Origin of the sequence: Kribbella monticola, from assembly GCF_003261635.1 — a bacterium.
Lineage (GTDB): Bacteria > Actinomycetota > Actinomycetes > Propionibacteriales > Kribbellaceae > Kribbella > Kribbella monticola.
In genome coordinates this window covers 515,914-611,954 of record NZ_QFXK01000027.1, presented here as the reverse complement: position 1 = coordinate 611,954, position 96,041 = coordinate 515,914, and the positions used below count along the sequence as shown (strand labels likewise).

General features: G+C 67.9%; 83 protein-coding genes and 3 riboswitches (1 of these 86 running past the window's edge). Of the genes, 21 read left to right on the top strand and 62 right to left on the bottom strand.

All coding sequences use genetic code 11. The features are described 5' to 3' along the window. Positions 1 to 168: 168 nt before the first annotated feature. Together DIZ26_RS13810 and DIZ26_RS13805 are read left to right on the top strand one after the other, a co-directional pair. A complete protein-coding gene (locus DIZ26_RS13810; protein WP_112241075.1) occupies positions 169 to 2,010 on the top strand; it encodes an SCO7613 C-terminal domain-containing membrane protein in 1,842 nt (613 codons plus the stop codon). 102 nt (positions 2,011 to 2,112) lie between these two features. Continuing rightward, positions 2,113 to 3,654 (top strand): PfkB family carbohydrate kinase, encoded by a 1,542-nt coding sequence (locus DIZ26_RS13805; RefSeq protein ID WP_112241069.1) that lies wholly within the window; start codon positions 2,113 to 2,115, stop codon positions 3,652 to 3,654. A gap of 52 nt (positions 3,655 to 3,706) precedes the next feature. On the opposite strand, the gene DIZ26_RS13800 is transcribed toward DIZ26_RS13805, so the two are convergent. After that, the gene (locus DIZ26_RS13800) at positions 3,707 to 4,618 is read right to left on the bottom strand and encodes a Mom family adenine methylcarbamoylation protein (RefSeq protein ID WP_112241067.1); all 912 of its coding nucleotides are present in this window, start codon (positions 4,616 to 4,618) and stop codon (positions 3,707 to 3,709) included. Between the two features lie 334 nt (positions 4,619 to 4,952). On the opposite strand from DIZ26_RS13800, the gene DIZ26_RS37440 reads away from it, so the two are divergent. Further along, on the top strand, positions 4,953 to 5,108 hold the full coding sequence (locus tag DIZ26_RS37440) for a hypothetical protein (protein WP_157979703.1): 156 nt from the start codon (positions 4,953 to 4,955) through the stop codon (positions 5,106 to 5,108). Positions 5,109 to 5,164: 56 nt separating this feature from the next. Continuing rightward, the gene (locus tag DIZ26_RS13795; RefSeq protein WP_112241065.1) at positions 5,165 to 6,595 is read left to right on the top strand and encodes an amidase; all 1,431 of its coding nucleotides are present in this window, start codon (positions 5,165 to 5,167) and stop codon (positions 6,593 to 6,595) included. Here the strand turns inward: DIZ26_RS13795 and DIZ26_RS13790 are convergent. From DIZ26_RS13790 to DIZ26_RS13715, 16 genes are all read right to left on the bottom strand, one after another. Then, the gene (locus DIZ26_RS13790) at positions 6,560 to 8,305 is read right to left on the bottom strand and encodes an IucA/IucC family protein (RefSeq protein ID WP_112241063.1); all 1,746 of its coding nucleotides are present in this window, start codon (positions 8,303 to 8,305) and stop codon (positions 6,560 to 6,562) included. The genes DIZ26_RS13795 and DIZ26_RS13790 overlap by 36 nt on opposite strands. Next, positions 8,302 to 9,573, bottom strand: a complete 1,272-nt coding sequence (locus DIZ26_RS13785) for a lysine N(6)-hydroxylase/L-ornithine N(5)-oxygenase family protein (RefSeq protein ID WP_112241061.1) — start codon at positions 9,571 to 9,573, stop codon at positions 8,302 to 8,304. The genes DIZ26_RS13790 and DIZ26_RS13785 overlap by 4 nt, the downstream gene beginning before the upstream one ends. Position 9,574: 1 nt before the next feature. After that, positions 9,575 to 10,114: a GNAT family N-acetyltransferase gene (locus DIZ26_RS13780; protein ID WP_112241059.1), complete on the bottom strand. Its 540-nt coding sequence runs from the start codon at positions 10,112 to 10,114 to the stop codon at positions 9,575 to 9,577. Beyond that, on the bottom strand, positions 10,111 to 11,736 hold the full coding sequence (locus DIZ26_RS13775) for an IucA/IucC family protein (RefSeq protein ID WP_232828322.1): 1,626 nt from the start codon (positions 11,734 to 11,736) through the stop codon (positions 10,111 to 10,113). Before DIZ26_RS13775 ends, DIZ26_RS13780 begins: the two co-directional genes overlap by 4 nt. Next, a complete protein-coding gene (locus tag DIZ26_RS13770) occupies positions 11,733 to 13,199 on the bottom strand; it encodes a pyridoxal phosphate-dependent decarboxylase family protein (RefSeq protein ID WP_112241057.1) in 1,467 nt (488 codons plus the stop codon). The genes DIZ26_RS13775 and DIZ26_RS13770 overlap by 4 nt, the downstream gene beginning before the upstream one ends. A 141-nt stretch (positions 13,200 to 13,340) precedes the next feature. Continuing rightward, positions 13,341 to 14,639: a serine hydrolase domain-containing protein gene (locus tag DIZ26_RS13765; protein WP_112241055.1), complete on the bottom strand. Its 1,299-nt coding sequence runs from the start codon at positions 14,637 to 14,639 to the stop codon at positions 13,341 to 13,343. Next, on the bottom strand, positions 14,636 to 17,491 hold the full coding sequence (gene gcvP / locus DIZ26_RS13760; protein WP_112241053.1) for an aminomethyl-transferring glycine dehydrogenase: 2,856 nt from the start codon (positions 17,489 to 17,491) through the stop codon (positions 14,636 to 14,638). The genes DIZ26_RS13765 and gcvP overlap by 4 nt, the downstream gene beginning before the upstream one ends. Before the next feature lie 78 nt (positions 17,492 to 17,569). Beyond that, a riboswitch (glycine riboswitch) is annotated at positions 17,570 to 17,667 on the bottom strand. 20 nt (positions 17,668 to 17,687) lie between these two features. Next, positions 17,688 to 18,305 carry a MerR family transcriptional regulator gene (locus tag DIZ26_RS13755; RefSeq protein ID WP_112241051.1) on the bottom strand — a complete coding sequence of 206 codons (618 nt, stop codon included), beginning with the start codon at positions 18,303 to 18,305 and terminating at the stop codon, positions 17,688 to 17,690. A gap of 535 nt (positions 18,306 to 18,840) precedes the next feature. Continuing rightward, the gene (locus DIZ26_RS13750) at positions 18,841 to 19,332 is read right to left on the bottom strand and encodes a bifunctional nuclease family protein (RefSeq protein ID WP_112241049.1); all 492 of its coding nucleotides are present in this window, start codon (positions 19,330 to 19,332) and stop codon (positions 18,841 to 18,843) included. A gap of 144 nt (positions 19,333 to 19,476) precedes the next feature. Then, on the bottom strand, positions 19,477 to 20,160 hold the full coding sequence (gene ftsR, locus DIZ26_RS13745) for a transcriptional regulator FtsR (protein ID WP_112241047.1): 684 nt from the start codon (positions 20,158 to 20,160) through the stop codon (positions 19,477 to 19,479). Further along, positions 20,147 to 20,668 carry an FHA domain-containing protein gene (locus tag DIZ26_RS13740; RefSeq protein WP_112241045.1) on the bottom strand — a complete coding sequence of 174 codons (522 nt, stop codon included), beginning with the start codon at positions 20,666 to 20,668 and terminating at the stop codon, positions 20,147 to 20,149. Before DIZ26_RS13740 ends, ftsR begins: the two co-directional genes overlap by 14 nt. Positions 20,669 to 20,794: 126 nt before the next feature. Beyond that, positions 20,795 to 21,175: a glycine cleavage system protein GcvH gene (gene gcvH, locus DIZ26_RS13735; protein ID WP_112241043.1), complete on the bottom strand. Its 381-nt coding sequence runs from the start codon at positions 21,173 to 21,175 to the stop codon at positions 20,795 to 20,797. A 30-nt stretch (positions 21,176 to 21,205) separates the two neighbouring features. Further along, positions 21,206 to 22,150, bottom strand: coding sequence for a DUF881 domain-containing protein (locus DIZ26_RS13730; protein WP_112241041.1), 945 nt, complete (start codon positions 22,148 to 22,150; stop codon positions 21,206 to 21,208). Between the two features lies 1 nt (position 22,151). After that, complete coding sequence (locus DIZ26_RS13725; RefSeq protein WP_112241039.1) at positions 22,152 to 22,484, bottom strand: small basic family protein; 333 nt, start codon at positions 22,482 to 22,484, stop codon at positions 22,152 to 22,154. Then, positions 22,481 to 23,266 (bottom strand): DUF881 domain-containing protein, encoded by a 786-nt coding sequence (locus tag DIZ26_RS13720; protein WP_112241037.1) that lies wholly within the window; start codon positions 23,264 to 23,266, stop codon positions 22,481 to 22,483. Before DIZ26_RS13720 ends, DIZ26_RS13725 begins: the two co-directional genes overlap by 4 nt. Positions 23,267 to 23,316: 50 nt before the next feature. Next, positions 23,317 to 23,916, bottom strand: coding sequence for a CDP-alcohol phosphatidyltransferase family protein (locus DIZ26_RS13715; protein WP_112241035.1), 600 nt, complete (start codon positions 23,914 to 23,916; stop codon positions 23,317 to 23,319). A 479-nt stretch (positions 23,917 to 24,395) separates the two neighbouring features. Here DIZ26_RS13715 and DIZ26_RS13710 point away from each other — a divergent pair, with 479 nt between their 5' ends. Further along, positions 24,396 to 24,767, top strand: coding sequence for a YciI family protein (locus DIZ26_RS13710; RefSeq protein WP_112241033.1), 372 nt, complete (start codon positions 24,396 to 24,398; stop codon positions 24,765 to 24,767). Positions 24,768 to 24,773: 6 nt separating this feature from the next. Continuing rightward, positions 24,774 to 25,997 carry an RNA polymerase sigma factor gene (locus DIZ26_RS13705; protein WP_112241031.1) on the top strand — a complete coding sequence of 408 codons (1,224 nt, stop codon included), beginning with the start codon at positions 24,774 to 24,776 and terminating at the stop codon, positions 25,995 to 25,997. A 1-nt stretch (position 25,998) separates the two neighbouring features. Here the strand turns inward: DIZ26_RS13705 and DIZ26_RS13700 are convergent, their stop codons facing one another. The 3 genes from DIZ26_RS13700 to DIZ26_RS13690 form a co-directional block, all read right to left on the bottom strand. Then, positions 25,999 to 26,586, bottom strand: coding sequence for a dihydrofolate reductase family protein (locus tag DIZ26_RS13700; RefSeq protein ID WP_112241029.1), 588 nt, complete (start codon positions 26,584 to 26,586; stop codon positions 25,999 to 26,001). Positions 26,587 to 26,659: 73 nt separating this feature from the next. After that, complete coding sequence (locus DIZ26_RS13695; RefSeq protein WP_112241028.1) at positions 26,660 to 27,652, bottom strand: sigma-70 family RNA polymerase sigma factor; 993 nt, start codon at positions 27,650 to 27,652, stop codon at positions 26,660 to 26,662. A gap of 506 nt (positions 27,653 to 28,158) precedes the next feature. After that, on the bottom strand, positions 28,159 to 29,079 hold the full coding sequence (locus tag DIZ26_RS13690) for an aminoglycoside phosphotransferase family protein (protein ID WP_112241026.1): 921 nt from the start codon (positions 29,077 to 29,079) through the stop codon (positions 28,159 to 28,161). A 216-nt stretch (positions 29,080 to 29,295) separates the two neighbouring features. Between DIZ26_RS13690 and DIZ26_RS13685 the strand changes: the two genes are divergently transcribed. Next, on the top strand, positions 29,296 to 30,054 hold the full coding sequence (locus DIZ26_RS13685) for a nucleotidyltransferase domain-containing protein (RefSeq protein ID WP_157979702.1): 759 nt from the start codon (positions 29,296 to 29,298) through the stop codon (positions 30,052 to 30,054). A 23-nt stretch (positions 30,055 to 30,077) separates the two neighbouring features. On the opposite strand, the gene DIZ26_RS13680 is transcribed toward DIZ26_RS13685, so the two are convergent. Together DIZ26_RS13680 and DIZ26_RS13675 are read right to left on the bottom strand one after the other, a co-directional pair. After that, entirely contained in the window at positions 30,078 to 30,434 is a 357-nt protein-coding gene (locus tag DIZ26_RS13680; RefSeq protein ID WP_112241022.1) for a VOC family protein, read from the bottom strand. Positions 30,435 to 30,514: 80 nt separating this feature from the next. Continuing rightward, positions 30,515 to 30,997 carry a hypothetical protein gene (locus tag DIZ26_RS13675; protein ID WP_157979701.1) on the bottom strand — a complete coding sequence of 161 codons (483 nt, stop codon included), beginning with the start codon at positions 30,995 to 30,997 and terminating at the stop codon, positions 30,515 to 30,517. Between the two features lie 83 nt (positions 30,998 to 31,080). Here DIZ26_RS13675 and DIZ26_RS13670 point away from each other — a divergent pair, with 83 nt between their 5' ends. Beyond that, positions 31,081 to 32,223: a hypothetical protein gene (locus DIZ26_RS13670; RefSeq protein ID WP_198676071.1), complete on the top strand. Its 1,143-nt coding sequence runs from the start codon at positions 31,081 to 31,083 to the stop codon at positions 32,221 to 32,223. 174 nt (positions 32,224 to 32,397) lie between these two features. Here DIZ26_RS13670 and DIZ26_RS13665 read toward each other — a convergent pair whose 3' ends face one another. Beyond that, positions 32,398 to 36,021 (bottom strand): error-prone DNA polymerase, encoded by a 3,624-nt coding sequence (locus tag DIZ26_RS13665; RefSeq protein WP_112241016.1) that lies wholly within the window; start codon positions 36,019 to 36,021, stop codon positions 32,398 to 32,400. Between the two features lie 94 nt (positions 36,022 to 36,115). Continuing rightward, on the bottom strand, positions 36,116 to 36,961 hold the full coding sequence (locus DIZ26_RS13660; protein WP_112241014.1) for an SMP-30/gluconolactonase/LRE family protein: 846 nt from the start codon (positions 36,959 to 36,961) through the stop codon (positions 36,116 to 36,118). A 121-nt stretch (positions 36,962 to 37,082) separates the two neighbouring features. On the opposite strand from DIZ26_RS13660, the gene DIZ26_RS13655 reads away from it, so the two are divergent. Both DIZ26_RS13655 and DIZ26_RS13650 read left to right on the top strand, forming a co-directional pair. Beyond that, entirely contained in the window at positions 37,083 to 37,553 is a 471-nt protein-coding gene (locus DIZ26_RS13655) for a MarR family winged helix-turn-helix transcriptional regulator (RefSeq protein WP_112241011.1), read from the top strand. A gap of 42 nt (positions 37,554 to 37,595) precedes the next feature. Then, positions 37,596 to 38,828: an epoxide hydrolase family protein gene (locus tag DIZ26_RS13650; protein ID WP_112241009.1), complete on the top strand. Its 1,233-nt coding sequence runs from the start codon at positions 37,596 to 37,598 to the stop codon at positions 38,826 to 38,828. 111 nt (positions 38,829 to 38,939) lie between these two features. Here the strand turns inward: DIZ26_RS13650 and DIZ26_RS13645 are convergent, their stop codons facing one another. From DIZ26_RS13645 to DIZ26_RS13630, 4 genes are all read right to left on the bottom strand, one after another. Next, positions 38,940 to 40,565: a DNA polymerase Y family protein gene (locus DIZ26_RS13645; protein WP_198676070.1), complete on the bottom strand. Its 1,626-nt coding sequence runs from the start codon at positions 40,563 to 40,565 to the stop codon at positions 38,940 to 38,942. Next, positions 40,565 to 41,455: a hypothetical protein gene (locus DIZ26_RS13640; RefSeq protein ID WP_232828321.1), complete on the bottom strand. Its 891-nt coding sequence runs from the start codon at positions 41,453 to 41,455 to the stop codon at positions 40,565 to 40,567. Before DIZ26_RS13640 ends, DIZ26_RS13645 begins: the two co-directional genes overlap by 1 nt. Before the next feature lie 107 nt (positions 41,456 to 41,562). Next, on the bottom strand, positions 41,563 to 42,423 hold the full coding sequence (locus tag DIZ26_RS13635; RefSeq protein WP_112241007.1) for an LLM class flavin-dependent oxidoreductase: 861 nt from the start codon (positions 42,421 to 42,423) through the stop codon (positions 41,563 to 41,565). A 2-nt stretch (positions 42,424 to 42,425) separates the two neighbouring features. Next, entirely contained in the window at positions 42,426 to 43,445 is a 1,020-nt protein-coding gene (locus DIZ26_RS13630; protein WP_112241005.1) for an aldo/keto reductase, read from the bottom strand. 92 nt (positions 43,446 to 43,537) lie between these two features. Between DIZ26_RS13630 and DIZ26_RS13625 the strand changes: the two genes are divergently transcribed. From DIZ26_RS13625 to DIZ26_RS13615, 3 genes are read left to right on the top strand one after another with little or no spacing between them, the layout of a single operon-like run. Beyond that, positions 43,538 to 44,101: a TetR/AcrR family transcriptional regulator gene (locus tag DIZ26_RS13625; protein ID WP_112241003.1), complete on the top strand. Its 564-nt coding sequence runs from the start codon at positions 43,538 to 43,540 to the stop codon at positions 44,099 to 44,101. 10 nt (positions 44,102 to 44,111) lie between these two features. Beyond that, positions 44,112 to 44,489 (top strand): hypothetical protein, encoded by a 378-nt coding sequence (locus DIZ26_RS13620; protein WP_112241001.1) that lies wholly within the window; start codon positions 44,112 to 44,114, stop codon positions 44,487 to 44,489. A gap of 19 nt (positions 44,490 to 44,508) precedes the next feature. Next, entirely contained in the window at positions 44,509 to 44,973 is a 465-nt protein-coding gene (locus DIZ26_RS13615) for a PPOX class F420-dependent oxidoreductase (protein WP_112241000.1), read from the top strand. Positions 44,974 to 45,073: 100 nt separating this feature from the next. On the opposite strand, the gene DIZ26_RS13610 is transcribed toward DIZ26_RS13615, so the two are convergent. The 13 genes from DIZ26_RS13610 to DIZ26_RS13550 form a co-directional block, all read right to left on the bottom strand. Next, positions 45,074 to 45,766: a GntR family transcriptional regulator gene (locus DIZ26_RS13610; RefSeq protein WP_112240999.1), complete on the bottom strand. Its 693-nt coding sequence runs from the start codon at positions 45,764 to 45,766 to the stop codon at positions 45,074 to 45,076. A 106-nt stretch (positions 45,767 to 45,872) separates the two neighbouring features. Further along, entirely contained in the window at positions 45,873 to 46,838 is a 966-nt protein-coding gene (locus DIZ26_RS13605) for a quinone oxidoreductase family protein (RefSeq protein ID WP_112240998.1), read from the bottom strand. A 79-nt stretch (positions 46,839 to 46,917) separates the two neighbouring features. Then, positions 46,918 to 47,844 carry an amidohydrolase family protein gene (locus DIZ26_RS13600; protein WP_232828320.1) on the bottom strand — a complete coding sequence of 309 codons (927 nt, stop codon included), beginning with the start codon at positions 47,842 to 47,844 and terminating at the stop codon, positions 46,918 to 46,920. Continuing rightward, positions 47,828 to 48,220: a cupin domain-containing protein gene (locus tag DIZ26_RS13595; protein ID WP_112240994.1), complete on the bottom strand. Its 393-nt coding sequence runs from the start codon at positions 48,218 to 48,220 to the stop codon at positions 47,828 to 47,830. Before DIZ26_RS13595 ends, DIZ26_RS13600 begins: the two co-directional genes overlap by 17 nt. Next, positions 48,220 to 49,827 carry an FAD-dependent monooxygenase gene (locus DIZ26_RS13590; protein ID WP_112240992.1) on the bottom strand — a complete coding sequence of 536 codons (1,608 nt, stop codon included), beginning with the start codon at positions 49,825 to 49,827 and terminating at the stop codon, positions 48,220 to 48,222. Before DIZ26_RS13590 ends, DIZ26_RS13595 begins: the two co-directional genes overlap by 1 nt. Positions 49,828 to 49,838: 11 nt before the next feature. After that, positions 49,839 to 50,561, bottom strand: coding sequence for an SDR family NAD(P)-dependent oxidoreductase (locus DIZ26_RS13585; RefSeq protein ID WP_112240990.1), 723 nt, complete (start codon positions 50,559 to 50,561; stop codon positions 49,839 to 49,841). Further along, positions 50,558 to 51,262, bottom strand: coding sequence for a GntR family transcriptional regulator (locus tag DIZ26_RS13580; protein WP_112240988.1), 705 nt, complete (start codon positions 51,260 to 51,262; stop codon positions 50,558 to 50,560). Before DIZ26_RS13580 ends, DIZ26_RS13585 begins: the two co-directional genes overlap by 4 nt. Beyond that, positions 51,259 to 52,113 carry a fumarylacetoacetate hydrolase family protein gene (locus DIZ26_RS13575; RefSeq protein WP_112240986.1) on the bottom strand — a complete coding sequence of 285 codons (855 nt, stop codon included), beginning with the start codon at positions 52,111 to 52,113 and terminating at the stop codon, positions 51,259 to 51,261. Before DIZ26_RS13575 ends, DIZ26_RS13580 begins: the two co-directional genes overlap by 4 nt. A gap of 42 nt (positions 52,114 to 52,155) precedes the next feature. After that, positions 52,156 to 52,551, bottom strand: coding sequence for a RidA family protein (locus DIZ26_RS13570; RefSeq protein WP_112240983.1), 396 nt, complete (start codon positions 52,549 to 52,551; stop codon positions 52,156 to 52,158). Continuing rightward, on the bottom strand, positions 52,551 to 53,639 hold the full coding sequence (locus tag DIZ26_RS13565) for an Ldh family oxidoreductase (protein WP_112240981.1): 1,089 nt from the start codon (positions 53,637 to 53,639) through the stop codon (positions 52,551 to 52,553). The genes DIZ26_RS13570 and DIZ26_RS13565 overlap by 1 nt, the downstream gene beginning before the upstream one ends. Further along, on the bottom strand, positions 53,636 to 54,415 hold the full coding sequence (locus tag DIZ26_RS13560; RefSeq protein WP_112240979.1) for an ABC transporter permease: 780 nt from the start codon (positions 54,413 to 54,415) through the stop codon (positions 53,636 to 53,638). Before DIZ26_RS13560 ends, DIZ26_RS13565 begins: the two co-directional genes overlap by 4 nt. After that, positions 54,412 to 55,227, bottom strand: coding sequence for an ABC transporter ATP-binding protein (locus tag DIZ26_RS13555; RefSeq protein WP_112240977.1), 816 nt, complete (start codon positions 55,225 to 55,227; stop codon positions 54,412 to 54,414). The genes DIZ26_RS13560 and DIZ26_RS13555 overlap by 4 nt, the downstream gene beginning before the upstream one ends. Before the next feature lies 1 nt (position 55,228). Continuing rightward, complete coding sequence (locus DIZ26_RS13550; RefSeq protein WP_112240975.1) at positions 55,229 to 56,254, bottom strand: ABC transporter substrate-binding protein; 1,026 nt, start codon at positions 56,252 to 56,254, stop codon at positions 55,229 to 55,231. A 377-nt stretch (positions 56,255 to 56,631) separates the two neighbouring features. Here DIZ26_RS13550 and DIZ26_RS13545 point away from each other — a divergent pair, with 377 nt between their 5' ends. Together DIZ26_RS13545 and DIZ26_RS13540 are read left to right on the top strand one after the other, a co-directional pair. Further along, complete coding sequence (locus DIZ26_RS13545; protein WP_112240973.1) at positions 56,632 to 57,903, top strand: sensor histidine kinase; 1,272 nt, start codon at positions 56,632 to 56,634, stop codon at positions 57,901 to 57,903. Continuing rightward, positions 57,900 to 58,553 (top strand): response regulator transcription factor, encoded by a 654-nt coding sequence (locus DIZ26_RS13540; RefSeq protein WP_112241186.1) that lies wholly within the window; start codon positions 57,900 to 57,902, stop codon positions 58,551 to 58,553. Before DIZ26_RS13545 ends, DIZ26_RS13540 begins: the two co-directional genes overlap by 4 nt. 30 nt (positions 58,554 to 58,583) lie before the next feature. Here the strand turns inward: DIZ26_RS13540 and DIZ26_RS13535 are convergent, their stop codons facing one another. Further along, positions 58,584 to 59,114, bottom strand: coding sequence for a MarR family winged helix-turn-helix transcriptional regulator (locus tag DIZ26_RS13535; RefSeq protein WP_112240971.1), 531 nt, complete (start codon positions 59,112 to 59,114; stop codon positions 58,584 to 58,586). A 124-nt stretch (positions 59,115 to 59,238) separates the two neighbouring features. On the opposite strand from DIZ26_RS13535, the gene DIZ26_RS13530 reads away from it, so the two are divergent. After that, positions 59,239 to 59,904 carry an FMN-dependent NADH-azoreductase gene (locus DIZ26_RS13530; protein ID WP_112240969.1) on the top strand — a complete coding sequence of 222 codons (666 nt, stop codon included), beginning with the start codon at positions 59,239 to 59,241 and terminating at the stop codon, positions 59,902 to 59,904. A 60-nt stretch (positions 59,905 to 59,964) separates the two neighbouring features. On the opposite strand, the gene DIZ26_RS13525 is transcribed toward DIZ26_RS13530, so the two are convergent. From DIZ26_RS13525 to cobN, 11 genes are all read right to left on the bottom strand, one after another. Continuing rightward, entirely contained in the window at positions 59,965 to 60,846 is an 882-nt protein-coding gene (locus DIZ26_RS13525; protein ID WP_112240967.1) for a putative RNA methyltransferase, read from the bottom strand. Positions 60,847 to 60,855: 9 nt separating this feature from the next. Next, positions 60,856 to 61,716, bottom strand: coding sequence for an ABC transporter permease (locus DIZ26_RS13520; RefSeq protein WP_112240965.1), 861 nt, complete (start codon positions 61,714 to 61,716; stop codon positions 60,856 to 60,858). A gap of 27 nt (positions 61,717 to 61,743) precedes the next feature. Further along, on the bottom strand, positions 61,744 to 62,880 hold the full coding sequence (locus DIZ26_RS13515; protein ID WP_232828319.1) for an ABC transporter ATP-binding protein: 1,137 nt from the start codon (positions 62,878 to 62,880) through the stop codon (positions 61,744 to 61,746). A 33-nt stretch (positions 62,881 to 62,913) separates the two neighbouring features. Beyond that, positions 62,914 to 64,014 (bottom strand): LolA family protein, encoded by a 1,101-nt coding sequence (locus DIZ26_RS13510; protein ID WP_232828318.1) that lies wholly within the window; start codon positions 64,012 to 64,014, stop codon positions 62,914 to 62,916. Positions 64,015 to 64,208: 194 nt separating this feature from the next. Beyond that, positions 64,209 to 64,823 (bottom strand): LURP-one-related/scramblase family protein, encoded by a 615-nt coding sequence (locus DIZ26_RS13505; RefSeq protein WP_232828317.1) that lies wholly within the window; start codon positions 64,821 to 64,823, stop codon positions 64,209 to 64,211. Continuing rightward, the gene (gene bluB, locus DIZ26_RS13500; protein ID WP_112240961.1) at positions 64,820 to 66,247 is read right to left on the bottom strand and encodes a 5,6-dimethylbenzimidazole synthase; all 1,428 of its coding nucleotides are present in this window, start codon (positions 66,245 to 66,247) and stop codon (positions 64,820 to 64,822) included. The genes DIZ26_RS13505 and bluB overlap by 4 nt, the downstream gene beginning before the upstream one ends. Then, positions 66,244 to 67,602 carry a cobyrinate a,c-diamide synthase gene (locus DIZ26_RS13495; protein WP_232828316.1) on the bottom strand — a complete coding sequence of 453 codons (1,359 nt, stop codon included), beginning with the start codon at positions 67,600 to 67,602 and terminating at the stop codon, positions 66,244 to 66,246. Before DIZ26_RS13495 ends, bluB begins: the two co-directional genes overlap by 4 nt. A gap of 55 nt (positions 67,603 to 67,657) precedes the next feature. Further along, positions 67,658 to 68,272 carry a cob(I)yrinic acid a,c-diamide adenosyltransferase gene (gene cobO, locus DIZ26_RS13490; protein ID WP_112240958.1) on the bottom strand — a complete coding sequence of 205 codons (615 nt, stop codon included), beginning with the start codon at positions 68,270 to 68,272 and terminating at the stop codon, positions 67,658 to 67,660. After that, the gene (locus tag DIZ26_RS13485) at positions 68,272 to 70,350 is read right to left on the bottom strand and encodes a magnesium chelatase subunit D family protein (protein WP_198676069.1); all 2,079 of its coding nucleotides are present in this window, start codon (positions 70,348 to 70,350) and stop codon (positions 68,272 to 68,274) included. Before DIZ26_RS13485 ends, cobO begins: the two co-directional genes overlap by 1 nt. Positions 70,351 to 70,692: 342 nt before the next feature. After that, positions 70,693 to 70,830: riboswitch (cobalamin riboswitch) on the bottom strand. A 169-nt stretch (positions 70,831 to 70,999) separates the two neighbouring features. Continuing rightward, positions 71,000 to 71,761 (bottom strand): 5'/3'-nucleotidase SurE, encoded by a 762-nt coding sequence (gene surE / locus DIZ26_RS13480; protein ID WP_112240956.1) that lies wholly within the window; start codon positions 71,759 to 71,761, stop codon positions 71,000 to 71,002. 43 nt (positions 71,762 to 71,804) lie between these two features. Beyond that, positions 71,805 to 75,530 (bottom strand): cobaltochelatase subunit CobN, encoded by a 3,726-nt coding sequence (gene cobN, locus DIZ26_RS13475; protein ID WP_232828315.1) that lies wholly within the window; start codon positions 75,528 to 75,530, stop codon positions 71,805 to 71,807. Positions 75,531 to 75,564: 34 nt separating this feature from the next. Continuing rightward, positions 75,565 to 75,679, bottom strand: a riboswitch (cobalamin riboswitch). 349 nt (positions 75,680 to 76,028) lie between these two features. Between cobN and DIZ26_RS13470 the strand changes: the two genes are divergently transcribed. Next, positions 76,029 to 79,187, top strand: coding sequence for a S8 family peptidase (locus tag DIZ26_RS13470; RefSeq protein WP_232828314.1), 3,159 nt, complete (start codon positions 76,029 to 76,031; stop codon positions 79,185 to 79,187). 56 nt (positions 79,188 to 79,243) lie between these two features. On the opposite strand, the gene DIZ26_RS13465 is transcribed toward DIZ26_RS13470, so the two are convergent. Genes DIZ26_RS13465 through DIZ26_RS13455 form a run of 3 tightly spaced genes read right to left on the bottom strand, consistent with a single transcriptional unit; the run spans position 79,244 to position 81,810 of the window. After that, entirely contained in the window at positions 79,244 to 80,203 is a 960-nt protein-coding gene (locus tag DIZ26_RS13465; RefSeq protein WP_112240954.1) for a DUF3500 domain-containing protein, read from the bottom strand. Beyond that, positions 80,194 to 80,874 (bottom strand): histidine phosphatase family protein, encoded by a 681-nt coding sequence (locus DIZ26_RS13460; protein ID WP_198676067.1) that lies wholly within the window; start codon positions 80,872 to 80,874, stop codon positions 80,194 to 80,196. Before DIZ26_RS13460 ends, DIZ26_RS13465 begins: the two co-directional genes overlap by 10 nt. Further along, positions 80,875 to 81,810: a cobalamin biosynthesis protein gene (locus tag DIZ26_RS13455; RefSeq protein WP_232828313.1), complete on the bottom strand. Its 936-nt coding sequence runs from the start codon at positions 81,808 to 81,810 to the stop codon at positions 80,875 to 80,877. It abuts the gene before it with no gap. A 119-nt stretch (positions 81,811 to 81,929) separates the two neighbouring features. Between DIZ26_RS13455 and DIZ26_RS13450 the strand changes: the two genes are divergently transcribed. From DIZ26_RS13450 to DIZ26_RS13440, 3 genes are read left to right on the top strand one after another with little or no spacing between them, the layout of a single operon-like run. After that, positions 81,930 to 82,736, top strand: a complete 807-nt coding sequence (locus tag DIZ26_RS13450; protein WP_112240950.1) for a serine hydrolase — start codon at positions 81,930 to 81,932, stop codon at positions 82,734 to 82,736. Continuing rightward, positions 82,733 to 83,800: a mandelate racemase/muconate lactonizing enzyme family protein gene (locus tag DIZ26_RS13445; RefSeq protein WP_112240948.1), complete on the top strand. Its 1,068-nt coding sequence runs from the start codon at positions 82,733 to 82,735 to the stop codon at positions 83,798 to 83,800. The genes DIZ26_RS13450 and DIZ26_RS13445 overlap by 4 nt, the downstream gene beginning before the upstream one ends. Next, positions 83,797 to 84,663 carry a C40 family peptidase gene (locus DIZ26_RS13440; protein ID WP_112240946.1) on the top strand — a complete coding sequence of 289 codons (867 nt, stop codon included), beginning with the start codon at positions 83,797 to 83,799 and terminating at the stop codon, positions 84,661 to 84,663. Before DIZ26_RS13445 ends, DIZ26_RS13440 begins: the two co-directional genes overlap by 4 nt. An 18-nt stretch (positions 84,664 to 84,681) precedes the next feature. Here DIZ26_RS13440 and DIZ26_RS13435 read toward each other — a convergent pair whose 3' ends face one another. The 4 genes from DIZ26_RS13435 to DIZ26_RS13420 all read right to left on the bottom strand — a co-directional run bounded on the left by DIZ26_RS13435 (position 84,682) and on the right by DIZ26_RS13420 (position 87,968). After that, entirely contained in the window at positions 84,682 to 85,263 is a 582-nt protein-coding gene (locus DIZ26_RS13435) for a dihydrofolate reductase family protein (protein ID WP_112240944.1), read from the bottom strand. 65 nt (positions 85,264 to 85,328) lie between these two features. After that, positions 85,329 to 86,168, bottom strand: coding sequence for a helix-turn-helix domain-containing protein (locus DIZ26_RS13430; protein ID WP_232828312.1), 840 nt, complete (start codon positions 86,166 to 86,168; stop codon positions 85,329 to 85,331). Between the two features lie 150 nt (positions 86,169 to 86,318). Next, a complete protein-coding gene (locus DIZ26_RS13425) occupies positions 86,319 to 87,365 on the bottom strand; it encodes a TerC family protein (protein WP_112240942.1) in 1,047 nt (348 codons plus the stop codon). Positions 87,366 to 87,617: 252 nt separating this feature from the next. Then, positions 87,618 to 87,968: an MmcQ/YjbR family DNA-binding protein gene (locus DIZ26_RS13420; protein ID WP_198676066.1), complete on the bottom strand. Its 351-nt coding sequence runs from the start codon at positions 87,966 to 87,968 to the stop codon at positions 87,618 to 87,620. Between the two features lie 147 nt (positions 87,969 to 88,115). Here DIZ26_RS13420 and DIZ26_RS13415 point away from each other — a divergent pair, with 147 nt between their 5' ends. Then, positions 88,116 to 89,981, top strand: a complete 1,866-nt coding sequence (locus DIZ26_RS13415) for a galactose oxidase-like domain-containing protein (RefSeq protein WP_157979699.1) — start codon at positions 88,116 to 88,118, stop codon at positions 89,979 to 89,981. Here DIZ26_RS13415 and DIZ26_RS13410 read toward each other — a convergent pair. Together DIZ26_RS13410 and uvrB are read right to left on the bottom strand one after the other, a co-directional pair. Beyond that, positions 89,978 to 93,850: a P-loop NTPase fold protein gene (locus DIZ26_RS13410; protein WP_112240938.1), complete on the bottom strand. Its 3,873-nt coding sequence runs from the start codon at positions 93,848 to 93,850 to the stop codon at positions 89,978 to 89,980. The two genes, DIZ26_RS13415 and DIZ26_RS13410, sit on opposite strands and share 4 nt — an antisense overlap. A 339-nt stretch (positions 93,851 to 94,189) precedes the next feature. Beyond that, on the bottom strand, positions 94,190 to 96,041 hold the 3' portion of the coding sequence (uvrB, locus tag DIZ26_RS13405) for an excinuclease ABC subunit UvrB (protein ID WP_112240936.1). The gene runs 254 nt beyond the window's last position; only the last 1,852 of its 2,106 coding nucleotides appear in the window; its start codon lies off the right edge, out of view; its stop codon occupies positions 94,190 to 94,192.

Sequence of the window (96,041 nt, the reverse complement as noted above, 5' to 3'; positions counted from 1 at the left end):
GTTGCCCCCGCCCCCGTTGCTTCCGCCCCCGTTGCTTCCGCCCTCCCTACTCCCGCACCTGTTGCCCCCGGCCCGGTTCTTCCGGGGCGCAACCTCGGCCCGATCACACCTCCACCAGCCGGTCCGCCACCCTTGCCCCCACAACGCCGGCCCCGCCCACGTCGACGGTTGAGCCCCCAGGCAACCCTGCTCGGCCTCGGCGTCCTGCTCCTGCTGGCCGCCGGCGTCACGTTCCTCGCCGTCACCTGGGACAGCCTGTCCGTCCCCGTGCAGGCCTCGATCATGGCGACCCTCGCCGCGCTGGCCCTCGCCGGCGCGGTACCCGCCAGCCGCAAGAAGCTCGCCGGCACAGCGGAAGCCCTCGCCATCCTCGGCGGCGGCCTCCTGATCGTCGACCTGTTCGGCGCCCGCGAACTCGGCCTGGTCCCGGAGAGCGCGATCAGCGGACTCTCGTACGCCGGGATCGCGTTCGCCGGAGTCGCCGCGATCAACCTGCTGATGACGCGGATCGCCCCGACGGTCAAGACTTTCGGTCTCACGGCGGTCATCGCAGGCCAACTCCCCCTGACGCTCCTCCTGATCCATCACGTGAGCCTTCCCCTGTACCTCTTCGTCATCGTCCTCCAGGTCGCCGTCACCGTCCTGTGGACCAACCGGAGCACCCGTCTCCTCCAAATCACCGGCGGTCTCTGCGGGGCGCTCTTCTTGTCGATCGTCCTGCTGGTCGGCACTACGCGCGTCCTCTTCGGACTTCTTTCAACCCACTCGCCCACCTGGGCCGACTACACCTCTGACGCCTTCGCCGGCTCCCCAACTGCCTTCTGGCCCGTCCTCGCGACCACCATCGTCGTCTGCCTCGCGGCCTTGCTGGGAACGGTTCTGCCCCGCAAGACAGCGCTCTCTACCGTTCTCGCGCCCAACACCGCCGAGTTCATCGGTACTGCGTTCGCCGCCTTCACCATCGCGGTCTTCCTGCCCCAACTCCCGATCGTCGACCGCTGGGTAACCACGGGCGCCGCAGCAGCGCTTGGTCTCGCGGTGATCCTGCGCAGCCGCCGTACAGGTCTCGTCACCTTCGTACTGCGAATCGCCGCGGTGATCGTCGCCTCGGTCGACCTCGTGCTGTGTTCACTCCTCGCCGACCTGCTCCAACTCGGGCTGATCTCCGCGCTCATCGCAGGACTGGCCCTCATAGCCGCTTGGCGCAAGCGCACGACGTTGACCGCCGCCGTCTGGATCGCCGCCTCCGCCGCGCAACTCGGGATCCTGTTCGTCACGAAGGACGGCTTCTTCAGCACCTGGACCGGCGCGGTCGCGCTCTCCGTCGTCGGCGCCGTCCTGATCGGCTTCGCCTGCGTCTCTGTCGGCGAACTCCACGAATCCGCTCTCACGCTCTCCGCGATCTTCGCTGTAAGCCTCGGCGAACTCGTAATCCTCGACGTCTCCCCCGACACCGGCACCGGCGTAGTACTGACAATCGCAGCCGCACCCCTGGTGGCGTACGGAATGCAGCCCCAACGCCGCGACGCCCTCTTCGCGGCCGGCACGCTGCTCGTCATCGCCAACACCGCCTTCGTCCTCGGCGCCGGCGCCACCACCCTCGAATGGTTCACCCTCCCACCCGCAGCCGTCATGCTCGCCCTGGGCCTCCTCCGCTGGAGCAACCAGCCAAGCTGGGTCTACCTAGGCCCCGGCCTCCTCCTCGGCCTGGTCCCCTCCGCATTAGTTGCCAGCAGCAACCATGACTTCCTCCGCACCACCTTCGTCGTAGCCGCCGCGGTCACCATCATCACCATCGGCACCCGCTTCAGCCTCCAGGCCCCCTTCGTCACCGGCGCCGCCGTCCTCACCAAGATCGCCCTCTGGCAACTCATCGAGGTGGCCCCCCTCATCCCCCGCTGGATCACCCTGGCCACCGCCGGCGCCATCCTCCTAACCCTAGGAGCCACCTACGAACGCCGCCTCCAAAACGCCAAACAAGCAGCCCACTGGATCTCCGCCCTCCGCTGACCCGCATCAAACGGTTGTTCCAGGTCGCCGGCGGAAATCCTTTTGCTGGCCCTTGGTTGACCGCATACTGGGCTTTCCCGGAGTCGTGTACCAGGGGGGCGAATGGCAGCAGTCAGTGAATTGAATTCGGATGACGCCCGCGTGCTGCTCAATGCGCTGGAGAAGATGCGGGCTCGCGACGGGTTGACCCTGGCCCGGCTGCGGGACAGCAAGAGCGACGTGTCCGCGCCGTTCCTGGAACTGTCCGCGACCCGCAGGTATGCGACGGTCCACAACCTCGATCTGCCCGACGCGGCGCTGGAGGTGGTCGGCCAGTGTGTGCGGACGATGAGTGGAACAGATCAGATCGTCGCCGACGCGATTCTCGCCCTCGGCCTGTTCACCGAGGTGCACAAGCAGCACAAAGTCGACAGCCGGGTGATCCAGTCCCTCACGTCCAGCGCTGTCGGCCGCCGACGCAAAGCACTGCTCGACAATTGGCGCCGCTTGCACGAGTCGATGGGTTGTCCACCCTCTGACCCGCCCAGCGACCGCGCCCTTCGCGGTACGACAGAACGAGACGTACTGCGTGAGTTGGCGCGCCAGTTGATCCGGCGCGAGCTCTATTCGGCGGGCTCCAAGAGCGTCGTCAGCCCCACGATGAGCGACAGCACCGCGCCGGGCGACTCACAGCTCCCCAAGGGCAAAGTCATCGTCGTCGGCGGCGCGTGCATGGACGCAACCTTCCGGAGCAAGAGCCTGCCGGCCCGGGAGACCTCCAGCGAGGCCTACGGCTTCGACCTGTCCCCCGGTGGCAAAGGGCTGACGCAGGCGGTCGCCGCGGCGCGCCTCGGGCTGGACGTGTCGCTGATCGCTGCGGTCGCCCATGACCGATTCGGCCAGGAGATCATTCATCACCTGCGCGACGAGGGGGTCGACACGTCAATGATCAAGGTCGTCGACGACGCCCGCACGCCCTTCACCGGCGTGATCGAGCTGGAGCTCGGCGACAGCATCGCGCTGAACTGGCGCAACCAGATGGAAGTCCACCTCGACGTCCGGGACATCGACCAGCGCACAGAGCAGCTGGTCAACTGCGACGCCGTCCTGGTGACCTTCGAGATCCCCCGCGAGACGGTGCAGCACACGCTCGCCGTGGTGCACGGCGAGGATGCCGACCGGCCGCTGGTGATCGTCACCCCCGGCCAGCCTTATCCGGACCAGGGCATCTCCCAACATTCGCTGGCCCAGATCGACTATCTGGTCGCTCACCCCTGGGAGCTCGGCCGCTACGCGCCGGGCGGGCAGGAACGGTTCGATCCCGACCCGGTTGCGCGCAACATGCTCGCCCACGGCGTGGAGAACCTGTGCCTGCTCGTCAACGGCGGATGCACCATCTACTCGCAAACGACGCACGAGACGCTGAGCGTTCCGCATTTCCCGTCGATCTACAAAGAGTCCTCGGCAGCCCGGGACGCCTTCTGTGCCGCGCTGGCCGCGAAGCTCATCGACAATGACAAGAAGTTCTCCGAACACGCCGCCTTCTGGGCCGCGGCGGCGATGTCGTGCGCGACCGCCGACTTCCCACTCTCGAATTCGATGCCGGACCGCAAACGCATCGACGCGCTGCTGGAGCGTTCCCGCTTCACCGTGAAGGCACCCTGAAAGCCGCGCGGAAATACCGCAGTACCCGAAATTGACGCGCAGTACCGATAACTCAACGGCGGAGCACGCGCAGGTCGTCGAGCGGAACGGACTCGGTCTCACCGCGGACGCGGCAGCAGAAGATCATTGAGTCGAGCAACTTCGCCCGGCTCTGCTCGATCAGAACCCCGGGCCGGGCTTTCAGTTCGACCAGGTTCGCTGTTCCGAAGCGTTCCCGGAGCTGCCGGGGACTGGCATAGCGCCGGTCGACGTACAGGTAAGGCCTGGCCTGGATGGACATCCAGTGCTGCCAGTTCGCGGAGCGGTAACTGGTGCCGGTGAAGCCGAGATTCGGATCGACCGCGGTCGTCAGCAGGTCGACGTCGCGCATCTCGATCCGGAAGACGTTGCGCACCTTGGCCAGCAGGTACGAGATCGCGTTCTTCGGCGCGACATCGAAGGAATAGACCCTGGAGATGTCCCAGGCCCGTTCCCGTGGCACCTGGAACTGACTGTGCAACTGCCGCCCGACGCGCACCCACTCCAGTGGTGAAACGCTGCACAGGCTGACCGGCAGCCCATCGATGGGATCCACCAGGGCGAAGTTGCGCGATCCCGGCCGGGCACTGCGCAGGTAATGCAGCCGGCTGAGCACGGCGGCGGCCTTCCCTGCGTCGTATTCGACGAACCGCAGGTCCTGCAGCGCGAATTCCTTGAACGGGATCAACGACTGGATCTCCGTTTGGTCCCGGTGCAGACCCTTTCCGGAGTGATGCAGTTCGGTCTCTATCTGGCGGCGGCTCAGCGAGCCGCGGTAACCGGCTACCCGCGGCAGGTGCAGCAGCGTGCGCACGGTCAAGGCGCGCGGTTCCAACCCGTTGCCATGGGCAGCCGCGCGAACTTGGTCGTAGAAAGGCGATCCGGGCCGACGGCAATCATCGAGCGAGAGTCGCGGAACCGTCGTCTCGACGGGATGCGTGAGCACCTCAGAATGCTAGCGGACAAATCGGCGTGCTCAGCCACTCTCGCCAACCGTCGCCAAGGTTTCGTTCCGCCCGGGCGCCGGCGTGCCAACAGGTACCGGGCAGCTGCCAAATGGCAGGCTTTATGGCAACAGGCTGCCGAACTGCTTGGGCCCCGCCGCCAGAAAATCAAGGTTTAACGTGTCGCACAATGCCATCTTTGCGCGTTGACAGCCTTTTGATCTGACATTTACTGGTAACTGGAAAAGCTATCTGAACAGACCGGGCCAATCTAACCCAAGTCCGGTGAAATGCAAGTGCTGATGGGACGTGACTGGACAGAAAAGAGGGGACATCATGCCTCAGAACGAAATCATCGTGTCGATCGTGGCGCTGTCCGGCGCCGTGCTGCTGATCTCCTTCTGGCGGCAGATCCTCTTCATCCTGCTGTTCGGGGTGATCGTGGTCTTCTGCTTCGGCCTCTACAACGTCGTCGCGGTCGCCCGCGGCTGACCTCGCGACTCCCCGCCCGGGCAGCCCCGGGCGGGTTCTTTTCGTAGGCTCGACGAGTGACCGAAGACGCCGCGGACCTCAGCCTGGTCGAGCTCCTCGGTCACCTGGAGGACCGCAAACTGTCGGCGTACGAGCTGGTCACCGATTGCCTGCGGCGGATCGCCCGGCTCGAGCCCACCGTGCAGGCCTTCGTCACCAAGACTCCACAGCTGGCGCTGATGGCGGCCCGGCGGGCGGATCAGGCGCGGATGGACGGTTCCGAGGTCGGCGCGCTGGCCGGGGTACCGGTGGCCGTCAAGGATCTCTTTCTCACTCGCCACATCCTCACAACTGCTGGAAGCAAGGTGCTGGCCAGCTTTGTGCCGCGGGAGAACGCGGCTGCGTGGCAGCGGCTCTTGGACGCCGGTGCCGGGTTGATCGGGAAGACCACGACGCATGAGTTCGCCTATGGCACCGCGTCGTCGCCGACCAGGAATCCGTGGGATCCGAGCAGGACACCGGGCGGCTCGTCCGGTGGATCGGCGGCGGCGCTGGCCAGCCGGATGGCGCCGGTGGCGGTGGGCACCGATACCGCGGGCTCGTTGCGGATTCCTGCCGCCGCCTGTGGTGTTTCCACTCTGCGCGCCGGCATCGGCCGCATCTCCCGGTACGGCGTGATTCCGCTCAGCCGGTCGTTCGACGTCACCGGCCCGATGGCGCGGCGGATGCTCGATGTGTCCCTGCTGATGCGAGTGCTCGCCGGGTACGACGCGCGCGACCCGGGCAGTCGCGACGACCCGATCCCGACCTACCCGTCGGAGCCGCCGAAGGACCTTGCCGGGGTCCGGATCGGCTTGCCGATCGAGATGAGCTGGAAGGAAGTGGACGAAGGCATCGCCGAGGTCTGCCGGCTCGCCCTGAGCCAGTTGGTCGCTCGCGGCGCGGTACTCGTCGAGATCGGCTCACCGGCCATCGCGGCCGAAGTACTGCGGGAATCGGTCGGAGTGTTCGACACGATCAACACGGTGGAGGCGCTCGAGATCCATGACCCGCTGCTGCCGACCAGCCGGCATCTCTACACTCCGCAGGTCCGGCGGCGGGTGCAGTTGGGCGAGAAGGTGACTCCGGAAAGGTACGAGAAGGCGCTCGAACTCCGGAGCCAGTGGGAGAGTAGATGGCGCCAGATCATGGTTGATCATCGGCTCGATGCGGTTGCTCATCCGGCGATCGATGCGCCGCCGCCGTTGATCGACGCTGGTCGCGGGCCGGATGGGCCGGATATTCGGTTGTCGGTGCCGTGGACGGTTGCGGGGTTTGCGGCGTTGAGTGTGCCGGCTGGGTTCGATCCGCGGGGGTTGCCGGTGGGTTTGTCGTTGGCTGGGTTGCCCGAGCGGGAAGGGGCCCTGCTCGGGCTTGGCATTGTGATTGATGAGGAGTTGGAGACCTGGCGGCTCAGGCCGCCGGAGCAGCCGTCACCAAGGGCGGGGTGGGCGGATGGGTTCGACTGAGTGCAAGGGGTTGGGCATTCGGCCGGTTTCCGGGACGGGTGGGCGGGTGTCGAGGTCGGCGTAGCCGGAGGTCAGGCGGTAGCCGTTCAGGGGGTAGCGGGCGAAGGTTTCGTCCAGGAGGGCGGTGGCGGCGAGGCGGTCGGCGTACGCGGGGAAGGTGGCGCCGTAGAGCTCGATCTCGCCGCGGAGTTGGGACCAGAGGTGGTTGGGCGGGAGGAGGGCCGACGAAGTGAGGATGGTGTCCAGCGGGCCGAGGACGCCTAGGAAGAGGGCGTCAACGAGGTACTGGCGGAGGATGTGCCAGGGCTTGCGTGGGAGGACTCGTTGGTGGCTGTCGGGTTCGATGCCTCGGGCCGGGATCGGGTCGGTGGAAACGTTGATGTCGTCGACCAGGTCCTTCACGACGATGCGTGTGGGGACGCCGGAAGTGCTGCAGATGACGGCGAGGTTCTCGCCGTGCGGGTTCACGGTGATGCCGTAATGGTGCATGAGGTGGAGCAGCGGGCGCATCAGGGCCGACAGCAGGTCAGCGATCCAGGCCGCGGCGTCCACACCTGATCGCGCGATCATCGCGGCCACCAGCGGCTCCCCCGCCGCATCTTCATGCAGTACTGCGGCCAGCGGCCATACGGTCTCGCCAGGCTGCAGCCGTGGCTCGACCGGATCCCGCCAGATGCAGCCGAGCGTTTCGGTCCACTGGTAAGGAACTCCGGGCGAGAACGACAGCTGCGGATGCCGCACAGTCACCGACGCCACCTCACCGAGCAGTTCGGTGCCCAGCCGCCCCAGCACCTCATCGCGATACCAGAGACCACGCAACCACTGCGTGACCAGAGGTGCAGCCAGCGTGCAGTGTTCCGGGATCCCCCGGTAGACAGACGTGTTCAGGATCTTCAACGGCAACTTCGCCTGATACCTGGCCGGCGACGACACGTTCACCAGAGTCCGGATCGACTGTGTGGGCAGGTACTCGTCCGGACCTTCACCGAGCACCACGATCTCCCCGGTAGCCAGTTCACGAGCCCATTGAGTCCGTACTACGTGGTCCAGCTGCCACGGATGGCACGGCAACCACACGTACGCATCCGGGTCGTCCAGCAGAGCACGGAACTCCTCGACAGCAGGCCCGAGCTCCCGTGCTATCACGGCGTGCTCCGAGAGGTCCGGCGTACCGCGGAACTCGGCGAGGCCGCGACGTACGGCGAGCCAGACCAAGCGGAGCGGCGTACGGGCTTCGGGAGCGTAGCGAGCGCTGTCCGATGCAGAGAATCCCAGCCGGCCCTTGTTGGCGACCAGTAGCGGGTGGCCGGTCAGGTGGCCTTCCAGTTCGCTGTGGTGGAGACCTAGCAGCGCGGCGTTCGGCAAAGCGGTAGAAGACATCCGTACGTCGGCCGCCAAGGTGCTCGAGAGTTCGGCGACATAACCGGCGACTGTGGAGCCAGGTAGGTCCAGCACAGCAGCGGCGTCGACGAGGAATTGCACCGGGTCGATGCAGAGCTCGCTCTCGTCGTTGCCGAGAATGCCTGACGTCGTACGCCGTACTGAGCCGGGCTCGACTCGGTAGCTACCGAAGGCGCCGCGGGTGCTGACGAAGGTGTACGTCGCGTCGCCGAGCTCCAGCCGGTCGTCGGCGGGTTTCAGCAGGTCTTCTGTGCAGAGTTGCGAGATCAGCTTGGCCAGCAGCTCCGACGACCTCTCCTCCCAGCTCATCCGGGGATCGCGAAGCTGGTGAAGGCAGTGGACTTGGGCAGTCGATAGACCTCGCGCCCCGCCACACTGTTGAGGATGGTGGCGTTGCGAATCGCACCGATGCCGAGATCCGGCGCTGCGACGCCATGGCTGTGCAGATCCGCGTTCGCCACGAACAGCCGACCTGCCAGCGCGTCAGAGGCGACACTGTGGTCCCTGTTGACGACCCAGCGCCCGGCGGAATCCCGTCGTACCAGGCCCTCGACGGCGGACAGGAACGGCAGCGAGCGGTTGCGGTAGCCGGTGGCGGCGACGACGACGTCGGTGACGTGCTCGAAAGCCCGGCCGCTGTCGGCATGCCGCAAGACCAGCTCGACACCATCAGGACGAGCGACAGCGCTCTCTACAGCCACCCCAACACGCAGCTCGACAGACGGCGCCGATGAAGCTCCCAGCTCTCGTTGGTAGAGCACGTCGTGGATGTCCTCCAGTGTGTCCGAGGAAGTCCCCTTGTAGTGCCGCCATTGGTCTTTGACGAGCTTGTCCCGCACAGGCTCGTCCAGTGCGTGGAAGTAGTCGACGTACGACGGTGTCGTCATCTCCAGCACCAGCTTGGAGTAGTCCAGCGGCGTGAAGGCCGCAGTACGAGTCAGCCAGCTCACCGCCGGTCGGTCAGCTCGCAGGAGGTCCAGCACGCACTCCGCGCCGGACTGACCCGAGCCGACCACCGTGACGCGACCAGCGCGCAGCAGCTCGTCGCGGCGGAACAGATAGTCGGAGGAGTGCAGGAACCGCTCGGGAGGCAGTCCGGCCAACGCAGCAGGCACGGCCGGCTCAGTGCCGACGCCGAGAACCAAGTGGCGCGCCGTGAAGACACTGGTAGCCCCCGCATGCTCAACAGTGAGCACGAAGACTGAACCGTCCCACTCGACAGCAGTGACGTGGTGGCCGAAGTGCAGCGAGTCCAGCTGAGCCGCACACCACCGCAAGTAGGCCTCGTACTCGCGTCGCGTCGGGTGGAACTTCTCCCGGACGTAGAACTGGTACAGCCGGTCGTTGTCGCGCAGGTACGACAGGAACGACAGCGGATGCGCCGGCTCGACCAGGCTCACCAGGTCCGCCAGGAACGACACCTGCAGCATCGCGTCGTCGAACATCAGCCCGCGGTGCCAGGTGAACTCCGGCCGGCTGTCGAGCACTGCCAGCTGCAGGTCGTCCACCGTCGAGCCGAGCGCCGCCAGGCCCAGGTTGAACGGACCACAGCCGATCGCGATTACGTCGTACGTCATCTCAGGCCTCTCTGCCGCGCATCATCAGCTGCGCTCGTTTCTCGGGGAGTTCCAGCTCTTCCTGCCGGACGAAACCGGCCGCCTCGAAGGCACGGACCGACGGCACGTTCAGCACGTCCGGCTCGGCCACCACGCGGTCGCACAGCGGATCGAACCGCAGCAGCGCGTCTGCCAGCGACCGGATCAACCTGCGACCGATCCCCCGGCCCACGAAAGCGGTGTCGCCGATAGCCAGGTGCAGACCCCAGTCGTGCTCCTGCCACGCGTAGTACTCCGCCAACCGGTCGTGCCGCACCCGGTAGAGCTCGACATACGCCAACTCCACGCCCTCGAAAACGGTCATGCAGGGAATCGTGTGCTCGCCAGCAGCGAACCGTGAGAGCTCCTCCGCCCACTGCGACACAGGCCAGTCCTGCTGCCACCACGGGAGGATGTGCGGCCGAGCCATCCAAGCTGCGATCAGCGCTGCATCGTCAGCGCCGGCTGGGCGAAGGTCGAACCCGTCGTCGAGGTGCAGCAGCGGCGCAACCTCGCACCTCACTGCGCACCCGGCCACAGCGGGTTAGGGATGTCCAGGTAGACCGACTGCGCGTCCAGCGGCGCCACGACCTCGTCGATCCCCCGGAGCCGGGTCATCATGTTCGCCTTGCAGGGCAGCCGATCCGCGGACAGCCAGCGTTGCGCCAGGCGATCACCATCAGGCCCAGCGGCCTTCAGTAGCGGCAGTGCAGCCGACAGCCGGTCACGGACCACACCAAGCAGCGCGTCCTCATCGGCAACGCCGTCCATCCCGAGGCAGCCGACAACGGCCAGCGCCTGGTTGTGCAGCAGGTAGTAGGTCAGTCGATCGTCCACGATCGCGTCCTCGACCACGGCGAGCGTCGAGTCCGACAGACCGGTGACGGACAACAGACCACGCAAGTACGAGGAGGCAAGGTAGTAGCCCTGATTGTCGCGGTAAGCGCCACCAGTGATCTGCCCGGAGTCGTCCAGCCTCACCAGGGTGTTCTGCTGATGCGCCTCCAGCCCGATACCGGTCTCGGCGTAGAGGTGCAGCATCGGCACCAGCACTGCGTCCACGTACGCCGCCACCCAGCCCGCAGGATCACCAAAGGCCAACTCACTCAGTCGAGAACGGCCACCCGGCCGCGGAGCCACCAACCCAGCCAGGCACGCGTAATCGTCAACACCAGCAGGTACTTCCCGCACTGCGACGTCCAGCCCCGTCAATGTCGAGCTACCCTCGTCCAGCGCAACCCAGGCCGGGTCCCGAACGATCGAGAACTGCGGATGGGCGGTCGCCGTACCAGCGTCGTACGCCGCATCGAGCAGCCGGTTGATCTCGAGTCCGCGGCGCAACTCGGTCGAGGTGGACTCACGGCGGGAGTTCGTGATCCGCAGGCCCAGCGACAACTTCAGCATCACTGGTAGGTCCGGGTGATAAACAGTCCGCAGGGAGGACGTCGGGTACCACTGCGCACCCAGCGGACCGAGCGGCTTCACCCTCCCCTCAGCGATCAGCCGCGCTACGCGGGGCCGCTCAGCGACCGACGCCGCCTGCCACGGGTGTGCCGGGATCAGCACTGTGCCCGGCGTAGGAGTGATGCCGGCCAGCCCAGCCATCAACTGCAGGGCGTCGAGCCCTTGCAGTGAAGGCGCCCCGACGACCTGGTCCGACGACACCAGCTCGGCGTCGGCTTCGAACCAGTGCACCGCGAAGCGGCCACCGAGCTCCGGCGAGTAGGCCGCCAGCTCCGCACCGCTCAACCCGTCCCGGCTCTTCGGAGCCGGGTGGTTCAGGTGGCCGAACAGCAAGGCCTGCTCGGTTTCAAGGAAGCGCCCGGACCCCCGCTCCCCCTGATCCTCGACGAAGACGCCGACGTTGCGCACCGACTCCGCAGTACGGGCGGCGAGGTCGTCAATCTCCGCGGGGTCGGCGTCCGCCGACAACAGCCGCACCAGCTGTTCCGGCGCTACTGGCTCGCCATCCACCAGTACGTCGGTGAAGAGATGGAGCCCTGTTCGCGAGGCGTGCTCGACGAAAGCAGTGACCCCGCCGACGTCGAGCTTCAGTGGGCCGGGCACAACCGGCACCGACATCTCGCGGGTGTAGCACCGCAGAATCGCGTTCAGATGGGCGTCGACCGCCACCGATGAAGTCACGCTGCTCCTCTTCCGGAAAGTACTTCGTTGCCAACGGCTACGACCTGATCGAGCAGCTCCTCGATGTCCGCCACCGTCGTGTTCGGGTTCAGCAGCGTCAGTTTCAGCGCGACCACGGCCGGGCTGCCGGATCGCGCCGGCCTTCTGGTCCGCCCGATCAGCGCCCGGCCCGACGTCAGCAGCCGGCGGCGTACCTCGCCCTGGACGGCATCCAGGTCGGCATCGGCCGCACCGATCACCCGGAACACCACCGTGGTCAGGGTGACCGGTGCCAGCAGCTCGAGGTTGCTATCGGCAACGATCCGGGCGGCGGCCGCGTCGGCGAGTTCGTGACAGGTGTCGAGCATCTCGCCCAGCCCGATCCGGCCGTACGCCGTCAGTGTGGTCGCCACCTTCACCGCATCCGGCCGCCGGGTCGTCTGCAGACTCCGGCCGAGCAGACCGTCCAGTCCGGAGTCGATGTCGTCGGCCGGGTTCAGGTAGTCCACCGAGCGCCCGAACGAGGCGAACTGGTTGCGGTCGGCCACCAACAGCATGCTGGTCGCGGCCGGCTGCCAGCCGATCTTGTGCAGGTCGAGCGTCACCGAGTCCGCGACCGGCAGCTCCGCGAGCAGCGGAGCGAGCCGATCGGAGAACAATGCACCGAACCCGTACGCCGCGTCGACGTGCACCCAGGCCCCATAAATCGCAGCAAGTCGGGCGATGCCGGCGATCGGGTCGATCGAGCCGTAGTCCGTCGTACCGGCCGTCGCCACCACAGCGATCGGCGTACGTCCGGGCTTTGCCAGCTCGGCTTCGAGGACGTCGAGTCGCATCCGGAAGTCGTCGTCGGTCGCGATCGGAACGACCGCCTCTTCACCGAGACCGAGCGCCGCGCACGCTCGCTGAATGGAGAAATGCGCCAGCTCGGAGCAGAACACCACCGGCCTCGCCAAGCCCTGGACGCCATCGCGACGGGCGTCGATGCCCGCGAGACCGGCCGCGCTGTCCCGCGCGATCAGCAGCGCAAGGAGGTTGGAGATCGAGCCGCCAGGCGTCAGTACGCCGTCCGCCTCGGTGCCGAATCCCGCCAGGCCGGCCAGCGAGCGGACCACCCATTGCTCGATGGCCAGCGTCGCGGGGCCGGAGTCGTAGGTGTCCATCGACGCGTTGCTCGCCGATGCCAGCGCGTCCGCGTCGACCGCGACCTGCAGGACGGGCGGCTGCAGATGAGCGGCGGCGTGGGGGTGGCTGAGGTCGATGCCCTCGGCATCGAGTAGTCCGGCGACCAGATCGAGCGCGGCCGATTCGCCGACGCCGGTCGACGGCACCTGCGGCTCGCCGAGCACTGCGGCAACCCGGCGCAACACCTCGCCCGGCGTCCCGGACGGCAGCGGTCCCCGGGCGCGGTCGGTCACCGTGGACGCCAGCGGCCAACGGGTCGAGGTCGAAGGCAGCGCTATCAGCGGGGCGGGTCGAGGCATGCCGGATCTCCCGAAGAAAGTTGTTGAGTAAGGCAACCCTTACTAAGGCATGCCTAACTTACTTCGAGTGACCGGCTCGCGCCAATCCGGGGTACGTCACACCCGCACGGAGCGCGAGCCCACAGCCCGTCGGCGGAGAAGTCAGCGGCCGTACGGCGTGCGCGTCAGCACGAAAGTCGCGATGTTCAGATGGGTGATCACGTCGCCGTCGCGGACGACCCGCAACCGCTCGCCCGCGAAGTAGCCGTCGCGGCCGCGGTACAGATCCGGCCCGATCGGCGAGAACCGGCACGTCATCGCGCCCGACATCTGCAGGATCCCGGCCACCACGCTGATCGTCAGCGGCGTGTTCCCCCAGTACCAGTGCCCGAGCAACTCCTCGCCCTGCGCCAACTGCGGCTCCGGCACCCACTCCGGCGGCAGCGTGGGCTCGTACGACGCCAGCACGCGCATCAGGTCGAGCGGCACCGTCGCGCACCGCCCGTACGTCGCGTTGGCGAGCGTGACGCCGCCGATCCGCCGGACCCGGTCCACGAACAACCCGGCGATGAAGCCCGGCATCGATCCGGTGTGCCCGACGAAGAGGTGCGGATCGTCCGCGTGCAACCGCAGGCCCAGCCCGTACGACGCCGTCAGCGCCTCGCGCGGGTCCGCGGCGGCCGGCGCGGCCATCTCGTCGATCGTGTCGCGACTGAGAATGTCGTAGCCCGGGTCGATCCAGAACGAGGCGTACTTCGCCAGGTCCTCGACCGTGCTCCACAGCTGCCCGGCCGGCGCCATCGCCCCGGCGTCGTACGCGGGCTCCTCCTCGAGTCGTCCGCTGAACGGATGCACCGAGAAGCCTTGCGACGCAGGCCGCACCGGGAAGTACGTCGTACGGCGCATCTCCAGCGGGTCGAGGATCCGGGACGCGACCAACTCCATCCAGGACTCGCCCCGCAGGCGCGCCACGACCTCGCCGAGGAGGGCGTAACCCAGGTTGGAGTAGTGATGGCGACGGTCCGGTTTGCCTGCCGCCTGGGACTCGTCGATCGCGGCGGTCAGAGTCTCGAACGAGACCCCGGGATTGCGCTCCCACCAGTCGCCCTCGGGTTCGGCGTGCATGCCGCCGGAGTGCGCGAGCAGTTGCCGGATGGTGAGATCGCCGTACGCGATCCCGGGCAGATGCTTGCCCACGGCATCGTTCAGCGAGAGCAGCCCGTCGTCGCGGCACTGCAGCACCAGGACCGCGGTCATCGTCTTCGTGATCGACCCGATCCGGTACTGCACGTCCGGCCCCGGCGCCAGCCCGTCGGCAGAAGCGAACTGCCCCCGCGAACCGGTCCACGCCAGCGCGCCGTCGTGAATCACCCCGGCGCTGATCGAGGGCAACTTCCACTCACTCTGGGCCGCTGCCACCTCGGCGTACAAGGCGGCAGCGGTGTCAGAACGCAGGGTCACTCAAAGGCCTCCGGGGCGGGGCAGGAGCAGATGAGGTTGCGGTCTCCGTACGCGCCGTCGATGCGGCGCACCGGCGGCCAGTACTTCGCGGTCCGGTCGACCGACTGCGGGAAGGCGGCCTCCTCGCGGGTGTAGGCGTGCTCCCACTTGTCGTTGATCACCGACGAGGCGGTGTGCGGGGCGTTCACCAGCGGGTTGTCGCCGGCCGGCCACTCCCCCGCCGCGACCCGGTCGATCTCGTGCTTGATCGCGATCATCGCGTCGCAGAAGCGGTCCAGCTCGCCCAGGTCCTCGGACTCGGTCGGCTCGACCATCAGCGTGCCCGCGACCGGGAACGACATCGTCGGCGCGTGGAAGCCGTAGTCGATGAGCCGCTTGGCCACGTCGTCGACGGTGATGCCCGTCTCTTTGGTCATCGGCCGCAGATCCAGGATGCACTCGTGCGCGACCAGCCCGTTCTCCCCGGTGTAGAGCACCGGGAACGCGCCTTCGAGCCGCTTGGCGACATAGTTCGCCGTCAGTACAGCGGCCTTGGTGGCGGCGGTCAGCCCCTCGCCACCCATCATCCGGATGTAGGCCCACGAGATCGCCAGCACACCGGCCGAGCCGAACGGGGCGGCGCTGATCGGGCCGACACCGGTGTCGGGACCGGCCTGGTCCAGCAGCGGGTGGTTCGGCAGGTACGGCGCCAGGTGGGCCGCCACCGCAACCGGGCCGACGCCGGGGCCGCCGCCACCGTGCGGGATGCAGAACGTCTTGTGCAGGTTCAGGTGGCTCACGTCGCCGCCGAACTCACCCGGCTTCGCCAATCCCAGCAGGGCGTTGAGGTTCGCGCCGTCGACGTACACCTGGCCGCCGTGGTCGTGGACGATCTTGCAGACCTCGGTCACGCTCTCCTCGTACACGCCGTGCGTGGACGGGTAGGTGATCATGATCGCGGCCAGCTTCTCCGCGTGCTCGTCGGCCTTGGCGCGCAGGTCCTCCAGGTCGATCGTGCCGTCGTCGTTGCCCTTGACAACGACCACCTTCATACCGGCCATCACCGCGGAGGCGGCGTTGGTGCCGTGCGCGCTGGACGGGATCAGGCAGACGTTGCGGTCCTCGTTGCCCTGGGCCCGGTGGTACGACCGGATCGCGAGCAGACCGGCAAGCTCGCCCTGGCTGCCCGCGTTCGGCTGCAGCGACACCTTCGCGTAGCCGGTGACCTCGGCCAGCCAACGCTCGAGCTGACCGATCAGGGTGACGTACCCCGACGCGTCCTCGATCGGCGCGAGCGGGTGCATGTCGGAGAACTCCGGCCAGGTGACCGCTTCCATCTCGGTGGTCGCGTTCAGCTTCATCGTGCAGGAGCCGAGCGGGATCATGCCGCGGTCGAGCGCGTAGTCGTAGTCCGACAGCTTGCGCAGGTACCGCAGCATCGCGGTCTCCGAGCGGTGCGTGTTGAACACCGGGTGGGTCAGGTACTCACTGGTCCGAACCACGCTCTCGGGGAAGCCGGCGCCGGCCAGCGACCCGTCGTACTGAGCTCCGAAGGCACGGCAGACCCGGCCGAGCGCGGTCGCGTCGGTCTTCTCGTCGCACGAGATGCCGACGTGGTCCGCGTCGACGAGCCGCAGCCAGATACCGGTCTGACGGGCCGCGTCGACGACATCGGCCGCACGGCCCGGAACCCGCGCGAGAACCGTGTCGAAGAACTGGTCGTGCACGACCTCGACACCGCCCGCTCGCAGCGACGCGGCCAGGCTGTCGGCGTGGTGGTGGACCCGCTCGGCGATCGCCTTGAGCCCGTCGGGACCGTGGTACACGGCGTACATGGAAGCAACGACGGCGAGCAGCACCTGCGCAGTACAGATGTTCGACGTCGCCTTCTCACGACGGATGTGCTGCTCACGCGTCTGCAACGCCAACCGGTACGCCGGTGCGCCGTCCGCGTCGACGGAGACACCGACGAGGCGACCCGGGAGCGACCGCTCGAGGCCTGCCCGCACGGACATGAAGCCGGCATGCGGACCGCCGTAGAACAGCGGTACGCCGAAGCGCTGCGACGAGCCGATGACGATGTCGGCCCCCGCCTCACCCGGTGCTTCGAGGAGCGTCAGCGCGAGCAGGTCGGAGGCGACCGCGACGATCGTCTCGTTGGCGTGCGCGGCTTCGATCAGCGGCTTGAGATCGCGGACGACGCCGCCCGAGCCGGGGTACTGCACGAGGAAGCCGAAGAAGTCGCCCTCGGGCAGCCCGTCGGTCGTGTCCGCGACGACGACCTCGATGTCGAGCGCCTCGGCGCGGGTCTGCACGACCGCGATCGTCTGCGCGAACGTGTCGGCGTCGACCAGGAACCGGTTGCTCTTGCTCTTGCGGTTCGACCGGTGCGCGAGCGTCATCGCCTCGGCGGCAGCGGTGCCTTCGTCCAGCAGCGAGGCGTTCGCGGTCGGCAGGCCGGTCAGGTCGGACACCACGGTCTGGAAGTTCAGCAGCGCCTCGAGCCGGCCCTGCGAGATCTCCGGCTGGTACGGCGTGTAGGCGGTGTACCAGGCCGGGTTCTCCACCAGGCGGCGGACGATCACCGACGGGGTGAACGTGCCGTAGTACCCCTGGCCGATCATCGAGGTCGCCACGTTGTTGCGCGCCGCGAGCTGGCGGAGCTCGGTCAGTGCGTCGACCTCGGAGGCCGGCTCGGGCAACCGGAGCGGCTCGGTGGTCCGGATGGACGCCGGTACCGCGGCATCCACGAGCGCGTCGACATCGGCGTACCCGAGGGTCTGCACCATCCGGGCGACCTCGTCCGGGCGTGGCCCGATGTGGCGGTCGGCGAAAGTGGCCGAGATCTGCGGGCGGGGGTCGTTCACACTCATCGAGAGGCTCCGTTGCTGCGAGACAGATGCTGCCGGGGGCCTCCCCCTCTGTCACGCACGCGCACGCTTCAGAGTCGCCTAAGGCACTCGGTCCATGGGCCTGAGAGGTTCCGGGGAGGAATTGCCCCTTCGGCGCCCGGGCGTGGTTCCGCCCGAGACTCTCCCGAATGCTGTGTACGGCTGGATCGAGCCTACCTCAGCCGGTCATGCGGGCGCGGCGACGGGCAGCGAGCTCATCGTTCGCGTGGTCGTCGGCGTCGTCGGCGTGCGCGTCCAGACGCTCGGTCGGCAGCTCCGACAACGAGCCCTCGACCTCCCGCCAGACTCCGCCGAGCGCGATACCGAACACACCCTGGCCGCCGGCCAGCAGATCGATCACCTCGTCCGGCGAGGTGCACATGTACACCGAGGCGCCGTCGCTCATCAGCGTGATCTGGGTCAGGTCATCGATTCCACGTTTGCTGAGGTGAGCGATCGCACTGCGAATCTGTTGCAGTGAGATGCCCGCGTCGAGCAGCCGCTTGATCACCTTGAGCAACAACACGTCCCGGAAGCCGTACAACCGCTGCGTGCCGGAACCGGTCGCCGGGCGCACGGAGGGAGAAACCAGCCCGGTCCGCGCCCAGTAGTCGAGCTGCCGGTAGGTGATCCCCGCAGCAGCACACGCGGTCGGACCGCGGAAACCGACATCGTCGGGCATCGGCGACAGGTCGTCGTCGAAAAGCAGACCCTGGACGCCGGCGCTGGCGGCCGCCTCGGCGTGTGCTTCGGACGTCGACTGCGCCGTCAGATCAGTGTCGCCGGTGCGTGTCACGCCTGAGCCTCCCTGGGTACCGACTGGAACGGATCACATCCGTGGAGTTACAACTCTCCACAACTCCTTCAAGGTAAGCCGTGGCTCAGACCCGGTCAACGACAACCGCACCGAGCAGCTAGCGTGTCGCGCCCACAACTCGAATCGTTACCTGTCCGCCCTTGTACCAGACCCATCAACCTCACCCCCGGTAACCGCCCCGGTACGCCGAACACGCACCCGCCTCGCGCCTCCAGATCGACGTAACCCGCACTGAGGTGGAAACAAACTTGCAAATACGCACAAAAAGTTTCCGCCGAACGACGAAACCACGCTCGCCGGCTAGCGCTGAACCAGCCGCGACCGAGGAGCACCATCCGCAAATGGACAGTTCCTGCAGCCGACGCAGGAGGCGCGATGCGGGCCCCCGCGACCAGGCCGGGCCGCCCTAGGCTGGCTGAGCCGCGAACCGGTTCTTGAGCCGCGACGAAGGAGCGGCGTCCGTGGGTGAGTCGAGCGGCCGACGCAGGAGGCGCGAAGCGGGTCGGCGTACCGGTTAGCTCTTGTCGAAGTCTTCCGGGGTTACGTGGTCGAGGAATTCGCGGAAGCGTTCTACTTCCTCTTCTTCGACGACCTCGTCGTCGTCGGTTTCGCTCTCCGGGACCGGGATGCCGGCTTCGGCGAGGATCTCCTCGGTGCAGAAGACGGGGGTGCCGGTGCGCAGCGCGAGGGCGATCGAGTCGGACGGGCGCGCCGAGATCTCGGTCTTGTCGTCGAAGACGATGATCGCCTCGAAGACGCCGTCGGTGAGGTTCACGATCCGGACCTGGCTGAGCGTGTGCCCGAGGACGCGGATGGTTTCCGCGAACAGGTCGTGCGTCAGCGGCCTCGGGGGCTCCATCCCCTGCTGGGCGAAGGCGATGGCGCTCGCCTCGGCCGCCCCGATCCAGATCGGCAGGTACCGCTCGCCGCCGACCTCCCGGAGCAGCACGATCGGCTGACTCGAGGGCATCTCAACCCGTACTCCGACCACGTCGACTTCGCGCACGCCTCCAGCCTACTCTGCGGGCCGACCCGAAGGTGGCCCACGGGGTGCGCCCGACCACATCGTCACCCGCCGGAAACACAACGCCGTACGCCGCCAGCCCGGCCAGCAGGTGAGGCAACCCGGGCAGCGGACCAAGTTGCCGGGTCAGCGGGTGAGGCGCGAGCGGACCAGGGCGGCGTGGAGGCGGACGGCGAGAGCGGCCAGCTCCTGGGTCTTGTCGTCGCGGCGGTGGCTCATCACCTGTTCGATCAGGCCGACTTCGCGGTCGGCCGCCGTACGGAACGGGCGCAGATGGCGCGGTTCGATCCCGTACTGCGCGAACTCGGCGGCCGTCTTCGCCACGAGGATCGCGTCACCGTCGTAGTGGTTGCCCCGGGCTACCACCAGGTGGTGGCTCTCCAGCTCGTCGAGCAGTTCGACGCTGATGCCAGCGGCAACCCGCAGTTCCTCGCGGGTCAGCTTCAGTTCGGTGCCATACGTCCCGAACTCCTCCGCACCCGGCAGCTCCGGCGGCCCGGGCAGATCGGACGGCGCGACGGGCGGTCCACCAAGTGACGGACGCAGACCGCGGTCCATTGCCTCGAGGTGTTCCTTGATCACCCGCAACGGCAGGTACTGATCGCGTTGAGCGGTCAGGACGTAGCGCAGCCGCTCGATGTCGGCGGCACTGAACTTGCGGTACCCCGATGCGGTGCGGGCCGGCGTCACCAGTCCTTCCGCTTCGAGGAAGCGGAGTTTGGAGATGGTGACGTCGGCGAACTCGGCCTGCAGGATTTGCAGCACCTCACCGATGCTGCTGCCACCAGCCGACGGGTCAGGCTTGGCCACTGGCGTAGTACACCAGGCGGTACTTGCCGATCTGGACCTCGTCACCGTTGGACAGCAGGACCTCGTCGATCCGGTCCCGGTTCACGTAGGTGCCGTTCAGGCTGCCGACGTCGCGGACCTTCACGCCCTGGCCGTCGCGGCGGAACTCGGCGTGCCGGCGGGAGACGGTGACGTCGTCCAGGAAGATGTCGCTGTCGGGGTGCCGGCCGGCCGTGACGACGTCGACGTCCAGCAGGAACCGGCTGCCCGCGTTCGGGCCGCGCTGGACGATGAGCAGGGCCGACCCGGCCGGCAGGGCGCCGACCGCGGCCTCGTCCTCGGCGGACAGCTGCTCGCCCTGCTCGAAGCGCTCGGTCTCCGGCTCGACGCTGATCGGGGTCAGCATCGCGGTGTCCGTGACGCCGGGGGCGGGCACCGGACGGTCCGCGCCAGGGAGCATCGTTCCGCACTGCGAGCAGAACCGGCTGCCCTCGGAGTTCTCGTGCCCGCACTGGTTGCAGAACGGCATGCTGTGATCCTCCCGATCGCCGGTGGTCCGGCGACGTCTAGTAGACCCCGTATGACAAGTGTGACCGGCCGCCCAAAACGGCCGGGACCTCAACCCTCGACCAGCGGTTGAGGTCCGGACAACCTATCAGTTCTGGTCGAGCTGTCCCTGATAGGTGTCGGCGTCCATCAACGCCGCGACCTCTTCGTCGTCGTCGACCTCGATGTCGAGCAGCCAGCCCTCGCCGTACGGGTCGGTGTTGACCAGGTCGGGCTGGTCGGCCAGTGCCTCGTTGACGGCGCGCACGGTGCCGTTCACGGGGGCGAACAGGTCGCTCACGCTCTTGGTGGATTCGAGCTCACCGCACGAGTCGCCGGCCCGCACCGCGGTGCCGACCTCGGGCAGCTGGACGTACACGATGTCGCCCAGGGCGTCCTGCGCGAAGTCGGTGATGCCGACTCGTACCGGGCCCTCACCGGCCTTCACCCATTCGTGTTCGGCCGTGTACTTCAGGTCTTCGGGGTACACCTCGGTCCTCTTTCGCTCAAGGGTCAGGGCTCACTTGGTGGGGCTGGGCGCCGGGCGAGCGTAACGATGCTCGTCGGCGGCGTGCAAGGCGGTGATCTGTACCAGCGGCAGCTCGGTCACCTCGGCGGTGCCGCCGATCTGCGGACCGGTCACCTCACTGACCAGGCCGCCGGGGAAGTTGGCCGCCTCGGCGAGGTTGTGCGACTCGCCGATCGCCTCGATCACGTACGGCGAATTGACCTTCTCCCCGTCGACCTTGACGCCCGGGGCGTCGTCGGTCAGATCAGTACTGGCGACCACCCGGACCGACCCGTTGATCTGGATCGCCTCCGCCCCGGCGTCGCGCAGTTCCTCGATCGCGTCGAGCAGGTTGCTCGACTGCATCTTGCCGTCCGGGTCGTTGAGGGTGATCCGTACGCCGGGTCCCTGCGCGGGCATCGTACCGGCCAGGATGCCGAGAACGCGGACCTGCTGCTCGGCCTGCTCGCGCGCCGTCTGGGCTTTATCGGCACTGGAGGCCAGGCTGTTCTTGCGCGCCTGGAGTTCGGCGATCTCGCTCTCGAGCCGGCGGGTGTTCTGCCCCAGGCCGTCAAGGATCGCGATCAGGTCCTCGCGGCGGGCGTTCTGGTAGCCGTCGTCGGCGCGGTTCACCCGCACCTGGACGACCGCCATACAAGCCACCAGGGCCAGTACGACGGCGACGATCGCCTGACCGCGCGACGGCTTGAACCCGGCGCGCAGCCGGCGCAGCGCCAGGTTCGGCAGCTTCGCCTTCGGCATCGGGGTGGGCGCGACCGGATGCGCCGGATCGCCCGGCTCGACCGCATCGGCCCGGGCCGGCCCAACCGCGTCGGCCCGCGTCGGCCCGACCGCGTCCGCGCGGGCCGGTTCGGCCGGCGGGGTCGATTCCGGCGGCGGGGTCGGCTCGATCGGTGGCGTCGGCTCGGGCGGCGGGGTGGGCTCGTCGGTACTCATCTCAGGCCCTGAAGACGTGCCGCCGGATCGCGGCCATGTTGGTGAAGATCCGGATCCCCAGCACGACCACCACACCGGTGGACAGCTGGGAGCCGACCCCGAGCTGGTCGCCCAGGTAGACGATCAGCGCCGCGATCAGCACGTTGGAGATGAACGAGACGACGAACACCTTGTCGTCGAAGATCCCGTCCAGGAACGCCCGCAGCGCGCCGAAGACGGCGTCCAGCGCCGCCACCACGGCGATCGGCAGGTAGGGCTGCGCCCACTCCGGTACGTCGGGCGCGACGATCAGACCGACCACCACGCCGATCACCAGACCGAGTACGGCGATCATTTCGGCCCACCCACCTTCGCGTACCGCAGCGCGATGGTCGCATCGGCTGGCACCAGCAAGGAATCCTCCGTCGTGATGGTCATCCGGACATGGAAATTGCTGACCAGGTACTGCACCCACTGGCCACCGGAACTCTGCGCGAACCGGGCCGGCATGGTCCCCGTCTCACCGATCGCGAGCACCGTGTACGGCGGGGTCAACGAGGTGTAGCCGACCGTGATCGCGCTGCCTGCCCCGCGGATCGCGGTGAGCGAAGTGAGCCGGTGCCCGTTCACCGAGATCGCCTCGGCGCCCGCTGTCCACAGTCCGTTGACCAGCTGCTGCAGATCGACGTCGAGCAGCCGGCCCTCTTTGTCGTTGGCGTCCTTCGCGTCGTCGACCACGGCCTTCAGCCCCGGTCCCTTCACCGCGACGGCCCCCGCCTGCAACTCCAGCTCGTCCAGCTGCTTCTGCAACGCGGCACCCGAACTCGTGTTGCTCAGCCCACCGGCCTGCAGACCTCGCACTTCGTCCGCAAGCTTGGTCTGCTGCCCGCGCAGATCGGCCAGCCGGGTGTCGGCCTGATTGATCCGGGTGATCAGTTCCTTGCGCTGCTTCTCCGCCTCGGGCGCGCTGCGGTAGTTCTGCGACGCTGCGACGGCCAGCAGGAACCCGAGGACAGCGAGGGCGATCACCAGGATGACGCGATGCCGGGGCCGGGCGCGCTGGGTCGGCCGGGTGCGTGCCGCAACGGCGTACCCCTCGTCGAGCGGGTGCGCCATCAGGTTGTTCAGCAACGACATGGACGCATCGACGCGGCGCTGCTGACCTTGCTGTCCGGGTGGGGACTGAGTCACGACCCCGCCGGCCCGCTGATCGGTTTCACCGTCTGGATCAGGTGCCGGAGCTGCGCGAAGTACAGAGCGCCTGCCCAGTAGTACAGCGCCGTTCCCCAGATCGCGAACGCCCAGCCGAACACTCTGGCCAGCAGGTTCAACGTGCTGTCGCCGTCACCGAGCAGCAACAGCGGGAACGCATACAGCAGACAGAAGGTCGCCGACTTGCCGAGGAAGTGCACAGGCAGCGCGTTGAAGCCACGACGATGCAAGGCCGGCAGCGTGAACGTCAGCAACAGGTCCCGCAGCGGCAGCGCGATCGCCAGCCACCAGGGGATGATGTCGCGCAGCGCCAGGCCGAGCACGGTCGCGAAGATGTAGAGCCGGTCCGCCACCGGGTCGAGCATCTGCCCGAGCCGCGTGGTCTGGTTCATCCGCCGGGCGATCTGGCCGTCGGCCCAGTCGGTGAAGCCGGAGACCGCGAGCACCAGCAGCGCCCAGCCGTCTTCCTTCGGACCGAGGATCAGCCACAGGAAGAGTGGCACACCCAGCAACCGCAAGAAGCTGAGCGCGTTCGGGATCGTCAGCACCCGGTCGGACACTTCCAAGTCCGGCACGCGATCCTCCCTCGGTTCTCCATCGCCCCTGTCCCGGTCGTTACTGTACTTGGGCCCACCGACAGCTTCCGCCCGGGCCACTCCGGGGAATCCCGCCGATGTCCCTGACCAGGCAACCGCCCTCCCCCACCCCCGGCTACGCCCGCCGCCGACCAGCAACCCGACAGCAACCAGATCGAGACCTGAACCGCTCCACTGGACTGCCTCGCGCGGCCGACGGTCCCGCGTCCTCCCCACGCAAACGACCGGAACCGCGACCGCCGCGACCACCACCCGCCACCCCCCACCCGGCCGCAACGCACCCGGCACCCCGCACCCCGCACCCGGCACCCGGCACCCGGCACCCGGCACCCGGCACCATCCGATGCTTGCTCGGGGCAACTTCATCCCTCTCGGCGACGTGTTCGCGGAACTCGGCCGACCCGATCCCGGACGGACCGGGGCGGATCTATCGTGGGGGCGGAGAGTGGAGGGGTGCGATGAGGTTCTTGATCCTGATCTACGGCAACCCGGAGTCGCGGGAGGTGTGGAAGGGGCTGACCGAGGAGCAGCAGCGGGAGGCGATGACCGGGTACGTCGGTCTGCACGAAGCGCTGACGGCCAGCGGTGAGCTGATCGCGTCCGACTCGCTCGAAGAACCCGCCGCGACCAAGCAGGTGCTGGTCCGCGACGGAACCGTGATGACCACCGACGGGCCGTTCGCCGAGGTGAAGGAGCAGTTGGCCGGGTTCTACCTGGTCGAGTGCGACACGCTGGAGCGGGCGATCGAGATCGTGCCGCAGATCCCCGAGGCCGCGTTCAGCATCGTCGAGGTGCGCCCGGTCCGGGATCTGAGCGGCCTGACCTCCTGAGCGCTGATGTCCCACTCCCCTGCCGCAGCCGACGTCGAGGCACTGCTACGCGAGTTGGCGCCGCAGATCCTCGGCCCACTGGTTCGCCGGTACGGCGGCTTCGACACCTGCGAGGACGCGGTTCAGGAAGCCCTGCTCGCGGCTTCGCAGCAGTGGCCGAAGGACGGCCTGCCCGACAACCCGCGCGGCTGGCTGATCACCGTCGCCTCGCGCCGCCGGATCGAGATACTTCGCAGCGAGGCGGCCAGGCAGCACCGCGAGGAGACCGTCGCTCTGCTGGAGCCGGTCGATCAACCGCCGGCTGCCGATGAGGACGACACGCTCACGTTGCTGTTCCTCTGCTGTCACCCGGCGCTGACTTCGTCATCGCAGATCGCGCTGACGCTTCGCGCTGTCGGCGGTCTCACCACCGGCGAGATCGCCCGCGCGTTTCTCGTTCCCGAGTCGACGATCGGCCAGCGGATCAGCCGGGCGAAGGCGAAGATCAAGGCCGGCGGCGCGGAGTTCCGGTTGCCGCCGCCCGAGGAGTTGTCCGGCCGGCTGGCCGCCGTACTGCATGTGCTCTACCTGATCTTCAACGAGGGCTACACCGCGAGTTCGGGCGAATCACTGCATCGGGTCGAGCTCAGCGCCGAGGCGATCCGGCTGACCCGCCAGCTGCGTGAGCGGCTGCCGGTCGAAGGCGAGGTGGCCGGGTTACTCGCGCTGATGTTGCTGACCGACGCGCGCCGGCCGGCCCGGGTCTCGCCCGACGGTTTGCTGATCCCGCTGCCCGAACAGGATCGCCGGCTCTGGAACGCCGAAGCGATTGCTGAGGGCAACGAATTGATCAGCAGAACGTTGCGTGAGGCACCTATTGGTCCGTATCAGCTCCAGGCTGCCATCGCGGCCGTCCACGACGAGGCGGCTCGTGCCGAGGACACGGACTGGCGGCAGATCCTGGTGCTGTACGAATTGCTGGAGTCGCTCGCACCCGGCCCAATGGTGAGCCTGAACCGGATCGTGGCCGTCGCGATGGTGCACGGTCCACGGGTCGGTCTGGAGCGGCTGGCGACGGCGGAGCAGGACCCGGCTTTGAAAGGACATCACCGGCTGGCCGCAGTACGGGCTCATCTGCTCGACCTGGCAGGCGAGAAGGAGGCGGCGCGGGAGGCGTACCAGCTCGCCGCCCGCCTCACTCTCAGCGTCCCCGAGCGGAACTACCTGGAGTCCCGCGCGGCATCGTTCTAGGTCAGCTGTTGCCGACGGCGTACCGGAGCAGCAGGTTGTCGGAGCCTTCGGACCTGCGCGTGTCGATCAGCGTCAGCGGGGGAACCTCGCCCTCGGCGAAGGCCGTCGTACCGCCGCCGAGTACCACCGGGCCGACCATCAGGTGCAGTTCGTCGACCAGGCCGGCCTGCAGCAGGTCGTTCCACAGCGTCCGGCTGCCGAACATGATGATGTCGCCACCGTCGCCCTGCTTGAGCTCGGCGATCTGCTCGTGCGCCTCCTTGCGCCGCACGATCCGGGTCGTGTCGGACCAGGGCGCCGTGTCGGCCTCGGTGATGCTGTCGGACACGACAACCTTCTGGATCTCGTTGTCGCGCCGGGAGATCTCCTTCTGGTCCTCGGTCGCCTCCGGCATGTCCACGACACCCGGCCAGAACCCGCGGAACATGTCGTAGGAGTTCTTGCCGAGCAGCAGCGTGTCGGCGCTGCCGAGCCGCTCCGCGCAGTACGCGTCGAAGAAGTCGCCCATCGGCAGCAGCATCACGTTGTTGCCGGGACCGGTGATGTAGCCGTCGAGGGAGACGATGTTGTGGACGATCAGCTTGCGCATCTCAGTACTCCTTCATCCTCGGCGTGCGCTTGGCCGCACGCTTCAAAGAGGTAGAGACAGCCCGGTTCGTGGATTAATCGGTCCCGGCAGAAAAAGTTTCCGGTACGTCGAACCGCCGGTGCAGCGCCGGGTCCAGGAATCCCGAGATCCAGCTGATCCGGCCGTCGCGGAGGTGGAGCAGATTGATCGCGCCGAGGCGGAACACCCCATCGGCCGGGTCCTGCATGTAGCAGGCGAAGCCGGGCTGCCCGTTCGCGCGGAGCGGGACCAGGCGCCAGGGTGTCTCGAAGACTCGCTCGCCGAAGAACCGTAGTACGGCGGCCCGTCCGTCGAACCAAGCGGGCAGTGGCGGCATGCTCATCCGGACGTCCTCGGCGAGCAACTCGGTGATCGCGTCCACGTCGGCCCGCTCCCAGGCGGAGACGAACGACTCCACCAACTCCTTCAGCCGCTCTTCGCCCAGCGCGGCGAGCTCGGCCTGCTGGCTGACGGGCGGCACCCGTTCCTCGACCGCCTTGCGAGCGCGCTGGAGCGCACTGTTCACCGACTGCGGCGTGGTCTCGAGAATTTCCGCGACCTCGGCCGCGGAGTACTCGAGCACTTCCCTGAGGATCAGTACTGCGCGCTGCGCGCTCGGCAGGTGCTGGAGCGCCGCGACGAAGGCGAGCTCGACTCCTTCGCGCTGCAGGTAGCTGGCGGCCGGATCGTCCGGGCAGGGCTCGAGCCACATCGGTTCGAGAATCGGCTCGCCGAGATCGGCGGTCTGGTCGCGGGACGGGAACTGGTCGGTGGTGAGCAGTTTCTTCGGCCGCTGCGAACCGAGCCGGATGCAGGCGTTGGTGCAGATCCGGTACAGCCAGGTCCGCAGCGAACTCCTGCCTTCGAAGCTCTTGAGCCCACGCCACGCACTGAGCAGCGACTCCTGCAGAGCATCCTCCGCGTCGTGCAGGGACCCGAGCATCCGGTAGCAGTGCGCCGACAGCTCCTTGCGGTAGCCATCCACCAACTCCCCGAACGCCAGCTCGTCCCCACCCCGCGCCCTGACCAACAACTCCGCTTCACTCACCCCGCGAGACTAACCACAAACCTGTCCACCAACCGGTCCCCAACGCCCAGAAAACTGATCACCGAAACCACACAAGCCCGGCACACCAGCCCCGGTGCTCGGTGAGCTGACCAGCCCTGATTACTCCTGAGCTGGCCCAGCGCCGCGAGTGCTCGGCGGCTGACAGCACCGGCGCTCGTAAGTTGACTCAGCGCCGCAGGCGCTAGGCGAGCTGACCAACGCTGGGTGCTAGTGAGCTGGCTCAGCGCCGCAGGCGCCCGGCAAGCTGACCAGCACTAGGCGCTAGTGAACCGACTCAGCGCCGCAGGCGCCCGGCAAGCTGACCAACGCCGGGAGCTAGTGAGCTGGCTCAGCGCCGCAGGCGCTCGGCAAGCCGACCAACGCCGGGAGCTACTGAACTGACTCGGCGCCGCAGGCGCTCGGCAAGCTGACCAGCGCTGGGTGCTAGTGAGCTGGCTCGGCGCCGCGGGTGCTCGGCAAGCTGACCAGCGCTGGTGCGCGGGGGCTCAGGGTTGGTTCTCGTGGGCGGCGAGGATTTGGTCGAGGACGTACGACGCGTCCGCCGGCAGGCCGTGGCCGTCGCGGACCGATCCCGCGCAGACAACCAGCGCCTTCCAGAGCGCCCAGCCCTGACCACGCAGCCAGGTAGCGTCGTCCACCGCCAGCCGATCGCGGAACGCAGCCCGGCTCTCCCGGTCCAGCATCGTCCAAGCGATCGCCAGATCACACGCCGGATCGCCCACTCCACAAGTGCCGAAGTCGATGACTGCCGAGAGCGCCCCGCCCTTCGTCAGCAAGTTGCCCGCGGCAATGTCCCCGTGGAACCACACGAGCCGCCCGTCCCACGGAGTTCGCAGCGCCCGATCCCAGATCTCCTCGGCGAGCTCGGTCCGGATCACCCCCTCCAAGGTCTTCAGCGAATTCCGCGCCCACCCGTCATAGGTGCTCAACGGTCCGCCCCGGAACCAGTTGTGCAATCCCGGCGCCGGCCCGTCCGTCGGATCGACCTGCTGCAGAGCCGCGAGGAAGTCAGCAAGCTCGACGGCGAACGTCACCAGGTCGTCGACACCACCACGATCCACGGGCTCACCACCGATCCACCGATAGACCGACCAGTCGTGCGCGAAGTTCTCATCGGGTACGCCGCGACCCACCGGCTCCGGAATCTCCAACGGCACCGCACGTGCGAGCACGGGCAACCACCGATGCTCCTTCTCCACCGCCAGCGCGTACTCCTCGGCAGTCGGCAATCGAACGAGCAACTCGTCACCGAGCCGGAACGTCCGGTTGTCCCACCCCTGCGCATCAACCGACCGAATCTCAAGACCCGACCACTGCGGGAACTGCGCGTCGATCAACCTACGCGCCACTGCACCATCGGCCGGCTTCCGATCCGGCAACGGCAGCACCTCAGGCATTTCATCCATCGGGGCCCGACCGTATTGCCCCCACCTCGAACCCCGCAACCAAATTCCCCCTCGCCCGCCCGAGTTGCCCCGGTGGAATCCGGCGCGTATGCCGCTGGGCGGCGGACTCCCCCACAGCCTGCGCACGTAGTACGGGCGCCGCCCTGCGACCAGGACGGCGAACACTCCCGCGGAAATGATGTGCGACTGGCGCTGCTCGCGTGGTTGGGTGACTTGATGACTGCTGCCGAGGAGTTCGCTGCGCTGCTGACGCGATGCGAGTCGGATGCGCGAGTGCTCGGCGTGATCCTCAGCGGGTCGCAAGCGCGCGCAGGCGCAGCGACGGCCCACTCCGACTACGACGTACTGCTGGTCGTCACCGACGAGGCTGACGGACAACTCTCCGCCGAACATCGCCGGGATGCACGGCTCGACGTCTCGGCCATGCCGCTGCACGAGTTCCGCACCCACGCGCTGCCCGGTTCCGGTTTCGAATGGAATCGCTACGCGTTCAGGGATGCGAAGGTCCTCAAGGACACCGCCGACGGTCTCATCGCCGGCTTGGCCGCCGCGAAGGCTCAGCTAGCTCCGGCCGAGGCAGCTCAGCTCGCGCCGGCGGTACTCGACGCGTTCCTCAACAGCCTCTACCGCTGCCTGAAGAACGCCCGCGACGGCAACATGATCGGCACGCTCCTCGACGGCGCCGAAGCCATCCCCCACTACCTCACTTACATCTTTGCCCTGGACAACCGAGTCCGCCCGTACAACAAGTACCTGGCCTGGGAACTCGAACACCACCCGCTCCCCCACCCCGAATGGTCCTACGACAACCTCGTACGCCGACTCGCCCAGGCCCACTCCGACCAGGCACCCCAGGCCCTTCGCTCCCTGCTCGTCGAATTGGAACCCCACGCCCGAACAGCCGGCCACGGCCGCGTCCTGGACGACTGGGGCGACGACCTGACCTTCATTCGTGGAAGCGCATCGCCACACTGAACGACCGATAGGGCAGGAACGTCTTACTGGCTTTGCCGGCCGAGGATGCAGAACTCGTTGCCTTCGGGATCGGCGAGGACCACCCATGACGCCTGTTCGCCCTGGCCGATGTCGACGCGCTTGGCGCCGTGAGCGATCAGCCGGGCAACCTCGGCGTCCTGATCCTCGGGCCGGAAGTCGAGGTGCAACCGGCTCTTGCCCTGCTTGACCTCGTCGATCCGTACGAAGTCGATTCCCGGCATCCGGTCCGGCGCCGGACGAATCTCGAACTCGTCCTCGGACGAGTAGACCACCACCCACCCAAGAGCCTCAGCCCACCACTGCCCAAGAGCACCCGGGTCAACCGAGTGAACGATTACCTGTTCCCATTCCAAAGCCACCCGCCAAGCTTAAACACCCAAGCGCCGCACTGCTGAGCGGGCTCGTTTCAGCGGTAGTCGCGCGAGGTGTGCGGGCGGACTTATGACGCCAGCATGTCGAGGAGAAACCCCACAACCAGCAAGATGACCGCGACGATCCGCACGACTTGGATGACCGCGCCCGCGCGGAAAACCCAAAGGACGCCTCGTCCGGTCGCCGTGGCCAGGACGGCTCCGAGCGGGGCCAGCAAGTAACTGGCTGCAATAGCGACGATCAGGCCGAGGGAATAGTTGAGCCACGTGGTTCCGGCCGGAAAGGTACGCGCCACGATCAAGCCGATCAGTACGGTGAAGGCCGTTCGCACCTTGGCGGCAGTCTTGGGTGCGACCCGGAGCCGGGTTCGGGACCAATCGGAGATGCGTTCCGGCCCGATGATGTCGAGGATGATCGTTCCGCCGGCCAGGAAGCTGAGGAGTTTGCCGATCCGGCCCCACCAGATCAGTGGCAGGCCCCAGAGAATCAAGTCCGAATTCACCTGATGACCCGAACTCCACTGTCGTATCGCTTCCCAGAGCGCGTCCAACTCGTCCTCCAAGAAACGGGTCCGTCAGGCTGAGCCGCCCTGATGCTACCGTCAACCTTCCTGCCGCCCCGCTGGAGATGACGATGCCTCTTTTCCGCCCGGTGACAACGCCTCTGGACGGGCGAATGATGGTGGTGCGCTCGTCAGCAAATCTGCTGCTCGTCGCCGGATTTGTGTTCTTCTTCTGCTTCGGTCCGGTCCCGGCCTATTCGCTGCGATCCCGCCTGACCCATCCGACGGTCGGTCTGCTCGTTCTTCCGATCGCGGCGCGACTGGCCGTTGCCGTCCTGCTGAGACTCGACATCGTCCGGTGGACACGAGAGGTCAGGCGCAGTGTTCTCCGGCTGCCGGGTGCGACGGCAGCGTTTCCGTTCTTCATCCCCTACGGCGAACGCACCACGTGGTACTGGGTTCAGTGTGGTGCTGGGCTGGTCGGGCTTGTCTTGTACATCAAAGATGCGAATCGGCTGGACGACACAATCGTGCGTGAACAGACCGGCTCCGAACCACCAGTGGATCAGTCCCCCTCGGAGGCAGAACCAGAGCCGAAACCCGCTCGAGTTCTGCCCGGCAGAAGCGTGGCGCCGCAACCTCCCTCCGCGCGGCTGTATCCGTCGTTCTTCGACGACACTTCTTCGACAACTCTCGACCAGTTCGAGGAAGGACCGGACGACTTCGTCGAGCAGTACGCCGCAGGCAGGATGACGTTCCGTACCACGATCATCTGGCGCTCGATCAGGCTGCTGGGATTCGCGGGAATCCTCGGCTGCCTCACCTTTGTCCTGAACAGCTTGGCGAAGCACCACTTCCTGCACCTCATCGCGCTGCTGCTCCTGATCCCGGCTTTCGCGCTGGTGACTCTCGCCTTTGAGATCGACATCAGAGGCAGGCGTCGAGCCGCTGAGACCGATGAGGCGATCGGCATTCCGGTGCCTTCACATCTGGGTAAGCGGGTACTGGACAGTGCGCTGAAGCTCGAAGCGGCCTTGTACGACAGTGATCGCATCACCGTGAGCTATCCAGGTCACAGCGCGCGCCGCCTCGCGAAGAAACTCATCGTCATTCGGCGTGAGTACTCCGAGAAGGTGGTGGAGGTGCGCTGGGCCTGGCTGAGGAGCCAAATCTCGCGCTGGCATCAATACACCGAAGAACTGATCGAGATCGGCCTGGCCGCCGAGCAGGTCGTCAACAGATTCCTGGACCCGAAGTACGACGACCTCCCCTGAAACCTTCCACCTCGCAACCGGTCACAGGCGCGAAGGTGCGGTAGTTACTGGATCGCCTGGCCACGTGGTCCGTGGGTTGCGCCGGTTCCGCCGGTTGCTCATTGCATTGCCGCCCGTCGCGCGGGTGCCTGGGAGTGGTCGTTGGTGGGGCTAGTGAGGGGTGGAGTGGGAGCTTCAGCGGAAGTCGCGGGAGGTGGTTTTGGCGGCTAGGGGGAGGCGTTCGAGTTTGTCGGCTACGAGGTTGGTGACGCCTTGGGAGCGTTCGAGGCGGCCGCGGATGATCATCGCGCTGGATTCGCGGGCGACTCGGCGGTAGCGGTTCCAGACGCCGTTCGAGCAGACGACGTTGATCATGCCGGTCTCGTCCTCCAGGTTGAGGAAGGTGACGCCGGCCGCGGTCGCCGGGCGCTGGCGGTGCGTCACGACTCCCCCGACGTACACCCGGGTGCCGTCCTCGGCGGTGGACAACTGGTTCGCGCGCAGGATGCCGCGCTCGTCGAGACCCGGCCGCACATGCCGGATCGGGTGGTCGTCGGGTGAGATCCCGGTGGCCCAGAGATCGGCCATCGTCGTCTCCATCTCGGTCATCCCCGGCAGCATCGGCGGCGGACCCGAACTGCTCACTCCCGACAGATGCCCGGGTCGCTCCTCGGCCGCACGCCCCGCATTCCAGAGCGCCTGCCGCCGGGACAACCCGAACGAGTCGAACGCCCCCGCCGTCGCCAGCGCTTCCACCTGTACTGCGGTCAGCCCCGTCCGTCGGACGAGATCCGCCATGTCGGCGTACGGCCCGTTCTTCTCCCGCTCCTCGACGATGCCGGTCGCCACTGTCTCCCCGATCGACTTCACCCCCGCCAACCCGAGCCGCACCGCAAGCTTCCCGTCCCGCCGATGCAGATCGGAGTCGAACTTCTCCTTCGGATCGAACTCCCCCACCTCCGGCTGCACCTTCTCCATACAAGAATCATTGCCGGTAGCAACAACAAACCCGGATGCGGTTTCCCCTGCAGAGGCAGACCCAGACTCCAGCGCGGAGGCGGGGGTGGACTCCAGCGCGGAGGTGGGAGGTTGTGCGACGGCGAGGTCCGAAGTGGAGGCGGGAGCGGGGTCCGGCGCGGAGGTGGTGGAGGCGGACTCCGGCGCGGAGAGGGTGGTGGGTGCAGGGTTTGTTGTGGGGGTGAGCGGTTCGAGGGTGGCGTGGGGTTGGGAGAGGTGGAGGTCGGGGCGGTGGACGGTGACGCCGTGGCGGCGGGCGTCGGCTACCAGGGATTGGGGGGAGTAGAAGCCCATGGGTTGGGCTCGGAGGAGGGCTGCCAGGAAGGCGGCCGGATAGTGCAGGCGCAGCCAGGTGCTGGCGTAGACGAGCAGGGCGAAGCTGATCGAGTGCGACTCGGCGAAGCCGAAGTTGGCGAAGGCCTCGATCTTCTCGTAGATCTGGTCGGCCGTCTCGCCGGTGATCCCGTTCGCCGCCATCCCGTCGTACAGCTTGGTCCGCAGGGACGAGATCTTCTCCACGCCGCGCTTGGACCCCATTGCACGGCGCAGCAGGTCCGCGTCCTCGCCGGTGCAGCCGCCGACCGTCATCGCGATCTGCATCAACTGCTCCTGGAACAGCGGTACCCCGAGCGTGCGCTCCAGCACCGGCTCCAGCTTGGAATGCAAGTAGGTGATCGGCTCTTCTCTCAGCTTGCGGCGGATGAACGGGTGCACCGCGCCGCCCTGGATCGGCCCGGGCCGGATCAGCGCCACCTCGATCGCCAGGTCGTAGAAGCTGCGCGGCCGCAACCGGGGCAGCGTGCTCATCTGGGCCCGGCTCTCCACCTGGAACACCCCGACCGAGTCCGCCTTGCAGAGCTGGTCGTAGACCCCGCGTTCCTCCTTGGGGATCGAGTCCAGGTTCCAGTCCTCGCCGAGGAACTCCCGGACCAGATCCATCGCGTACTGCAGCGCGGCCAGCATTCCCAGCCCGAGCAGGTCGAACTTCACCAGCCCCATCCAGGCGCAGTCGTCCTTGTCCCACTGCAGCACCGTCCGGTTCTCCATCCGGGCGTGCTCGACGGGCACCACGTGACCGACCGGGATGTCGGTGAGCACCATGCCGCCGGAGTGGATGCCGAGGTGCCGCGGGAACTTCAGCAGGTCTTCGGCCAGTCCGACCACGGCCGGGGGGATGTCGTGGTCGACGCTGCTGCGGACAGCTCCCCAGGCATCCACCTGCTTCGACCAGGCATCCTGCTGCCCAGTACTGAATCCGAGCGCTTTGGCCATGTCCCGCACGGCGAGCTTCGGGCGGTAGGTGATCACGTTCGCGACCTGGGCCGCGTTGCGCCGGCCGTACTTGCCGTAGACGTACTGGATCACCTCCTCGCGCCGGTCGGAGTCGAAATCGACGTCGATGTCGGGCTCCTCGTCGCGGGCCGAGGACAGGAACCGCTCGAACGGCAGGTTGTAGAAGACCGGATCGATCGCGGTGATCTCGAGCGCGTAGCAGACCACCGAGTTCGCCGCCGAGCCGCGGCCCTGGTAGAGGATCCCCTTGCGTTTGGCGAACATGACGATGTCGCGCACGATCAGGAAGTAGCCCGGGAACTTGAGGTCCTCGATCACCTCCAGCTCCCGCTCGACCCGGGCCTGGGCCTTCGCCATCAACTCCGCCGGCTTGTCCGCATAGCGCTTCCGCACCCCGTCGCGGCAGAGCTTCTTCAGCCACTCCATCGCGTCGTACCCCGGTGGCACCTCCTGGTGCGGCAGGCTCGGCTTGGCGGCCCGGAGACTGAAGGCCAACTGGTCCGCGAGCTCCACCGAGCGCGCGACGGCGCCGTCGTACCGGCGGAAGCGCGCGAGCATCTCCTCCCCCGACCGCAGGTGCGCAGTGCCAGCGGGTGGCAGCCAGCCGTCCATCGCGTCGAGGCTGCGACGGGCCCGTACTGCGGCGATCGCGGCGGCGAGCCGGTGCCGCCGGGGTTGTGCGTAGTGAACGTTGTTGGTGGCAACGACCGGTAACCCCTTGGCCTCGGCCAGGCGAGCCAGTACTGCGTTGCGCGTGGTGTCCAGCGGCAGGCCGTGATCGATCAGCTCCACCACGACCCGGTCCTTGCCGAACAACGCGGTCAGCCGATCCAGCTCGCGCGCGGCGGCCGCCGGTCCTTCCGCCTGACCGCCGAGCTCCAGCGCCCGGCGGACCAGCCCTTTGCGGCAGCCGGTCAGGATCAGCCAACTGTCCTCGCCGATGGCGGCGAGCTCCTCCAGGTCGTAGACCGGGCGGCCCTTCTCCTGGCCGCGCAACTGGGCCTCGGTGATCGCGCCGGCGAGGCGGTGATACCCCTGTTGTTGTTCGGCCAGCACCAGCAGATGACTGCCTTCGGGGTCGGCCATCCCGTTCTGCGGTTTGGTCAGCTCCAGTGACAGCTCGGCGCCGAATACCGTCTTGAGATCGTCGTACTCCTCCGCGGCCTCGGCCATCCGGACCACGCCGTAGAAGCCGTCGTGATCGGTCAGCGCGAGCGCGTGCAGCCCGAGCCGGACCGACTCCTCCACCAGGTGCTCCGGCGAGGAGGCGCCGTCCAGGAAGCTGTAGTAGGAATGGCAGTGCAGCTCGGCATACGGCACCACCGGTCCGTCGGGCCGGCGTGGTTTGTCGACCGGGTCCGGATCGTACGGCGGGCGGTGCCGCGACCAGGCCGGGCCGTCACCGCCGTCGGCCTCGAACAACTCGTCCGCGGGCGCGGGCGGGCGCGACCGACCGGACAGCTTCCGCTCCAGCTCGGACCACGGGATCGCTGGGTTGTCCCATCCCATCAGCCACCTCCGAAGCGTCGCTCCCAACATCCCGATCTTCGAACACCTGTTCGAACAAGTCAAATCAGCTCCAGCCGATTGTCACCGTTCGGCGTTAGGGGTGGTCGGCTGCTGGGATTGCGACTGGTAGGGCGAGGACCTTGCCGGTGCGGGGGCCTTTGGTCAGGCGGCCTAGGTTGTCACCGACGGTGTCGTTCAGGTGCCACTCGGCAGTCATGATGAAGAGGGTTCGGCCGGACGGGCCACCGAGGGCCAATGCGAACGGGGCTCGGTTCTCGGGGAGTTCGACGCGTTGCAGGACTTCGCCGCCCTCGGCGACGCGGACAACCGAGGAGCCGCCGGTCGAGACCCAGATCGCGCCTTCCGCATCCAGGCAGATCCCGTCGGGCCCGAGCCCTTCGGCGAAGACCCGCCGCCCTGACAGTCCTCCGTCCGGCTCGATGTCGAACGCGGTGAGCCGGCCGGCGAACGACTCGGAGATGACGAGCGTCCGGCCGTCGGGAGTGATCACCATGCCGTTGGGGAACTCGATCCCGCCCGCGACCTCGCGCACGCGTCCATCCGGTGTGACCAGTTTGATGTAGCCGGGCTTGGGCGCCTCGCCACCGGAGAAGTTGAAGTCGGCGCCATTGAGATACACGTGGCCGGTGCGGTCGACGACGATCTCGTTCGCCTTCTGGTCGGCGTGGACGACCACCGATCCGTCCGGCTCGTACCGCCGCAGTTTGTCCCCGGTCGTCAGCAGCCTGCCGTCCGGCAGCCAGTCGATGGACCATCCCATCAACTGCTCGACCGGTACGTCGGTGAACTCCGGCGTACCGTCGCCGTCGACAGCCACGATCTGCTGGTCGATCCAGTTGCAGAACCACAACCGCCCGTCGTGCCACCGCGGCGACTCGGGAATCCCCAGGCCACTCAGCAGAACCTTCGGTTCGGACATCACGTCACCTCATTCGTCGAAGCTTCCTTTTACTCCCTACACGAACCACCGCCAGCCAGATCGACAGGCCACCAAGAAAATCCATAAGCGATTTAAGTAAGACTCTTATACACTGCTCCGCATGACCACCCAGCACGGCGACCTGAGCGTCGCCGAACTGACCGCCGTCATCGGCGCCTTCACCCGGATGAACATCCGGCTGCCGTCGCGCCAGCGGCTGAGTTTCACGACGTTGTCCGTGCTGCACACCCTCGCCACCGTCGGCCCGCGCCGCCTGACCGAGCTGGCCGCCAGCGAGCAGGTCAGCCAGCCGGCGATCACCCAGATCATCACCAAGCTCGAGCAGGACGGCCTCGTGGAGCGCCGGCCGGACCCGTCGGACGGCCGCGCGATCCTGGTGCACGTCACCGCGAAAGGCAGCGCGATCGTCGACGGCCGCGAGGCCGAGCGGATCGCGCGCCTCACCGACCTCACCGCGCGGCTCACCCCGGCGGAGCGCACCGCCATCGCGACAGCCCTGCCGGCCCTGGCCCGCCTGGTCGAACTCCATCACGAGACGCCCAGAGAACAGGGGCGACCCGCCACTTCGTAGTACGGACGACCTAGGCCGCGGCAGCGGCTGGAGGAGATCACGATGATTCATGAGACCCGCCCGTTCCCGCTGGAACCGACGCCGATCCACGTGCCCGATGCCGTCCTCGCCGACCTGAGGCAGCGACTGGAGCTGACCCGCTGGCCCGACGACGCGGGCAACGAGGACTCGTACTACGGCCTCAAGCGCGCCACGTTGGAAGAGCTCGTGGAGTACTGGCGCACGGAGTACGACTGGCGCAAGGCAGAGGCCGCCATCAACGCCTACAAGCACTACCGGGTCGACGTCGACGGCGTACCGATCCACTTCCTGCGCAAGCCCGGCGTCGGACCGAACCCGACGCCGTTGATCCTCACCCATGGCTGGCCGTGGACGTTCTGGCACTGGGCGAAGGTGATCGACCCACTGGCCGACCCGGCCGCGTACGGCGGTGAGCCGGCCGACGCGTTCGACGTGATCGTGCCGTCGTTCCCCGGGTTCGGGTTCTCCACACCGCTACCGGACAACCCGGACATGAACTTCTGGAAGGTCGCCGACCTCTGGCACACGCTGATGACCAAGACCCTCGGCTACGACCGGTACGCCGCCGCCGGGTGCGACGTCGGCGCGCTGGTGACCGGCCAGCTCGGGCACAAGTACGCCGACGAGTTGTACGGCATCCACATCGGCTCGGGGCTGAAGCTCGACTTCTTCACCGGCGATCGGGCCTGGGACTTCAGTGGCGGACGGCCGATCCCCGAAGGGCTTCCGCCGGAGCTGCACGCACGGGTCCTGAAGTTCGACAGGCGATTCGCCGTCCATCTCGCAGCGCACGTGCTGGACTCCAGCACGCTTGCCTACGGGCTGTCCGATTCTCCTGCCGGCATGCTCGCCTGGATCCTGCAGCGCTGGAAGAGCTGGAGTGACAACGGTGGCGACATCGAGACCGTTTTCAGCAAGGACGACCTGCTCACCCACGCGACGATCTTCTGGGTGAACAACGCGATCGGTACGTCGATCCGCACGTACGCCAACAACAACCGTTACCCGTGGACCCCGTCGCACGACCGCTGGCCCGTCGTCGAGGCGCCCACCGGCATCACCTTCGTGGCGTACGAGAACCCGCCCGGGGTGACGACCGATCAGCGCGTCCAGAACTTCCTCGAGAGCGACCGCGCCGCCTGGTACAACCACGTGAACCTCACCGCCCACGACCACGGCGGCCACTTCATCCCCTGGGAGATCCCCACCGAATGGGTCACCGACCTCCGCCGCACCTTCCACTCCCGCTCCTGATCCACAGTGGGGGGTTATCCCCTCAGAGTGAGGGTTGGCGCGGGGTATCCACGCAAGCAACCCACACTTTGAGGGGATAACCCCCAAAGCTGTGGGTTCGCCCGAGGGTGGTCAGTCGTAGGCGGCTTCGGCCAGCCAGGTGGTTTGGCGGAGGGTGAAGAGCCAGGCGCGGCCGTCGGCGGCGACGAACTGGAAGCGGGCCTGGCGGGAGGCGGCGGCCGGGTCCCACCAGCGTTCGTCGGCGAGCCAGGGGCCTGCCCAGGCGACCACCTGGTGAAACTCGTTGCCCTCGGCAACTCGTACGCCGGGCGCGAACCGGAACCCGGCCGGGTCACCGGACAACGCACCACGGGCGCTCACCGCGACCAGTTGCCCGTCCGCGTCGAACACCTGCGCAGGCAGCGGTTCGGGATAGACCGTGGTCGGCACCGGCATCGGCCACAGCTCCGGGTGCGGAGAGACCGCCACGCCCGGCCAGGGCGCGTCGGCTGGATAAGCGGGCACCGGCCGATCGCCCCACGGAATCAGGGTCTGCCGCTCCAGGAAGCCGCGGCCGCCACCGAGTGCCACCGAGACGACCGCTCCATGGCCGAGCATGCTCTGCACCCGCGACAGCGCGCGGTGGATCCGTTCGTCGGGGCCGCCGCCCCACAGGCCGTCGACATGACTGCCGATCGGGTCGGCCTCCTCCGGGATCAGCCGGACCCGCACCACCGGCGAGGTCAGCTCGCTGGTCGCCGTCCCGCTGCCCTGCAACTGCCAGCGGACCCGATCGACCAGGTCGGTGGCGCTGAACCAGCGCGGATGCAGCCAGTCCCGCTCGTGGATCCGGCCGGACTCGGTGCCGACCTCGACGCGCAGCGTGGTGCAGACCAGGCCGAGCGCGGCCAGCCGGCCGATGAGCTCGTCGGCGACCCCGCGGACCGCGAACGCGACCTGGTCGACCCGGTCCACCGCCGGCTCGAAGTCCAGCGTCCGGGCCAGCTCGGGCGGCACCTGCCGGGCGACCACCGGGCGGTCGTCGGCTCCCCGGGCCAGCCGGTGCGCGAACGCGCCGTCCGGCCCGAACCTGGTCAGTACTTCGGCCGCCGGAAGCTGCGCGAACGCGCCGAGCGAGCGCAGCCCGAGTCGCCGGAGCAGATCGGTGAGAGCAGGCTGGCCGAGCGCGTCGACCGTGATCGGCGCCAGGAACTCCGCCGAGCCGCCGGGCGGGATCACCAGCACCCTGGTTCGGGGCGAACTCGACCGGGCGGCCTGCTCGGCGGCGAACGGCCCGTCGGCGACCCCGACCCGCCCACCCGGTACGTCGAAGGTCTCCAGCCGGTCGAGCAGCTTCTCCGCCGCCGCCTGCTCGGTCCCGTAGAACCGGGTCGGGCCGCGGGCCTTCAGCGCACACATGCCCGGCCGGATCACCTGGATGCCGGGAGTCAGCGCCTCCAGACAGCTGATCACCGGATCGAAGGCCCGCGCGTCGATCACCGGGTCGTACTTCAGCACCACCAGCTCGGGGCACCGCGACTGGGCATCCCGCGCCTTCAGCCCCTGCCGCACCCCTTCGGCCCGGGCAGCAGCCGAAGCCGCCAGCACCTTGCCCTTGGCCAGTACTGCGACCGGCGCGTCCGGGGAATGCCCGGCCGCCGTGGCTGCCGCCGTCACCGGCCAGTCCGGCACCCAGACCACCATCGTCCGGGTCAGACTCCCTTGCGCCGACGCAACCGGCGACCGCGCAGCAGCCATCACCCCACCGCCTCCCACCGCTCGTCACCCGGCTGCCCCGCGCCCAGCGGCCAGCCCGAGTCCAACGGCCGGCCCAAGTCACCCGGCCGGCCCGAGCCAACGGCCCGGCCCGACTCGACCACCCGGCCCGATTCGACCGCGCGGCCCGGGTCGCCGGGCTGCACCAGGTCGATCGGGCGCACCGAGCGGATGGAGCCGTCGACGGCGGGGAGCCAGAGCTGGTGCTGACGAGCTGCTCCGCGGCTGGTCACCGCGACGGTCGCCTGCCGCCCCGCGAGGTATCCCTCGCCCGCACCCAGCCCGGTCCACACATTGCCCTGAACCTCTAGTCGAGCTTCACTTCCCGGCCAGGACCCGACCGCGATCAGCATCGCGCCCCGGGTCCGCAGCCGGGCAGCCAATCGGGACGCCTCCCCCGGCGTCACCACACCGGGTGGCCTCACCACCACCACGGTCAGGGCATCGACCAGCGCCGCGACCACACTGAGCCAGTCCCGCTCCGGATCGGGCACCAGCACCAGCCGCTCCAGGTCGACCCCGAGCGCCCGGGCGGCCTCCGCCCCGAACGACGGCAGCCCGACCACCCCGCACCAGGCGCCCTCCGCGGACGGACCGGCCATCATCGCCATCACCAACGCGGTCGACCCGCGCACGGAGTACACCGAACCGCCCTTCAGCGACCCGGACAGAAGCTCGGAGACGGCCGGTAGCGTGGGCAGTGCCCGCTCGACGGTCGCGGTGTCCAGCGCCTGTTGCACCCGGGTCTCGGTGGTCCGCGGCGCCGGCACCGTCCGCACGGCGGCCGCCTCCTCCTCGGCCTCCCGGAGCCGGGCCGCCTTCTGCTCCTTGGCCCGCGCCAGCAGCGACCGTGCCTGATCGAGCGCGGTCACCCGGCTAGGCTCAGCCGGACGCGCTGGCAGCTCAACAGCAGGTGTCCCCGTCACTCCCCCATGTTCGAACACCTGTTCGATCGCTGTCAATCGCGCCCGTCCTTCGATTACCTCACCGACGCGATGAGTTCATCCGCGACCCACTGGGCAACCTTGGCCGGATAGGGCGCCGGAAGGCCCAGTACGACGTGCTCGAAGCCCGCGCCGACCGCCTCGACGATCGCCTCCCGGGTAGCACCGGGGTCGTCATAGGAGACCGCCAGATGGATCGAGCGGGTGATCGAGGCAGGGTCCCGGCCGATCTCCGCGCAGTACCGGTCCAGCAGGGCACTCCGGCGTACGGCGTCCTCGAGGTCGCCACCGGGGATGTTCCAGACGTCGGCGTGCTCGGCGGCGATTCGCAGTACGGCGGCCGAGCGGCCACCGATGACGATCGGCGGATGAGGACTCTGCAGGGGCTTGGGGTTGCAGAACGCCCCGGTGAGCTCGAGGTAGTTGCCCTGGAAGTCGAACGGCGACGTCTCCGTCCACAGCCGCCGGATCACCGTGCACGCCTCGGCGAAGCTCCCCACCGCATCGGCCACTTCATAAAAAGGCAGGCCATGCGCCGCGTATTCACGCCTGGCCAGCGGATGGTCGGGACGCGAGCCGACGCCGATCCCGAAGTCGAGGCGTCCACCGGAGACGATGTCGACGGTCGCGGCCATCTTGGCGAGCATCGCGGGCGGCCGGAACCGGTTGCTGGTGACCAGCAGCCCCAGGCGCAGCCGCTGGGTCTGTGCGGCCAGGGCGGACAGCAACGTCCAGCCTTCCAGTATCGGTCCGTCCGGATCGCCGCCGATCGGCAGGAGATGGTCGAACAGCCAGGAGTGCTCGATCTCTTCGATCGCGTCCGCCTCGCGCCAGACCCGGAGTACGTCGTCGTAGCCGACCTGCATCGGCGCGGTCATGATACCGAAACTCGGCATGCTCACCGCCTGCGCAGCGACGGGTCGAGCAGGGCCGGCGGGGTGTAGAACTTCTGCTCCGGTGCGAGGTCGATGCCCGGAGCAACAATCGCGTCGATCGCATCCAGGACGTCGGCGGTCAGCACGGTGTCCGCGGCGGCCAGCTGGGAGTGCAGATGGTCCACCGTGCGCGGACCGATGATCGCACTGGTGACGCCTGGGTGCGCGGTGACGAACCCGAGCGCGAGCTGGATCAGGGTCAGGCCTGCCTCCTCGGCGACCTTCACCAGTTGCTCGACGGCATCCAGGCGGACCTGGTTCGACGGGATGCTGAGATCGAACCACTCCGGCCGGGCGGCCGACCGATTGGTGGAGATCTCCTGGCCGGCCCGCACCGCGCCGGACAGCCACCCCGAGGCCAGCGGGCTCCACACCAGCACGCCGAGTCCGTACTCCGCGGTGACCGGCAGTACGTCGGACTCGATGGCGCGCTGCAGGATCGAGTAGCCGGGCTGCTCGGTGACGTAGCGGCTCAGGTGATGCTCCCGGGCCGCCCATTGCGCCTGCACGATCCGGTACGCCGGGAACCCGGACGACCCGAAGTACCGGATCTTTCCGGCCCGCTGCAGATCGGTCAGGGCCGACAGCGTCTCTTCGTCGCTCGTCGTCGGATCCCACCGGTGCATCTGATAGAGGTCGACGTGGTCGACTCCAAGCCGACGGAGACTGTTGTCGAGTTCGGTGACCAGCCAGCGGCGCGAGCTGCCGCGATGGTTGCGCTCCTCCCCCATCGGCAGGGTCGCCTTGGTGGCCAGGACGAGATCGTCACGGCGACCGGCGATCGCTTTGCCGACCAACTCCTCCGACTCGCCCTGGCCGTACATGTCGGCGGTGTCGACGAGGTTGATCCCGGCCTCGAGGGCCGCGTCGACGATCGCGGTCGCCTCGTTCTGGTCGGTGCGGCCGATCGGGCCGAAGTTCATCGCGCCGAGCGCGAGCGTGCTGACCTGGACGCCGGTCCGGCCGAGCGTGCGGTACTGCATGACAATCTCCTCGAAGTCGCTACTCTGGAATAAGCGGAACGATGTTCCGCTAACTACGATACGGAACCTTGTTCCGTTTAACAAGGAGGGCCATGACCGAGAAGCCGCGGAAGCGGGCCGACGCCCAGCGCAACGAGCTGAGCCTGCTCGACGCGGCCGCCGCGACCTTCGTCGCTGCCGGGGTCGACGCGCCGGTGCGGGACATCGCGGCCAAGGCCGGCGTCGGGGTGGGCACGATCTACCGCCACTTCCCGACCCGGGCCGATCTGATCGTCGCCGTCTACCGGCACCAGGTGGAGGCGTGCGCCGAGGCCGGACCGGCCCTGCTCGCCGCGAACACCTCGCCGCATGCCGCACTGGCCCAGTGGATCGATCTCTTCGTCGATTTCCTGGTCACCAAGCACGGCCTGGCCGGCGCGCTGCGGTCCGACAACGCCGCCTTCCAGACTCTGCACGCCTACTTCCTCGACCGGCTCGTACCGGTCTGCGGCCAACTACTGGACGCCGCCGTCGCGGCCGGCGAGATCCGCGACGACCTGCAGCCGATCACCTTGATGCGCGGGGTCGGGAACCTCTGCATCGGCGCGGAGAACAATCCCGACTACGACGCCCGTCGCCTGGTCGACCTCCTCATCACCGGCCTGCGACTCAAATAGGCTCAGCGGCATGGAGTTGCTGGCGGAAGTCGAGAAGCATCACGAGGACCTGGCGCGCTGGCTCGGGAGCGAGGCGGAGCCGGCGCTGCTCGACACGCTCCGCGCCGCGCACCGGCCCGACTTCACCTTGGTCGCGATCGACGGGGTCAAGCTCGACCTGGACAGCCTGCTGACCGGACTGGCCGGCGCGCGCAACGCCGTACCGGGGTTGACGATCGGGATCGAGGAGTTCGAGGTCGTCGTACGGACTGCCGACGTGGCGGTCTGCCGGTTCCTCGAGCGGCACTCGGTCGGCTCGTTGCGGCGGACCGTCGCGGTGCTGACCGCGGATCCGGCCGGCCGTAACGGGGTCCGCTGGCTGAGTGTGCAGGAGACGCCGGTTCTCTGATTCTGCGAGAGTGGGCGGTATGCCGAGAACGATTGCCACCAACACCAAGGTCGACACCGAGGCGCTGCTCGAGTTCGTGCGGCCCCGTCATCACATGCTGCTGGTCACCCGGCGTACCGACGGGTCGCCGCAGGTCTCCCCGGTCTCCGGCGGGGTCGACGCCGAGGGCCGGATCGTCATCTCGTCCTACCCCGAGCGGGCCAAGAGCAAGAACGTGAAGCGCGATCCGCAGACCGCCGTGGTCGTGCTGTCCGACGACTGGAACGGGCCGTGGGTCCAGATCGACGGCAGCGGCGAGGTGATCGAGTTGCCCGACGCGGTCGAGCCGCTGGTCGACTACTTCCGGTCGATCTCCGGCGAGCACCCGGACTGGGACGAGTACCGCGAGGCGATGCGCAAGCAGGGCAAGTGCCTGATCCGCATCACCCCGCAACGCTGGGGCCCGGTCGCCACCGGCGGCTTCCCCGCCCACCTCGCGGACTGAGCCACTGACGACGAACACCACGCCGTACGACGTGACGCCGACCCACGTCGTACGGTGCGACGCCGGCTGACCCTCAGCTCGGTGGGCGGTCTACAGCGGGTCAGTCCTTCTTGTAGCGGCGTTCCATCGTCTCGGTGATGCGCTGCATCGCGCCTTCGAGGTGTTCGCGCAGGGCGGCTTCGGCGCCGGCCTCGTCGTGGGCCAGGCAGGCGTCCAGGATCGCCTGGTGCTCCCGCCGGGTCTGCTCGATCCGGGCCTTGGTCTGCCGTGAGCCGAACCGGTAGCGCTCGCTGTTCTGCCACACGGGCTCGATCGCCCGCGGCAGCCAGCGCGACCCACCGGCCCGGTAGATCGCGAAGTGGAACTCGGTGTGCGCCTGCCGCGAGGCGATGATGTCACCCGCCTTCGACAGCCGGACGTGCTCGGCCAGCGCAGCCCGCGCCAACGCGGCATCGGAGTCGGCGAACCTGGTCGCGGCAGCCCGTACGGCGAGGCTCTCCAGGGCGAGCCGGGTCTGGTGGGTGTCGCGCAGGTCCTCCATCGACAGTTCGCGAACCCAGGCGCCCTTGTGCGGCACGATCTCGACCAGCCCGAGCGCCTGCATCCGGCGCAGCCCTTCGCGGATCGGCATCTGGCTCATGTCCAGCCGCTTGGCCAGCTCCTCGAGGCGCAACGCCGTACCGCTGGGCAGCTCGCCGGACAGGATGAGCTCGTGCAACTCGGCGGCGGCTTCTTCCGCCAGCGTACGACGGCCGCTCGGTCCCCCGGGCGTGAGCTCGAGTCGTCGGGTCATGGGGTACGGGTTACCTCTCTCCTGCACGGCACTCACGTCTGCGAGGTAACCGTAGCTGGGAGTTGGCATTCACGTGCACTCCGACAACAGTTTGCCCGCGCCGTGATCACTGCAGCCCACTGAGGTCGAGCAGCACCCGCCGGTCGGCAGTAGCAGCGCCTAGGAGGTCCAGTGCATCCTCGGCATCCCTTGCAGGCATCAGTACGACGTCGGGCTGTACTGCGGCCGGCGCGATGTCAGCGAGCACCTGCGCAACCGTTCCCGGCTCGATGGATGTGCGCTGCATGTTCACCGGCAGTACCCGCAGGTCGCGACCGATCAGCTGGTGCAGGTCGAGAGTGGCGAACTCCCCTGCTGTGTAGCCCAGTACTACGACCCGCCCGCCCGGGGTGATGTGGCTCATCACGCCACTGGTGACGGGACCGCCCACAGTGTCGATCGCCGCGTCGCACCACTGCAGCTCGCGTCCCACCTGGCCCAGCTCGTCCACGCGGACGATCTGGTCCACCAACCCGGACAGTACGTCGACAGACTCTCCCGCGCGCGCCAGGCCGATCACCTTGGCGGCACCGGCCGCCCTGGCAACCGCAGTACACAACCGGCCCACCAGCCCCGTCGCACCGGTCACCACGACGGTCTCTCCCGCCACCACAGCACCAACTCGCCGTACTGCGGTATGCGCGGTCAACGCAGGCGCCAGCATCGCCACTGCGGCAGCCGGGTCGAGGCCGGCCGGCAACGGATGCAGCGAACCATCCGGTACTACGGCCAGTTGTCCCCAGGTGCCCGGCAGGGAGACTCCGACGCCGCCACCACGGATCACCACTTCGGTGCCGGCCGGATACCTGTCCGAACTCAGCACGACGCCCGCACCCTCTGAGCCAGGGACGAACGGCGTCTTCAACTGCTGGGGCAGCTTGCCGGCCAGCACGGTCCGGTCCAGTTGGGTGACAGCCGCCACCCGCATCTCGACCAGGGCTTCCCCCGGTCCCGCCACCAGCTCGATCTCCTCGGCCTTCAACTGCTGGCCGGGCCCGTAGCTGCGCAGCACGATGCCGTTCCGTGCGCTCATCCACCCACCCCACTCATGCCGGTGCCCCCGCTTACGATTTGATATCTGATCACATCTCGGCCCGGACGAAAAGTCCTTCTCATCCTTCGGCCACCCCCTGGCCGGCCGCGCCACCGAGCGGTCTGGTCAGCAGTTCGCTCGCCTGTGCCCGCCCGGAATCGACTTGATCGCTGCCCATCGGGAACGGCCAGTCGCTGCCGGCCAGCACCCGGTCCGCACCGAAGGTCGCCTGCAGCAACGTCAGGACCGCGGGATCGTGCACCAGGTCGTCGACATAGAACTGTCGCAACGCATCCGCGACGGACAACGACGGCGGCTGGATGCCCGGCCGAGCCGTGTCGATGCCGCGTTGCCAGCGGCCGGCCAGAGCTGCCGTCACTCCCCCACCGTGGCAGAGACAGAACCGGATCCCAGGGAATCTCCCGGGAACGTCAGTGAACACCAGCTCAGCCGCTGCAAGCCCTGTTTCATAAGGGTTTCCGAGCAGGTTCGACAGATAATGGGCAGCCAATCGCTCATCCGGGCTGTGGCCCGGGTGGATCAAGGTGAACGCCTCCAGTGCGTCCAGCACCTGCCACACCTCGTCCAGTCCGGCGAAGCCCGCAGTACCGAGGGCGAAGCCGCTGAAGACTCCCTCGGCCGCCAGCGACGAAGCAACTTCAGCAGCGGCCGGGTCATGGAGTGGAAGGTGGCCGAGCACCCGCAGGCGAGGTGCAGCCAACTCGCGCAGTCCTTCGTTGAGTAACGTGGCCCACTCGACGCCCAGCTCATAGCGGAACAGCGCAGGCGGCACGGACACCACAGCGCCGTCCAACTGTTGCTCGTCGACCCACGAAAGCAGTGCTGCGGGATCGCCGAGCTTGCGGAGCGGCAGCCGTTCGTTGCCGTCGACAACCAAGTGGTCGCTGTCGACGGCCAGCCCGAAGCTCCCGACCGCCGCCAGCACCGTCGGCGGGATCAGGTGCGTGTGGACGTCCCAGCCGGCCATGTCAGCGGGCGTCCGCATCGTTGTCGTAGAAGGACGGACGCTCGGGGTAGTGCGGGCCGTCGTACATCTCCAGCAGGACAGAGGTCTCCTCTGCCAGCGTCGGGCCGTGGGTGACGCCCTTCGGGTTCCAGTAGAAGCTGCCCTTGGTCAGCGTGGTCCCGGTCGGCAGGTACACGTACCGCCCGGACAGGCAGAACATGAACTGGTTCGACGCGTGCCGGTGAGCCGACGGGATGCCGCTGCCCTTCTCGAAGCGCACCAGCGCGATCGAGGCTTCGGTCTTCTCGTCCCGCCACAGCATCTTGTGGGACAGCCCGGCCAGGGACTTGTCCACCCACTCCAGGTCGTCCGTCTGCAACAGGATCTCGTGGAACTGCTCGTCGAAGCTGCTCATCAGCCGTCCTCCCCAGTGCTCACGGGAAAACTCGGTACTGGGCGGCCGGTGATTCCACTGTAAAGCTCTTCGGCGACACCGGGACGCATCGGGGTCACCGCCGCGATGTGCCCGTCAGGGCGAACCAGTACGACGGTGTCCGCCGGTACGCCGTACCGACTGGTCGCGATGCTGCCCGGGTCGAACAGGGAGCGGTCGCGCAATCCGGAGTCGAGCGGAGCGTCCCAGCGGGAGATCGCGAAGTGCCGGAGCGCCGGCGAGTCGTTCACGGGGATCTCCGGTCGGCGCCGGACGTCGGTGAAGTACAAGGCCACAAAGGAATCCCGGCACAACCCGTGGATCGTCTCCCGCCCGAGTGGGCCGTGCAGTGCGAGGTCAGGAGCGCGGTCACCGGCCCGGACAGCCGGTGGTTCAGCACTGGTCATCACCATCGACCAGTCGCCTTCACCGTCCACATCCAGCCGTACTCCGAGCAGCGTCCGCGTATAAGCGGTGGCCCAGTCACTCCCGGCAGACGTCACCGCACCCCGCTGGTGCGACATGTACTTGCGAGCCGCCTCGGCCATCTCACCGGAGCCGTTGATCGCTACCGGTCGCTGCTCCTGCTCGTAGCCGTCGAGGAGCTCCGGCGAAGCCCAGCCTCGCAGTACCCAGGCAAGTCGCCAGGGGAGGTTGGACGCGTCCAGAGCTCCGGTGTTGAGGCCCAGCGCCCACATGGGGGTGATCAGGTGTGCGGCGTCGCCCATGAGGAAGACCCGACGCTCAGCGGACCAGTGATCGGCCACGCGGTGATGGACGTTGTAGACGACGGTGCCGAGCAGTTCGATCTTGTCCACCTCGCCGATGAACTGCTTCACCTTCACCAGCAGGTCCTCGTCGCCCGGCGGCTCCATCCCTTCGCCCAGCGGGAACAGGAACCGCCAGCACTCCGGCTGCCGGATCAGCACCATCCACTCCGACCGGTCCGCGAAGTACGCCAGGTACGGATAGTCGCGCGCGTTGGTGACGTCCAGGTCGACCACGACGTCGATCAGCATGTACCGCTCGGGCAGTGTCTCGCCGGAGACGGTCGCGCCGAGGGCGTCCCGCACCTTCGACCGCCCGCCGTCGCAGGCGAGCAGGTGCGAGGCGAGCAGCTCGCGCGGTCCGTCGGGCGTGGCAAGCCGTAGTACGACGTGGTCGTCGACGAGCTCGAACGATTCAAGCTTGTGCGAGGTCAGCACCGAACCGCCCGCGCGCTCCAGCGCCGCGGCCAGGATCGGCTCCATCGTCTGCTGCGGCAGGTTGATCACGAACGGGAACTGCGTGTCGTTGACCAGTTCGGCGAGCTGGACCGAGGCGCGCGGCGTGTTGGTGGCGCGGTCGATGTCGCCGATCTCGTCAATCCGTAGCGCGGCCGCGAGGATCTCGTCGACGCAGCCGTAGCGGTTCCAGATCTCCAGCGTCCGGGTCAGCGTCGTACCGGCCTTGGTGTCGGAGGACAGCACGGCGTCCTCCTCCAGCAACACGAACGGCACGCCGTAGTGGGCGAGGCCGAGCGCGGTGGTCAGGCCGATCGGACCCGCGCCGACGACGGCAACGGGCAGCTGGGACTGTGCTGAGGTCACTCGGGGATCTCCTAGAACTCTTCGAGCCGGGCGAAGGCCCGTTCCCGGGTCAGCTGGGAGCCGGTCATCGCCGCCGCGTCGGACAGCAGGAACAACAACGGGCCGACCACGTCCTCGGGGTCGCCGATCCCTATGGTGTCGCGCCAGTGCTCGCGGTCGGCACCGAGGTTCGCAGTACGGAACTGGTCCGTGTCGATCACGCCTGGCGCGATCACGTTCACGCGCACCCGGTGCTCGGCCACTTCGGCGGCCAGCGTCTTGGCGAAGGCGACCAGCGCGGCCTTGCTGGACGCGTACGCCGCGGCGCCCGGGTACCCGGTGGCGGCCATCCCCGAGGTGAACACGATCACCGAGCCCGCCCGGCGCTCGATCAGGTGCGGGACCACCGCCTGGCAGACCCACACCACGCCGTCCAGGTTCACCTGCAGCGTCCGGGTCCACTCGTCGGGGTCGAGGTCGACCACGGCGGACCGGGGCTGGACGGCGGCGCCCGCGACCAGCCCATCGATCCGGCCGTGCCGCTCGATCACCCCATCGACAGCCGCGGTCACCGCCGCGCGATCGGCGACGTCCACCTCGACGTACTCGACCGCCTGGTTCTCCGGCGCCGTGATGTCGAAGACGACCGCCGTCCCGCCGCACGAGACGACCGCCGCTGCCAGTGCGGCACCGATACCCCGAGCGCCACCCGTGACGATCACGACCTCGCCGGTCGCGTCGAAGCTCACCTTCACGACGACCCCTTGTCCTGGTGCCGGGAGGTCATCGTCTCGGTGATCCGCTGCACGGCGCCGTCCAGGTGTGCCCGCAACGCTTTCTCGGCCGCGTCCGGGTCGTGGGCGACACAGGCGTCGAGAATTGCCTGGTGCTCTTCGCGGTTCCGCTCGATCTGCGCAGCGGTCTGCCGGCTGCTGAATCGGTACCGTTCGCTGTTCTGCCAGACCGGCTCGATCGCCCGGGCCAGCCACTGCGACCCACCGGCCCGGTAGAGCGCGAAATGGAAGTCCGCATGTGCCTGGCGAGCCCCGATCGAGTCCTCGCTGTGCGACAACCGCAGGTGATCGGCCAGAGCGACCGTGGCCTGCCGCTGGTCGTCCGCGCCGAAATGCTCGGCCGCTGCCCGTACGGCGAGACTCTCCAGCGCGAGCCGGGTCTCATGGGTGTCGCGCAGGTCCTCCAGCGACAGCTCACGGACCCAGGCGCCCCGATGCGGAATGATGTCGACCAGCCCGAGCGCTTCCAGCCGGCGCAGGCCTTCGCGCACCGGCATCTGGCTCATCTCCAGCCGATTCGCCAGCTCGACCAGGCGCAACGGCGTACCGCTGGGAAGCTCGCCGGACAGGATCAACTGGTGCAGCTCGGCCGCGGCGGTCTCGGCCAACGTACGACGGCCACCTCGGCCACCGCCGGGCAACAACTCCAGCGAGTTGTTCATGAGAGCTCCTGGTAGACAAGGGTGTTCCGCAGCTCGCCGAGCTTGTCGGAGCGCGTGATCACCTCGTCGCCCGCTTTCAGGAACACCTGTGGCTCGCGGGCGTTGCCGATCCCGGCCGGCGTACCGGTGAGCAGCAGATCGCCGGGCCGCAGCGTCATCCCGAAGGACAACTCGCTGACCAGCGTCGCCACGTCGTACGCCATCTGCTTGGTCGAGGCGTCCTGCATGACCTCGCCGTTGAGCAGACACTGAAGGTGGACGTCCTGCGGATCGCCGAGCTCGTCGGCGGTCACGATCCACGGCCCGAGCGGCATCGTCCGGTCGATGCTCTTGCCCTTCAGCCATTGGCCGCCGTGAGCGCGTTGCAGGTCGCGCTGCGAGATGTCGTTGGCCAGCGTGTAACCCCAGACGTGGTCGAGCGCCTCCGCGACCGGGATGCTCCGGCCGGTCTTGCCGATGACAAGTGCGAGCTCGGCCTCGTAGTCCCACTTGGCCGAGATCGCCGGGTCGTACGCTATGTCGTCGTACGGGCCGATGACCACGTCCGGTCCCTTGGTGAAGAAGGTGGGATGCTCCGGCCGGTCGACGTCCTGACCGTCGCGCTTGCCCTTGCTCTCCTCGAAGTGGTCCCAGTAGTTCCAGCCCGTACAGAGGATGTCGCGCCGGAACCGCCGTAGCGGCGCGAGCAACGTGACCTCGGCCAGCGCGACCCTCGGCAAACCCTCGAGATCCAAGGGCATACCGGCCTCGATCACCGCCACCAGGTCGGCATGAGGCAACAGGACGACGTCGTCGCCGTCCAGTACGCCGGGCTGCTCGCGCCCGGCGTGGTCCACCGTCACGAAGCGCATCTCAGACCCACTCGACGCCGCGCACGCGATCACCCACTCCGGTCACGGAATCACCGCGATCGCGCTGATCTCGATCAGGTAGTCGGGATGCGCCAGTTTGCTGACCTCGACCATCGTTGACGCAGGCAACGGTTCGCTGAAGTACTGCGCGCGGACCACATGGATCTTCGCGAAGTCCTCCATGTTGCGGACGTACACGTCGACCCGGCACACGTCGTCGAGCGTCCCACCGGCCTCGCGGACCGCGGCCTGCACGTTCTCGCAGACCTGCCGGGTCTGCTCGGAGATGTCGCCGACGCCGGCGACGCTGCCGTCGGGCCGGCGCGCGGTCATCCCGGAGACGAACACCAGCCGCCCGGTCGCCTCGATCGTGGTCGCCTGCGAGAACACCCCGTTCGGCGCGTGCAACGCAGTACTGGTCAGTTGTTTCTTGCCCATCAGCGCAGCACTCCTCCAGCCGGTACGACGGCGCCGACCGCATGCGCGGTCGCGAGCAACCCGTCCAGCCCCGACTTCTCGATCAGTACGCCGTTGCGCCGCTGGTACTCGGCGCGCTCGGCCTCGATCTCGCCGGGCAGGTAGAGCCGGTCGACGCCGGGCGCGGTGGCGCTCCCCCGGACCCGGGCCGCCAGCGCCGACGAGCGCCGTTTGAAGCCCTCGATCCCACCCAGCAACTCCGGGTCGATCGCGAGGAACAGATGCGCGCAGTCGTTCGGCCGGGCCGGCTCGCGATAGAGCGGCCGGACCTGGTCGCCCCAGCCGCCACCACTGAGCACGCCGGTCAGGACGTCGATCATCAGCGCCAGCCCGAACCCCTTGTGCCCGGCCGCCGGCAACAGCATCCCGAGCACCGCGGCCTGCGGATCCGTGGTCGGTACGCCGGACGGGTCCGTCGCCCAGGTGTCCGGGATCGGCCGGCCGGCCGACTCCGCCAGCCGGATCTTGCCCAGGGCAACGGCCGACAGGGCCATGTCCAGCACGATCTCCGGCCCGGCGTCGGTCGGCACCGCGATCGCGAGCGGGTTGTTGCCGACGATCCGCTCGGCTCCGCCCGGAGCCGGCATCAGCGGGGTGGTGTTCGACATCGCGATCCCCAGCCGGCCGGCCCGCGCGGCCTGCATCGCCCACCGGCTGGCCGCACCGAAGTGATGCGCGTTGCGGACCGAGACGAGCCCGATCCCGTAGCGCCCGGACCGTTCGATCGCATGGTTCATCGCGTGCGGGCTGGACAGCTGACCCATTCCGCCGCGGGCGTCGACGACCATCGCCGCACCCGCGTCGTGGACGATGTCGAGAACGTGCTCGCGGGTGACGCCGCCCGCGTTCAGGCGTTCGACGTACATCGGCACCAGCATCACGCCGTGCGAGCTGACCCCGCGCAGGTCGGCCTCGACCAGGGCGGCGGCGATGTTCGCCGAGTCGGTGGGTTCGAAGCCGAGCGCGGTGAAGACGGCCGAGACGGTCGCCTCCAGCCAAGCAGGCCGCACGAGCACGCGCCGGTCCGAGTCAGAAGCCTGGGTAGTCACCGGTTCTCCCGCGCCCAAGGCAGTAGGTAGTGCTCCAGTAGGACGAGGCCGTAGAACAAGACGATGCTCATGATGCTCAGCAAGGTGATCCCGGCGAACGCCAGCGCGGTGTCGGCACTCGAACCGGAACTCTGGATCACGTAGCCGAGCCCGCCGGTGGCGCCGACGAACTCGGCGATCACCGAGCCGATCACGGCCAGCGAGATGGCCACCTTCAGGCCGGTGAAGATCTGCGGCAGCGCGTGGACGAAGCGCAACCGGAAGAACTCCTGGGACTTGGTCGCGTCCAGCGAGCGGAGCAGTTCGACCAGCTCGGCCGGGGTGGACTTCATCCCGCTCGCGGTCGAGATCACGATCGGGAAGAAGCAGACCAGCAGCACCATCACGGCCTTCGGCCAGGACCCGAAGCCCATCCAGACCACCAGCAGCGGCGCGACCGCGATCTTCGGGATCGAGTTCACCGCCAGCAGCAGCGGATAGAGCAGCCGCTCCACGATCACCGAGCGCACGATCAGGAACGCGATCGGCAGCCCGGTCACGATCGACAGCAGGAACCCCCCGACCGTCTCCAGGAACGAGACACCGGTCTGCTGAAGCAGGTAGCCCGGCTGGTCGAAGAACGTGGTCACCACGTCGCCCGGCGTCGGCAGCAGGAAGGGCTCGATCGAGAACACGATGACGGCCAGCCACCACAGCCCGAGCGCGGCGAACAGGCCAAGCACCGGCAGAAGGATCGCCGCCGACCGCGAGCTGGTCAGCCAGGACCTCTTCGTCATCGCCGCCCCTCGGACAGTGAGTCCTGCTCCTGCTCCGGCAGCGGGGACTTCTCGGACAGCAGACCGTGCAAGCGGCCGCTGATCTGCGCCACCTCGGTCAGGTGCGCGTTCTGCCCGAGGCTGCGCGGCCGCGGGATGTCGATCTCGACGATCTCGCGCAGGCGGCCGGGCCGCGGACTCAGCACGACCACCCGGTCCGCGAGCAGCACGGCTTCCTCGATCGAGTGGGTGACGAACACGATCGTCGTGGCCAGTTCCATCTGGATCCGCTGCAGCTCCTCGGACAGCTCCGTCCTGGTCAGCGCGTCGAGCGCCGAGAACGGCTCGTCCATCAGCATCACCTTGGGGTCACGGATCAGCGAGCGGCACAACGACACCCGCTGCTGCATCCCCCCGGACAGTTCGTGCGGGAGCCGGCGCTCGAACCCGGTCAGCCCTACCAGCTCGAGCAATTCGTGTGCCCGCTCGCGGTACGCCGCCTTGTCCTTGCTCTTGTCTTTTCCACCGGAGATCTCGACCGGCAGCAAGACGTTCGACAGTACCGAGCGCCAGGGCAGCAAGGCGGGTCGCTGGAACATGAACGAGACGTCCCGGCGCGGCCCGGTGACCGGTTCGCCGGCCACCTCGATCGCGCCGTACGTCGGCGGCAGTAGTCCCGCGATCAGCCGGAGCAGGGTGGACTTGCCACACCCGGACCGGCCGATCAACGTGACGAACTCGTTCTCCTGGACGTGCAGGTCGATCCCGTCGACGGCCTGGATGCTGCCGCCACGGCCCTCGAAGACCTGTCCTACGCCGTCCAGCCGGATCATGTCAGCCCTTCGGTGCCAGATCGCGGTCGACCACGTCGGCCGGGTTCAGTGAACCGGCCGGCTTGATCTCCCCCGCGTTTTCCAGGGCCTTGAGGATCCTCTCCACCCGCTCGCCGTCGGCCTCGCCGAGCTCACCGGTGAAGCCGTCCGGCTTGACGTAGGGCTTCATCAGGTTGAGCTCCGCGACGGAGCCGTCGACCGTGCGCTTGGGGTCGTACTTCTGCAGGATCTTCGCCGCACCCTCGGGGTCGTTGATGGTGTCCTGCAGACCCTTCAGCAACGCGCTGGTGAACTTCTTCACCTGGTCCGGATGGTCCTTGGCCAGGTCGGAGCGGGTGATGATCGCGTTGCCGTAGAGGTCCGGCAGCTTGTCGCCGTACGGCAGGACGACGGCCTGGCGATGCTTCGGGTCCGCCTTCTCGACCGTCGGCACACCGACGACGAACTGGCCGATCCCGTCGACCGTGCCGGCCGCCAGCAACTGCGGCAGGGCGGGCGGCGGCGACGGGACGAACTTGGTGGTCTCCCAGCCCTTGATCCCGGCTGCCTTGGCGTAGAGCGGGAACATCACCGTGTTGGTGGAGCCCGGCTGGTCGCCGATCTTCTTGCCGGCCAGGTCCTGCGGAGTGTTGATGCTGCCGCCCTTGAGCGCGACGATCGCCGCCATCGAGCGCTGGTGGATCATGCCGACCGTGGTGACCGGCATCTTCTGCTTGCCCATCGTGATCAGGATCGCGGTGAAGTCGCCGATCCCGTAGTCCGCCTGGCCACCGGCGACCAGTTTCAGCACGTCGACCGTGCCACTGCCCGGCTTGATGGTGACGTCGAAGCCGGCGTCCTTGAAATAGCCCTTCTCCAGGGCGACATACGCATAGGCCTCGCGGCCGAAAGTGTTGAAAGACGTCAGATAGGTGATTTTCTGAAGTGATTCGTCCCCGTTCTGGCCCGCTTTGTCGTTGTTGCACGCACTGACCAGAGCTAGTGCGAGTACCGCCACAATGGCGGCGGCAGAGCGCCTGAACCTCATCCTGGACTTCTCCTCTCCGATATTTGATCAAACATCAAATATGGAAGGGTGGTCAATCGGCCGCTGGGGACTTCACAGTGTCTTTACGTCACCGTTCCGGCACCCCTGGAGCCCGATTGCCGCCCGTCCTGGAGCCGTTCCCCATACCTGTCCGAACCCGGACGGGCATCCCGCCCCGACCACAGACCGTACCCGCCCGGACAGCAGATCGCGACGTCCGATCTGCCTGTTCGTGTCCGATCGACGACAAATTTGTGTAAACCCGCTGCTTTTGTGATCTGGGTCATGAGACCGCTCTCTGACCAGCTCCCCCGCCCGGTCACCGTGTCACCCGGCAGAGGGATTCGGGCCGGGGCGGCGTTTGGGAAGATGGCCGGGTGGCGAACGTGCTGGTCCGGGGGTCGACCTACCTGCGCTGGGTCTACCTGTTGCTCGGCGCCGCGCTGGTGCTCGCCTTCATCCTGGTCGACAGCGCACTGATCTCCCTGCTCAACGAGCTGCGCCTGCCCGCCGTACTGATCGGCGTGGTCGTGGTGCTCGTCATCGTCGTCCCGCCGGTGGTGCTGGGCCTGCTGCCCGCCGTCCGCGAGGTGGAGGGCATCGCGGTCGAGTCGCTGCTCGGGGTGCACTTCGAGGAACGGCCGCTCGGCCCGGCCCGGACGTGGCCGCAGCGACGCCGGACCACCACCTGGTTCTGCCTGCACCTGGTGGCGGGCGGCTTCGTCGGTGTTCTCAGCACGATCGTCTTCGGCCTGGGCGCGGTCCTGCTCGCGGCACCGTTGCAGTCGCGGGGGTCGCACGAACTGATCCCCGGCATCGATTACACGGTGCACGCCCGCTGGACCGACTACTGGATGCCGCTCGCCGCCGTCGTCGCGATCCTCGCGCTGTTGTTGCTGTCCTCGGCAATCGGCGCCCTGCTCGCGTACGCCGCCCCACGCGTCCTCGGCCCGACTCCAGCCGAGCGGATCGAACTGCTCGAGCGACAGACCGCGACCCTTGCCGAGCGCAACCGATTGGCCCGCGAGCTGCACGACAGCGTCGGCCACGCCCTCAGTCTCGTCACGATCCAGGCAGCGGCCGCCCGCCGCGTGCTGGCCACCGATCCCGCCTTCGCCGAGAACGCCCTCGCGGCGATGGAGACCTCGGCCCGGGCGGCACTGGCCGACCTCGACCATGTCCTCGGGCTGCTGCGCGAGGACCGCCGGCCGGGCGCGGAGAAGGCTCCGCAGGCGACCCTCGGCGACATCACCCGGCTGGTCGAGTCGACTCGGGCGGGCGGCATCAGCGTGGCGGTCCAGCGGGAGGGGCGACTGGAGGAACTTCCCGCTGCCGTGTCCCGGGAGGCCTATCGGATCGTGCAGGAGGGCCTCACCAACGCGATCCGGCACGCCGGACGGCCGGCGGACCAGCTGGAGGTGGCGTTGTCGATCAACCTCGGCACCAACGGGCTGCGGCTCGAACTGACCAACCCGGTCACGGCCGCCGCCTCGAGCCAGCCGGCCCGCGCCGGTGGCGGCACCGGGTTGGCCGGTATCCGTGAAAGGGTCGCCGTACTGCGTGGCTCCGTCGAGGCGGGCCTGGTGCGGGACCAGTGGCGGCTGGCGGTCACGCTGCCGGTCGCCGTGACGACGAAGGGAAGACCGTGAACGACGTCTCGGTGGTCGTAGTGGACGACGAGCCGCTGATCCGGAGCGGACTGCGCGCGATCATCGACGCGGAACCGGACCTGACCGTCGTCGGCGAGGCCGGTGACGGCGCCGAGGTTCTCGCGGTCGTCCGCCGGACCCGGCCGCACGTCGTCCTGATGGACGTGCGGATGCCCGCCGTCGACGGCATCCAGGCCACCCGGCTGCTGCTCGAAGGCGTCGACCCGGCTCCGCGCGTGCTGGTCGTCACCACCTTCGAGAACGACGACTACGTGTACGACGCGCTGCGCGCCGGCGCATCCGGCTTCCTGCTGAAGCGGACTCCCCCGGACGACATCATCGCGGCGATCCGGACCGTCGCGAGCAGCGAGTCCCTGCTGTTCCCGGAAGCGATCCGGGCACTGGCTCTGGCCCACGTCTCCACCCAGCATCCGACCGGACTCGAGCGTTATCAGTTGACCGAGCGCGAGCAGGAAGTGCTGCGGTTGATGGCGAAGGGGTTGTCCAACGCGGAGATCGCGGCCGAACTGATCCTCGGCGTACAGACGATCAAGACGCATGTGGCGAACACGCTGGCCAAGCTGGGGGCTCGCGATCGCACTCAGGCGGTCATCCTGGCGTACGAGTCAGGCTTCGTGTCGCTGCACTAGAGGCTTCAGGGTTCGGCTGCACCAGAGCTTTCAGGGCTCTGTGGTCAGGCCCTCTTCAGCGAGCGCGCACGCGTTGTGCAGCGGGTCGACGGCGTCCGCTGTCACCGCGAGGCGCTGGAGCAGCGTCCGGAACACCGTCCGCTCGCCCTCTCCCAGACTGCCGAGGACTTCTTCCTCGGCCTGGCCGAGGCGGCGTTCGAGATCGCAGAGCGCTTCGCGACCCTGCTCGGTCGCCACGATCAGCCGTGCCCTGCGATCCGTCGGATCGGGCTGCCGCTCGACCAGACCGGCCTTCTCCAGGTCGTCGAGCAGATACGTCATCACCGTGCGGTCAACATCGAGCTGGGCAGCCAGATCGAGCTGGCGCTTCGGCCCTGACCCGACCGCGGTGGCGAGCACCTGGTAACCGCGCGGGCCACCCGGTACGTCGTCCAGCGCCTGGGCGGAGCGCTTCGCATACCGCCGGAAGACCACGCCGAGCGCCCAGCCGAGGTCGGCTTCGACCGACGTCCCGCGGACCTGGCGGGCCCGGACGTCCGTCGGCGGCGATGAGCTGGTCACGAAAGTCAGTCTACGTGGTCTACGCCACCCGGAATACGATCTGACTTGAATATGTTCTGCTCCACAGACTATCTTCAGGACAGCTCATTCGAGTCAGTCCCGACAACTTTCTGGAGAGCAAGACATGACCACCCTGCTTCGCATCGACGCCAGCATCCGGGTCGACGGATCCGTCAGCCGGGCCCTCGCCGACAGCGCCGAGGCCACCTGGAAGGCCGAGCACCCTGACGGCGTCGTCGTACGGCGTGACCTCGGCCGGCACCCGCTGCCAGGTGACGCCTGGCCCGCCGTGATCAGCGCGGACCTGGGCTTCGCCCCGGACGCCGACGCGACCCGCGCCGACCTCGCGGCCGCCCGGGCACTGGCCGCCGAACTCAGCCAGGAGATCCGGAACGCGGACGCGGTCCTGCTGGCCGTCCCGCTGTACAACTACGGCATCTCCCAGCATGTGAAGACGTGGCTGGACCTGCTGATGACCGACCGCGAACTCCTGGCCGGCGAGGTCCTGCGGGACAAGCCGGTCATCTTCACCCTGGCCCGCGGCGGCGGCTACAGCCCCGGTACGCCGAAGCACGGCTGGGACCACGCGACGCCGTACCTGGAACGCATCTTCGGCGAGGTGTTCAACATGAGCATCCGCAAGGCCGTCGCCGAACTGACGCTCGCCTCGGTCACGCCGGGCATGGAGCCGCTGATCGACGCCGCCAAGGTCTCCGAGGAAGAAGCTCACGTCGAGGCCGAGAAGCACGCCGCCCTGGTCGCCCGCTCGGTCACCGGTGCCGCGGCCTGACCTGAGCTGACCAGGGCTGGTCCCGCTGGGCGCCGTACTCGAGTCGGCACCCGCCCGGGATCAGCTCGCCTGCCAGACCGACAGCGTCACCGACAACGTGACCTCCACCGGATCAGCCAGTACGGCGATCCGCTCCGCCAGCTCCTCCGGCCGCAGGTGCCGAGCACTCGGCGTCATCGCGACCAACCGCTGAACCGACCGGTGATCGAGCCGCATCCCGACCTCGATGCCCGTCGCAGCCGTCTCAACGAAGTCTGATGCCAGCGAAACGCGCAGGCGGCGGTCCTTGTCCTCGTCGACCCGGACCATCCCGAGTACTGCGATCAGCTCGGTCAGGTGCGCCTGGTTGGGCGTGACCACCAGCAGCGTTCCACCCGGGGCGAGCACCCGCCGCATCTCGGGCGCATTGCGCGGCGCGAACACGTCGAGCACAACATCGGCGACCCCGTCCCGCAGCGGCAGCTCCTTCCACGCGTCACACACCACGGACCCGATCCGCTCGTCCACCTTGGCCGCCCGCCGCGCGGCGTACCGCGACACGTCCAACGCGATCCCCACCCGCTCCCCAGGCGCCCGTTCCCCGGCTGCACCGTCTTCCGACGGTCCGGGCTCCGCTGGGCGAGGCTCGGCGATGACGCCGGCGAGGTAGTACGCCGTACCGGCTCCTACTTCGGCGAAGCGGGTGGCTTCCGGTGGGGTGTGGGCGATCAGCGCGTCGCGGATCGGGGCGTAGTGGCCGCCGGCCAGGAAGGCGGCGCGGGCATCGACCATCGCGGCGCTGTCGCCCTCGATCCCGGTCGATGCGGAGGGCAACAAGTTGAGGTAGCCCTGCTTGGCCAGGTCGAAGGCGTGGCCGCGCAGACAACTCGCAGTACGGGCGGTCAGGGCCAGGGCGTCGGCGCAGACCGGGCATCGCAACAGAGAAACGAGGTCCGGGCGCACACCAGGAGGTTAGCCGTTGACGTCCCGGCTGGTGAGGCGCGCCCAGGCCGCGGCGTAGAAGACCGCCAGGTACGCGCCCTGCATCAGCAGATTGCGCCCGATCTCATGCCAGTACGGCGGATCCCGGAGCAGGTCGGCGAACGAGGTCCAGCCGTACATCAACAGCCACGGGTGGATCACGTGGATCTGCGGGATCGCGCCGAGGATGCCGAACACGATGAACGCGCAGAAGGTGGCTGCCATCGCGGCCAACGGCGTCGAGGTCAGCGAGGACACGAACAGACCGATACCGGCCAGCCCGAGCAACGAGGTCGCGATCAGCAGGGCGATACCGAGGGCGCGGAACAATCCGTCGGCCAGCGACACCGTCGTACCGGACAACAGCACGACATCGCCGACGGGGAAGAGCACGATGCCTACGATCAGGCCGGACACCCAGATCGTCATGGTCGCCGCCAGGCAGAACAGGGCCAGCGCGACCATCTTCGCCGCGAGCAAGCGGGATCGACCGGCCGGCGCGGTGATCAGGTTGCGCAGCGTGCCGAGGCTGGCTTCGCCCGCCAGCGACTCCCCCGAGATCACCGTGACCGCGGTCGGGAGGAAGAACGGCAACGACAAGGCCAGACTGGCAACGACCAGGAAGAATCCGTTGCCGGCGACCTGGCCGAGGAACCCTTCGGCGTCGCCGGATGATCCGGACAACTTGATCGCCACCCCGATCAGGATCGGAACAGCGGCCAGTACGGCGAGCAGCACCCACGTCCGGGCCCGGCCGAAGACCAGATGCAACTCCGACGCGAACAACGCCACGGTGTGCCGCCCCGCACTGGGCCGTGCCACCGGCGTCCGCTCCACCACCTCAGCCGCCATCAGCTCTCATCCCCCGCGGATTGCCGTTCATTCGGCGACATCGAAACCTTCTCCGGTCAGGGCCACGAAGGCGTCTTCGAGGCTCGGTCGTTCGATCCCGAAGCCGTGGATCCGGACGTCGGCGGCGACCAGGGCCGCGGCGAGCTTGTCGATCGGCAACTCGCCCGGATCTCCGTCGACGAACTCGTCGGTCCGCTTGACGTCGGTGACGCCCAGGCCGGTCAGGGTTCGTTCGGCCTGCTGGAGATCCGGCGTACGGACGACCAGGCGGGGGCGGAGTTCCGAGCGTAGTTCGGTCATCGTGGATTGCCGGAGCAACCGGCCGCGGCTCATCACTGCCGCGTGGGTGCAGAGCTGCTCGACCTCGGCCAGCAGGTGGGTCGAGGTGAAGATCGTGGTGCCGTCGTTGGCGAGTTCGCGGATCAGCGAGCGCACCTCGCGGGTGCCCTGGGGATCGAGACCATTGGTCGGCTCGTCGAGCACGAGCAGGTCGCGCGGCTGCATCAGAGCGACGGCGATCGCGAGTCGCTGGCGCATCCCGAGCGAGTAGTTGCGGACCTTCTTGCCGGCCGCATTGGACAGGCCGACCCGCTCGAGCGCGTGGCCGGCCCGGGCTTTGCGGGTCCTCGGGTCGGCGGTCCGGTCCGCGGCGTCGAAGCGCAGCAGGTTGGCCTGGCCGGTCCAGAACGGGTAGAAGGCCGGTCCTTCGACCAGCGCCCCGACTCGGGGAAGGACCGACAACTGCGCCTTCGGCATCGGCTCGCCGAGCAGCTCGACCGAGCCCGAGGTGGGCGCGATCAGCCCGAGCAGCATTCGGATCGTGGTCGTCTTCCCGGACCCGTTCGGCCCGAGGAACCCGAAGATGCTGCCGGCCGGAACCTCCAGATCGATGGCGTCGACCGCCACCTGCCCACTCCGGAACCGCTTCGTCAGCCCCGCGGTGACAATCGGCGCGCCGCTCCCACTCCACCCGCCGGCAGCAATGGCCGGGGCCTTGGCTGCCGACTGGGTTTCGCCGGCACCAATGGCCGGGGCCTTGGCTGCCGGCTGGGTTTCGCCGGCACCAATGGCCGGGGCCTTCGCTGCCGGCTGGGTTTCGCCGTGCTCAACCGCCGCCGGGTCGGCAGGCTTGGCCGGGTGCGCTGAGGTTGGTTCGGTGGTCACCTGGTCAGCGCTCCCGGCTCGCGGTTCGCGTGGTCAGCGGGGAGCCTTGGCGGCGGCGGCTTCGAGGGTGTCGGGTGTGACCAGGCCGACGAACACGCGGCCGTCGTCCGTGATCAGCGCGCTGACCATCTTGGTGGTGAGGATCTTGCCCGAGCCCCAGGTGCCCTGGACCGTGCGCGCCTTGGCGAGCAGCTGGCCGAGCGGTCCGACATCGGCGGGAAGCTTGGCGCCACGTAGTACGAGGACGCTCTCCCAGGCCTTGCCGACGACGGTCGGCTTGTCCCGGTCAGCCATGCCCATGCCAGGCTTCACCATGCCGGGCTTGGCGCCTGGCTTGGTGGCGTTCGGCTTCGGGAGGCCCTTGGGCTCGATGTGCCGAGCCGTCGGGAGTTTCTGCTCGGTCACCTTGACGCCCTTGGGCGGCGTGAAGGAGAACGTGCTGCTGTCCGGCGTGCTGAACGACACGGACGAGAAGCCGAGCTGGACCGCGGGATCCTTGCCGGTCCGCGGCATCACCGTCACCTCGAGCGGGATCCAGGTCTTCGAGTCGATCGCCAGCGTCACCGAACCGACCGTCGTCTTGTCGGTCTTCGGGATCAGGCGAAGTTTGTACGCGTCGCGCCCGGCGACCTTCTCGGTGCCGCTCACCTCCACCTTCGTGGACGGGTCGATGGCGGCGAGGAACTGCTTCGCGACGGCCTGCGGGTCGTACGCCTGCTTCTCCGGCGCGACCTCGGGCTTGCCCGGGTGCGCGGGCAGGGCGAGCTTGGTGGCCTCTCGGCGGGACGAGTCGTACACCCAGGCGGTCTTGCCGTCGGTGGTCACCGTGCGCTCGGCCATCTGGTCGATCACGGAGATGCGAGCCTTGTCGGGAGCGGCGAAGGCGACCCGGGCCGTGTGCTTGCCGGTCAGCAGGTCGGTGAACTTGGCGGCATCGGCGCCGAGCCCGGGAATCGCCGGCAGACCGAGATCCGTCGAGGACGTCACCGTGCCGGACAGCCCGTCGACCTTGGCCGTCTGCACCTTGGCGAGCAGGTCCTGGGCCGTGATCCCGGGCAGGTCAGGAGACGCGTCCGCGACCACCGGCCCGAGCGCTCCCACACCCGCTACCACCGCGACTGCCGTGACCGGCACCAACCACCGTCGACTCCGTTGCGTTGCTCCCATGTCTCCAAGACTCGCACCGCACCCACCCCGAACCAAGGGCTGTCAGGGTCGAATCACCCAAAAGAGGGAGCGGCCCGTACGACGCCCGCCGTACGCCGGGTGAACGGCGTACGGCAGGCGTCGGATGAAATGCGGCGTCCGGTCTGCAGCGTGGTGCTGGATCAGCGGCTCTGGAGGGCGTCGAGCGCGACCGTCATCGCGGCCGCGACGCGGAAGTCGAGCCGCGGATCGGGAGCGGTGACGCGGTAACGGTCGCGGACCGACACCTTGCGCTCGACCGCAAGCACCAGCTCGCCGGTGGCGCGGTCCTTGAAGTCGAAGTGGAAGATGAACGGCAACGGGATCTCGCCGACGTACGGGACGAACTCCCAGATCCGGCGCACGATCGCAACGGTCGGGTTCCGCTCGGTCCCGTCGGCTTCGAAGCCGGCACCGCTGAGCTGCCAGCTGGAGCGCAGCAGGCTCTTGCCGAACTCCTTCTTGAACCAGCCGATCGGCTGGCCCTGCGGGTCGAACACGTCGTACCCGGAGCCGAGGTCGATCCGCTTGCGGGCCTTGAACGAGAACACCGCCTGCGACTTGGTGTCGTCGGTGTAGAAGGTGACCTCTTCCTTGAAGGCCATCCGCTTCTGCTGCGCGAACGCGAGCAGCGCTCCGTCGGACCCGTCCGGGTTGGTGGCGATCAGTTCGTACTTGTTCGCCATCAGGGTGATCCGCTGCTTCATCGAGAAGGCGGGAACGTACATAGGCGCTGGGCCTTGGGGTGGGACGGTCATGCGGAGGAGTCTCGCATCTTCCCCGGTTCATCGACTGTGATGCCGCAGGCAAGACCACCCAGCCGTACGCCGCGTGCGAGCGCCCGGGAGATGTCGGACTCGACAGGGAGCTCTACGACGATCTGCCCTACGCCCTGCAGCACCAGATCCCGAGCCACCTCGACACCGAGCTCCACCGCCTCGTCGGCGGACCGCGCAGGTCGCCACAGCACTCCGAAGTCCGCAGCAGGCTTCTCCCCAGCCACCTGTACTACGAGGGCTTCGGGCCGCTCCAGCAACTCCGGCTGCGCCGCGTCGACAACCACCAGGTGCACCACCTGACTACCAACAGGCTTTGCTACACCTTCGGCCTGTACTGCGTCCCGCACGATCACCTGCGACGGCGACTCCCCCGGCAAGCCGCGTTGTCCCCAGGCCTCCTGGTGCACAGCCCACGAGAGCGGCCGTCGCGCAGCCCATCCACTCCGCACCAGCTCGGGCGCTGCGGCGAACTCCTCCACGTGGCCGACGCACAGATACCCGACGAGCTCCACCTGGGCGGGCAGGTCCAGTACTGCGCCGACCTCTCCTGGCTCGAAGAACGACACCCAACCGACGCCGAGCCCCTCTGCGCGCGCGGCCAGCCACAGGTTCTGGATGGCGATCGCCGCTGAGAACCAGGTGGTCCGTGGGTCGGCGTGCCGTCCCAGCACGTGGCGGCCGCCGCGGCCTGGGTCGCAGGTGACGGCGATGTTGAGTGGGGTGTCGAGGATCGCCTCGATCTTCAGTCCGTCGAACGCGCTCCGCCGGTCGGCCGGAAGCGATGCAGCGAACGCGTCTCTTTGGGCGATCGCGAGGTCGTGCACCTTGCGGCGGGTGGCGATGTCCCGGATGAGGACGAAGTCCCACGGCTGGCTCAGGCCGACACTGGGCGCGCGGTGCGCCGACTCCAGTACGCGGGTGAGGACGTCGTCGGCGATCGGGTGGTCGAGGAAACCTCGGCGTACGTCGCGCCGCTCGGCCAGCACGCGATGTACGGTCTCCCGCTCGGTTTGCGGATAGCCGGGAGCGGCCATCGATTGGCTGTTCAGGAGTTTGCCGACAGCGACTGTGGCTCGGGCTGAGCGCTGCTTGGGTACTACGAGCTCGGCCCCGCTCAGGATCACGGCGGCCTCGGCAACGCTCGCAGTACCGGTCAGGCGTTCTACTTCGTCGCTCGGGGTCGGCACTTGTTGTTGGGAGAGCTCCAGTGATGGTGCAGTGAACAGCTGTGCATCCAGTGACGCGACTAGCCGTTGCAGACCGGGCTCTGTCTCCTTGCCTTCGACAGTGACCACCTGTACGACGTCCTGCGGGCTCAAGCCGGCCAGTGCTTTCTCCACGAGGTCGCGCAGCTCTCTGTACGACGTACCGGAGCGCAGGCCGATTCCCACGATCAGGCTCATTTCTCCAACCCCGCGTAGACACGGGCCGCTGCTACGAACCTGGCGGGCACGTCGGGTGTCGCCGTCCAGTGCAGGTGGAGATAGGACGCGTGGATCTGGGTGCGGGCGACGCCTTCCTGGATGCCCCCTGGGAGATACCAGGCGCTGTCGACGTCTCCGTCGTACTCGACTGTGGTCCGGTGGAATTCGTGGCCGCGAACGCGACGGCCCTCGTCGAAGATCGCGGTGGTGGTCGCTGCGATCGCTGTCCGGTAGCCGAGCGTCAGGCGACTCGTCATACGAGCCGTCGCCGGTAGTACGCCGGTCAGCTGGTGGCCGTCGAGTTCACGGCACAGGTAGAGCAGGCCGGCGCATTCCGCGACGACCGGGAGACCTGCGGCGATCTCGTCGGCGACCTGCTTGCGCAGTACGGCGTTGTCGGAGAGCGCTTCCGCGTGAAGCTCGGGGAAGCCGCCGCCGAGGTAGAGCGCGGAGGTTGCCTCGGGCAATGACTCCCGGAGTGGGTCGAAGGTGACGACGTCGGCGCCGGCTGCTGTCAGCAGTTCGGCCGTCTCGGTGTAGCGGAAGGAGAACACGGGTCCGCCTGCCATCGCGATGACCGGCCTGCCCTCCTCGGCTGGGGTGACTTCAGCGGTTGGGTCCCAGGGCTGCACGTCCAGGTCAGGCGCGGTCCGGGCCGCTGCGACGAAGGCCTCCAGATCGACGCCTTGCCGCACCAACTCCGCGGCGGCTTCCACCGCGCCCGACGCCTGCTCGCGCTGCTCGTCGGCCGGGATCAGCCCGAGATGGCGGCTCGGCACGGTCAGGCGGGTGTCACGCCGCAGTACACCGAGAACCGGTACGCCGGTGGGCGCGACACCGGCGCGCACCTCGGCCTCGTGGCGGTCCGAACCGACCTTGTTCAGGATCACTCCGACGATCCGGACGCCGGTGTCGTACGAGAGGAAACCAGCCACTACCGCGCCGACGCTGCGTCCTGCCGCGGACGCGTCGACCACCAGCACGATCGGTGCCTTGAGCAACTTTGAGACGTGTGCTGTGGAGGCGTAGCCCTCGGTGCCGAGTGCACCGTCGTACAGGCCCATCACACCTTCGACAACGGCGAGGTCCGCGCTCACCGCGCCGTGGGCGAACAGCGGCGCGACGCGTTCCTCACCGGACAGCATGGGATCGAGGTTCCGGCCCGGGCGCCCGGTCGCGACGGCGTGGAATCCGGGGTCGATGTAGTCCGGTCCCACCTTGAACCCTGCGACGCGATGCCCCGCCTGCCGCAGCGCCCCCATCAACCCGACCGCCACAGTCGTCTTCCCAGCCCCCGACGAAGGCGCGGCCACCACAATCCGCGGAATCACCACCGCCAACTCCGCGAGCGGCTGGGTTGTGGGAGAGCGCGTTCTGCGTTCTGGGCGCTCACCACTCGATGCCCTTCTGGCCCTTCTGGCCCGCGTCCATCGGGTGCTTCACCTTGGTCATCTCGGTGACCAGATCCGCCGCGTCGAGGAGCCGCTGGTCCGCGTTCCGTCCCGTGATCACGACGTACTGGTGACCTGGCCGGTTCGTCAGCGTCTCGACCACCTCGTCGACGTCCACCCACCCCCACTTCATCGGATAGGTGAACTCGTCCAGCACATAGAGATCGTGCGTCTCGGCAGCGATCCGGCGCTGGATCTCCCGCCAGCCTTCGAGCGCATCGGCGGCGTGATCCTCCTCGGAACCGGCCTTGCGCGACCAGCTCCATCCCTCGCCCATCTTGTGCCACTCGACCGGGCCGCCCTCACCCGTTGCCTCGTGCAACTGTCCGAGCGCCTTGAACGCGCTCTCCTCGCCGACCTTCCACTTCGCGCTCTTGACGAACTGGAACACCCCGATGTTCCAGCCCTGGTTCCAGCCGCGCAGCGCCATCCCGAACGCCGCGGTCGACTTCCCCTTCATCTCACCGGTGTGCACCATCAGCAACGGCCGGTTCCGGCGCTGGCGGGTGGTCAGACCGTCCTGCGGTACGACACTCGGTTGTCCCTGCGGCATCAGGCGGCGCTCCTCGTGGTGACAGCTCGAACAAGGTTGCCCGCGGCAACTTCCCCCAGATCCAGGTACTCCGCGCCGAGAACGTCGGCGAGCTCAGCAGCCAATCCGAGCCGTACGCCGCGACGCGGTTCGCAGTCCACCACGACGCTAGCGATCCCCTGCATCGCCAGCCACCCGGCGGCCTGCTTCGCTTTGGCGAACGCGCTCTCTCCGTGAGTCGCCCGGCCATCCGTCACGAGCACCAGCAACGGCCGGCGCCGAGGATCGCGGATCGCCGCGATCCGCAGTACCTCGGCCGCTTGGAGCAGCCCTTCGGCGAGTGGGGTCCGACCGCCGGTGGGCAGCGATTCGAGCCGCCGTACCGCGGTTTCGACGCTACCCGTCGGCGGCAGCACAACCGTGGCGGTAGCACCGGCGAAAGTCACCAGACCGACCTTGTCGCGCCGCTGATATGCATCCAGCAGCAACGAAACAATCGCCGTCTTCACCTCCCCCATCCGCCTCTTCGTCCCCATCGACCCAGACGCATCAACACAGAAGAGCACCAGATTCCCCTCCCGCCCCTCGCGGACCGCAAGACGGATGTCGTTGGCCCGTACGGTGAGACCGAGACCTGTTCGGCCGCGGGTGTGTTGGTGTGGTGCGGCTGCGCGGATGGTGGCGAGGAGGTGCGGGCGGCCTGGTTCGCGGCCGAGTCGGGCGCGGTCGCCTACGACGCGGCCGACCTCGGTGATCGCGCGAGATCGCCGACCGGCAACGCCGGCTCCGGGTGCTTGGACGCTGAGTAGGCGAGCCTTGTAAGGCTCGGAGCTGGCCGCCACCTGACCAGTCGGCGCGGAACCCGAGACAGCGCTCTCTGTGTTCCCCCGGTCAGTCTGCTCTCCGCGTGCGTCCTGCTCTCGGAGCGCGTCCTGCTGGCCGGGTCCGTCCTGCTCTCGGGGCGCGTCCTGCTCCCCGGGTGCGTCCTCCGTTGGGGGTGTGTCGTCGCCTTCCACTTCGCCGTCGCCGTTGTCGGGACCACCACCGTCCGGACCGCCGCCCGGGTTGTCCGGGCCTCCGTCGGGATCGTCGTCGGGGTCCGGTTCGGGTGGGGTGCTGTCCTTGATCGCCTGGTCGAGTTGCTCGTCGTCCAGCCCGGGCGCGTCGAACGGGTTGCGCCGTTTGCGGTGCGGCAACGCGAGCTTGGCCGCCGCTCGTACGTCCTCCACCTCGACAACAGTCCGCCCGGACCAGGCGGCGTGAGCGACCGCAGTACGGGCTGTCACGAGATCTGCCCGCATGCCGTCGACGTCGAAGGACGCACAGATCTCGGCGATCTGACGGAGCGCGGAGTCGGTCAGGATCACGTCCGGCAACAGGCTCTGCGCCTTCACGATCCGCTCCGCGAGCTCACGCTGAGCGTCGGCGAACTTGGCGACGTACGCCGCCGGGCCGGCCTCGTAGCTCAGCCGCGCCCGCATCACCTCGACCCGAACGGCCGGGTCGCGGCTCGCGACCACATCGACCGTCAGCCCGAAGCGGTCGAGCAGCTGCGGGCGGAGCTCGCCTTCCTCAGGGTTCATGGTGCCGACGAGCACGAAGCGCGCCGGATGCGTGACGGAGATGCCGTCGCGCTCGACAGTCGCACGGCCCATCGCGGCCGCGTCGAGAAGTACGTCGACCAGGTGGTCGTGCAGCAGGTTGACCTCGTCGACGTACAGCAACCCGCGATGCGCCGCAGCCAACAGCCCGGGTTCGTACGCCGTGACGCCTTCAGAGAGCGCTCGCTCGAGATGCAGCGAGCCGAGTACGCGGTCTTCGGTCGCTCCAACCGGTAGCTCGACCAGTCGCGCGGGTCGCAGAGAGCGCTCCACGCCGTTCTCGCCGGTGATCTCGTGGGGACCGTCGGGGCAGTCGGGGGAAGGGGCATTCGGGTCGCAGGAGAAGCGGCAGGACGGGATGACCTCGATCGCGGGGAGGATCTCGGTCAGGGCGCGGACGGCCGTGGACTTCGCCGTACCCTTCTCACCCCGGATCAGCACACCACCGATCGCCGGCGAGACCGCCGCGAGAATCAAGGCGAGCTGGAGGTCTTCCATTCCGACGACGGCGGTGAACGGAAAGCCTTCCGACAGAGCGCCGCGAGGCGCGGAGCCCGCCGAGACCACGCCATGAGGTGAGGGATCCTCCGGCAGCGCGCCGCGAGGTGCGGAGCCCGCCGAGACCACGCCATGAGGTGAGGGATCCTGCAGCAGCGCGCCGGAGGGCGCAGACTCCGCCGATGGAGCGCCATGCGATGTGGGCTCCTGCGGCAGCGCGCCGTCGGGCGCGGGGGCTGGGGCAGGCTGAGAGTTGGGTGGAGCTGGCCGCATCAGCGGTGTTCCCTTCGTCCTGCGGGTGTCCACGCCCGCCTCGGCACCTGGCACGCCGGGAACGCGGAGAGCGCTCCCTGGCGGACGGCGGGAGATGTCCTGGCTTCCGGATTCGCACCCGGTCACAGTGGCGGGACCGCCCCGGACTCCGGCTCACTACAGTGCCGTCACCGGTGTTCCTCTCCAACCGTCCCCGCGATCATTCCACACCGCCCGCGGTCTCCCACCGCCCGGAGACCAACCTCACCCATCACCACACCTCGCCCGCAGCCCAGTAGGCGCTTCGCCTGCGCCCTCTCCCGCTACGACGGGCGACGCGCCCCTGGCTTGGTCTCCCTTGTCCGGGCCAGGGCCGCAGCCCTCAGCCGGTCGCCGGTCAGGTGAGTCGGTTGGTGAGGTACCGGGCGGGGGTTTCGTCGTCGCGTGCTGTTACGCCGGTGATCGAGGTGAGGGTTACGTAGCCCTCGGCCAGGAGGGACTCGTCCGAGTCGGGGTATTGGGAGGGGTCGGGGTCGCGGAGGATCATGATGGGCTCGCCGGTGGGGGCGACGGAGGCCTTGAGGCGGGTGGGGTTGACCGGAGCCAGGGTCGCGGTACGGACGCCGCGGAGGTCGGCCTTCGGGACGTCCGGCACGTTGATGTTCAGCACCGTGCCGACCGGTTCGTCGCGCACCCAGCCGATCAGTTCCGCAGCGATGTCCGCGGCGACTTCCAGGTGCTGCGGGTGCTCGGAGCCGATGCTGATCGCCAGCCCCGACAGCCCTTGGGTCGCCCCGGTCAGCGCAGCGCCGACCGTCCCGGAGTGCAGGATCGCGCCGAAGTTGTAGCCGTGATTGATCCCCGACACGACCAGCTCCGGCGACTTGCCGAACGCGCCGAGGCGCGCCATCGTGACGGCCAGCGCCGGCGTGCCGTCGACCCCGATGTAGGTGATCCCGTCCGCATCCTCCGAGGCGGTCTTGATCGGCCGGTTGACCCAGCCGGCCCGCGCCGTACCGACGCCGCTCTGATCGGTCAGCGGCGCCACTACCAGCACCTCGTGACCGGCCGACGCGACCGCGTGCGCCAGGGCCCGGATGCCCCGCGCCTGGTAGCCGTCGTCGTTGGTGATCAGGACTCGCAGCTGCTCAGAAGCCATGCCTCAACCCAATCACACGACCGGACCGCGCCGCCTGACAGTCTCAGCCGCGGTCCTCGATGTCACCCTCTGTTTCCAGAACGGCCGTGCGCAGGGTTTCCAGGGCCTCGTCGGTGGGTTCCGACCACAGACCGCGCTGAGCCGCCTCGAGCAACCGCTCGGCGATGCCGTGCCGGGCCCACGGGTTCGACTTGCGGAAGAACTCGGCGATCTCCGGATTGGCGACGTACTCCTTGGTCAGCGTCTCGTACATCCAGTCGTCCACGACGCCCGCGGTCGCGTCGTACCCGAACAGGTAGTCCACCGTCGCGGCCATCTCGAAGGCGCCCTTGTACCCGTGCCGCTGCATCGCCGTCATCCACCTCGGGTTCACCACGCGGGCCCGGAAGACCCGCTTGGTCTCCTCCTCGAGCGTCCGCGTCTTCACCTGAGCCGGTACGGCGGAGTCGCCGATGTACGCCTTCGGGTTCGAACCGGTCAGGTGGCGCACCATCGCGACCATGCCGCCGTGGTACTGGAAGTAGTCGTCCGAATCCATGATGTCGTGCTCGCGGGTGTCCGCGTTCTTCGCCGCCACCTGGATCCGCGCGTAGGCGCGCTCCATCGACGGCCGAGCCTCCGCGCCGTCGAGATCCTTGCCGTACGCGTACCCGCCCCAGACCGCGTACACCTCGGCGAGCTCGGCGTCGGTCCGCCAGTTCCGGGCATCGACGAGCGGCAGCAGCCCCGCGCCGTACGAGCCGGGCTTGGAACCGAAGACCCGGGCCGTCGACGAGCGCAGGTCGTTGCCCTCAGCAACATCTGCCTGGACGTGCGCCCGAAGATAGTTGTCGGAGGCATCTTCTTCGAGCGCGGCGACCGTACGAACGGCTTCGTCCAGCAGCGAAACCACGTGCGGGAAGGCGTCCCGGAAGAACCCCGAGATCCGGATCGTCACGTCGACCCGCGGCCGGCCGAGCTCGTCAAGAGGAACGACCTCGAAACCGGTGACGCGACGAGACGCTTCGTCCCAGACCGGCCGGCAGCCGAGGAGCCAGAGCACCTCGGCCAGGTCGTCGCCCTGGGTGCGCATCGCGGACGTGCCCCAGACGGTCAGGCCGACCGATCGCGGCCACTCCCCCGTCTCGGCCCGGTGCCGGGCCAGCAACGAGTCGGCCAGCGCGACGCCGACGTCCCACGCGTTGCGGCTCGGGATCGCCTTCGGGTCGACCGCGTAGAAGTTCCGGCCGGTCGGCAGGACGTTCACCAGACCGCGAGTCGGCGAGCCCGACGGGCCGGCTTCGACGAAGCGGCCGGCCAGCGCACGCAGTACGTTGGCCAGCTCGTCGCCGGTCCGGGCCAGTCGCGGCACCACCTCGGTCGCGGCGAAAGTCAGCGAGGCGCTCACGCCGTCGGACGCGCGGCCGAGCACCTCGTCGACGACGACCGGCACCTTGGCCGCATCCCAGCCGAGCGTCTCCATGCCGAGCACGAGTTTGCGCGCGACCGCTTCCAGCAGGTCCACGCCGTCTGCACCACTCACGGCCGGCAGATCCGCGAGCGTCGCCAGCTCAGCGAGCTCCGGTACGACCTGCCCCGGATCGGCGAGCATCGCGGCCTCGTCGACACCGAACGTGTCGCCCAGAGCAGCACGCAGACCGCGAACCGCGCCCGCCTTGCCGCCCCACATCTGCTGAGCACGCAGTACTGCGAGGACCAGGTTGACGCGGGCCTCTCCGACCGGACCGCCACCGAGGATGTGCAGCCCGTCGCGGATCTGGACGTCCTTGATCTCGCAGAGATACCCGTCGAGGTGCAGGACGAACTCGTCGAACTCCTCGTCGTCCGGCTTCTCGGACGTGTGCAGATCGTGGTGCAGTTGCGCCGCCTGGATCAGCGTCCAGATCTGCGCGCGCAACGTCGGCACCTTGTCCGGGTCGAGCGCGGAGACGGTCGCGTACTCGTCGAGCAGGTACTCCAGCTTGGCCATGTCGCCGTACGTCTCGGCGCGCGCCATCGGCGGTACGAGGTGGTCCACGATCACCGCATGCCCGCGCCGCTTCGCCTGCGTCCCCTCCCCGGGGTCGTTGACGATGAACGGGTAAACGAGCGGCAGGTTGCCCAGTACGGCGTCCGGCGCGCAGTCGGCCGCCATCCCGATTCCCTTGCCAGGAAGCCATTCCAGCGTGCCGTGCTTGCCCAGGTGCACGACCGCGTGCGCGCCGAAGCCGCCCTCTTCCGGCGACGCTTCGAGCCACCGGTACGCCGCGAGGTAGTGATGCGACGGCGCCATGTCCGGGTCGTGGTAGATCGCGACCGGGTTCTCGCCGAATCCGCGTGGCGGCTGGATCATCAGTACGACGTTGCCGAATCGCAAGGCGGCCAAGGCGATCGCCGGCTCCGGTCCCGACTGGTCGACGTACAGGCTTCCCGGCGCCTCGCCCCACGCCCCGGTCATTGCCTCCTGCAACGACTCCGGTACTGCGCCGAACCACTTCGCGTAGGTGGACAGCGGGATCTTGGCGACCGCGCTCGACAACTGCTCGTCGGTGAGCCAGTCGACGTCGTGTCCGCCGGCCGCGATCAGCCGGTGGATCAGGCCGTCCGCACCTTCGGCTCCCTGCAGTTCGTCGAGGTTGAGGTCCGGTCCGAGGTCGTAGCCGGCCTCCTGCAGCTGACCGAGCAGGACGACGGCGGAGGCCGGTGTGTCAAGACCGACCGCGTTGCCGATCCGGGCGTGCTTGGTCGGGTACGACGACAGGACGAGCGCGAGCTTCTTGTCCTTGGGCTCCACGTGGCGAAGCTTCGCCTGGGCCGTGGCGATCCCGGCGAGGCGCGCGCAGCGCTCGAGATCCGGTGCGTAGCTCGCGATCCCCTCGGCGTCGTACGCCTTGAACGAGAACGGAATCGTGATGAGCCGGCCGTCGAACTCGGGGATCGCGACCTGCGTCGCGGCGTCCAGCGGACTGATCGCGGCATCGCTCTCGAGCCACTGCTCCCTGGTCGAGGTCAGCGCGAGGCCCTGGATCAGCGGGATGTCGAGCGAGGCGAGCGCGCCCGCGTCCCACGAGTCGTCGCCTCCGGCGCTCGCATTCGCGGCGACCGTGCCGCCCGCGGCCAGCAGGGTGGTGACGAGCACGTCCGCTTTGCTGAGCAGAGCGAAGAGTTCCGCGTTCTCTGTGCTGCTCGGGTCCAGGCCGCGCAGCGTGCCGCAGTACACGGGTAGTGCCTGTGCACCGGCGTTCTCGATGGCGTCCGCGAGCGCGTCGACGAAGGCGGTGTTGCCGGAGATCTCGTGCGCTCGGTAGTAGACGATGCCGACGACAGGCCGGTCGTCCTCTTCGAAGGTGCGGCCCGCGCGTACGCCGTACGTGGGAAGCGCGTACGGCGGGTCGAAGGGGTCGCCGGTGAGCAGCAAGGTGTCGCGGAGGAAGCCGGCGAGGTTCGCGAGGTTCTTCGAGCCGCCTTCGCGGAGGTACGCGAGTGCCTCGGTGACGGCGCCGGCGGGGACCGTGGAGAGCGACATCAGCTCGGCGTCGGGCGCGGCCTCGCCGGACAGCACGACGGTCGGGATACCGGCGGAGATGACGGCGTCGAGACCCTCCTCCCAGGCGCGGCGACCGCCGAGGAGGCGGACCACTACGACCTCGACGCCGTCAAGCATTTGCGGCAGATCCGCCAGGTCGACCCGGGCGGGGTTGGCGACCTTCCATCCTGCGCCGGCCTGAGAGGCGGCGAGCAGGTCGGTGTCGGCGGTTGAGAGCAGCAACAGGTTCGCGTTCGCGGGCAAGCGCGGCCGGTCCTTCCTCGGGGTGTCCACGCCCCAGGTGGCAGGTACGACGGCAGCAGTTCCTGACTCCCACGAGAACGTGGTCACAGTGGCGGGACCGCCCCGGACTCACACCGGGTTCCTGCACAACCGTCGCTTACGCCCCGACCTTATCCGACGACCTTGACGGTCGTCCGGCCACCGGCCGTGAGGCAGCGGGAACTCGGGAAGTATCCGGTGCTCGGGGCCGCCGCCTCTGCTGAAGGTGTCACCTTTTCCGGCCGGCCCGGACGTTCAGAAGGTGGATGGCCGAGCAGGCCCGCTCTCGGCGGTGTCCGGCCGGTCTGATGCGTGGACAACCGAGTGGAAGGTTCTGTGGTGAAATTTCGACCGCGGTCATGGAGGGTCGGGGCTACCGTCGTCTCCCTCGCTGTTCTAGGTCTGGCACTGTCGGGACCGGCTGATGCGTCGTCTCGGCCGCAGCCGCCCTCTTCGCTTGCCGGCGAGGCGGCGGCTCAGGTGATCGGCCCCACCCAGAAGGTCACGTTGATCACTGGTGACAGGGTCACGCTGCAAGGCGGCGAGAACGGTCGCGTCGCGGTTGAGCCGGGTCCGGGCCGGCGTGGGCTGATGTTCAGCACACATCGAACTCAGAGCCACCTGTACATCATTCCTTCCGACGTCCGGAGCGCGGTGAACGACGGAAGGCTGGATCGCCAACTGTTCGATGTGGCCGGTCTGGCCCGGGACGGGCTCGACGACAGGTCGAGTTCGTCGATCCCGTTGCTGGTCACCTACAGCGGGAGGGCGCGGCAGCGCGCGGCGATGCCCGGGGCGACGGTGACCCGTGAACTACCTTCCGTCAACGGTGCGGCGATCAGGGTCGCCAAGGCCACCGCAGCGGGCTTCCTGGCCGGAGTCCAGCCGGCCCGGTCGAGTCTTGGAGCCGCCAAGATCTGGCTCGACGGCAAGCGAAGGGTCACCCTGGACCAGTCTGTCCCGCAGATCGGTGCACCCGCAGCGTGGCAGGCCGGCTTCACAGGTACAGGCGTGTCCGTGGCAGTGCTGGACACCGGGATCGACGCGTCCCATCCCGACCTGGCCACCCAGGTGGTGGGAGCGAAGAACTTCACGGACGATCCCGCCGGCGATCACTACGGCCACGGCACGCACGTCGCCTCGACGATCGCCGGTACCGGGGCCGCATCGAACGGCAGGTACAAAGGCGTTGCCCCCGGAGCGAAGCTGTACGACGGCAAGGTCTGCGACGACACCGGCGACTGCCAGGACTCCGCGATCCTGGCCGGGATGGAATGGGCCGCGACCGAGGTCAAGGCGAAAGTCGTCAATCTGAGCCTGGGACGCGAGGACACCGCCGCGATCGACCCGCTCGAGGAAGCCGTGGAGCGGCTGACCAGCCAGACGGGCACCTTGTTCGTGGTCGCCGCCGGCAACAACGGCCCGGGCGAGGGCACCATCGACTCACCGGGCAGTGCGGACGCGGCGCTCACTGTCGGCGCCGTGGACAAGGACAACCGGCTGGCCGACTTCTCCAGCCGCGGCCCGCGCGTCGGCGATGGAGCCGTGAAACCGGACATCAGCGCACCGGGCGTCTCGATCGTCGCGGCGAAGGCGAAGGACTCGGTCATCGGTGAGCCCGTCGGCGACGACTACCTGCGCCTCGGCGGGACGTCGATGGCGACGCCGCACGTGGCCGGATCGGCGGCGATCCTGGCCCAGGAGCACCCGGACTGGAAGGCCGCCGAGCTCAAGGGCGTGCTGATGGGGTCGGCCCGGCCGGCGGCCGGCCAGACGGCGTTCGAGCAGGGTGCCGGCCGGGTGGATGTTGCCAAAGGCATCACCCAGACCGTCGTCGCCGAGCCCGGCAACCTCTCGTTCGGCACCGCGAGGTGGCCGCACGACGACGACACTCCGGTCACCAGGACGCTGACCTATCGCAACCTCGGGGATCGACCGGTGACGCTCGACCTGGCTGCCTCACTGAGCGGCCCGGACGGCGGCCCGGCTCCGACGGACGCGCTCGTCCTGAGCACGAGCACGGTCACGGTCCCCGCGGGCAGCACCGCCGCGGTGCAGGTGACCTCGAACACCAAGCACAGTGGATCGGATGGCACGTACTCCGGCCGCGTCACCGCGACCGGCCCGGCGGGCAGTGTCACCTCTGCGGTGGGCGTCGACAAAGAACCCGAGCGCTACGACCTCACCATCACCCATCTCGGTCCCGACGGCGCTCCCAGCTCCGACGACACGACCAGCACGGAAGTGTGGGGTCTGGACCAAGCCGTCGACCTCGTTGTTTCGGGCGCCTCGGCAAAGGTGCGGTTGCCCAAGGGCGAGTATCTGATCGACGCCCAGCAGCAGGTCGGGGAGGACTTCTATCTGATGGTTCAGCCGAGTCTGCAGTTGACGAAGGACAGCACGGTCGTTCTCGACGCTCGCCGGACCGCAGGTGTCAAGGTCGCCCTCCCGCGACCGGATGCCGGGCTGATCATCGGGGACGTCGGATACCGGCGGACCACCGCCGACCCTGCCCGCGAGACCGCTGTGAACGGATTGACGTTCGACCTGAGCCGGATCCACATGGCACAGGTCGGCGCCGATGTGCCCGCCGCGTTGATGACGGGACATATCGCGTCGCAGTGGGGCAAGCCCGGTATCGACGGAGACTTCCGGAACTCGCCGTACCTGTACGGCCTCGTCAGCACGACTTCCGGCGGATACCCGAACGGCCTCGACCGGACCGTGCACGACAAGGATCTGGCAACCGTCTGCCAGACCGTCAACGCCACGACCGACCGGGTGGTCGAACGAACACTCTCCGCCGGTACGCCGGACGGCGCCGGATTCCTCACACCTGGAGTGCGGTTCGACAGCCCGATCACGACGACGGCGTTCCTGGAGCCGGGCATCTCCTGGGCAACAGGGGTCCAGGATCCGGCGGCCTTTCCGGAGTTCTCGGGTGTCGGATCCGAGGCGAAGGTCTACCGGACCGCCCTGTCGTACCGGGAACGATTCAACGCCGCACCGTTCGTACCGTCGCCGCAGTTCGCGCAACGCGCACAGGATCGGCTGCGTGTCCAGGTCGCGCCGGTCGGTGACGCCGATGGGAACCGAGGGCGGAGCCAGACGGATTCGGCCGGCACTGTGCTCTTCCGTAACGGGGTCAAGATCGCGGAAACGCCGATCTTCGGGTACGTCGAGGCGACCGGGTTGCCTGCGGGCAAAGCGTCGTACCGGTTGGAGACGTCACAGACCCGGCAGACCTACGCGACGTTGAGCACGCGGACGGACCTGGTCTGGACCTTCTCCTCGGCCGAGGTCCCCGAACCGGCCACGCTGCCGCTGCTCAGCGTTCGGTACCGCCCGAAGGTCGACAGCCACAACGTGGTCGAGCGGACATCCGTCAGCGTGCTGCCGCTCGTGGTCGACGCACAGCCCGGTGCGACGCTGCCCCGGATCAGGACGCTGCAGCTCCAGGTCTCCGGTGACGAGGGCAAGACCTGGCGGTCCGCTGAGGTCAAGGCCGTCGGCCAAGGCAGGTACACGGCCGTCTTCGCGACGCCCGGCGCCACGAAGATCTCCCTCAGATCGCACCTGGTCGATGCTGACGGCAACATCACCGACCAGACCGTGCTCAACGCCTACCCGCTCGCCTGACCCAGCAGCACACCCCTCGGCCGGCGTCGTCCGGCTGGGGGGTGCGCTGTGGCTGGTCAGCGGTGCGACGCGTAGTGCTCCGCTAGTAGGTCTTTGCCCCAGTCGTTGTGGAGGTCTCGCCAGACGGAGTGGATGTGGTTGGCGTCGTTCTGGGTGTTGTCGTATTCGGCGAGGAAGGTGGGACCGGCTAACGAGTAGTAGTGGCCGGCGCCTGGTTCGGAGGCGCCTGCCCAGGAGAAGGTGAGGCGTTCGATGCCGTGGTCGGTGATGTCTTTCCAGGTGCGCTGGCCGATCACGTCGGCGGCGCGGCCGACGTACTGGCCGATGAGGCGGCTGAAGAGCGTTTGCTGCGCCGCGTCCATGTCGCCGTACGCGAGCCCGCGACGCAGTACGCCGGGATCCGCGACCGGGTCGTATCGGGTCAGGATGTCGTCCGGTGCCTTCTCCGAGAAGACCGCGACCGCACGCTGACCGGGCTCCAGTGCGTGCAGCAACTCGAAGCCGAGGTCCTGCTCGGCCGGTAGCGCCCGGAAGCCCTTGTGCGGGCCCGACTCGACCACGGCCGGTTCGGCGCCGAAGAACTGCGGAGTGAACGCGACCACCCCGTCGACAACGGTCACGTGCACCGCGAGGTGGTGACCGTTGATCCGCCAGGCCCACGGGCCGTCGCCAGCAGGGTCGCCGAGGATGCGGAGGTAGTAGCGCTGCTCCGACCCGACATCCACCGCAGAGCCAGGCTCAGCCTGCGCGAGCCCACGTCGTACGGCTTCGGTGAAGAGCACGGACTGCGTATCGCCGTACCCGCGCTCACTGCACCCGATCTCCAGCAGCCGCATCGCCAGCGCGCGCTGCGCCGCGTCCAGCTCGGCCAGCGTCACGCCGGGCCTGTCGCCGGGCAGGTAGGTCCACACCTGGTGATCCGGTATGTCGAAGGATGCGCTGATCTCTGAGCGCTGCGAAGGCGAGAGCGCAGCCAGCAACTCCAGTGCGGCCGCGCGGGTCTGTTCTACAACCATGCCGATCGCTCCCGTTCCGTCGGTTCGTATTCGGTCCATTGTTCGAACGGCCGGTCCAGCTTGTACCGGAAATCGGGCTGGCGCAGCAGGACGCGCGTCTCGGCGTTGCCCGGATTGCGCAGCGTCTCGAAGAACTTCACCGACCAGTGGAACCAGCGCATGCAGAACAGCCGCATCGTCAGCCCGTGCGACACCAGCAGCACGTTCCGCGGCGAGTCGGGCGTCTCGAAGTCGCGGTGCATGGTCTCCAGGAAGCTCGACACCCGGTCGTACACGTCCGAGCCGGACTCGCCGTGGGTGAACCGGTAGAAGAAGTGCCCGTACGAATCGCGCAGTACCTGCTGTCGCTCGATGTCCTCGCTGTCCTGGTAGTTCGCCCAGTCCTGTTCGCGCAGCCGCGGCTCCTCGCGAGCGAGCCCGATCAGGTCGTCGAGGCCGAGCGCGTCGAGCGTCTGCAGGGCTCGCAGGTACGGCGAGACGTAGACCCGCACCGGCTCGTTCTCGAACACCTCGCGCAGCCGCCGCCCGGTCTCCGCGCACTGCTGTACGCCGTTCGCGGTCAGCGCGATCGCGTGGTCGGGCACCCGTTCGAAGATGGATTTGTCCAGGTTCGCCTCGGACTCCCCGTGCCGCATCAACGCGATCCGCAGCGGCCGCTGACTCAAATGCACCTAGTCCTCCACCTGGCTCGTCCTTCGGGGGCGTAGCGCCAGAATCGCCGCGGTGGCCGCCGCCGCGTAGCCGACTCGCCGCGCCAACGCCGCCGTACGCCGAATGTCCGGCACGGTCGGCGGTAGGCCGTCACCGAGCGAGCCGCGATCCTCCACCTCGTCGCCATAGGTGTTCGTCCCGCCCAGCCGCAGGTCGAGCGCGCCGGCAAACGCCGCCTCGACCGGACCCGCATTGGGACTCGGATGCTTCGACGCGTCGCGCTGCCAAACCCGCCACGTCTCCCCCGGCCTCCCGGCGGCGACTCCGGTCAGCGCGGCACAAAGCCGGGACGGCAGCAGATTGAGTACGTCGTCCAGGCGCGCCGCGCACCACCCGAAGTTGCGATAGCGCGCCGACTTGTAGCCGACCATCGCATCGAGCGTGTTCGCCGCGCGGTAACCGATCAGCCCGGGAATCCCGAGCATCCCGCCCCACAACAGCGGCGCCACGCAGGCATCGGACGTGTTCTCCGCCACGGATTCGACCGTCGCCCGGGCGAGTTCATCGGCCTCCAGATCGGTGGCATCACGGCTGCACAGATAGCCGAGTCGAACGCGAGCAGCCGCAATCTCCTTCTTTTCGAGATACCCGGCCATCACTTCGGCTTCTCGCTCCAGGCTCCGACCACCGAGCACAGCCCAGGTCGCCGCCGCGGTCAGCAGGGTTCCCGCGACCGGCCGATCGCGGACCAGTCGCTCGGCGAGCACCCCAGCGGCTGCGGTCGAGCCGACCAGGAGCCCCGCGTACGCCGTACCGGCAGCTCGCGAATCGGCGTACAGCCTTCGCTCGACCCGGCCGGCCAGTTGGCCGAAACCGGCGACGGGGTGGAACCGGCGGGGGTCACCGAGGAGGCGATCGGCAGCGAAGCCGAGCAGCAGACCGGCAGTTCTGGACACCCGGCGAGTCTGCCAGGTCCACTGGCTCCAACTGCCGCAGCCTGGGCTGGTGGATTGCGGTTCGCCACCTTGTGGAATGGTAACCATCAAGGGGCGGGGAATGTGGAAAGGTTACGACCATGGGAATCGCGGAGCTGCTCGACGGCGTCGCCGGGAGTGGTGAGTTCGGGGTGTGGCTCGGCCGGCTCGACGGCGTACCGGTGTTCCGGCACGGAGCGGAACGGACCCATTACTCGGCGAGCACGATGAAGCTGCCGGTGGCGATGGCGATGACGCGCAAGGTCGAGGCCGGCGAACTGGCTCTGGATCAGCCGGTCACCGTGCACAACGACTTCCCGTCGGCGGCAGGCGGCCGGTTCGGGGTGAATCCGGCCGAGGACGAGGCGCCGGCGACCTGGGCCGAGCTCGGCGAGCAGGTGCCGCTCGGTTGGCTGGCGACGGAGATGATCACGAGGTCGAGCAACCTTGCGACCGACCTCGTGCTCGAACTGGTCGGCATCGACGCGGCGAACGCGGTGCTGGCGGAGTACGGGTCGGGGCTGAGCGCGATCCGGCGCGGTATCGACGATGTGGCCGCTCAGGCAGCGGGGATCAGCAACGAGATGAGCGCCGCGGATCTGGCCGCGGTACTGGTTGCGGTGGGCAACGACCCGGCCGGTGGGTACGTCCGCGACCTGCTGGCGGCGAACACCTGGAACGGCGAGATCCCGGCCGGCGTACCGGCCGGGACGCGGGTCGAGCACAAGAACGGCTGGGACACCCGGATCCGGCACGACGGCGGGATCGTCCGGCCCGGCGACGCGGAGCCCTTCGTGCTGGCCATGTGCACGACGTCCGATCTGCCGGACACTGAGGCGCAGAAGCTGATCGCCGCGGTGGCCGCGGAAGCCTGGGAACACCGGCACCATCTGGAGACTGTGCGATGAAGATTTCCACTCACCTGGTGTCGGCGCCGCTGCACACCCCGTTCGTCACCGCGCTCCGGACGGCGACGCACGCCGACTCGCTGCTGGTGTCGATCAGCGATGGAACGGAGACGGGCTGGGGCGAAGCGCCGCAGGTCTGGAAGGTGACCGGCGAATCGCTCGCCGGCGCGCAGGCCTGCGTCGAAGGACCGATCGCGGCCGCCTTGAACGGGCTCGAACCGGACGACCTGACCGAAGCGCTCCGCCGGGTGCAAGGTGCAGCCGTCGGAAACTTCGGAGCGAAGGCGGCAGTCGATGTCGCACTGCACGACCTCGCCGCGCGCCGCCGAGGGCAGACGCTGCACGGTTTCCTCGGGTCGACGGTGTCATCGGTGCGGACGGACGTGACGCTGTCCGCGGGCGACGCAGATGCACTCGTTGCCGCTGGACGCGCCCGGATCGCCGACGGGTTCGACGTACTGAAGGTGAAAGTCGGTACCGGCGACGCGGCGGCCGACTTCGAGCGGGTCCGCCGGATCCGCGAGGCGATCGGGCCGGAGCCGCGATTACGGCTGGACGCGAACCAGGGCTGGACTCGGCGCGACGCGGTCACCGCGATCCGGGCGATGGAGGATGCGGGCTGCGCGATCGAGCTGGTCGAGCAGCCGGTCCCGGCCGCGGACCTGGAGGGCATGGCCTGGATCACCGACCGGGTCAGTACGCCGATCCTCGCGGACGAGTCCGTGTACGGCGTCCGCGACCTGGTCGCCGTCATCCGGCACGGCGCCGCCGACCTGGTGAACGTCAAGCTGGCCAAGTGCGGCGGCCTCGGGCCCGCCCGGACCCTGCTCGAACTCGCCCGCGAACACGGTCTCGGCTCGATCGTGGGCTCGATGATGGAAAGTCACGTCGGTGTCGGCGCCGCCGCGGCACTGGTGGCGGCGTACCCGACAACCGCGGTGAACGACCTCGATGCGGCCTGGTGGCTGAAGGAGTCTCCTGTGATGGGTGGTATTCGGTATGAAGGTTCGACGATCCAACTGCCTACGGGCGTTGGGCTGGGCGTGACAGGCTTGAACTCATGAAACTAGTCGCCGCCAGGGTCCCGGTCAGCACCGTGTGGACCTCACCCGACGCTCCGCGCGACGTCGATGCTCCCGCGGTCGCCGCGTCCCCGGACGTGGCCGGCTGGGCGAAGTCGATGGACACCGAGACGCGCCTCGGTCTGCACGGGCGGACCCTCACCCAGTTGCTGTACGGCGAGCCGGTGGTGATCCGCTCGGAGCGCCAGGGCTGGTCCGAGATCCTCGCGCCGTGGCAGCCGTCGTCGAGTGACGAAGTCGGGTACCCGGGCTGGGTTCCGACGAGCCACCTTGGTGAGCTGCCTTCGAGCGCGACGGCGCCCGTGGCGGTCGCCGTACCATCGGCAGCGCTGACCGCTGAGCCTGGGTCGGGGCACCTGCTCGATCTGTCCTTCGCGACCGTGCTCGCTTCGCTGGATCATTCGGACGGGTTCACCCGGGTCGCCCTGCCGGATGGTGGTGAGGGCTGGATTGCCGACTCGGCGCTCCGCCCGATGGAGTCCGCCGCTACGGCCGAGGACCGGATCCGCTTGGGGTCGCAGTTCCTGGGACTCGAGTACTTGTGGGGCGGCACTTCGTCGTACGGGCTCGACTGCTCAGGTCTGGTGCATACAGTGAGCCGCGTCCTTGGGCAACGCGTCCCCCGCGACGCTCACGACCAGGCGGACACGCTCGAGTCGATCCCGGTCGAGGAAGCCAGGCCTGGTGACCTGTACTTCTTCGCCCGCCCCGGCCAACAGGTCCACCACGTCGGCTTCGTCTCCTCCGAGGGCATGCTGCACGCCTCGGAAACCGGCAAACTCCTCGAAAACGAACCCCTCCTGCCGGTACGCCTGGAAACCCTCGTAGCCGCCGGCCGCCTCTGACCTGGTACGCCGACCCGGTCAGCGGCGTACCTGATAGCGGAGGTGGAGGACCCGGTTGGCCCGAATCGCCACCTCGGGATCTTCCAGCAGGTGCTGGGTGTCGACCGAGCCGAAGTAGCGCTTGCCGGAGCCGAAGACGACCGGTGCGACGTCCATGCGCACCTCGTCGACCAGGCCCGCCGCGAGCACCTGGCCGCCGACATCGCCGGCGGCCACCTCGACCAGGCGGTCGCCGGCAAGCTCCTGCGCCTTGGCCACGGCGGCCTCCACGCCGTCGACGAAGTGGAACGGCGCTTCCGGGTCCCAGCCCTCGGGCTTCGGCCGGTGGGTCACGACGACCACGTGGTCCATCCCGCCCGGAGGCTTCCCGTCCCAGCCGTCGGTCAGGTCGAAGACGTGCCGGCCGACGATGGTCACGCCGATCTGGTCCCAGTACGGCCGGATGTAGTCGTAGGAAGTCTGCGACACCTTCAGCACGCCGCTGTCGTCCAACGGCACGTCGCCGCTGGTGATCCAGTCGAACAGCGGCCCAGGCTGGTCGTTCTCATCCGCGACGAAACCGTCCACCGACACCGAGCTGTACATAACTACCTTGCCCACGGGTTCTCCTCTACTTCGGGTGCGCCCAAAATATGCGTCTCGTGAGCGGTCGCTCTTGTAAGAAATCAATCGGCCGGCAACGGCCATCCGTCCATCACGTGGCCGGGATGTTCGCGCAGGAACCGCCGCCGGATTTCGACGTACCGGGTCGGCGTGAGCCCCGTGAACGCCCGGAACTCGTGTCCGAAGTGAGCCTGGTCGAAGTAGCCCGCGCGAGCGGCGAGGTAGCTCCAGTCGATCGGTCCGGCGGGGTTGATCGCGAACACGGCAGCGGCGAAGCGTTGGGTGCGGGCCAGCCGCTTCGGCGTGACGCCGACGAGCTCCTTGAACCGCTGTGCCAGATGGGTGCTGCTGATACCGGCGGCCTCGCTCAGGTCACCGATCGCCACCGCACCGCCGGTCGCTGCGATGACGCTGCTCGTACGGCGTACCAGCCCGAGGCCGGCGGTCTCGCTCAGCCGTCGCATCAGCTCCTCCTCGAGCAGCGTCAGCATCTCGTCCGGTCCGTCCGCCGTGGCCAGCCGGTCCCGCAGCTCAGCAACGGCGCGCCGGCCCCACACCTGCTCGATCGTCACCGGCCGGTCGCACAGTTCGGCCGCGGGCATGGGCAGAAATGGCGCCAGGCCCCACGGCTTGACATGCACGCCGACGGACCGGGTCCGCGGTGGGTAGCCGAACTCCAGCGCGCGGGTGGGCATGGTGATCACGCAGCCGTCGGCGTACTCCGCTGTCACGATGTCGAGGCCGGCGCGGATGCGGAACGGCGGACCGAGGTTGACGATGAGCAACGCCGCCGGCATCGGCGGCAGCATCAGCCGGGCGTACGGCGGCGAGCCGTCCAGGTAGTAGAGGTCGTCGATCAGCGCGTCGAGGGGCAGTCGCGGCACTCTGGACACGTACTCCATGCCCAAAGCATGGCCGATGGCCATCCCACAGGATGGCCAATCCCCATGGCCCGGCATGGCCGATCCCCATGGCCCGGCATGGCCGATCCCCATGGCCCGGCATGGCCGATGCCCCGCCCGCGTCCAGCGGGCGGAGCGGTCGGCCGGCGGTCAAGCCTGGTTGGTGTCTGCCTGCTCCGGCTTGGAAGCAGCCTCTTGCTGTGCTTCGACTGCGGGCTTCGCGTCGCCGGGGCTGGTGCGGGATTTGTGGAGGCTGAGGAGGGTGGTGATGCCGAGGGTGACGATGATGAAGCCGAGCGAGAACCAAATCGGGATCTCGGGGGCCCAGGTGATGTGGTGGCCGCCGTTGATGAACGGGAGTTCGTTCTCGTGCATGGCGTGCAGAACCAGTTTCACGCCGATGAAGGCGAGCACGACCGACAGCCCGAGGGACAGGTAGACGAGGCGGCGGAGCAGGTCGCCGAGCAGGAAGTAGAGCTGGCGCAGGCCCATCAGCGCGAAGACGTTGGCGGCGAAGACCAGGAACGGCTCCTGGGTCAGGCCGTAGATCGCCGGGATCGAGTCGAGCGCGAACAGCAGGTCCGTCGTACCGAGCGCGATGATCACGATCATCATCGGGGTGACGAGGCGCTTGCCGTTCTTGCGGACGGTGAGCTTGACGCCGTTGTACTCGTCGGTGGCGTTCAGCCGCTTCTTGGCGAACCGGATGACCGCGTTCTCCTTGTAGTCCTCGTCGTCGTTCTCACCCTGCTTGGCGAGGTGGATCGCGGTGTAGACCAAGAACGCGCCGAACAGGTAGAAGACCCACGAGAACTCGTTGATCGCGGCCGCGCCGACGGCGATGAAGATGCCGCGGAAGAACAGCGCCAGGATGATGCCGACCAACAAGGCCGTCTGCTGGTACTTCCTCGGCACCTGGAACCTGGCCATGATGATCAAGAAGATGAACAGGTTGTCGACGCTCAGGCTGTACTCCGTCAGCCAGCCGGCGAAGAACTCCCCGGCGTACTCGCCGCCGGAGAAGAACCAGACGCCGAGGCCGAAGATCACCGCGAGCGAGACGTAGAAGATGATCGCCCGGGCCGACTCCTTCGTCGAAGGCTCGTGCGGGCGGCGGCCGATGACGAAGACGTCGAAGGCCAGCAGGGCGAGCAACAGCCCCACGGTGATGTACCAAACGTAATCAGCGACGTGCACAGAAACCTCCGGAGCGCAGACGAAAATCGGACTCCGAAGGTCTCTTCCGCCGGACCCGATCACTCGGGTCTGGCCGGCGGCACCGGGCGCGGAGACGAACTCCTTGACCGTGATGACGACACCGCCGCGAAGGAATACTCCCCTTCAACGGTCCCTATTCTCGCTGGTCGGTGTCCGAGTTTCCAAATCGGGGACGCCGGTTCCGCCTGTCGGGATGCTCACGCGCAGTACGGGAATGCGATGCCTGACACGTCAGGTTGCCGGCCGCTTCGACCTGGGCAGCTTCGCGACGATGATCTCGTACGACGTGTCGACCAGCTCGAGGATCTCGTCGTCCGGTACGGCGCCGCCCAGGTTGACCGTGTTCCAGCCGGAGCGACCGATGTAGGCGCTCTTCACGACGTCGTCTGGGTAGGTGTCGACCAGTTCGTCGGCCTCCTCGCGGTTGTTCCCGCACTTGACGCCGACCGCGGCGCCACTGCCGAGGAACGCGAAGATCTTGTCCCCCACCTTCGCGACCACGTCCCCCTCCCACGGCTCGTCCTGCCACGCCCCCGGCTTCGCCAGGCAGTACTCCAGCAACTCCGCCCCGGTCAGTCTCATCCACTACCTCCTCGTCCGGCCGCCCGGCCCGCTGCGCTGAAGGCGACCGTCTCCGCACGATAGCCCAGCCCCGCACAACTTAATCCAGGCTTTCGGCATCGTGCTTGATAGCCGAATCTCGGCGAATGCCCGATGTGGGGGACCTCAATGAAGCACAGGAATGGCTGCCGCACGCACAAAAAAGGGTGGACAACCGCATTTGTTGCCGTTTTCGCCCTCTTCCTTTCCCTGATCAATGCAGCGACGGCGGATTCCGCGCCGTTGATTGCTCCGCCACTCCTCCGTCCGGCCGCTGCGGCGACGAACGGCATTACCTGCAACACGGTCTCGGCCGGCGAACTCGGCGCCTGTATCAGCCGGATGCTGACCGACCCGAACGGCGCTTATTCGCCGGAACACGTCTACACGGCCGCCGAGAAGCAGCCGGTATACGCTCCGAGGCAGGCAGCCGGAGTCACGGCAGCCGAGGTCGGCTCCTGGTCCGTCGTCGGCGACTGCACGGTCGACGGCTACAAGATCAATCCGATCCATGCCAGCCTGACGAGAACCGGAAAAGTCCTGATGACGGCCGGATCGGGGTACAACAAGAATTTCTTCGACCAGAAGATCTTCAAGACCTGGATCTGGGACCCGACGACGCCTGGCACCTGTCCGCGAGAAATTCCGATGCCGAACGTCGATCTGTTCTGCTCCGGACACTCGCATCTGCCCGACGGTCGGGTGCTGTTCTTCGGTGGCACCGGTCATTACGCCACCAGCGATCTCTATTACACCGGAATTCGCGAGACCTACGCTTTCGACGACGTCACCGAAAAGTTCACCTCTGCCGGCCTGATGAACGTCGCCCGCTGGTACCCGAACGGCCCGGTCAACGCCGTCGGCAACCCTGTCGTCGTCAGCGGCCTGGACGCCGCCGGCAAGGTCACCTCCACCAACGAGACCTACCACTCCACCACGAACACCTGGAGCAAACTGCCGGGCACCCGGATCTTCCCCCTGTACGCCGGAATGGTGCTCCGCAAGAACGGGACCCTCTGCTACTCCGGCACCAACATGGGCGGCAAGGCCGGAGCCTCTCCCGGATGCTGGAACTGGACGAACAACGCCTGGTATCCGATCCCCGGCCTGCTCTACCCCGACTGCCGAGATCAGGCGAGCACACTGCTGCTCTACCCGGCTCAGACGCAGAAGTTCATGGTGATCGGCGGCGGCTGCCCGACCGGCCTCACCGGTACCACCGCCACGGTCGATCTGAACGCCGCGGCACACAAGTTCACCAACGGGCCGTACCTCGGTTTCGCGGCGATGCACAGTTGCGCCACCGTGCTGCCCGACAAGTCCGCGTTCGTTGCCGGCGGCGCCGATCACAACACCAGGCCCGTACTCCGTGCCGCCCGGCTGCCCGTCGGCGCGACCGCTTGGCAGCAGGTCGCCAGCCCGACCGTGCCGCGGATGTACCACAGCTCGTGCATGCTGCTCCTCGACGGATCAGTCGTCACGATGGGAACGACCGCGATGCAGGGGTCGGTCGAGTCGCGGCTCGAGGTCTACAAGCCGTGGTACATGCAGCCGGGAGTCTCCCGGCCGACGATCACCAGTGTCGCGCCGACGCTGAAACTCGGTGGCTCCTACTCGGTGACTTTCAGCGGCCCGGCTTCGGTGACAGGTGCGATGCTCCAACGGCTCACCTCGCTGACGCATTCGTCGGACCCGAACCAGCGCGCCGTAGACGTACCGGTGACAGCCACGGCCAACTGGAACCAGAAGACCCTCAAGATCGACGCGAACAGAGGCCTCATCCCGCCCGGCCTCTACATGCTCTCCCTCCGCGACTGGCGGAACATCCCGTCGAAGTCCGTGGTAGTCCGCATCGTCGAGAACACAACAGCTACCGCTGCCGGCTCCACGCCCACCGCGAGCGCACTGCCCGCAACGGGAGGAGCCCCAGCCGCAGGACCAATACCCACTCCCGCAGCTACCTGCTGCTGCACCTGCGGAACTGGTTGCTGCTAGACGAGGTAGCGAGTGTAGAAGCTCAGTCTCGCCACTCTCCGGCCCGTGGACTGGAACTCACGGACAGATCCGCGGACCGGCGTGTGGCCTCTGATGTCTTCTATCAAGCGACGGAATCGATCAATCTCACGGTGCAGTGGATCCTTCTGCGCAGCGAGACGGGTCGACATCCGCTCAAGAAAAGGAACGATGTCCTCTTCTCCCACTGCTTCAGATCCTCCATCTTCGACAGTCAGCAGGTTGTCCAACAAAGCGCGGCCGACAGTTGGCCGGCCGGTGAGCAAGGCGAGCAGTAGAAGCGCGACCTGATATCGGCCGCCCTCCTGGTCACCCAGCCACGCTGCAAGCTCGCGTTCCGGCATCGCGATCCTCATCAGCCGATACAGATTGATCAACTTCTTAGCGCTGCGAGGGGTCGGCAGCAGAGGCCCAAGGTGAGGAATGAAATCGGTCTCGGCGGCACGGAGGCGGAGGACCTTCGGATTCTCCGGCTCTTGCTGCGGCCCCGAATCCTCGGTGTCGACGCCTGGCGACCGAGTGACCGGTTGACTGGGCCGCTGGGGACGGACTCCTGATGAGAAGTCGACTTCGTCGTTGGCAGCGTCTGCCGCCGGAGCCGGCGCGGCAGATGCCGAGGAGGCTACCGGGCCTTCGTCCGGCGATGCATCGTCCAGCAGTTTCGCCAGGTACCGTCCACCTTCCTCGCCGAGCGGTCTCAGCACGAACGGTATCTGAAAGATCTTGTCCAAATAGTCGAGCGCAGTATTCGCCGATTTCAGCGCCGGCTCGCGGTCGTCCGTCGGCAGACTCGACTCGACCGAGGAGTGCAACTCCAGAGAACGCAGCAACCAGTTCGGATCGACTCCTACGACAACCACGAACAGGGGAATCGCCAGCAGGAGGTGGACCGCGTCAAGTGTGTCAACGACGCACTGCGGGGAGCATCTGTCCAGGTCATCGATGTACAAGACGATTCGCTGGATGGAAGGATCGCCGGGCTCGAACCCTGCCGTGGCCGTCTGGGCAATCAGCATTTGAAGCGTCGCCAGGTCGTCGTGAACCTTTCCGATGATTCCCGCTCTGGAGACGTAGCTCTGGTCCGTCGAAACGTTGTTAATGTAGTGCTGTAGGGCTTCGCCCTGGCTCAGTTCGCGGCGAGTGTTCTGCAAGTTCTCGAGTTCGTTGCTGACCTCTTTGAGACGCTCCGCGGACGCCTTCTGCTCCGCGTCGATCAAGCCGCGCAGCTTGCGTCTGTACGACAGCAGCGCATTGAGTACTGGAACAAACTGAGACAGGCTGAGAACCGTTCCTATCCCCAAGATCCATTCAGGGACGCTGGTCCACCGCCAGATGGCGTAGAGACCTCCGAGTGCCAGGCCGGAAGCCGTCAGACTGCGCCAGCCATCGCGAATGCGTCGGGCGATCACTCTTGCCAGCCGGCGCAAGCCGCGGCGGGAACTCAACCGTGCGCTCCGGCCTTCTTGGTCGAGAAGCGCAAGCTCCTCGACCAACTGGGCCCGCTCGTCAGCTTTTTCCGCGATGTCGGTCTCGACTCTGGCGCGTTCGGCCGTGATGTCGACCTGCTCATGGATCGGGACGCCGCCGACGGCTAGTTCCTCGAAGAGGTGCCGGATGAGACCAGGCCATACGTTTCCGCTGTTGTAGTGCCACGCGTTGAAGCGCACCTGGCGGATACCCGATATGAAGGAGGAACTCTGTCCTTCCGAGGCCACCGCTGGACTGAGTCGCTGCACTTCCTCTTGCATCTGCATCATGAAGCTCGATTTCCCCGAGCCCCACGAGCCGAGTACCGCGATGGCCATGGGTGGCGACGTTGTTCTCGCCGCGACCAGTGTCGAAAGGGCCCGGACCTCGTGAGCGACGCCCAACAGGTCCACGGAGCTGGGCTCGTCGCTCTGTGCCGTCGTCAGAAGGTTCCGAAGAACTGCGTCCGGACGGTCCGTACCGCGCAACTGCTGGCCGGTGGCGATTTCCCACACCCTGATGGTTCCGTCGTGACCTACGGTCGTCACCTCATCGTCGGACACCGCCACGTCGCAGACCCAGTCAGTGTGACCTTCAAGTTCTTTGAACACTCGTCCAGCCGCTAACTCCCAGATGGTCACCGCGCCGGACGCACCGGCCGTGGCGATGCGGCGGCGATCGGAAAACGGGGCCACCGCCAGCAGCCGGGGCGCTTCAGGATGAGTCAACCGACGAGCGCCGAGCTCTTCGTCGTACTCATTGGCGTTCGGCTCCGGGAAAGCTCCCGTGACCTCGCCGGCCCCGGACAGCTGGAGCCTGTACGAGGAGATGCGGCCCCCACCTCCGACCGCCAGCAGCTTGTCGTCCGAGAATGCCAGGTCGTAGACGTAGGGATCGTCCCGTGCGACCGTACCGATCAGAGCTCCTGACTCGACCGCATGGAACTCGATGTCGGAGCCTTGGCCGCCAAAGGCGAACACCGGGCGATCAGGATGGACGCGCAGTGTCCACCTGACCTGGTCGTGGACCTCCCGTGACCAGACGACCGTCCCTGAGTCGATGTCCCAGCAGATCAGCGCCGCAGAACAGGCCGCGATCACGCGTCGGCCGTCACGGGTGACGTCCAGGGCCATGATCCATCCAGGGGCCTGTACAGAACGCACGAGTTCCCCGGTCGTGACCTGCCAGATCGCAGCCGTGCCGGCGCCGCTGGTGACGAGATACCGGCCGTCCCTGATCAACTTGACCGCTCGAATCCACGAGCCGTGGAAGGCAAGGCGTGCCAGCAGGCGACCGGACGAGAAGTTCCAGACCCTCACTACGCCGTCGTAGCCACCGGTCGCCATGACGTCAGCGTTCGAATCGACCGAGACGCAGGTCATCCTGCCGCCGGTGCGGGCCTCGATCGTCCGGATCTTCTGCCGGCCGGATTCCGACCAGATGTGGATGGCTCCGTCGTCGCCCGTAGACGCGAGGACGTCTCCCGCCCGATCGATCGCATGCACGAAGCTCGTATGGCCGTCTAGAACAGTCAGGAGCTCGGCCGACCCGGCATCCCAGACGCGGATCTTGCTGTCACTGCATGCGGCGTAGAGCTTTGTGCTGTCGGACCCAAAACATAACCAGTGAGCACGGAAGGTGGGATCGTCGGCGATTCGAGACTGCACTTGTCCAGTGCGCAGGTCCCAGACGGTGCAGGTGGTTCCTTCAGTCTTGAAGCCCTGCCTGTGTGACACGTTGCTGGCCGCCAGCAGCCGGCCGTCAGGCGATTGCGCCAGATTGCCTTGCAGGTACTGCTCTGGCTCGTAATAGACGGCCCCAAAGGGCCACGGCGAACCAGGAAACGATGTCTCCTCTGCTCTTGTAGACAGATCCCATTTCGCGACGGATCCGCTGCTGATCGTCAGAACATGCCGACTCCCAGGCAGATAGGCGGCGGCATAGACGTTGGGACCGGCGTTCCAGATCTCAGGGGCGGCGTCGGAGTCGAGTTTCCAAATCATCAGACGCGACTCACCGAGCAACCTTGTCGCAATCAGGGCTGAGGCATCTGGGCTGAAGGACAATCCGGTGACGAGTTCGCCGTGGCCGGCCAAACGCCTGATGATTGTGCGAGTCTCCACTTCCCACACTAGGACGACGTCGTCGTTTCCTCCGCTGGCGAGCAGGCGTCCGTCCTCCGATAGGGCCAGTGCCTGAACGTACCCTCGGTGCGCGCCGATGCCGTCGTGAACACATACGCCGTCTGACACCGACCAGAAGCGAACGGCTCCTTTTCGGCTCCCGGTAATGACAAACCGACCATCAGGAGACATGACAAGTGCATGGTTGGCCTCAGCATGACCGGCGAAGGCACTGGATGCTGCAGTGTCAGACGACGCCATGCGGATCGTTCTCCTCTGCGGAAGGCTCAGAGCAACCGAGGACGTCCTTTGACGTATCTGACGGGTTTTTGGTGAACCGCCAGCCGCCCCCCAAGCGAAACGCGGCAAAAGCCGGAATTGTCAACAGCTCGGCGTGATATCGCTGCAGCATTATGCCCCCGAACGCCCGGATCATTTCCCCTTGTCGGAGTGATCGTTCAGGAGACTGCGATCGTTACGTTCGGACCATAGCTGCCGGCGGACGGTGTGTCCTTTTGCAAATCACTGGCGATTGAGCCCGCGTCCCAACCGACGCTCGCTGTGCGGGAGTTGTCGTTGCACACTCCCGCACCCCACGGACTACTTCGCGCCGGCGTTGACCATTTGGCGGAGTTCCTTCTTCAGTTCGGAGATCTCGTCGCGGTAGCGGGCGGCGACCTCGAACTGGAGTTCGGCGGCCGCGTTGTGCATCTGGTCGGTGAGCTGCTGGATGAGGTCGGCAAGGTCGGAGGACGGCATGCCGCCGGCCAGCTCCTTCGCCTTCTCGCCCACCTTGCCCTTGAGGCCGCCCGGCACCGGTGCCTTGCCGCGGCTCTGGTTGCGGCCGCTGCCGAGCAGCTCGGCCGTGTCGGCGTCCTCGCGGGCGAGCATGTCGGTGATGTCGGCGATCCGCTTCCGCAGCGGCTGCGGGTCGACGCCGTGCTCGGTGTTGTACGCGACCTGTTTCGCGCGCCGCCGGTTGGTCTCGTCGATCGCCATCTCCATCGACGGGGTGATCTTGTCGGCGTACATGAACACCGCGCCGGAGACGTTTCGCGCGGCACGGCCGATGGTCTGGATCAACGACCGTCCGGAGCGCAGGAAGCCTTCCTTGTCCGCATCGAGGATCGCGACCAGCGAGACCTCGGGCAGGTCGAGACCTTCTCGCAGCAGGTTGATGCCGACCAGTACGTCGTACTCCCCCATCCGCAGCTCGCGGAGCAGCTCGACGCGGCGGAGGGTGTCGACCTCGCTGTGCAGGTATCTCGTCCGGATACCCATCTCCAGCAGGTAGTCGGTCAGGTCCTCGGACATCTTCTTGGTCAGGGTGGTGACCAGGACCCGCTCGTTGCGCTCGGTCCGGATCCGGATCTCATGGATCAGGTCGTCGATCTGGCCCTTGGTCGGCTTGACGATCACCTCGGGGTCGATCAGGCCGGTCGGCCGGATGATCTGCTCGACGAAGCCGTCGGACTTGTCCTGCTCGTACTGCCCCGGGGTCGCGGACAGGTAGACGGTCTGGCCGATCCGCTCCAGGAACTCCTCCCAGCGCAGCGGCCGGTTGTCCATCGCCGACGGCAGCCGGAAGCCGTGCTCAACCAGCGTCCGCTTGCGGGACATGTCGCCCTCGTACATCCCGCCGATCTGCGGCACGGTCACGTGCGACTCGTCGATGACCAGCAGGAAGTCCTCGGGGAAGTAGTCGAGCAGGCAGTGCGGTGCGGTCCCCGGCGCACGTCCGTCGGTGTGCCGCGAGTAGTTCTCGATGCCCGAGCAGGTCCCGATCTGGCGCATCATCTCGATGTCGTACGTCGTACGCATCCGCAGCCGTTGTGCTTCCAGCAACTGGCCGCCGCGCTCCAGCTCGGCCAGCCGCTCCTCCAGCTCGGCCTCGATCCCGGCGATCGCGCGCTCCATCTTCTCGGGCGCGGTCACGTAGTGCGTCGCGGCGCCGATGTAGAGCTCGGTCTCCTCGCTGAGCACCTCACCGGTCACCGGGTGCAGCGTCATCAGCCGCTCGATCTCGTCGCCGAAGAACTCCACCCGGACGGCGAGCTCCTGGTACACCGGGAAGACCTCGAGCGTGTCGCCGCGGACCCGGAACGTGCCGCGGGTTCCGGCCAGGTCGTTGCGCGCGTACTGCACGCCGACCAGCTTGCGGAGCAGCCCGTCGCGGTCGGTCTCGTCGCCGACCTTCACGTGGATCATCCGGTTCAGGTACTCGTCGGCGGAGCCGAGGCCGTAGATGCACGACACGGTCGCGACCACGACGACGTCGCGCCGGGTCAGCAGCGACCAGGTCGCCGAGTGCCGCAGCCGCTCGACCTCCTCGTTGATCGAGGAGTCCTTCTCGATATAGGTGTCCGTCTGTGGGACGTACGCCTCGGGCTGGTAGTAGTCGTAGTACGAGACGAAGTACTCGACGGCGTTGTCGGGGAAGAAGTGCCGCAGC

Bases quoted from the DNA above. Each gene is read 5' to 3' on its own strand.
- DIZ26_RS13805 (WP_112241069.1), top strand. From the start codon at position 2,113: ATGGCAGCAGTCAGTGAATTGAATTCGGATGACGCCCGCGTGCTGCTC.
- DIZ26_RS13445 (WP_112240948.1), top strand. From the start codon at position 82,733: ATGAAGATTTCCACTCACCTGGTGTCGGCGCCGCTGCACACCCCGTTC.
- DIZ26_RS13700 (WP_112241029.1), bottom strand. From the start codon at position 26,586: ATGCGCAAGCTGATCGTCCACAACATCGTCTCCCTCGACGGCTACATC.
- DIZ26_RS13740 (WP_112241045.1), bottom strand. From the start codon at position 20,668: ATGCCGTTCTGCAACCAGTGCGGGCACGAGAACTCCGAGGGCAGCCGG.
- DIZ26_RS13625 (WP_112241003.1), top strand. From the start codon at position 43,538: ATGACCGAGAAGCCGCGGAAGCGGGCCGACGCCCAGCGCAACGAGCTG.
- DIZ26_RS13555 (WP_112240977.1), bottom strand. From the start codon at position 55,227: ATGATCCGGCTGGACGGCGTAGGACAGGTCTTCGAGGGCCGTGGCGGC.
- DIZ26_RS13530 (WP_112240969.1), top strand. From the start codon at position 59,239: ATGACCACCCTGCTTCGCATCGACGCCAGCATCCGGGTCGACGGATCC.
- DIZ26_RS13655 (WP_112241011.1), top strand. From the start codon at position 37,083: ATGACCACCCAGCACGGCGACCTGAGCGTCGCCGAACTGACCGCCGTC.
- DIZ26_RS13465 (WP_112240954.1), bottom strand. From the start codon at position 80,203: ATGGTTGTAGAACAGACCCGCGCGGCCGCACTGGAGTTGCTGGCTGCG.
- DIZ26_RS13505 (WP_232828317.1), bottom strand. From the start codon at position 64,823: ATGACCGTCCCACCCCAAGGCCCAGCGCCTATGTACGTTCCCGCCTTC.
- DIZ26_RS13705 (WP_112241031.1), top strand. From the start codon at position 24,774: ATGTCCCACTCCCCTGCCGCAGCCGACGTCGAGGCACTGCTACGCGAG.
- DIZ26_RS13790 (WP_112241063.1), bottom strand. From the start codon at position 8,305: ATGAGCTGGGAGGAGAGGTCGTCGGAGCTGCTGGCCAAGCTGATCTCG.
- DIZ26_RS13670 (WP_198676071.1), top strand. From the start codon at position 31,081: ATGCCTCTTTTCCGCCCGGTGACAACGCCTCTGGACGGGCGAATGATG.
- DIZ26_RS13720 (WP_112241037.1), bottom strand. From the start codon at position 23,266: ATGTCGTTGCTGAACAACCTGATGGCGCACCCGCTCGACGAGGGGTAC.
- DIZ26_RS13615 (WP_112241000.1), top strand. From the start codon at position 44,509: ATGCCGAGAACGATTGCCACCAACACCAAGGTCGACACCGAGGCGCTG.
- DIZ26_RS13690 (WP_112241026.1), bottom strand. From the start codon at position 29,079: ATGGATGAAATGCCTGAGGTGCTGCCGTTGCCGGATCGGAAGCCGGCC.
- DIZ26_RS13595 (WP_112240994.1), bottom strand. From the start codon at position 48,220: ATGAGCAGCTTCGACGAGCAGTTCCACGAGATCCTGTTGCAGACGGAC.
- DIZ26_RS13630 (WP_112241005.1), bottom strand. From the start codon at position 43,445: ATGCAGTACCGCACGCTCGGCCGGACCGGCGTCCAGGTCAGCACGCTC.
- DIZ26_RS13785 (WP_112241061.1), bottom strand. From the start codon at position 9,573: ATGACGTACGACGTAATCGCGATCGGCTGTGGTCCGTTCAACCTGGGC.
- DIZ26_RS13710 (WP_112241033.1), top strand. From the start codon at position 24,396: ATGAGGTTCTTGATCCTGATCTACGGCAACCCGGAGTCGCGGGAGGTG.
- DIZ26_RS13560 (WP_112240979.1), bottom strand. From the start codon at position 54,415: ATGACGAAGAGGTCCTGGCTGACCAGCTCGCGGTCGGCGGCGATCCTT.
- DIZ26_RS37440 (WP_157979703.1), top strand. From the start codon at position 4,953: ATGCCTCAGAACGAAATCATCGTGTCGATCGTGGCGCTGTCCGGCGCC.
- DIZ26_RS13725 (WP_112241039.1), bottom strand. From the start codon at position 22,484: ATGATCGCCGTACTCGGTCTGGTGATCGGCGTGGTGGTCGGTCTGATC.
- cobO (WP_112240958.1), bottom strand. From the start codon at position 68,272: ATGCCGCAGGGACAACCGAGTGTCGTACCGCAGGACGGTCTGACCACC.
- DIZ26_RS13420 (WP_198676066.1), bottom strand. From the start codon at position 87,968: ATGAGACTGACCGGGGCGGAGTTGCTGGAGTACTGCCTGGCGAAGCCG.
- DIZ26_RS13660 (WP_112241014.1), bottom strand. From the start codon at position 36,961: ATGTCCGAACCGAAGGTTCTGCTGAGTGGCCTGGGGATTCCCGAGTCG.
- DIZ26_RS13440 (WP_112240946.1), top strand. From the start codon at position 83,797: ATGAAACTAGTCGCCGCCAGGGTCCCGGTCAGCACCGTGTGGACCTCA.
- DIZ26_RS13450 (WP_112240950.1), top strand. From the start codon at position 81,930: ATGGGAATCGCGGAGCTGCTCGACGGCGTCGCCGGGAGTGGTGAGTTC.
- DIZ26_RS13650 (WP_112241009.1), top strand. From the start codon at position 37,596: ATGATTCATGAGACCCGCCCGTTCCCGCTGGAACCGACGCCGATCCAC.
- DIZ26_RS13575 (WP_112240986.1), bottom strand. From the start codon at position 52,113: ATGCGCTTCGTGACGGTGGACCACGCCGGGCGCGAGCAGCCCGGCGTA.
- DIZ26_RS13415 (WP_157979699.1), top strand. From the start codon at position 88,116: ATGAAGCACAGGAATGGCTGCCGCACGCACAAAAAAGGGTGGACAACC.
- DIZ26_RS13520 (WP_112240965.1), bottom strand. From the start codon at position 61,716: ATGGCGGCTGAGGTGGTGGAGCGGACGCCGGTGGCACGGCCCAGTGCG.
- DIZ26_RS13635 (WP_112241007.1), bottom strand. From the start codon at position 42,423: ATGCCGAGTTTCGGTATCATGACCGCGCCGATGCAGGTCGGCTACGAC.
- DIZ26_RS13410 (WP_112240938.1), bottom strand. From the start codon at position 93,850: ATGGCGTCGTCTGACACTGCAGCATCCAGTGCCTTCGCCGGTCATGCT.
- gcvP (WP_112241053.1), bottom strand. From the start codon at position 17,491: ATGAGTGTGAACGACCCCCGCCCGCAGATCTCGGCCACTTTCGCCGAC.
- DIZ26_RS13600 (WP_232828320.1), bottom strand. From the start codon at position 47,844: ATGCGGACGCCCGCTGACATGGCCGGCTGGGACGTCCACACGCACCTG.
- DIZ26_RS13550 (WP_112240975.1), bottom strand. From the start codon at position 56,254: ATGAGGTTCAGGCGCTCTGCCGCCGCCATTGTGGCGGTACTCGCACTA.
- DIZ26_RS13570 (WP_112240983.1), bottom strand. From the start codon at position 52,551: ATGGGCAAGAAACAACTGACCAGTACTGCGTTGCACGCGCCGAACGGG.
- DIZ26_RS13645 (WP_198676070.1), bottom strand. From the start codon at position 40,565: ATGGCTGCTGCGCGGTCGCCGGTTGCGTCGGCGCAAGGGAGTCTGACC.
- surE (WP_112240956.1), bottom strand. From the start codon at position 71,761: ATGGCTTCTGAGCAGCTGCGAGTCCTGATCACCAACGACGACGGCTAC.
- DIZ26_RS13610 (WP_112240999.1), bottom strand. From the start codon at position 45,766: ATGACCCGACGACTCGAGCTCACGCCCGGGGGACCGAGCGGCCGTCGT.
- DIZ26_RS13485 (WP_198676069.1), bottom strand. From the start codon at position 70,350: ATGGAAGACCTCCAGCTCGCCTTGATTCTCGCGGCGGTCTCGCCGGCG.
- DIZ26_RS13685 (WP_157979702.1), top strand. From the start codon at position 29,296: ATGACTGCTGCCGAGGAGTTCGCTGCGCTGCTGACGCGATGCGAGTCG.
- DIZ26_RS13730 (WP_112241041.1), bottom strand. From the start codon at position 22,150: ATGAGTACCGACGAGCCCACCCCGCCGCCCGAGCCGACGCCACCGATC.
- bluB (WP_112240961.1), bottom strand. From the start codon at position 66,247: ATGAGCCTGATCGTGGGAATCGGCCTGCGCTCCGGTACGTCGTACAGA.
- DIZ26_RS13605 (WP_112240998.1), bottom strand. From the start codon at position 46,838: ATGAGCGCACGGAACGGCATCGTGCTGCGCAGCTACGGGCCCGGCCAG.
- DIZ26_RS13620 (WP_112241001.1), top strand. From the start codon at position 44,112: ATGGAGTTGCTGGCGGAAGTCGAGAAGCATCACGAGGACCTGGCGCGC.
- DIZ26_RS13430 (WP_232828312.1), bottom strand. From the start codon at position 86,168: ATGGAGTACGTGTCCAGAGTGCCGCGACTGCCCCTCGACGCGCTGATC.
- DIZ26_RS13665 (WP_112241016.1), bottom strand. From the start codon at position 36,021: ATGGGATGGGACAACCCAGCGATCCCGTGGTCCGAGCTGGAGCGGAAG.
- DIZ26_RS13770 (WP_112241057.1), bottom strand. From the start codon at position 13,199: ATGCCTCGACCCGCCCCGCTGATAGCGCTGCCTTCGACCTCGACCCGT.
- DIZ26_RS13580 (WP_112240988.1), bottom strand. From the start codon at position 51,262: ATGAACAACTCGCTGGAGTTGTTGCCCGGCGGTGGCCGAGGTGGCCGT.